79 protein-coding genes and 4 pseudogenes (1 of these 83 only partly in view) are annotated in these 84,890 nt (G+C 70.9%); 42 read left to right on the top strand and 41 right to left on the bottom strand.

The window, feature by feature from the left end; all coding sequences use genetic code 11:
* Positions 1-198 (top strand): annotated as a pseudogene (locus MKK49_RS05120) (Mu transposase domain-containing protein); the annotation flags it as partial.
* A gap of 10 nt (positions 199-208) precedes the next feature.
* Positions 209-400, top strand: a pseudogene (locus MKK49_RS05115) (methyltransferase type 11); the annotation flags it as partial.
* Here the strand turns inward: MKK49_RS05115 and MKK49_RS05110 are convergent.
* Both MKK49_RS05110 and MKK49_RS24760 read right to left on the bottom strand, forming a co-directional pair.
* The gene (locus tag MKK49_RS05110; RefSeq protein WP_244026977.1) at positions 340-1,365 is read right to left on the bottom strand and encodes an NAD(P)H-binding protein; all 1,026 of its coding nucleotides are present in this window, start codon (positions 1,363-1,365) and stop codon (positions 340-342) included. The pseudogene MKK49_RS05115 and the gene MKK49_RS05110 overlap by 61 nt on opposite strands.
* Positions 1,366-1,771: 406 nt before the next feature.
* Positions 1,772-1,903: pseudogene (locus tag MKK49_RS24760) on the bottom strand (phage tail tube protein); the annotation flags it as partial.
* Between the two features lie 161 nt (positions 1,904-2,064).
* Between MKK49_RS24760 and MKK49_RS05105 the strand changes: the two are divergent.
* Positions 2,065-2,322, top strand: a pseudogene (locus tag MKK49_RS05105) (peptidase P60); the annotation flags it as partial.
* Between the two features lie 49 nt (positions 2,323-2,371).
* On the opposite strand, the gene MKK49_RS05100 reads toward MKK49_RS05105, so the two are convergent.
* The gene (locus MKK49_RS05100) at positions 2,372-2,860 is read right to left on the bottom strand and encodes a MucR family transcriptional regulator (RefSeq protein ID WP_244026976.1); all 489 of its coding nucleotides are present in this window, start codon (positions 2,858-2,860) and stop codon (positions 2,372-2,374) included.
* Positions 2,861-3,297: 437 nt separating this feature from the next.
* Here MKK49_RS05100 and MKK49_RS05095 point away from each other — a divergent pair, with 437 nt between their 5' ends.
* A complete protein-coding gene (locus tag MKK49_RS05095; RefSeq protein WP_279595330.1) occupies positions 3,298-4,272 on the top strand; it encodes a helix-turn-helix domain-containing protein in 975 nt (324 codons plus the stop codon).
* Positions 4,273-4,307: 35 nt separating this feature from the next.
* Here MKK49_RS05095 and MKK49_RS05090 read toward each other — a convergent pair whose 3' ends face one another.
* Positions 4,308-5,201 (bottom strand): LysR family transcriptional regulator, encoded by an 894-nt coding sequence (locus MKK49_RS05090; protein WP_244026974.1) that lies wholly within the window; start codon positions 5,199-5,201, stop codon positions 4,308-4,310.
* A gap of 108 nt (positions 5,202-5,309) precedes the next feature.
* On the opposite strand from MKK49_RS05090, the gene MKK49_RS05085 reads away from it, so the two are divergent.
* The 3 genes from MKK49_RS05085 to MKK49_RS05075 are packed head-to-tail and all read left to right on the top strand — an operon-like array spanning position 5,310 to position 11,253.
* A complete protein-coding gene (locus tag MKK49_RS05085) occupies positions 5,310-5,756 on the top strand; it encodes a DMT family transporter (RefSeq protein ID WP_244026973.1) in 447 nt (148 codons plus the stop codon).
* A gap of 29 nt (positions 5,757-5,785) precedes the next feature.
* Positions 5,786-9,655, top strand: coding sequence for a glycoside hydrolase/phage tail family protein (locus MKK49_RS05080; protein ID WP_244026972.1), 3,870 nt, complete (start codon positions 5,786-5,788; stop codon positions 9,653-9,655).
* Positions 9,656-9,690: 35 nt separating this feature from the next.
* Entirely contained in the window at positions 9,691-11,253 is a 1,563-nt protein-coding gene (locus MKK49_RS05075) for a DUF2793 domain-containing protein (RefSeq protein WP_244026971.1), read from the top strand.
* A gap of 4 nt (positions 11,254-11,257) precedes the next feature.
* Here the strand turns inward: MKK49_RS05075 and MKK49_RS05070 are convergent, their stop codons facing one another.
* Positions 11,258-11,560, bottom strand: coding sequence for a hypothetical protein (locus MKK49_RS05070; protein ID WP_244026970.1), 303 nt, complete (start codon positions 11,558-11,560; stop codon positions 11,258-11,260).
* Between the two features lie 121 nt (positions 11,561-11,681).
* On the opposite strand from MKK49_RS05070, the gene MKK49_RS05065 reads away from it, so the two are divergent.
* The 6 genes from MKK49_RS05065 (at position 11,682) to MKK49_RS05040 (ending at position 14,606) form a co-directional block, all read left to right on the top strand.
* Positions 11,682-12,296, top strand: a complete 615-nt coding sequence (locus MKK49_RS05065; RefSeq protein WP_244026969.1) for a lysozyme — start codon at positions 11,682-11,684, stop codon at positions 12,294-12,296.
* Positions 12,297-12,327: 31 nt separating this feature from the next.
* Positions 12,328-12,840, top strand: a complete 513-nt coding sequence (locus MKK49_RS05060) for a hypothetical protein (RefSeq protein WP_244026968.1) — start codon at positions 12,328-12,330, stop codon at positions 12,838-12,840.
* 25 nt (positions 12,841-12,865) lie between these two features.
* The gene (locus MKK49_RS05055) at positions 12,866-13,219 is read left to right on the top strand and encodes a hypothetical protein (RefSeq protein ID WP_244026967.1); all 354 of its coding nucleotides are present in this window, start codon (positions 12,866-12,868) and stop codon (positions 13,217-13,219) included.
* Positions 13,220-13,232: 13 nt separating this feature from the next.
* Positions 13,233-13,436 carry a hypothetical protein gene (locus tag MKK49_RS05050; protein ID WP_244026966.1) on the top strand — a complete coding sequence of 68 codons (204 nt, stop codon included), beginning with the start codon at positions 13,233-13,235 and terminating at the stop codon, positions 13,434-13,436.
* Between the two features lie 98 nt (positions 13,437-13,534).
* On the top strand, positions 13,535-13,900 hold the full coding sequence (locus MKK49_RS05045; RefSeq protein ID WP_244026965.1) for a PepSY domain-containing protein: 366 nt from the start codon (positions 13,535-13,537) through the stop codon (positions 13,898-13,900).
* A gap of 28 nt (positions 13,901-13,928) precedes the next feature.
* A complete protein-coding gene (locus tag MKK49_RS05040; RefSeq protein ID WP_244026964.1) occupies positions 13,929-14,606 on the top strand; it encodes a response regulator transcription factor in 678 nt (225 codons plus the stop codon).
* Positions 14,607-14,608: 2 nt separating this feature from the next.
* Here the strand turns inward: MKK49_RS05040 and MKK49_RS05035 are convergent, their stop codons facing one another.
* Both MKK49_RS05035 and MKK49_RS05030 read right to left on the bottom strand, forming a co-directional pair.
* The gene (locus tag MKK49_RS05035) at positions 14,609-15,010 is read right to left on the bottom strand and encodes a type II toxin-antitoxin system VapC family toxin (protein WP_244026963.1); all 402 of its coding nucleotides are present in this window, start codon (positions 15,008-15,010) and stop codon (positions 14,609-14,611) included.
* Entirely contained in the window at positions 15,011-15,250 is a 240-nt protein-coding gene (locus tag MKK49_RS05030) for a type II toxin-antitoxin system VapB family antitoxin (RefSeq protein WP_244026962.1), read from the bottom strand.
* A gap of 130 nt (positions 15,251-15,380) precedes the next feature.
* Here MKK49_RS05030 and MKK49_RS05025 point away from each other — a divergent pair, with 130 nt between their 5' ends.
* The 8 genes from MKK49_RS05025 to MKK49_RS04990 all read left to right on the top strand — a co-directional run bounded on the left by MKK49_RS05025 (position 15,381) and on the right by MKK49_RS04990 (position 24,299).
* A complete protein-coding gene (locus tag MKK49_RS05025; protein WP_244026961.1) occupies positions 15,381-16,802 on the top strand; it encodes a sensor histidine kinase in 1,422 nt (473 codons plus the stop codon).
* A 154-nt stretch (positions 16,803-16,956) separates the two neighbouring features.
* Positions 16,957-18,582 (top strand): c-type cytochrome biogenesis protein CcmI, encoded by a 1,626-nt coding sequence (ccmI, locus tag MKK49_RS05020; RefSeq protein ID WP_244026960.1) that lies wholly within the window; start codon positions 16,957-16,959, stop codon positions 18,580-18,582.
* A gap of 215 nt (positions 18,583-18,797) precedes the next feature.
* Positions 18,798-19,352, top strand: coding sequence for a cytochrome c maturation protein CcmE (ccmE, locus tag MKK49_RS05015; RefSeq protein WP_244026959.1), 555 nt, complete (start codon positions 18,798-18,800; stop codon positions 19,350-19,352).
* Positions 19,353-19,383: 31 nt separating this feature from the next.
* Positions 19,384-21,387 carry a heme lyase CcmF/NrfE family subunit gene (locus MKK49_RS05010; protein ID WP_244026958.1) on the top strand — a complete coding sequence of 668 codons (2,004 nt, stop codon included), beginning with the start codon at positions 19,384-19,386 and terminating at the stop codon, positions 21,385-21,387.
* On the top strand, positions 21,384-21,869 hold the full coding sequence (locus MKK49_RS05005) for a cytochrome c-type biogenesis protein CcmH (protein WP_244026957.1): 486 nt from the start codon (positions 21,384-21,386) through the stop codon (positions 21,867-21,869). Before MKK49_RS05010 ends, MKK49_RS05005 begins: the two co-directional genes overlap by 4 nt.
* Positions 21,870-22,138: 269 nt before the next feature.
* Positions 22,139-22,474, top strand: a complete 336-nt coding sequence (locus MKK49_RS05000) for a hypothetical protein (protein WP_244026956.1) — start codon at positions 22,139-22,141, stop codon at positions 22,472-22,474.
* A 155-nt stretch (positions 22,475-22,629) separates the two neighbouring features.
* Positions 22,630-23,304 carry a DUF1007 family protein gene (locus MKK49_RS04995; RefSeq protein WP_244026955.1) on the top strand — a complete coding sequence of 225 codons (675 nt, stop codon included), beginning with the start codon at positions 22,630-22,632 and terminating at the stop codon, positions 23,302-23,304.
* 47 nt (positions 23,305-23,351) lie between these two features.
* On the top strand, positions 23,352-24,299 hold the full coding sequence (locus MKK49_RS04990; RefSeq protein WP_244026983.1) for a nickel/cobalt transporter: 948 nt from the start codon (positions 23,352-23,354) through the stop codon (positions 24,297-24,299).
* 7 nt (positions 24,300-24,306) lie between these two features.
* Here MKK49_RS04990 and MKK49_RS04985 read toward each other — a convergent pair whose 3' ends face one another.
* Positions 24,307-24,897, bottom strand: coding sequence for a histidine phosphatase family protein (locus MKK49_RS04985; RefSeq protein WP_244026954.1), 591 nt, complete (start codon positions 24,895-24,897; stop codon positions 24,307-24,309).
* Between the two features lie 140 nt (positions 24,898-25,037).
* Here MKK49_RS04985 and MKK49_RS04980 point away from each other — a divergent pair, with 140 nt between their 5' ends.
* Together MKK49_RS04980 and MKK49_RS04975 are read left to right on the top strand one after the other, a co-directional pair.
* Positions 25,038-26,069, top strand: coding sequence for a tyrosine recombinase XerC (locus tag MKK49_RS04980; RefSeq protein WP_244026953.1), 1,032 nt, complete (start codon positions 25,038-25,040; stop codon positions 26,067-26,069).
* A 306-nt stretch (positions 26,070-26,375) separates the two neighbouring features.
* On the top strand, positions 26,376-27,860 hold the full coding sequence (locus MKK49_RS04975) for a PAS domain-containing methyl-accepting chemotaxis protein (RefSeq protein WP_244026952.1): 1,485 nt from the start codon (positions 26,376-26,378) through the stop codon (positions 27,858-27,860).
* Positions 27,861-27,986: 126 nt separating this feature from the next.
* Here MKK49_RS04975 and gltX read toward each other — a convergent pair whose 3' ends face one another.
* The 8 genes from gltX to MKK49_RS04935 all read right to left on the bottom strand — a co-directional run bounded on the left by gltX (position 27,987) and on the right by MKK49_RS04935 (position 38,840).
* Positions 27,987-29,333, bottom strand: a complete 1,347-nt coding sequence (gltX, locus tag MKK49_RS04970; RefSeq protein ID WP_244026951.1) for a glutamate--tRNA ligase — start codon at positions 29,331-29,333, stop codon at positions 27,987-27,989.
* Positions 29,334-29,343: 10 nt separating this feature from the next.
* Positions 29,344-30,696, bottom strand: a complete 1,353-nt coding sequence (locus MKK49_RS04965) for a hybrid sensor histidine kinase/response regulator (RefSeq protein ID WP_244026950.1) — start codon at positions 30,694-30,696, stop codon at positions 29,344-29,346.
* 10 nt (positions 30,697-30,706) lie between these two features.
* Positions 30,707-31,879: an FIST N-terminal domain-containing protein gene (locus MKK49_RS04960; RefSeq protein ID WP_244026949.1), complete on the bottom strand. Its 1,173-nt coding sequence runs from the start codon at positions 31,877-31,879 to the stop codon at positions 30,707-30,709.
* Between the two features lie 96 nt (positions 31,880-31,975).
* Complete coding sequence (locus MKK49_RS04955; protein WP_244026948.1) at positions 31,976-32,842, bottom strand: hypothetical protein; 867 nt, start codon at positions 32,840-32,842, stop codon at positions 31,976-31,978.
* Entirely contained in the window at positions 32,839-34,893 is a 2,055-nt protein-coding gene (locus MKK49_RS04950) for a glycosyltransferase (protein WP_244026947.1), read from the bottom strand. Before MKK49_RS04950 ends, MKK49_RS04955 begins: the two co-directional genes overlap by 4 nt.
* Positions 34,890-36,740: a glycosyltransferase gene (locus MKK49_RS04945; protein ID WP_244026946.1), complete on the bottom strand. Its 1,851-nt coding sequence runs from the start codon at positions 36,738-36,740 to the stop codon at positions 34,890-34,892. Before MKK49_RS04945 ends, MKK49_RS04950 begins: the two co-directional genes overlap by 4 nt.
* Positions 36,737-37,405, bottom strand: a complete 669-nt coding sequence (locus tag MKK49_RS04940; RefSeq protein WP_244026945.1) for a hypothetical protein — start codon at positions 37,403-37,405, stop codon at positions 36,737-36,739. The genes MKK49_RS04945 and MKK49_RS04940 overlap by 4 nt, the downstream gene beginning before the upstream one ends.
* 37 nt (positions 37,406-37,442) lie before the next feature.
* Positions 37,443-38,840 (bottom strand): M20/M25/M40 family metallo-hydrolase, encoded by a 1,398-nt coding sequence (locus MKK49_RS04935; protein WP_244026944.1) that lies wholly within the window; start codon positions 38,838-38,840, stop codon positions 37,443-37,445.
* Positions 38,841-39,054: 214 nt separating this feature from the next.
* Here MKK49_RS04935 and MKK49_RS04930 point away from each other — a divergent pair, with 214 nt between their 5' ends.
* The 5 genes from MKK49_RS04930 (at position 39,055) to MKK49_RS04910 (ending at position 44,718) form a co-directional block, all read left to right on the top strand.
* Positions 39,055-39,561 carry a (2Fe-2S)-binding protein gene (locus MKK49_RS04930; protein WP_244026943.1) on the top strand — a complete coding sequence of 169 codons (507 nt, stop codon included), beginning with the start codon at positions 39,055-39,057 and terminating at the stop codon, positions 39,559-39,561.
* Positions 39,558-40,568 (top strand): FAD binding domain-containing protein, encoded by a 1,011-nt coding sequence (locus tag MKK49_RS04925; protein WP_244026942.1) that lies wholly within the window; start codon positions 39,558-39,560, stop codon positions 40,566-40,568. The genes MKK49_RS04930 and MKK49_RS04925 overlap by 4 nt, the downstream gene beginning before the upstream one ends.
* 12 nt (positions 40,569-40,580) lie before the next feature.
* Positions 40,581-42,833, top strand: coding sequence for a xanthine dehydrogenase family protein molybdopterin-binding subunit (locus tag MKK49_RS04920; protein WP_244026941.1), 2,253 nt, complete (start codon positions 40,581-40,583; stop codon positions 42,831-42,833).
* A gap of 200 nt (positions 42,834-43,033) precedes the next feature.
* Complete coding sequence (locus tag MKK49_RS04915; RefSeq protein ID WP_244026940.1) at positions 43,034-43,426, top strand: CopG family transcriptional regulator; 393 nt, start codon at positions 43,034-43,036, stop codon at positions 43,424-43,426.
* Between the two features lie 74 nt (positions 43,427-43,500).
* Positions 43,501-44,718: an alpha/beta hydrolase family esterase gene (locus MKK49_RS04910; protein ID WP_244026939.1), complete on the top strand. Its 1,218-nt coding sequence runs from the start codon at positions 43,501-43,503 to the stop codon at positions 44,716-44,718.
* Here MKK49_RS04910 and panC read toward each other — a convergent pair.
* The 9 genes from panC to MKK49_RS04865 form a co-directional block, all read right to left on the bottom strand.
* Positions 44,708-45,568 (bottom strand): pantoate--beta-alanine ligase, encoded by an 861-nt coding sequence (gene panC / locus MKK49_RS04905; RefSeq protein WP_244026938.1) that lies wholly within the window; start codon positions 45,566-45,568, stop codon positions 44,708-44,710. The two genes, MKK49_RS04910 and panC, sit on opposite strands and share 11 nt — an antisense overlap.
* Positions 45,569-45,668: 100 nt before the next feature.
* Positions 45,669-46,016 (bottom strand): hypothetical protein, encoded by a 348-nt coding sequence (locus MKK49_RS04900; protein ID WP_244026937.1) that lies wholly within the window; start codon positions 46,014-46,016, stop codon positions 45,669-45,671.
* Positions 46,017-46,121: 105 nt separating this feature from the next.
* Positions 46,122-47,384 carry a hypothetical protein gene (locus MKK49_RS04895; RefSeq protein WP_244026936.1) on the bottom strand — a complete coding sequence of 421 codons (1,263 nt, stop codon included), beginning with the start codon at positions 47,382-47,384 and terminating at the stop codon, positions 46,122-46,124.
* 194 nt (positions 47,385-47,578) lie between these two features.
* The gene (locus tag MKK49_RS04890) at positions 47,579-48,475 is read right to left on the bottom strand and encodes a tetratricopeptide repeat protein (protein WP_244026935.1); all 897 of its coding nucleotides are present in this window, start codon (positions 48,473-48,475) and stop codon (positions 47,579-47,581) included.
* Positions 48,475-49,404: a vWA domain-containing protein gene (locus MKK49_RS04885; protein ID WP_244026934.1), complete on the bottom strand. Its 930-nt coding sequence runs from the start codon at positions 49,402-49,404 to the stop codon at positions 48,475-48,477. The genes MKK49_RS04890 and MKK49_RS04885 overlap by 1 nt, the downstream gene beginning before the upstream one ends.
* The gene (locus MKK49_RS04880) at positions 49,401-50,417 is read right to left on the bottom strand and encodes a VWA domain-containing protein (RefSeq protein WP_244026933.1); all 1,017 of its coding nucleotides are present in this window, start codon (positions 50,415-50,417) and stop codon (positions 49,401-49,403) included. Before MKK49_RS04880 ends, MKK49_RS04885 begins: the two co-directional genes overlap by 4 nt.
* A 2-nt stretch (positions 50,418-50,419) precedes the next feature.
* Entirely contained in the window at positions 50,420-50,896 is a 477-nt protein-coding gene (locus MKK49_RS04875; protein WP_244026932.1) for a DUF4381 family protein, read from the bottom strand.
* A 24-nt stretch (positions 50,897-50,920) separates the two neighbouring features.
* Positions 50,921-51,844: a DUF58 domain-containing protein gene (locus MKK49_RS04870; protein WP_244026931.1), complete on the bottom strand. Its 924-nt coding sequence runs from the start codon at positions 51,842-51,844 to the stop codon at positions 50,921-50,923.
* Between the two features lie 8 nt (positions 51,845-51,852).
* Positions 51,853-52,857: an AAA family ATPase gene (locus MKK49_RS04865; protein ID WP_244026930.1), complete on the bottom strand. Its 1,005-nt coding sequence runs from the start codon at positions 52,855-52,857 to the stop codon at positions 51,853-51,855.
* 259 nt (positions 52,858-53,116) lie between these two features.
* On the opposite strand from MKK49_RS04865, the gene MKK49_RS04860 reads away from it, so the two are divergent.
* From MKK49_RS04860 to MKK49_RS04850, 3 genes are all read left to right on the top strand, one after another.
* Positions 53,117-54,016 carry an alpha/beta fold hydrolase gene (locus MKK49_RS04860; protein WP_244026929.1) on the top strand — a complete coding sequence of 300 codons (900 nt, stop codon included), beginning with the start codon at positions 53,117-53,119 and terminating at the stop codon, positions 54,014-54,016.
* 45 nt (positions 54,017-54,061) lie between these two features.
* A complete protein-coding gene (locus MKK49_RS04855; protein ID WP_244026928.1) occupies positions 54,062-54,772 on the top strand; it encodes an MgtC/SapB family protein in 711 nt (236 codons plus the stop codon).
* Positions 54,773-54,907: 135 nt separating this feature from the next.
* Positions 54,908-55,591: an SDR family oxidoreductase gene (locus MKK49_RS04850; RefSeq protein WP_244026927.1), complete on the top strand. Its 684-nt coding sequence runs from the start codon at positions 54,908-54,910 to the stop codon at positions 55,589-55,591.
* A 57-nt stretch (positions 55,592-55,648) separates the two neighbouring features.
* Here the strand turns inward: MKK49_RS04850 and MKK49_RS04845 are convergent, their stop codons facing one another.
* A complete protein-coding gene (locus tag MKK49_RS04845) occupies positions 55,649-55,978 on the bottom strand; it encodes a hypothetical protein (RefSeq protein ID WP_244026926.1) in 330 nt (109 codons plus the stop codon).
* 233 nt (positions 55,979-56,211) lie between these two features.
* On the opposite strand from MKK49_RS04845, the gene MKK49_RS04840 reads away from it, so the two are divergent.
* Entirely contained in the window at positions 56,212-57,090 is an 879-nt protein-coding gene (locus MKK49_RS04840; protein ID WP_244026925.1) for a C40 family peptidase, read from the top strand.
* On the opposite strand, the gene MKK49_RS04835 is transcribed toward MKK49_RS04840, so the two are convergent.
* From MKK49_RS04835 to MKK49_RS04820, 4 genes are read right to left on the bottom strand one after another with little or no spacing between them, the layout of a single operon-like run.
* On the bottom strand, positions 57,068-57,529 hold the full coding sequence (locus MKK49_RS04835; protein WP_244026924.1) for a low molecular weight phosphatase family protein: 462 nt from the start codon (positions 57,527-57,529) through the stop codon (positions 57,068-57,070). The genes MKK49_RS04840 and MKK49_RS04835 overlap by 23 nt on opposite strands.
* Before the next feature lie 49 nt (positions 57,530-57,578).
* The gene (locus tag MKK49_RS04830) at positions 57,579-58,079 is read right to left on the bottom strand and encodes a UPF0262 family protein (protein WP_244026923.1); all 501 of its coding nucleotides are present in this window, start codon (positions 58,077-58,079) and stop codon (positions 57,579-57,581) included.
* Positions 58,080-58,083: 4 nt separating this feature from the next.
* Complete coding sequence (hisD, locus tag MKK49_RS04825) at positions 58,084-59,379, bottom strand: histidinol dehydrogenase (protein WP_244026922.1); 1,296 nt, start codon at positions 59,377-59,379, stop codon at positions 58,084-58,086.
* Entirely contained in the window at positions 59,376-59,843 is a 468-nt protein-coding gene (locus MKK49_RS04820) for a DUF2948 family protein (RefSeq protein ID WP_244026921.1), read from the bottom strand. The genes hisD and MKK49_RS04820 overlap by 4 nt, the downstream gene beginning before the upstream one ends.
* Before the next feature lie 311 nt (positions 59,844-60,154).
* Here MKK49_RS04820 and MKK49_RS04815 point away from each other — a divergent pair, with 311 nt between their 5' ends.
* Positions 60,155-60,466: a hypothetical protein gene (locus MKK49_RS04815; protein ID WP_244026920.1), complete on the top strand. Its 312-nt coding sequence runs from the start codon at positions 60,155-60,157 to the stop codon at positions 60,464-60,466.
* A gap of 44 nt (positions 60,467-60,510) precedes the next feature.
* On the opposite strand, the gene murA is transcribed toward MKK49_RS04815, so the two are convergent.
* Both murA and MKK49_RS04805 read right to left on the bottom strand, forming a co-directional pair.
* Positions 60,511-61,800 (bottom strand): UDP-N-acetylglucosamine 1-carboxyvinyltransferase, encoded by a 1,290-nt coding sequence (murA, locus tag MKK49_RS04810; protein WP_244026919.1) that lies wholly within the window; start codon positions 61,798-61,800, stop codon positions 60,511-60,513.
* Between the two features lie 143 nt (positions 61,801-61,943).
* Positions 61,944-62,129: a hypothetical protein gene (locus MKK49_RS04805; protein WP_244026918.1), complete on the bottom strand. Its 186-nt coding sequence runs from the start codon at positions 62,127-62,129 to the stop codon at positions 61,944-61,946.
* A 318-nt stretch (positions 62,130-62,447) separates the two neighbouring features.
* On the opposite strand from MKK49_RS04805, the gene hemA reads away from it, so the two are divergent.
* Positions 62,448-63,767 (top strand): 5-aminolevulinate synthase, encoded by a 1,320-nt coding sequence (hemA, locus tag MKK49_RS04800; protein ID WP_409565019.1) that lies wholly within the window; start codon positions 62,448-62,450, stop codon positions 63,765-63,767.
* 3 nt (positions 63,768-63,770) lie between these two features.
* Here the strand turns inward: hemA and MKK49_RS04795 are convergent, their stop codons facing one another.
* Positions 63,771-64,289, bottom strand: a complete 519-nt coding sequence (locus tag MKK49_RS04795) for a TspO/MBR family protein (RefSeq protein ID WP_244026917.1) — start codon at positions 64,287-64,289, stop codon at positions 63,771-63,773.
* A 242-nt stretch (positions 64,290-64,531) separates the two neighbouring features.
* On the opposite strand from MKK49_RS04795, the gene MKK49_RS04790 reads away from it, so the two are divergent.
* Both MKK49_RS04790 and MKK49_RS04785 read left to right on the top strand, forming a co-directional pair.
* Complete coding sequence (locus MKK49_RS04790; RefSeq protein ID WP_244026916.1) at positions 64,532-65,710, top strand: trans-sulfuration enzyme family protein; 1,179 nt, start codon at positions 64,532-64,534, stop codon at positions 65,708-65,710.
* A 75-nt stretch (positions 65,711-65,785) separates the two neighbouring features.
* Entirely contained in the window at positions 65,786-66,202 is a 417-nt protein-coding gene (locus MKK49_RS04785; RefSeq protein WP_244026915.1) for a hypothetical protein, read from the top strand.
* 17 nt (positions 66,203-66,219) lie between these two features.
* Here the strand turns inward: MKK49_RS04785 and mdoH are convergent, their stop codons facing one another.
* Entirely contained in the window at positions 66,220-68,139 is a 1,920-nt protein-coding gene (gene mdoH / locus MKK49_RS04780; protein WP_279595328.1) for a glucans biosynthesis glucosyltransferase MdoH, read from the bottom strand.
* 227 nt (positions 68,140-68,366) lie between these two features.
* On the opposite strand from mdoH, the gene MKK49_RS04775 reads away from it, so the two are divergent.
* Complete coding sequence (locus MKK49_RS04775; protein WP_244026980.1) at positions 68,367-69,842, top strand: glucan biosynthesis protein; 1,476 nt, start codon at positions 68,367-68,369, stop codon at positions 69,840-69,842.
* Between the two features lie 13 nt (positions 69,843-69,855).
* On the opposite strand, the gene MKK49_RS04770 is transcribed toward MKK49_RS04775, so the two are convergent.
* Entirely contained in the window at positions 69,856-70,968 is a 1,113-nt protein-coding gene (locus MKK49_RS04770) for a hypothetical protein (protein ID WP_244026914.1), read from the bottom strand.
* Positions 70,969-71,102: 134 nt separating this feature from the next.
* Here MKK49_RS04770 and MKK49_RS04765 point away from each other — a divergent pair, with 134 nt between their 5' ends.
* Complete coding sequence (locus MKK49_RS04765; protein WP_244026913.1) at positions 71,103-73,421, top strand: Tex family protein; 2,319 nt, start codon at positions 71,103-71,105, stop codon at positions 73,419-73,421.
* Positions 73,422-73,425: 4 nt separating this feature from the next.
* On the opposite strand, the gene MKK49_RS04760 is transcribed toward MKK49_RS04765, so the two are convergent.
* The 3 genes from MKK49_RS04760 to MKK49_RS04750 all read right to left on the bottom strand — a co-directional run bounded on the left by MKK49_RS04760 (position 73,426) and on the right by MKK49_RS04750 (position 75,589).
* The gene (locus tag MKK49_RS04760) at positions 73,426-73,932 is read right to left on the bottom strand and encodes a phosphate-starvation-inducible PsiE family protein (protein WP_244026912.1); all 507 of its coding nucleotides are present in this window, start codon (positions 73,930-73,932) and stop codon (positions 73,426-73,428) included.
* A 77-nt stretch (positions 73,933-74,009) separates the two neighbouring features.
* Positions 74,010-74,570: a DUF4337 domain-containing protein gene (locus MKK49_RS04755; RefSeq protein WP_056172651.1), complete on the bottom strand. Its 561-nt coding sequence runs from the start codon at positions 74,568-74,570 to the stop codon at positions 74,010-74,012.
* Positions 74,571-74,695: 125 nt separating this feature from the next.
* Positions 74,696-75,589, bottom strand: coding sequence for a peptidylprolyl isomerase (locus tag MKK49_RS04750; RefSeq protein ID WP_244026911.1), 894 nt, complete (start codon positions 75,587-75,589; stop codon positions 74,696-74,698).
* A gap of 236 nt (positions 75,590-75,825) precedes the next feature.
* Between MKK49_RS04750 and MKK49_RS04745 the strand changes: the two genes are divergently transcribed.
* The 3 genes from MKK49_RS04745 (at position 75,826) to MKK49_RS04735 (ending at position 79,686) form a co-directional block, all read left to right on the top strand.
* Positions 75,826-76,164, top strand: a complete 339-nt coding sequence (locus tag MKK49_RS04745) for a hypothetical protein (RefSeq protein ID WP_244026910.1) — start codon at positions 75,826-75,828, stop codon at positions 76,162-76,164.
* 203 nt (positions 76,165-76,367) lie between these two features.
* Complete coding sequence (gene secA / locus MKK49_RS04740) at positions 76,368-79,262, top strand: preprotein translocase subunit SecA (protein WP_244026909.1); 2,895 nt, start codon at positions 76,368-76,370, stop codon at positions 79,260-79,262.
* Positions 79,263-79,278: 16 nt separating this feature from the next.
* Positions 79,279-79,686 (top strand): GNAT family N-acetyltransferase, encoded by a 408-nt coding sequence (locus MKK49_RS04735; protein ID WP_244026908.1) that lies wholly within the window; start codon positions 79,279-79,281, stop codon positions 79,684-79,686.
* A gap of 9 nt (positions 79,687-79,695) precedes the next feature.
* Here MKK49_RS04735 and MKK49_RS04730 read toward each other — a convergent pair whose 3' ends face one another.
* The 3 genes from MKK49_RS04730 to ispG form a co-directional block, all read right to left on the bottom strand.
* Complete coding sequence (locus MKK49_RS04730; RefSeq protein WP_244026907.1) at positions 79,696-80,862, bottom strand: ATP-binding protein; 1,167 nt, start codon at positions 80,860-80,862, stop codon at positions 79,696-79,698.
* Between the two features lie 71 nt (positions 80,863-80,933).
* Positions 80,934-82,880, bottom strand: a complete 1,947-nt coding sequence (locus MKK49_RS04725) for a potassium transporter Kup (protein WP_244026906.1) — start codon at positions 82,878-82,880, stop codon at positions 80,934-80,936.
* Positions 82,881-83,097: 217 nt separating this feature from the next.
* A complete protein-coding gene (gene ispG / locus MKK49_RS04720; RefSeq protein ID WP_244026905.1) occupies positions 83,098-84,405 on the bottom strand; it encodes a flavodoxin-dependent (E)-4-hydroxy-3-methylbut-2-enyl-diphosphate synthase in 1,308 nt (435 codons plus the stop codon).
* Positions 84,406-84,763: 358 nt separating this feature from the next.
* Between ispG and MKK49_RS04715 the strand changes: the two genes are divergently transcribed.
* Positions 84,764-84,890, top strand: the beginning of a protein-coding gene (locus tag MKK49_RS04715; RefSeq protein WP_244026904.1) for a patatin-like phospholipase family protein. 986 nt of this gene lie beyond the right edge of the window; 127 of the gene's 1,113 nt are visible here — the first part of the coding sequence; the start codon lies at positions 84,764-84,766; its stop codon lies off the right edge, out of view.

Below are 84,890 nucleotides of genomic sequence, written 5' to 3'. Positions count from 1 at the left end.
CACACCGTCTGGGAGCGGTTCGAGATCGAGCGGGCAGCCTTCGTTCCCTATGCCGGCCGCTTCGACGGCTTCCACGCCATCACCGCCTCGGTGTCCACGACCTGCCTCGTGCGCTTCGACAACAACCGTTACTCGGTCATGGCCTCGGCCATCGGTCGGCCGGTCGAGGTGCGGGCCTACGCCGAGCGCGTCGAGATCGGGGATCCTGATGAGCAATCTTCCAAGACTGCCCCCCGAAGCGTTCGCCAAGCAGGATCAAACACCGGACGCCCTGTTCTATGCCCAGCCGCGTTTCGTCACCCATATCGACGACGCAGCCGTTGACGCCGTCACCGACCTCTACCGCGCGCACCTGCCGCCCGGCGGCCGCATTCTCGACCTGATGTCGAGTTGGGTCACGTGCGCATAATGGTCGAAGAGCGTCTCCGACCCCGTGGAGGGTGTACCCTCCGCATCGTATCGCCCGGTCGCTGGATCGAGCACGAGCATGGATTCGGTGGCGTAGTAGCGGCCGATCCGAGCGAGTTCCGCTTTCGCTGCCAGAGCCGGCACCCATCGTCCCATCATCCCCAGGACGGTGACGATGATGTCCAGCAGCAGCACCGGGACGTGCGTGAAGCGCGGCTTTCGCCCCAGTAATGCGAAAAGCGCCTCGCCCTGTGCTCTGGGGGTGATCGCTTCGGCCGGACCGCCAATCGGCAGAATGCGATTGCGCCGTTCGCCGTCGTCGAGGCAGTCCGCGAGGTAGCGGCCCAGATCGTCGTCGCTGATCGGCTTGCAGGCCGTCAGTGTTCCATCGCCAAAAACGAGAAACGGCTTGCCGCGTTTCACGCGCTCGATCTGCCCCGAGAGCGATTTGAAGAACGCCGTCGGCCGCACGATCGTGTAATCCAGGCCCGACGCGACCAGCACCGCTTCGAAGGCGAGCTTGGCGTGCTGAAACGCGAGGACGGGTTTCTGGACACAGATCGCTGACAGCAGCACGACATGCGTGACACCCGCGGCTCTGCTGGCGTGAAGGGCGCTCACGTGCGCACCATAATCGATCGCCCAGGCATCCTCAGGCAATCCGGTACGCGACGCGAGGCACGACACCAGGACGTCGAAGGATTCACCCCGGATCCCATCGCGCGCCAGCGACGACGGATCGGTCAAGTCCGCGATCCGCTGAGTGGCACCTGCGGATACCCTTGGCGGTTCGACCGAATTTATGGGGATCGCGGTCGCGGTTGAGCGCCGTACGAGACAGACGACCTCGTGACCGCGTGACACCAGAGCGCGCACGGTCGCCCGGCCGATGGTGCCCGTCGCCCCAAGAACGAGGACACGGCGCGGTTTCCCGCTATCCAGCCGGTTTGCGGTCATGGTCCATCCAGCCGGCGCTTCGCCATTCAAGCTCGCCAGTCGCGGTTACGGTGCGTGAAGCGCCGCCGCTACGGTGACTCTACCGGTCTGGATCTGACGGGCCAGCCATCCCCTGGGTGATTCGCTTGGGACGGCAGCGGCAGCTCTGCTGTCAGGGCCAGCCCTCCGCCGGGGCGACGCGCCGTCCGCGTACCTCGTGGACGCGCTCGGGGCCTCCTGCGCCGATCTCGATGATGGACCGCAGATAGCGTGAAACGAGCGCGCGGCAGGCTGCCATTCAAGGAGGTGCAAAATGCCAATCTGGAAATCAGCGCGGTACGCAAGCAGTCGAGGTCGATCGGCTCATCGGTTCGGTCAAAGGCGGTGCCTTTCCCACGAGTGGGCCAACTCCGCGTCAACCTGCGGGCTAAGAAGCGCGTTTTGCGGACCTTTTGCCGGGCGAGGACAGGTCGAAGGTGACCTCGCCGGCGTGATCGCCGCGGTATTCCAGACTCGCGATCTGGAACGGCCCCAACAGGGTCCCGAACGCCGGCACCAGGCCAGTGTCATTGGCTGCCAAAGCCCGATCGCGACACGACCTAGAATGCGCGCCGCGACTCGAAGATACCGCCAAGCTCGGAAAAACCTCTTTTTTCTTAGCAAGATAGCAAACTACACCTCACGGGATGGCAGAACACCCGTAGCTAATGGCAGCACTTTGCTGCACTTTACAGCCACCTCGTGCCGGTACCGCTGGGCGACCCGCAACCCGGCGACGTCCTGCTGTTTTCCTTCCGCGCCCACCTGCCGGCCCGCCACTGCGCCATCGTGGCGAACCGAGGGAGCGGCGGAGCCACGATGATCCACGCCCATGACGGCGCGGCCGTCACCGAAGTGGCCCTCACCCGCTGGTGGCGGCGGCATTGCACGCACGCGTTCCGGTTTCCGGAGGGGCCGGTCGGCGCGGCCGGAGGATGACCACGCCCGGCATCGCGCGAACGGATCGCCCCCTTCGTCGCAGCGCCCCCTAGGCCGCCGCGGCCTTGCGCGTGGCCTGGGGCCGCGGCAGGGTCCGATCCGGCGTCTGGCGCGGATAGCGTTCCTTCGTGCCGAACCCGCTCGCGATCGCCAGGGCGGAGCGGTTGGCCGCGTAGGACGGGGCGACCATCGGGTAATCCATCGGCAGCCCGAAGCGCTCCCGGTAGGTATCCGGGTCCATCCCGTGCTTGGTGAGATGGCGCTTCAACGTCTTGTAGGACTTGCCGTCGATGAAACTGACGAGTCCGTCCGGCGTGATCGACTTGCGGACCTGGGCCGGCTTGAGTTTCTCGAACTTGTCCTCGGACGTGTCCCCCCGGGCGTCGCGATCCTCCAGATCCATCAGGGCGACGCAGACGTTCCGGATCAGGACCGGAAGTTCGACCGCCTGGATGGCGTTGTTCGACAGGTAGGCCGAGACCACCTTTTCCGTGAGATCAATACAGGCGGCGGTCGCGGCGTGCCGGTGGTCAGTCATGGTGTGGTCCAGTGTGCACGAACGAGGAGTGTTGGGGGTCCGGCCGATCCGATGAGGTTCCATGAGGACTCCTCGTCGGCGCCGGTCGATACGGTTCCGGCACGGCGTTCCATGAAAGCAGTCGGCAACGGATGCTTCCGTGCACCCGCGCGGAAAGGTCATGGATTGACGGGATTACCGTTCGGAGCGGATCATCGCTGATCGACGGCACCTATATTGGACGACTAACATTTGTGTTTTCCATAGATACATTCGCCGACAATCAAAGATTCGATGTCTTTTCGTTCGTCTATTCATCCGCAATCGGCTGATCGACAAGGCGAAGCAATCCTTCGATTGAAAGCATTTATATCACAAAATTGGCCTGATTTTTGCACGAAGACGCGGATTGTTTTGCCTATCATGCGCAAGAGAGGCATTGCCGGGGCACGAAACAATTGCGCACGCTCTTGTCGACAGCATTGGTCCGGAAGCCGGACGCTTTTCGTGTATGGCGCGAGACGATCTACGACAGGTTGTCTCCGCTCGAGATCACCAAGATCGGGGACCGGCCTTTCGAAGGGGAGATCGAGGCCGCGGATCTCGGGTCCCTGCTGGTGACCCGCGTGTCCTCGGGCGCGACGCGAACCAGGCTCACGACCGAGGCGCTCCGTCGAAGCGAGAAGGAGGCGACGGTCACCGTCGCGATCATGCTGTCGGGCGTCTCGACCTTCGCCCGCGACGATCGGGAGGCGATTCAACGGCCCGGCGACATCGTCGTCCTCGATCGCAGGCCGGGCTCGACGGAGTCGAGCGACGACAGCAAGGCGCTCTTCCTCGAGATTCCCGCGGACCGACTGGAATCGATGCTCGGCCCGGCGCGCCTATTCGCGGCCCTGAACATCGGATCGGAACAGGCCAGCGCGTCCCTGGTCCGGACGTTCTTCGACGAACTGATCCTGATCCACGAACGGCTCGATCCCGAGACCGCCACGCGCATGTCCTCGATCGGCATCGACCTGCTGGTCGCCAGCATCGCCGAGCGCATGGCGCGGGACGTTCCGACCCATGTGCACGGCAATCTCGTGGTGCAGCGGGCCAAGGCCTACATCGAGACCAACCTGCACGATCCGACCCTCGATCCACCCCACCTCGCGGCCGCCGTCGGCGTATCCCTGCGGCGGCTCCAGGCGCTGTTCCACGAGCGCGGCCGGCACATCTCCGACTGGATCTGGCGGCGGCGGCTCGAGGTGGCGGCCCTGCGCCTGACCGATCCCGGATGTGGCCACCTCTCCGTCGGCCTGCTCGCGCACGGATGCGGTTTCTCCAGCCAGGCGCATTTCTCCCGCCGGTTCAAGGACCGCTTCGGGATGACGCCGAGGGAGTATCGCCACGCGGCCGGCCTGGAAGCCGCGTCGGCGCGGCAGCGCTGACGACGGGAAGCGCCCTCGCCCCCCGGAGGGCGGCATCAGCGGCGCGACGTCAGCGCGTCGCGCTCCTCCCTCAGGAGGGCGACGAGCCGCTGCGCCGGATGCCCCAGCGGGCGCTCCGCCGGGCGCAGCAGCCACGTCTCGATGGACAGGCGGGGGGCGAGCGGGCGCAGGACGATGGGCAGACTCAGGTCCCGGGCCGGCACCGGATCGACGATGGCGAGACCCAGCCCCTCGGCGACGAGGCCGCAGCGCGCCGCCGTGTACTGCGCCAGGAACGGGAAATGGGGCGCGAGTCCCGCCTCCCTGAAGCGCGCCTCGACGGTCTCCTGAAAGGCGCCGACACCGCCCGAGATCATCGGCTCCCCGGCCAGATCCGCGACCTCGATCGCGCGCTGCCGGGCGAGGCGATGCCCGCGCGGCAGCGCGCAGACCGCGTCGACGGTGAGGAACGGCTCGGCCACCACCCCGGTGTAGCCGGCGCGCGGGCGCGCCAGTCCGAGGTCGCACTGGCCCGAAGCGGCCCAGGCCCAGATCGTGTCGGGGCTCGGCACGTGCAGCGCCACCCGGGCGCCGGGATGCTCGGCCACGAGGCGGCGGATCGCCCGGGGCACCAGCCGGGCGGCGAGCGACGGCTGGCAGGCGACCCGGAGGGGTCCGGTGCCGAGTTCGCGGATCTGGCGGGCGGCCTCGGCGAGGTGATCGAGGCCCGCATAGGTCCGCTCGACCTCCCGGGCGAAGGCAGCGCCCTCTCGCGTCGGCCGGGCGCTGCCGTGCCCGCGCACGAACAGCGCGAAGCCGAGCCCGGCCTCGAGCTGCGCGATGGCGCGGCTGACATGGGGCTGGCCGATGCCCAAGGCCGCCGCCGCCCGCGTCATCCCGCCATGGCGCAGCACGGCGCGGAAGAGGTCGATCTGGGCCGGGTTCATCATGCCTGATCCGCATGGAAACGGGTGACTCCGGCATTTGACGGCATGGCGCTGCGATGGTTGTCAAGGCGGGCCGCGCCGAGGATGCCGGCGATGTCCGCGAGGTCGCCCATGCTCACCGCCCTGCTTGCCCCGTTTCTCGCCGCCGTGGCGGGGGTCGGCATCGTGATCCAGCAGGGGCTGAACGCGAACCTGCGCGTCGCCCTCGGCTCGGCCGCCTGGGCGGGGCTCGTGAGCTACGGCGTCGGGCTCGCCTGCATGGGGCTGCTGGCGCTGGCGCTCCGCGATCCCCTCCCCGCCTGGGCCGCGGCGGCCCGCGTGCCGTGGTGGGCCTGGAGCGGCGGGGCCTTCGGGGCGCTCTTCATCGGGCTCGCCATCGTCCTCGTGCCGGTCCTCGGGGCCGGGACGTTCATGGCGCTGCTCGTCGCGGGCCAGATGCTCGCCTCCGTCGCGTTCGACCATTTCGGATGGATGGGCCTCGCCCAACGCCACCTCGACGGCCCGCGCTGCCTCGGCGTCGCCCTCCTCATCGGCGGGGTGATCCTGATCCGGCGCTGAGGCCTTCTCCCCCAACGCCGGAGCCCGCCATGGCCACGCTGATCCTGCAAACCGCCGGAGCGGCGGCCGGCACCGCCCTCGGCGGCCCCATCGGGGGGATCATCGGCTCGGCCTTGGGCGCGGCGGCGGGCTCGGGGATCGACGGCGCCCTGTTCGGCGGCGGCTCCGGCCCGCGCGTCGTCGAGGGGCCGCGCCTCACGGAGGTGGCCGGCCTGACCTCGACGGAGGGCGATCCGATCCCCCGGCTCTACGGCCGCGCCCGCCTCGGCGGAACCCTGATCTGGGCGACACGCCCCCTGGAGGTCGCCAACACCAGCGTCGAGCGGGCGGGCACGGCCGCCAAGGGCGGCGGCGGTCAGAAGACCGTGCGCACGGCCTACGCCTACTCCGTCGACCTCGCCATCGGCCTGTGCGAGGGGCCCGTCGCCCAAGTCCGCCGGATCTGGGCCGACGGGCGCGAACTCGACCTCACCACGCTCACCTACCGCCTGCACCGGGGCGGGGCCGACCAGGCGCCCGACCCGCTCATCGTGGCCAAGGAGGGCACCGCCCCGGCCTATCGCGGCCTCGCCTACATCGTGTTCGAGCGTCTGGGCTTGGCCGAGTTCGGCAACCGGGTGCCGCAATTCGCCTTCGAGGTGGTGCGACCCGTGGCGGGACTCGCCGAAAGGGTGCGGGCCGTGTGCCTGATCCCCGGTTCGACGGAATTCGGCCTCGACCCCGCCCCCGTCACCGAGGCGGCCGGCTACGGTGCGACGCGGCCGGCCAACCGCTTCCAGCTCCAGGGCGTCACCGACGTGATCGCGTCGCTCGATGCCCTCCAGGCCCTGTGCCCGAACCTGAGACGCGTCTCCGTGGTGGCGAGCTGGTTCGGCGACGACCTGCGCGCCGGGCATTGCACGGTGGCGCCCAAGGTCGACAACGCCACCAAGGTGACGACGGGCGATGCCTGGCGCGTCGCCGGCCTCCCCCGCGCGCAGGCCGGCCTCGTCTCGACCACGCCCGACGGCCACCCGGCGTATGGCGGCACCCCGTCGGATGCCGGCCTCACCCGCCTGGTGTCCGAGCTCCACCGGCGGGGCCTGGGTGTGGTGCTCTACCCGTTCCTGATGATGGATGTCGCGCGCGGCAACACCCTGCCCGATCCCCGCGACCCGCAGGCCCGCGGCCAGCCGTCCTATCCCTGGCGCGGGCGCATCACCTGCGATCCCGCCCCCGGCCTGCCCGGGAGCCCGGACGGCACGGCGATCGCCGCCGCCCAGGTCGCGGCGTTCTTCGCTGCGTACCGGACCCTCGTCCTGCACTACGCGGATCTGGCCGCCGGCTGGGCCGTGCCGCTCGCCGGCTTCATCGTCGGCTCCGAATGCGTCGGCCTCACCCGCGTGCGGGGTGCGGGGGACACCTACCCGGCCGTGGACGGCTTCCGGGCGCTCGCCCACGCCGTGCGCGACCGCCTCGGGGTCGGCGTGCCCCTCGTCTACGCCGCCGACTGGACCGAGTACGGCGCCCATGTCCGCGACGGCGGTGAGACCGTGCGGTTCCCCCTCGATGCCCTGTTCGCCGATCCGGCGATCCACGCGGTCGGCATCGACTACTACCCGCCCATCACCGACTGGCGCGACGGGCCGGACCATGCCGACCTCACGCAAGCCGATTCCCCCTACGACCGGGCCTATCTCAAGGCGCGCCTCGGCGCGGGCGAGGCCTTCGACTGGTACTATGCCGGCGACGCCGACAGGAGCGCGCAGGTGCGCACCCCCATCACCGACGGCGCCCAGGGCAAGCCGTGGGTGTTCCGCGCCAAGGACCTCGTCGGCTGGTGGGGCAACCCGCACTGGGAGCGGGACGGCGGCGTCGAGACCCGCCGGACCGCCTGGGTTCCGGAGGGCAAGCCGATCTGGCTCACCGAGATCGGCGTGCCGGCCGTCGACAAGGGCACCAACGGCCCCAACGTGTTCCCCGACCCGAAATCCGCCGAGAGCGCATCGCCGCCGTTCTCGAACGGCACCCGCGACGACCTGATCCAGGCCCGCGGCCTCACCGCCATCCTGGAGCGGTTCGATCCCGAAGCGCCGGGCTTCGTGCCCGCCCACAACCCGGTCTCGGCCACCTATGGCGGCCCGATGGTGCCGCCGGACTCCGTCTTCGTCTGGTGTTGGGACGCGCGGCCCTACCCGGCGTTCCCGGATTTCGACACCGTGTGGGCGGATGCCGGCAACTGGTCCGTCGGGCACTGGATCACCGGCCGGATCGAGGGGCTCGAACTCGACCGGCTGGTGGCCGCGATCCTGGCCGATTGCGGCGTCGCTGTGCCGGCGCGGATCACCGGCGCGGCCCAGCTCGACGGCTACGTGATCGACCGGCCGCTCTCGGCGCGGGCCGCCCTCGAACCCCTGGCCCGGCTCTACGGCCTCGACGTCTCGGCGGTGGCCGGAACCCTCACGGTCCGGGGGCCGCGATCCGAGGCGCCGCGGCCGGTTCCGGCCGGGGACCTCGTGGCCGCCTCCGACGCGGCGCCCCTCGCCCTGGTGCGGGCCGAGGAGTCGGAGCTGCCCCGGTCCCTCGAGGTCACCGTGACCGATGCCGAGGGCGGCGCCTATCGCCGGATCACCGCCGCCGCCTCACGCCCCACGGGCGCGCGGCGGCGCGAGGTCCGGTTCGAGGCCGCCGTGGTGACGCGGCGCGCGCAAGGCGAGGCCCTGGCGGAAGCCATGCTCGACGCCGACCTCGCCGCCCGCGACACCGCCGCGTTCTCCTTGAGCCCGCGCCGGATCGACCTCGAACCCGGCGACCTCTTGCGCCTTCCGGGCGAGGCCGCCCCGCACCGCATCGTCCGCATCGCCGACGGCCCCGCCGGGCGCCGGATCGAGACCCGGGCGGTGCCCCGGCACGGCCGCGCCGCGCGGACGGGCGAACGCCCGGATACGGCCCCGCGCCGGACGCCGCCGGCGCTCGCCGGGCCACCCTTCGCGGCGATCCTCGATCTGCCCCTCGACGCGGGGGATCCGACACCGCTCCAGGTTCTCGCCGTGCGGGCCGAGCCGTGGCCCGGCGAGATCGCCGTGTGGCGGGCCGAGGACGATGGGCCGCTGGCGCTCCACACCCTCGTCGATCACCCGGCCTGCCTCGGGCAGACCCTGACGCCGCTGCCGCCCGGCCCGCTCTGGCGCTTCGACCGGGCGGCCCGCCTCGACGTCCGTCTCGGGGTCGCGGGCGGCCTCGCCGCCGTCTCGGACGCCGCCGCGCTGGCCGGCGTCAACCGCTTCGCCCTGGTCGGGGCCGAGGGCGCCGTCGAGATCGTGGCGGCGGCGGGCGTGACCCTCACCGGCCCGGACACCTACCGCCTCACCCGTCTCCTGCGGGGGCTCGGGGGCAGCGAGGGGGCGGCCAGTCGGACGCTGCCCCCCGGCAGCCTGATCGTGCGCCTCGACGAGGCTCTGGTGCCCCTCGTCGCCCGCCTCGACGAGGTCGGCCGGCCGTTCCGCTACCGCATCGGCCCGGCCACCCGCGATCCGGCCGACCCGCTCTTCGTCGAGCGCGTCGCCACCGCGGGCGTGGCTCCCTACCGGCCGCTGGCCCCCGTCCACCTCCGGGCGCGGCGCGAGGGGCAGGGTATTCGCCTGACGTGGACCCGCCGGGTCCGGCGCGACGGCGATGCCTGGGAGCCGACCGACGTGCCGCCCGATCCCCTGGTGCAGGGCTACCGCATCGACATCCACGGCCCTGGCGGGACGGTCCTGCGCAGCCTGGAGGCGACGGGGCCGTCCCTTCTCTACGCCGACGAGGCGGCGGATTTCGGCGCTCCCCAGACGGCCCTCGATGCCGGCGTCGTTCCCCTGGGCACCCTCACCGGTCCGGCCCCGGCCCTGCGGGCGCGGGTGCCGATCCGCGCGGCGTGATGCCCGTTCTCGAGAAGTCCGACAGGAGGCCGCCCATGGCGCAGACCACCCCACACCTCGCCCTGCCGCTCCTCGCGGGGGGGCAGGCCGGCAAGCACGTCACCCACAACGAGGCGCTCCTGGCCCTCGACGCGCTCATCCACCTCGCCTGCCGCGACAAGGATGTGTCCGAACCGCCCGCCAGCCCGGCGGACGGCGACCGCTATCTCGTGGTGGCGCAGAACCCGACCGGAGCCTGGGCGGGCCTGTCGGGCCAGGTCGCCGTGTTCGGCGATGGCGTCTGGACCGGCCTCGTCCCCCGGTCAGGCTGGCTCGCGTACGTGGCCGACGAGGACGCGTTCTACCGCTTCGACGGCACGCGGTGGAGCCGCCTCCTCGACGGCCTGCGGACGTTGCGCAACGTGACCGCCCTCGGCCTCGGCACGGAGGCGGAGGCCGGCACGCCGTTCGCGGCCAGGCTCGACCGCGCCCTGTGGAGCGCCCGCGACCCGGCCGAGGGCGGCAGCGGCAGCCTCGCCGTGGTTCTCAACAAGGCGGCGTCGGCCAACGCCGTGGCGCTCCTGTTCCAGGACGCCTTTTCCGGCCGGGCCGAACTCGGGCTCCTGGGCGAGGACGCCGTCGGCCTCAAGGTCTCGCCCGACGGGGCGGCGTGGCACGGCGCGTGGCGGGCCGATCCGGCGACCGGCCATCTCGGCCTCGGCGCCCTGGCGGCTCCCGGCGCCGCGGCGGCGCGCGCGCCCCTCCACGTGGCGCGGGACGGCGCGGGGCCGGGCCTGTGCCTCGATGCCTACGGCGCCGGGGCGACGGGGAGCATGATCGAGGGTCGCATCGGCCGGGGTAGCCGGCAGGCGCCCCTGCCGATCCGCGCCGGGGATTGCCTCATCGGCCTCTCCGGCGGCGGGTTTCACGCGGGCGGCCTCGCGGAGGGACGCCTGACCCTGCGGGGCGTGGCCGAGGAGGACTTTTCCGCCGATGCCCAGGGCACCGGGATCGCCGTCGAGACCACGGCTCTCGGCGGCACCGTTCCGCGCCCGGTGGTGAAGGTGCGGGCCAACGGCGCCCTCGAACTCGTGGCCCGCGCCGGCGTGCCGGGTGCCGGCACGGCGCCGGGGCAGATCGTGTTCGACAGCACCGCGGGCGCCTTCCGGGGCTGCACCGGCGCCGCGTGGTCGCGCCTCACCAACCTCGCCCGCTTCCGGGCCACGACGAGCTTCGACAATTACGTCGGCGTGGGCGTCTGGACGCGGATCGGCTTCAACACCGGCGCCCTCAACGACCAGGGCCTGTTCCGCGCCGCCGACAGCGCCTTCGTCGTTCCCGAGGCGGGGGTCTACACCCTCGCGGCGGGCCTCGCGTTCAAGCGCAACGGCACCAGCGCGCCGGCCTCCCTGCAGGCCCGCTTCCACCGCAACGGCGTCGCCCTCGACGGCACCCGCCGGGGCGTCGGGGGACCCGTCGACGGCGTCTCGACGGTGGGCCTTTTCGCCCTCGTGGCGCTGGCGGCCGGCGACGCGATCACGGTCCACGCCCTGTTCACGGGCGCCGACGGCTACGTCGCCGCCGCCGACAGCGACTTTTCGGGCGTCGGTCTCGCGTGAGGCCTCAGTACGGGTAGCCGTAATACGGCGCCGACCGGCGGGGCGCGTATCCGTCGTCCGGGCGGCCGTAGACCGGGCGCCCGTAGCCGCGCGGCGCGCCGTAGGCCCCCGGATAGCCGTAGCGCGGCGGCTGGTAGTTGCCGTTGTTGACGCCGGCCGAGCGGTCGTTGCCGCTTTCCGTGGCGAACGGCGTCAGGCCGCTGCCGCTGCTGCTGTTCTGAGCCTCGGCACCGCCCGCGCCCGCGAGCAGCAGGCCCGCGGCGAGGCCGCCGGCGGCGCAACGGGCGATGATCCGTGATCGCGTCATGATCGAGTTCCTCGCATCCCCCGCCTCCGGGCGGGCGTCGGGCCCTTGCCCGAACGAACCGCCGGACGCGCCCTTCCGTTCCGCGCGCACCGCCGTCCCCCCTCACGATCCGGAGTGTTCCATGGACCTCAGCGCCATCGGCAAGGCCGTGCTCGTCGCCCGCGAGGGGCGGCGGCTCCACGCCTACCGCGATTCCGTCGGTATCTGGACCATCGGGATCGGCCACACCAGCGCGGCCGGGCCGCCGCTGGTCACCCCGGGCCTCGCCCTGACCCCGGCCGAGTGCGACGCGGTGTTCGACCGCGACGTGGTCCGCTTCGTCGCGTCCGTGCGGGCGGCGGTGCGCCGTCCCCTGCCGCAACACAGCTTCGACGCGCTCGTCTCCCTGTGCTTCAACATCGGCCCGGCGGCCTTCGCCCGCTCCACCCTGGTGCGGCGCCTCGACGACGGCGACGCCGCCGGGGCGGCGCAGGCGATGATGATGTGGGACCGGCCGGCCACGCTGATCCCGCGCCGGGGCGCCGAGCAGGACCAGTTCCAGACCCCCTACGCCGTGGCGCTGCCCCGGGCCCGGCGCACCGACGCGACCCCCATCCCGGCACCGGCCGAGATCGCGCCCGCCCGTCCGGCCACGCGCCGCACGGTGCCGCGCCTGCCCGGCGTGGCGCCGGCCGGACCCGGGCCGGGCTGGCTCGCCCGAATCTGGGTCGCCCTCGGCGGACGCCCCCGCGCCTGACTTCCCCGCCCCAACCCCGGAGACCCGAACGATGTCCCGTCTGCTGATGCCGCACCGCGCCGCCCTCGTCCTCGCCCTAATCTCGAGTCCCGCCGCCGCCGCCGGCCTCGACCCTGCCAGCGTGATCGTCCCGTGGGGCGACGCCGTCGCGGCGGCCGCCCAGGCGGTCACCGGGCTCATCCTGCCGCTGGCCGTCACCGCCGCGACGGCGGCCCTGGCGCGCCTCGCCGGGCCGCTCCGCGCCCTCGTCACCACCACCCTGGTGGAGCGGCTGGTGCGCAACGTCGGCGACTACGCCGTCAATGCCGTGGCGGGCGCCGTGCGCGGGCGGACGCTCAGCGTCCCCGTGGGCTCGGCGGTCATCGCCCGGGCGGTGCAGCGCGGCCTCGACGAGGCGCCGGCCTGGCTCGTGCGCGCGGCCGGCGGGCGTACGGGCCTCGCCGAGAAGGTCTTTCGCAGCCTGCCGCTCACGGAGGAGGCCACGATCGCCAACACCCTGCGGCCGGCCCTGGAGGCAGCGCGGACGGGGCGCCCGACACCCTGACGGCAAGACTCCGCGGAGGGTCGCCATGGACAAGCTCGCCCTGGAGGCCGCGCGCCTGCTGTTCTCCCACGACGGGGCCGGTTGGGTCGTCGCCGTGCTGCTCGGCCTCGCCTGCCTCCACCTCCACCGCGAGACCGTGCGCGCCCAGGAAGCGCGCATCGGCGACACCGGCGCCACGGCCACCGCGCTGGAGCGGGCCTCGCACACCAACGCGGCCGTGGCCGCCGCCCTGGAGAGCCGCACCCGGGTCCTCGAGGATCTCTCGCGGCTGGTGAGCGAGATGGCCCGGGGCGTCGAGCGCGGCGACGAGCGCACCCGCGAAAAGCTCGACGCGATCCTGCGCCGCCTCGGCGAGGAGCGCCCCGTCATCCGCTCCTGAACGAAGGGTTCCCATGCCGCGCTTCCCCCTCACCGTCGATCCGGCCCGGAACCGGGCGGCCCGCGCGCGCCTCGGCGCGGCCCGGCGGCGGTTCGACCTCTCGACCATCGCCCTTCGCAAGGCCGCCCTCGACCATGTCGACGGGGAGATCCTCGTCAGCGCCGCCCTGCAGGCGGCCCTGGAGCGCCTCGCCGCCCCGACAGGCCCGGCCCTGTGAGCCGGCCCCGTGAGGGTCGACGTGGAACCGAACCGCGCCGGCTCCGCTTGCACCGGCATTCACGGCGCATTCAGTGCCCCCTCCCTATCCCGTGGCTCATGCGTATCCTCCTCGCCCTGTTGCTGATCGGCCTCGCCGTCGCGGGTTTCGCGACGGGCTCGATCGGCACGCAGGCCGAGGAGAACCTCGGGACCGCCGCCATCGCCCCGGTGCAGGCGGTGCCGCGCCCCGACACCTGCCTCAACGCCGCCGACCTGCGCGAGGCCGTGGCCGACAAGCGGGTGATCGAGCCCGTGGCCGCCATCCGGGCCGCGCGCAAGGTCATTCCCCGCGCCGAGATCCAGCGGGCACGCCTGTGCCGGCACGACGACGCCCTGGTCTACCTGCTCACGGCCCTTCGCCGGGACGGACAGTTCGTCCACGTCATGGTCGATGCCACCACGGGCGAAGTCAGCGGCCCCTGAGAACAACGTTAAAGAGGAGTACGGGACCGTGCGTCTGCTCGTCGTCGAGGATGACCGGGACATCAACCGGCAGGTGGTCACCGCCCTGGAAGAGGCCGGCTACGTCGCCGACAAGGCCTTCGACGGCGAGGAGGGCGGCTATCTCGGCGAGAGCGAGCCCTACGACGCCATCATCCTCGACATGGGCCTGCCCAAGGCCGACGGGGTCAGCGTTCTGCAGAAGTGGCGCCGGGCCGGGATCAAGACGCCCGTCATCATCCTGACCGCCCGCGACCGCTGGTCGGACAAGGTCGACGGCTTCGACGCCGGCGCCGACGACTACGTGACGAAGCCCTTCCACATGGAGGAGCTCCTCGCCCGCGTGCGCGCCCTCCTTCGGCGCGCCGCCGGCCACGCCACGAGCCAGATCGCCTGCGGCCCCGTCGTCCTCGACACCCGCTCGGGCCGGGTGTTCGTCGACGGCAACCCCGTCAAGCTCACGAGCCACGAGTACCGGCTGCTGTCCTACCTGATGCACCACACCGGCCGGGTGGTGTCGCGCGCCGAACTCACCGAGCACCTCTACGACCAGGATTTCGACCGCGATTCCAACACCATCGAGGTGTTCGTCGGACGCCTGCGCAAGAAGCTCGCCGTGGACCTGATCCAGACCGTGCGGGGTCTGGGCTATCTCGTGGACCCGACGCAGCCGCCGCCACGGGTCTGAGCCTATTCGCGCGGCGCCAGGTCCGTGTGCGAAAAATCGTTGCCCTTGAAGAGCAGCGGCACCCGGTGGCCTCGCGCCGAAGCGTAGGCGAAACAATCACCCATGTTGAGCTGTGCCGGGTGTCCCTGGCCCTTGCCGTAGCGCATGAAGGCGTCGAGGGCGCCTTCCGCATCCTCGGGGGTGATGGAGACGACGCGGACCCGTGCGGCCTCGAGAATCAACCGGACATCCTCCCGTGCCGCCGCGACGCCGCCGCCGCGCTGGCGCGCAATGGCCAGCACGGTCTCGTAGACGGCCAGGGCCGAGGTGATGGGTGCCGGGGCCGCCTCGAGCCGGTCGGCCAGAGCCTGTGCCTCCGGCTCACGAAGGATCATCGCCACGAAAGCCGAAGCGTCGACGAACATCTACGGATTGCCGCTGAGCGCGTCGTAGAACGCCTTGTCGGCTTCGAGACCCGTCGCCGGACGAGAGAGAACGCGATCCTGGATCGGCCGAATCCGCTCCCAGAGACTCTGCGTCTCGTCCTCCCGCCGCAATTCGTTGCCGACGGCGAGCTTGATCGCCTCGTCCGACGAAAGCCCCCGGCGCGTCGCCAGGGTCTGGACGAGCCGCTCGGTCTCGGGATCGTGGATATCGAGGCTCATCGTCGAATCTCCGTTCGGATGATGTACAGACGGAACGCGGCATCTTTCAACCATCGCGGAACCACCGCGCAGCCACGCGTCCGGGGCGAATCCACCATGACGATGCCACCGGCATGAGCCCGTTTCCAGCATGAGCCCGTTTCCCGCCTGGCTTCCCCTGCGCCGGCGCTCCATCGCCGTGCGGCTCGCCACCTCCGCGCTGCTGGCGAGTTCGGCGATCCTGCTCATCGCCGCGGGAATCCTCACCACGCTGTATCGCGAAAACACCGAGCGGGCGTTCGACAGCCGCCTGCTCGTCTACGCCAACAACCTCGCCACCGACCTCGTCTCGCCCAACGATCCCGAGAGCCGGTCCTTCACCTTGAGCGATCCGCGCTTCGACCTGCCCCTGTCGGGCTGGTACTGGCAGATCGGACGGCCCGACGCGAAGCCCCGCGACCTGCGGACCTCGCGCTCCCTCGTCGGCGTGCCGCTCAAGCCCGCCAGCACGCCCGACACCAAGGCCGGGGTCGGCCAGATCCGCCAGGGCTACGGCCGGGCCCAGGACGAACGGCCGTTGCGGATCATCGAGCGCGACGTCGACCTCGGCGAGGAGGGCCGCTACACCGTGCGGGTCGCCGGCCCGGCCGACGAGATCGCCAACGATGTCGGGCGCTTCCGCTTCTCCCTGATGGTGACCTTCGGGCTGCTGGGCCTGTCGCTCGCGCTCACCACCCTCCTGCAGATCCGCTTCGGCCTGGCGCCGCTGGCCAAGCTCCGCACCGCGCTCGGCGCCATCCGCCGGGGCGAGTCCGACCGCATCACCGGCGAGTATCCGCGCGACATCGCGCCCTTGGCCGGCGAGGTGAACCTCCTCATCGAGACCAACCGCGAGATCCTGGAGCGCGCCCGCACCCAGGTCGGCAACCTCGCCCACGCCCTGAAGACGCCGCTCTCGATCATCGTCAACGAGGTCTGCGCGGCCGACGCCCCCGGCGACCTCTCCGCCAAGATCCGCGAGCAGGCCGCCGTGATGCGCGATCAGGTGAACTATCACCTCGACCGGGCGCGGGCGGCCGCGCTCGCCGGAACGCTCGGCACCTCCACGGAGGTCGAGCCGGCGCTGGCCGGGCTGGTGCGCACCTTCGGCAAGATCTACCGCGACAAGGACATCGCCTACGCCGTCCACGTGCCGCCGGGCCTGCGCTTTCGCGGCGAGCGCCAGGACTTCGAGGAAATGATCGGCAACCTCGTCGACAACGCCTCGAAATGGGCCGCCGGCCGGGTCTCGATCCGGGCCGAGGCGGTGGCGCAGGACGATTATCCCCACCTGCTGGTGTCCATCGAGGATGACGGACCGGGCCTCGCCCCCGAGGACCGCGCCGCCGTCCTCGGGCGGGGCCGGCGCCTCGACGAGACCAAGCCGGGCTCCGGCCTCGGCCTCTCCATCGTCGCCGATCTCGCCGCTCTCTATCGCGGGCGGTTCCGCCTGGAGGCGGCGAGCCTCGGGGGACTTCGCGCGGTGATCGAGGTCCCGGGCGACGCGCCGGCCGGCGCCGCGCCGCACGCTTAGGGTGAATCCGATCCCGGCTGCCATTTGCCAGCCCGCTCCGTACGGTTAAGGTTGGCCGGGCGCCGTCCTTCGCGTGACACCGTGTCACCGGAAATCCGCATCGTAGGAGCCCGAGCGTGGCCTTACATGCGGGCGCACAGTATCTTGAGGCGTGATGACGGCACTCTGGTTCATTCTGGCGTTCATGACCGGTGCGGCGGTGCTCGCCCTGCTCTGGCCGATGTCGCGTCGGACCAATCCGTCGGCGGCGCCGGATGCCGGTGCCATGGCGACGGAGACGGGGTTCTACGAGGACCAGCTGCGCGAGATCGAGCGCGACCTTGCGCGCGGCCTCATCGCCGCGCCCGAGGCCGAGGCCGCACGCACGGAAGCCGGCCGGCGCCTGCTGCGGGCCAACCGCGTGGGCGTGCCCCTCGTCCCCGGCATCGCCGAACCGGCCCTGCGCCAGCGCCGCGCGGCCTCCGCCTTCGCCCTCTCGACGATCCCGCTCGTGGCCCTCATCGCCTATGGGATCTACGGCTCGCCCCACATGCCGGCCCAGGGTGCGGCCGAGCGGCAGGCGGCGGAGAACGGCGGCCAGGAACTCCTCAACGCCATCGGTCAGATCGAGGCGCGCCTCGCCAGCAATCCCACGGACGGGCGCGGCTGGGCCGTGCTCGCCCCCGTCTACATGCGGATGGGCCGGTTCGACGATGCGGCGCACGCCTACGAGGCCGCCGCGCGCACCCTCGGCGAGACCCCGCAACGCCTGTCCGATTGGGGCGAGGCGCTCATCGCCGGCAACAATGGCGTGATCTCGCCCCAGGCCAAGACCCTGTTCGAGCGCGCCGTCGCCCTCGACGGCACCGCGGCCAAGCCCCGGTTCTACCTCGCCCGCGCGGCCGAACTCGACGGCGACATTCCGCTGGCCATCGAGCGACTCGACGCACTGGCCGCGACCGCGACCGCCGACGCGCCGTGGCTCCCCGTGGTCCGGGACAACCTCGCCCGCCTGAAGGGCGAGGCCCCCCCGAAATCCGAAGCCGCCCGGCCGGGGGCCGGCGCGGCGCCGGAGCCGGGCGCGGCCGCGTCCCTGCAGGCGCTGCCGCCGGAGGGCCGGAACGCCGCCATCCGCGGCATGGTCGCCGGCCTCGACCAGCGCCTGTCCGAGAAGGGCGGCACGGCGGACGAATGGCTGCGCCTCGTGCGCTCCCTCGCCGTGCTCGGGGACCGCGACAAGGCCGCCGGGGCCCTGGTCCGCGCGCGCGCGGCCCTGGCTTCCGACGCGACGGCGCTCCAGGGCCTCGATGCCCTGGCCAAGGAATTCGGACTGACGAACCCGGTCGAAGCGGGCAAGACCGATCCCGGCACACCTGATCCCGCCAAGGCCGATACCGCCAAGACCGATCCCGCCAAAGCCGATCGGGAGCGTGGCGAGGCCGCGAAGGCGGGCGCCAAGGACGCAACCAAGGATGCAACCAGGGACGGGGGCACCCAGAACGATGCCGCCAGGGCCGGCACCGAGGCGGCGGTGGCCGCCGTGAAGGCCATGCCGGCGGCTGAGCGGGATGCCGCCATCCGCGGCATGGTCGCGGGGCTCGATCGGCGCCTGGCCGCCAAGGGCGGGACCATCGACGACTGGCTGCGCCTCGTGCGCTCCTACGCGGTGCTGGGCGAGCGCACCCAGGCGCTCCAGGCCCTCGACCGGGCGCGGATGGCGCAGAGCCCCGAGCCCCAGGCGAAAGAGCGCCTCGACGAACTCGGGCGCGAACTCGGGCTGAACGCCCAGCCCGGGCCTTGATCGAAGGTTGGCTCGATCAAAAGTCGCCCCTGATCGAAGTCTATCCCCGATCGAGGGCCGCCCCTGACAATCCGTCCCGGCCGCCGACCTTGACCCGGGCGGCGGGGCGTCCGACACCGTTCCTTACGCTCATTCCAGAGACGATCACGTCCACCAGCGGTGAAAGAGCCCACCGCCGGCGCCCGTGACGCCCCAACCGAGACGGGACAACCCGCGTGACCCGCAAGAGCCGCCGCCTCATCCTCATCAGTGCCTGCGGCGCCGTGCTGGCCCTGGCGCTCGGCCTGATCCTGTCGGCCATGAGCGGGTCGATCGTGTTCTTCCGCTCGCCGACGGAGGTCGCCGCGCAGGGCGTCGCGCCCGGCACGCGGTTCCGCCTCGGCGGCCTCGTCAAGGACGGATCGCTCCAGCGCGGACCGGACCAGACCGTGGAATTCGCCGTGACCGACACCAACGCCACCGTGCAGGTGGCGTATCGCGGCCTGCTGCCCGACCTGTTCCGCGAGGGCCAGGGCATCGTGGCGGAGGGCCGCCTCGAGCCGGGCGGCCTGTTCCGCGCCGACACGGTGCTGGCCAAGCACGACGAATCCTACATGCCCCGCGAGGTCGCCGACGCCCTCAAGGCGCAGGGCCGTTGGCAGGAGGGCAAGGGCATGGTCGAGAAGCCCGACGATTCCAAGCCTGCCCCTGCCAAGCCCGCGCCTGCCAAGCCCGCCGACGCCAGCACGGCCATCACCGACAAGACACTCGGCCAGCGCAGCGAGCGATGATGCGCAAGCTCCCCCGGAAGGACGCAACCCCGTGCTGATCGAAGTCGGTCACTTCGCCCTCGCCCTGGCGCTCGCCCTCTCCGTCGTCCAGGCGGTGATGCCGGTCTGGGCCGCCCGCTCGGGCGATCAGGCCCTGCGCGCCGTGGCGACGCCGGCCGCGCTCGGCACCTTCGCCTGCATCCTGTTCAGCTTCGGGGCGCTCACCTACGCCCACGCCACCTCGGACTTCTCGGTCCAGAACGTGGTCGAGAACTCGCACACGGCCAAACCCTTCCTCTACAAGCTGTCGGGCGTGTGGGGGAACCACGAGGGCTCGATGCTGCTCTGGGTCCTCATCCTCGCCCTGTTCGGGGCGCTGGTGGCGGTCGCGCGCGAGTCCGTGCCGCCGACGCTGCGGGCCAACACCCTCGCGGTCCAGGGCCTGATCACCTTCGTGTTCGTGCTGTTCATCATCACGACCTCGAACCCGTTCGCCCGGGTTAGCCCGGCCCCGCCCGAGGGCAACGACCTCAACCCGCTGCTGCAGGATTTCGGCCTCGCGATCCACCCGCCGCTCCTCTACGTCGGCTATGTCGGGTTCTCGATCACCTTCGCCTTCGCCATCGCGGCCCTCATCGACGGGCGCATCGACGCCGTCTGGGCCAGGGCCGTGCGGCCGTGGACGCTCACCGCCTGGAGCTTCCTGACGCTCGGCATCGCCATGGGCTCGTACTGGGCCTATTACGAGCTCGGCTGGGGCGGCTGGTGGTTCTGGGACCCGGTGGAGAACGCCTCGCTGATGCCGTGGCTCGCCGGCACGGCACTGCTGCACTCCACCGTGGTGATGGAGAAGCGCGACGCGCTCAAGGTCTGGACGGTGCTGCTCGCCATCCTGACCTTCTCGCTCTCCCTGCTCGGCACCTTCATCGTGCGGTCCGGCGTGCTGACCTCGGTGCATTCCTTCGCCACCGACCCGACGCGCGGCATCTTCATCCTCGCGATCCTGATCCTGTTCATCGGCGGCTCGCTGACCCTGTTCGCGTGGCGCGCGCCGATGCTGCGCCAGGGCGGCCTGTTCGCGCCGATCTCCCGCGAGGGGGCGCTCGTGATGAACAACCTGTTCCTCGCGGCCGCCTGCGCCACGGTGTTCGTCGGCACGCTCTATCCGCTGCTGCTCGAGATGCTCACGGCGGAGAAGATCTCCGTGGGGCCGCCCTTCTTCAACTACACCTTCATTCCGCTGGCGATCCCGCTGCTCCTCATCGTGCCCTTCGGCCAGACCCTGGCGTGGAAGCGCGGAGACGTGCACGCCGCCGCCCAGCGCCTGTTCGCGGCCCTCGCCTTCGCCCTCGTGGTGGGGCTCGCCACCCTCGCCTACACCTGGGGCGGCCCGATGATGGCCCCCGTCGGCATCGGTCTCGGCGCCTACCTCGTCATCGGCTCCGTGCTGGAGATCGTCTCGCGGGCGCGGGGCTACGGCGCCAGCCGGACCCGCAAGGCCGGCGTGGTCTGGCGCCGGGCCATCGGCCTGCCGCGCTCGGCCTGGGGCACGGCGCTGGCCCATGCGGGCGTCGGCGTGGTCGTGCTCGGCATCGCGGCGCAAGGCTGGGCGACGGAGGGGCTCAAGACCCTGAAACCCGGCGAGTCCCTGGCGTCGGGGCCCTACGTCGCCACCCTCGACCGGGTCGGTCCGCGCATGGGCGAGAACTATTCCGAGACCACGGCCTTCCTCACCATCCGCAACACGGCCGGCGACATGATCGGCACCGTCGAGACGGGCAAGCGCTTCTACCCGAGCCGCAAGATGACGGTGACCGAATCCGGCCTCCTCACCCTCGGCGTCAGCCAGGTCTACGCGAGTCTCGGCGAGGTGATGCCCGAAGGCAGCATCGGCCTGCGCCTGTACTACAAGCCCCTGGTGCTGCTGATCTGGCTCGGCGCCGTGGTGATGGCGCTCGGCGGCGCGGTCTCGCTCACCGACCGGCGCATGCGGGTCGGCGCCCCGGCCAAGGCCAGGACGAGGCCCGTGCCCGCCGGCATGGCGGCGGCGGAATGAGCCGCGCCCCGCGCCTCGCCCTCGCGCTGCTCCTGGCCTTTGCTTCGATCAGCGGCGCCCTTGTCCCCCTCGGCGGGGCGTGGGCGGTCCAGCCCGACGAGGTGCTGAAGGACGCAGGCCTGGAGGCGCGGGCGCGGGAGATCTCGGCCGGCCTGCGCTGCCTCGTGTGCCAGAACCAGTCCATCGACGATTCCGATGCGCCGCTGGCCCGGGATCTGCGCGTCATCGTGCGCGAGCGCCTCCAGGCCGGCGACACCGACCCCCAGGTGGAATCCTACGTGGTCGGGCGCTACGGCGAGTACGTGCTCCTGCGCCCGGTCTTCGCCGCCCACACCCTGCTCCTGTGGCTGACGCCGCTCGCCGCCATCGGCCTCGGGATCGTCGGCCTGTGGCGCCTGTCCCGCCGGCGCACCGCCCCCGCCGAGCAGGGCCTCAGCGCCGCCGATGAGGCCGAGATCGCAGCCCTGACCCGGCGGGATTGAACGGCGGCCGCGCGCCTGTTCCAGCTCCCGTGGATAACAATTCGTCAGGGCTGGCCGTTGGCCAACCGCGCGCCATGCCTGCTGCATTAAAATGCACTGAAGGCATGATGCAGCGCTATTCTGATCGAGCTATGCGTTTCAAGCATTTTCGCATTGCAAAAGATCTGTCTTCGCACTGCACAATGATCCCGGCATAGTGCGGTCTCCCGGTGCAACCGGCTCTCCGTTCGGGCACTCCCGGCGGACAGTAACCGCACAGGCCTTTTCCCATGCGCAACGCTCTCCTCGCCGCCGCCCTCGTCCTCGCCGCCCCGGCCGCGCAGGCCACCGAACTCCAGGTCGCCAAGCCGATCTCCATCGACCTCGCCGCGTTCCGGGGCACGGCGTATTACACCCACACCAAGGACGGCTACCGCGTTGTCGCGACCCTGGCGACGGTCAATTCCGGTGCCGAGCAGCCGCAGGTGATCCGCATGATCACGACGCTGAACGCCGACCAGACCGTGCACCTCTCGGTGCCGGGGGCGCTCGGCGCCGATGGCCGCGAGACCACCATCGCGTTCTCGCGCCGCGGCGACCGGGTCGACGTCGCCTCGGCCGACTGATCCGCCTCTCCCCCCGGCTCGGCTTGACCGGGCCGGGGGCTCCGTGGGGGCGCCTCGCTTTCGCCCCACTGAACCGGAATGGATGGGACCGGCCCACGCGTGGCGAAGGGCGGCGTTTACGCTTTCTTCACCACGATTCGCGAGCGTCCCGTGCCATGCCGACCGCTTCGCCCAAACGCTTCCTGACCGGTCTCGCCGCCCTGGCCGCGAGCGCTGCCCTCGCCCATCCGGCCGAGGCGCATCCCCATGTCTGGGTCACGACGAAGGCCGAGATCGCCTACGGCGAGGGCGGGCGCGTCACCGGCATCCGCAACGCCTGGACCTTCGACGCCTCCTACTCGGCCTTCGTGGTCCAGGGTCTCGACACCAACGGTGACGGCGTCTTCTCGCCCGACGAGCTGTCGTCCCTGGCGCGGGAGAACACCGCGAACCTGGCCGAGTTCGGCTACTTCACCAAGCTCAAGGTCGCCGGCAAGGAGCAGCTCTTCGCCGATCCCACCGAGCCGCGCATGGCCATGGAGGGCGGCAAGCTCACCCTCACCTTCCTCCTGCCCCTCAAGACGCCGGTGGCGCAGGGACGCGGCGTGGCGGCCATCGAGGTGTACGATCCGACCTACTTCGTCGCCTTCGGCCTGTCCGAGGATGCCGACGCCGCCCGCCTCACGGGCGCGCCCAACGGCTGCGCCGCCTCCCTGACCCGCCCGAAGCCGGAGGTGGCCAAGACGGCGGACGCCAAGCCCGGCATGTCGGAGGCGTTCTTCGAGGCGCTGACCGCCTCGGCGAATTACGGCAGCCAGTTCGCCAACCGGATCATCGTCGCGTGTCCTTAGGCGCCGCCGTGGCGGCGCGGCCGCCGGGGCTTCTCGGCCGGCGCCTGATGCTGGCCGTCGGCGCGACGGCGCTGGCCGCCGGGCTGCTCACCGCCCTCATGCTCGCCCTCGGGCCGGATGTCGCGGCGCCTGCGCCGCGCTCGCCCTTCGGCATCGGCTTTCGCGAGGCGGCGCCCTCGGCCAACGGCCTCGGCGGCTGGATCCTGGCCCTCCAGGCGAGCTTTTCGCGCAGCCTCCAGGGCGCGCTCCAGGGGATCAAGGCCGGCGGCGCCTGGGGGCCGATGCTGCTGCTCGGCTTCAGCTACGGCGTGTTCCACGCCGCCGGCCCCGGCCACGGCAAGGCGGTCATCGCCGGCTACATCGTCGCCGGGGAACGCGCCCTCGCCCGCGGCTTCTCCCTCAGCTTCGCCGCCGCCCTGCTGCAAGCCTTCGTCGCGGTGGCCATCGTCGGCATCGGCAGCCTGCTCCTCAACGCCACCGCCGCCGGCATGACCCGGGCCGGCACGCTCATCGAGACCGTGAGCTTCGCCCTCGTGGCTCTGCTCGGCCTCGCGGTGACCTGGCGCAAGGCCGGGCGCCTCGCCGCCCTCTGGCACGAGGCGGGCGCCTGCGGCCCGGATTGCGGCCACGTCCACCTCACCGACGGGGCGGCCCTGGCCCGCCTCGGCACCTGGCGCGAGCGGGCGGGGGTGGTGCTGGCCGCCGGGTCGCGCCCCTGCGCCGGGGCGGTCCTCATCCTCGTCTTCTCCGTGTCCCAGAACATGCTCTGGGCCGGCATCGCCGCGACCTTCGCCATGGCGCTCGGCACGGCGCTGACCACGGGCGTGTTGGCGAGCGTCGCCGTCTTCGCCAAGGCGCTCGCCCTGCGCCTGGCCGGCGGGCGCGGCGTGGCGGGCATCCGCGCGGTGACCGGCCTCGAACTCCTTGCCGGTGCCTTCGTGCTGGTGCTCGGCGTGGCCATGCTCACCGGCCTCGCCTTCGGGTCGGGCGGCTAGGACGCCCTCAGGCGCGCCGGGTGATCCGGTCGGTGCCGAGGTCGAGTTCGACGGTCTCGCAGTTGTCGAGCCACACGCCGGTCAGGTGGAAGAAGAACGTGCCGTGGCCGACCACCGCGATGGTGCGCTCGCGCCGCGCCGCGAGCCAATCGCGAAAGTCGGCGACGCGGGCGTCGAACAGGGTGCGGGGCTCGACGTGGATGCCGTCGGCATCGGGCTCCCCCTCCGCGTGCCACCAGATCTCGGGCAGGTGATCGACGGCGACATCGGGAAACTCGGCCGCGAGCACGGAGGCGGCCCGGCCCATGTCGCAGCTGCTCTCCTGGCATTCCCGGTGCAGCACCTCGACGAGAATCTTCGGTTCGGCCGGGTGGCCGGAAAAGATGCCCTTGGTGGTCTGGATCGCCCGGGTCAGGGGCGAGGTCACCACGAGGTCGAAGGCGATGTCGTGGAGCCCGGCGCGGGCGGCCGCGACCTGGGCCAGTCCGCGCTCGGTCAGGCGGGCATCGATGTGGCCGGGGTCGCGCCCCGTGAGGCGGTGGGCGGCGTTGAAGGTCGATTCGCCGTGGCGGATGCAGACGATGCGCGTCGGGGTCATGGAGGTCCGATGTGGAGGGCGGGAGCTATGGCCGAGATAGGCGGCGCGCCGTGATGCGGAAAGGGCGACGTCGCACCGCGCCCTAACGGAGCGTCAACCGAGTGGGCGTTGAGTGGGGGCCGAACCCGCCGGACGATCCCATGCTCCAGCCCACGCCGCCCCCGCCGGACACCTTGGCCTCCCTGGACGCCTTGCGCATCTCCGAGACTCTGGCCTTCCCCGGCGACATCGCCCTCCAGGACGCGTTCGGCACTTGGCAGGACGAATTGCTGCGCGAGCGCCGGATGGCCGGCAACACGGCGCAAGCCTATGCCCGCGACCTGCGCCAGTTCCTCGCCCACCGGCAAGCCCGCCACGGGCGGCCCGACATTCCCGGCCTCGTCGGCCTCAAACCCCGCGACCTGCGCGGGTTCCTGGCGGCGCGCCGGGCCGAGGGCATCGGCGGGCGCTCGCTCATGCGCCAGCTCGCGGGCCTGCGCTCGTTTGCCCGCCACCTCGCCCGCGAGGGCCACGGCACCGTGGCCGCGCTCGGCGCCGTGCGCTCGCCCAAGGTGGAGCGCCGCCTGCCCCGGCCGATCCCGATCCCCGCCGCGAAGGCCATGACCGGCACGGCCCTTCGGGACGGCGAGGACCGCGAGCCCTGGATCATCGCCCGCGACGCGGCGGTGATCGCGCTGCTCTACGGCTCGGGGCTTCGCATCTCGGAGGCGCTCGGCCTCACCGCCAAGGACGCACCCGGGCCGGGCACGGATTCCATCACCGTCACCGGCAAGGGCGCCAAGATGCGGATGGTGCCGGTGCTGCCCGCCGTGCAAGCGGCGGTGGCGGCCTATCTCAGCGCCTGCCCCTATTCCCTCGACCCGGAGGGACCCCTGTTCGTCGGCGCCAAGGGCGGGCCGCTCTCGCCCCGCATCATCCAGTACGCCGTCGCCGCCATGCGCGGGGCGCTGGGCCTCCCCCCGAGCGCGACGCCGCATGCCCTGCGCCACTCCTTCGCCACCCACCTGCTCGGCCGCCAGGGCGAGCTGCGGGCGATCCAGGAACTCTTGGGCCACGCCTCGCTCTCGACGACCCAGCTCTACACCAAGGTCGATGCCGCCCGGCTGATGGACGCCTTCGACGCCGCCCATCCGCGGGCGGGAACGCCGCGTCGTCGTTCGGGCATCGCCTGACGCGGCGGATGCCGGTTCGCCGAAAGGCGAGCCACAGCAGGGTTTTGGAGGCGCCGGCGCCCTGTGCGGAAGCCCTTCGCTTGCTTCGCGATGCGGCCGATTTCCACCCGGCGATCAGGCGAACGCCGACTATCACGAAAGGTGCATTGTTCGTATTTTAGTTGAGTTATCGGCGCAAAAATAAACGTCCTGTTAATCAGCGGGCGGCGATTGTGATCGTGCATTGTTTCGATGGCGCATGACTGATCAAGAAATCATATCAGTCCGTATTCCAGGCCTATCGAATATCCATGAAGGCAATCGCGCATGTTCTTCAGTAAAATGGATAGAACGAAATCCGATACGACCGCGAAGATCGCGGCGATCGAGCGATCACAGGGCGTGATCGAATTCGATCTCGATGGAACCGTCATCCGCGCCAACGAGAACTTTCTGGCGGTGCTGGGCTACGGTCTGGATGAGATCGAAGGCAAGCATCACAGCCTCTTCGTCGAGCCTGCCATCCGGGACAATCAGGCCTATGCCGCGTTCTGGGACAAGCTGCGGTGCGGCGCGTTTCAGACCGGGCAGTTCAGGCGCATCGGGAAGGGCGGCCGAAAGGTCTGGATCGAAGCCTCCTACAATCCCATGCTCGATTCCCGGGGCAAGCCCTACAAGATCGTCAAGTTCGCCACCGACATCACCGGTCAGAAGGCTCAGGACGCGGATCGGCAGGGGCAGATCGAGGCCATTCACAAGGCCGAGGCGGTCATCGCCTTCGATCTCCAGGGGCGGGTCACCGAGGCCAACGCGAACTTCCTGGCCGTCGTCGGTTACGCACTGCCGGAGATCGTCGGACAGCACCACAGCCTGTTCGTCGAGCCCGCCCTGCGCGACAGCCCCGCCTACGCCGCCTTCTGGGCCAAGCTGCGCCAGGGCGAGCACCAGAAGGGGCAGTTCAAGCGCATCGGCAAGGGGGGGCGCGAGGTCTGGATCGAGGCGTCCTACAATCCGATTCTCGATGCCAACGGCCATCCCACCCGGGTCGTGAAGTTCGCGACCGACATCACCGCGCAGGTGGCGCTCCTCGCCGACCTCGAACGGCTGATCGAGCGGAATTTCGGCGCGATCGACGCGGCCGTCCTGCGCTCGTCCGAGGAGTCGCGCTCCGCGTCCCAGGCCGCGGGCAACACCGCGGGCAACGTGCAGACCATGGCCGCCGCCGCCGAGGAACTCGCCGCCTCCGTCGAGGAGATCTCGCACAGCATGAGCAAGGCCCGCACGGCGACGGACGAGGCCCGCACCCAGGTCGACGCGGCCGGCGCGCTGACCCAGCGCCTCACGACGACGGCGACGGCCATGAGCGGCATCGTGGCGCTGATCCAGAACATCGCCAGCCAGATCAACCTGCTGGCGCTCAACGCGACGATCGAGGCGGCTCGGGCCGGCGAGGCCGGGCGCGGCTTCGCCGTGGTGGCGCAGGAGGTCAAGAACCTCGCGGCCCAGGCCGCCCAGGCCACGAACCAGATCGCACGTGAGATCGACAGCGTGCAGGCCGCCTCCGATCAGGTGGTCGGAGCCCTGGGCACGATCCAGGGCTCGGTGGGGGCCATGCGGGACTACGTCGTGAGCACCTCCGCCGCGGTCGAGGAGCAGAGCGTCGTGACCCGCGAGATGTCGTCGAGCATGCAGGAGGCGGCCGACGCCGTCCGGGCCATCTCGCGGAACGTCACGACCATCGCCGCATCAATCACCGACGTCTCGCGCGCCGTGGACACGACGAAGGAGGCCGCCCGCGTCCTGGCCCGGTGAGGCCACCCTCGCTCGTCCATCGTGCCGAGGGGCGTCGGTTGATTCGCGAGGTCCGAACGACCGGGTCAGGCGTAGCTCTCGAAGAGCCCAGCGGGGTGAAGCATTGGCGCGCCAACGCGAACCTGCCTAGGACAACCGCTCCAGCACCCGCGCGCGGCCGATGAGGGGGAGAAGGCCGGCCAGATCCGGGCCGTGCTCCAGGCCGGTGAGCGCGAGGCGCAGGGGCATGAACAGGGCCTTGCCCTTGGCGCCCGTGCGGTCCTTCACCGCCCCGGTCCAGGCCTTCCACGTCCCCTCGTCCCACGGCTCGGCCGGCAGCAGGCCGGCGGCCGTCGCGATGAAGGCCGGGTCGGCGATCACCGGGGAGACCGGGCCGGTCACGACCCGCCACCAATCCCCGGCCTCGGCGACCTTCGCGAGGTTGGCCCGGACCGTGAGCCAGAACGGCTCCATCACGTCCGCCGGCACGCCGAGGGCGCTCAGGCGGTGGCGGACCTCGTCCACCGGCATGGCGTGGATGAGCCGGGCGTTGAGCCCATCGAGTTCGTGCGGATCGAACTTGGCCGGTGCCCGCGAGATATGGGCGAGATCGACCAGGCCGGCGAGTTCGTCCATCGACGCCACCGCCCGCACCGCCTCGGCCGAGCCCGTCAGGACCGCGAGCGACCGCACCGCCGCCGGCTCGTAGCCGGCCTCGCGCAGACCGCGCAGGGACAGGTGGCCGAGGCGCTTCGACAGGCCCTCCCCGTCCGCCGTGGTCAGCAGGTTGTGGTGGCCGAAGACCGGGACCGGATGGTCGAGCGCCTCGAAGATCTGCACCTGCACGCCGGTGTTGGTGACGTGGTCCTCGCCCCGAATCACGTGGGTGATTCCGAGATCGGCGTCGTCCACCACGGAGGGCAGGGTGTAGAGGTAGGAGCCGTCCGCCCGGATCAGAACGGGATCGGACAGGGAGGCGCAATCGACATGGGCCTCGCCGCGCACGAGGTCGGTCCACGAGACCGTGCGCGGCTCGAGCTTGAACCGCCAGTGGGGCGTACGCCCCTCCGCCTCCAGGGCGGCGCGTTCGGACGCCGTGAGGGCGAGGGCCGCCCGGTCGTAGATCGGCGGCTGGCCGCGCCCGAGCTGGCGCCGGCGCCGGCGCTCCAGCTCGTCCTGGGTCTCGTAGCAGGGATAGAGCCGGCCGGCGGCCTTGAGGCGTTCGGCCGCCGCGTCGTGGATCGCCGCCCGGTCGGACTGGCGGGCGCGCAGGTCCGGCACGATGCCGAGCCAGGCGAGATCGGTCTCGACGGCTTGCGCGAATGCTTCCGTCGAGCGCTCCCGGTCGGTGTCGTCGAGGCGCAGGAGGAAGCGCCCCCCGCGGGCCCGCGCGAACAGAAAGTTCAGCAGCGCCGGCCGGGCATTGCCGAGATGGAGGTAGCCCGTGGGCGAGGGCGCGAAGCGCACGAGGGGCGCGGAGTGATCGATGGTCATACGCGACCGTCTAGCAGGCGGCCGGAGCCGAGGAAAACGCCGCGCGCGCCAGCATCGCGGTGAGCAGGGCCCGCAATTCCGCCGGCCGGGTCGGCTTGTGGACGAGTTCCGCGCCCAGGGCCGAGACCTCGGCCGCGATCGCGGCGCCGTGGTCGGCGGTGGTGACGATGACGGGCAGGAGCCGCCCGGTCGCTTCGCGAAAATGCTCGGCCACGGCGAGACCGCAGGCGCCGTTGTCGAGGTGGTAGTCGAGGATGAGCAGGTCCGGCACCGGACCGGTCGCCCTCGCCCCGGCGAGATCGCGAACCACGACAACCTCCGCGTCCCAGTTGCGCAGGAGACGGGCGAGCGCGTCGGCCGTGGCCGGGTCGTTCTCGACGACGAGGATTCGGGCGCCGGTCAGGCGCGTGGCCACGGGGCTGATCCGGGCTTCGGCCTCCGGCAAGGCGGGTCCGAGGGGCACGGTCAGGCTCACGCGGGTGCCGTGGCCGGGGCGGGAGGCCAGGGTCAGGGGATGGCCGAGGGCCGTTGCCATGCGCTGGACGATGGAGAGGCCGAGGCCGAGGCCGGGCTCGGAATCCATGAGTTCGGCCTCGCCGCGATAGAACTCCTCGAACACCAGGGCGCGCTCGGCCGGGACGATGCCGCAGCCGGTGTCGATGACCTCGATGCGGGCCGCCGCGCCCCGCGCCCGCACGGCGATGAGCACCCCGCCCACCCGGGTGTAGCGCAGGGCGTTGGAGACGAGGTTCTGCACGATGCGCCCGAGCATCACCGGATCGCTCGCCACGACGCGGTCCGGGCCGCGCACGTGCAGGCGCAGGCCCTTGCCCTCGGCGCTGCGCTGGAAGCTCGCGGCGATGCCGGCGAGGAGATCGGACAGGCGCACGGGACGGATCACGGGACGCACCACCCCGGCATCGAGCTTGGAGATGTCGAGGAGGGTCTTGATCAGATCCTCGATGGTCTGGAGCCCGCGCTCGATCTGGCCCGAGATCGCCCGCGCGTCCGGGCCGAGCGGCATGTCGGCCAGCGCCGAGGCCGAGAGGCGGGCGGCGTTGAGGGGCTGGAGCAGGTCGTGGCTGGCGGCGGCGAGGAAGCGGGTCTTCGAGCGGTTGGCGGTCTCCGCCTCCTCCTTGGCCGCGACGAGGGCCGCGTTGGAGCGCTCGAGGCTGTGCATCAGCCCGGTCAGCTCCTCTGTGCGCGAGCGGACGCGCCCCTCGAGCATGATCGCCGTCTGGAACAGCGAATAGGCGCTGCCCTGCTGGTCCATGCTGCGCTCGACATGGGCCATGAGCGCGGCGTTGATGCGCTCGAGCTTGGCGATGCGGTGTGCGCTCTCGGGCTCGCCGGTGGCACTCATGTGTCGAGGGTCATGCGGGTAGGCGCCGCCCGATGGCGATCCCCGTGAAGGTCTGGTTGAGGTGCATGGCGCGGTACTGCTCGCCGTAGGTCTCGAAGCCGACGACGTCGTAGCGCCGGTAGAGGTCGCAGATGCCGTGGCGGACCTGAGCGTGCTCGGCGTCGAGGCGGCGCAGGATGCAGTCGAAGCCGATGACGAGGTCGATGCCGCCGAGCTGCGCCTCGAGGCGTTCGAGCTCGATCCGGGTGGTGGCGACGATGTCGCGCGGCCGGGCGAGGGTGAGCACCACGCCCTCGTCGATGGCGCAGAAGAAGCTGAGCGACCCGTTCTCCGGGTCGAGGCGCCGGATCGAGCGGCAGAAATACTCGCCGCCGATCCGCACCGCCAACGGGTAGGCGGCAAAGCTCATGGGTGAGAGGCCCTCCGGGTCGAGCCCCACCGCCATGGCGTATTCCCGCGCCGCCGGCTCGGCGTTGAGTTCGTAGACGATGCGGCGCTCGTCGTCGGAGGCCGTCACCACGAACTTCGTGGTCGTCGGCTCGAAATTGTCGCTCTTGAAGATCTGCGTCGGATAGGCGGTCTCGACGAGGAGCAGCACCGCCGCCCGACGGTGGATCGCGCCGCCGTGCAGGAGGGTCGCCTCGCGAAAGTCGAGGCCGTCGCCGGCCGAACCGCCGACGAGGGGAATCCCGTCCAGCGCCCAGGCGATGGCCGAGACCACGGTCTCTTCGGCATTCGCCAACCCGTCGATGAGGGAGAGGGCGAAGCGCCCACCCGAGGGCGGCTCACCGGCCTCCCCGCCGAGGGTGCGGCGCAGGGCGCGGACGGAGGCCGCGGTGCGGGCGACATCGAGGTGGTCGATGTCGTCGAGCACGGCCGAGACGATGCGAAAGCCCGCCGCCGGAAAGGCGATGAGGACGAGGCCGCGCCCGAGGCCGCCGGCCGGGCAGATCCCGCCCGACATGGTGCAACCGGCGACCGGCACCGCGGGAAAGCGCTCCGCCAGGGCGTGATTGAGGATCTCGACGCAGTAATCGGACGAGAAGAAGACCACGATCTGCGACAGGTCGGCCGGGCCGATGGCGGCGGCGAGTTCGGACACGGCGGCGCTGGCCTCGGACGCTTCCGTCCAGGCCGTTCGGATCCCGCACAGATGCGTGCGCACCTGCGTGCCGTGTCTCACGCTTCGCTCCCGTGCCTTGGTGGGGATGGACGTTTCGTCCTTATGGTCCCTCTGGGCATGACTGTGTCAGTCCGCCCGGGCGCGTGCAAGCATGCCTCAGGGGAGGGTCTCCCGAACGGAGAGGCAGCCGCCCCGGCCGATGGCACGCAGGTGCGGCCGCTCGGGCACGAGGTCCCAGAGCCGGGCTTCGGCGTAGCGCAACAGCACCGTGCCGTCCGCGCCGGTCCCGTGAAAACATTGCTCCAGGGCGAGGATCGCGGTCGGGCGCGGCGGATGGGGCCGCACGGCGGTGTCGAAGGCAAGGGTGACGGCATCCTGGCCCCCTTGCGAAAACCCCGCGACGGTCTCGACGAGGGCGGCGGTCTCGGCCCCGTCGAGGGTCAGAACGAGGCAGATCCGGGGGGCGTGGTCGGGGCAGGCCGTCACGGGTACGTCGCGCCGGAGGGTGAGGGCGAAGCGCGGGCCCCGTTCGGAGGGATAGTCCCAGCGGTGGGCGGCGCGCACGCCGGCGAGCGCCACCCATTGGTCGGGCTCGGACGCGGAGGGGGCGGCGATGCGGCCTTCGGGTCGGCCGTCCTGGCGGAAATGCAGCAGGGGGTTGATGCCGGCCCGGCCGACATCGGGGTAGCGGGCGAGATACATCAGAGTGCTGAAGGCCGGGCTCGGATCGAGGCCGGCGGCGGCGCCCACGCGCAGGTAATGGCGCACGGGGTCGAGGCGGGTCGGCCCGCTCTGGCGGCGATAGAACGCCGTGTCGAAATCGGCGTTCGGATCGTAGCCGAGGCCGACGCCGCGCCGGACATAATGGAGATAGGGGTCGAGACCCGTGCGGGCGACATCCGGATAGGTCGCCCGGTAGAAGTCCTCGTCGAACAGCCGGGGCACCCGGCCGAGAATGAGCCGGCGAACTATTTTCGTGACGCGCGCGACGATCCGCTGGCGGGGGGTGGGCTTGGCGCTCATGCGAAGGTCGGGGCCTCGCACAGGCGCCGCAGGGTTTGCGCGTAGGCGGCGGGATCGCATTCCGATCCGATGCGGGCGAGGCCCGCCCGCTGGACCGCGGTCCAGAGAACCTCGTCCGTGTGGAGGTCCGCCAGGGCTTCGGCGAAGCCGGCCGGATCGCGCCAGTCGCGGGTCAGGGAGCCGGTGCCGTCCGGCCATCCGATCTGCGCGGCGAGGATCGGGGTGACAACGCCCGGCAGGCCGCGCGCCACGGTCTCGTGGACCTTGTGCGGGATGCCGGCGGCAAAGCGCGTGGGCGCCAGCGACGCGCGCGCGGCGTCGAGGACGGGGCCGACCTCCTCGACCCGGCCGAGGATGCGCACGCCCTCGCCCGTGAGCCGCTCGCGGATGGAGGGCGCCACGGCGCCCACGAGGGTAAGATGCGCCTCCGGCAAGCGCGCTCGAAGACGGGGCCAGACCTCGGCGAAGAACCAGTCGAGGGAATCGATGTTGGGCTCGCCCTCGCGGGCGAGCGATCCGATGAACACGAAGCCGTCGCGGGCGGCAAACCCCGGTGGGTTGTGGTGGGGACGCAGCGCATGCCCCAGTACCGTGGCGTTGGGGACGCCGTGGGCGCGCAGCACCCGCGCCTCGGCCTGCGAGACGCAGACCACGTGGTCGGCCACCGCGAAGTGGCGGACCTCGCGGGCGCAGGACCGGGCCAGGGCGGGGCCGTTGGCGGCCGCGCCGGAGAGCGCCCCGGTGACGAAGGTGCGAAGGGCGAAGACCGCTTCGGAATCGAACACGACGCGTGACCGCCCGACATCCCGGGGGGTGAGGCCGAGGTCGTGCAGCACACGGCACGTCCGGTCGATGTTCGGCGGCCGGCTGACCCAGAGCACGTCGTAATAGTCCGGCCGCTCCCGGACGAGGCGGCGCAGCCCCTCCTCGCCGCAGGGCTCGACGATCTCGATGCGGGTGGAGAGGTCGCGGTAGAGTTGGCCAGGCTCTTCGCGCTCGCCGTGGATGGAGCAGAACGTCACGGCGTAGCCGAGGCCCGCCATGGCGTTGAGGATATGGTTGGCACGCGGCAGGCCGGCACCGAGGTCGAGATGGGGCGCGCGGTCCTCGACGTAGAGGATGCGCAGGGCCCAGGAATCGTGGTCGCGGGCAGCGAAACCGGTGCGTTGGGGCCCCTGCCCGAACAGCCAGGCGGCGTGGCGCTCGCGAAAGCGTGCGCGGTTGCGGTCGAGGAGTTGCTCGACATCGTCGCGCCGGGCGCTGGTGACGTTCTCGACATGGATCGCGATGGCGCGCGGCTGGTAGATCACCCGGCGGCCCGCTTGATGGCAGCGCACGCACAGGTCCGTGTCCTCGAAATAGGCCGGGGCGAACCCGTCGTCGAAGCCGTCGAGCTGCCTGAACAGGGCGGCCTCGATCATCAGAACGGCGCCCGAGACGTAGCCGACCTCGCGGGCGAAGGAGGCCTCGGACGCGAAGGGGTCGGCGAGACCCCGGCCGTACGGATGGGTGGTCTGGGCGTCGTCGTGAAAATTCGCGCCGGCTTCCTGGAGGAGGCCGCCCGGAAAGACGAGGCGGGCGCCGACGATGCCGACGGCGTCGAACTCCGAGAAGGTATCGAGGAGCGCGCGCAGGGCGCCGGGCATCAGGTCGACATCGGGGTTGAGGAACAGGAGACGCTGTCCGTGCGCCAGCGCCGCGCCGGCGTTGCAGGCGGGGCCGAAGCCGATGTTGCTGTCGTTCAGCACGATGGTGGCGCCGTCGATCCGGGCGAACAGGGCCCGCGTCTCCGGATCGGAGGCGTTGTCGACGATGATGACCTCGAAGGGCACGCCCGCGAGGCTCTGCCCGGCGGCGAGGCGATAGAGGGTCCAGGCCAGCATGTGGCGCGCACCGCGCGCGACCAGGACGATGGAGATTTGCGGGGCGGCTTCGGCCTGGAAACGGATGCGGACATCGTTGAGGAACAGGGCGTTCCAGACCAGGGCGGCCTCGGCGAGCACCGCCTTGCGGCCGGCGGCGGCATCGAGGGGTTCGAAGAGGCCTGTCATGGGCAAGGTCCGGCGGCCGGCAGTGCGACGCGGCCGATGAGATCGTCGTGCAGGACGAGGAACACAACATCTTTTGCCGGCAATTCCAGACCCGAGATCGTGAGGCTCGCCGGCACGGGCGCCAGGTCCGTGCGGGTCCGGCTACGAAACGGCAGATCCTGGGCAAGGCTGAGAGGAGCCGCCGCTTCCAGACGCAGCTCTACGGGGGCGTCCGGCCCGATCAGGAAGACCGCGTTGGGGTGGCGTCCCGAGACGAGGTGGCTCGGGAGGGTCAGGGTGAGGGTGATGCGTCCGGCACCGGTGCCGACCAGACGTGCCCCGGCCTCCCAATCGGGCCGCACCCCGGCGAATTCGGCCGCCAGGGCCGCGCGGAAGCCGGCCGGCAGCTGCCGTGCCCTTACCCATTCGGGTGCGAGGGCGACCTCGGCATCCGCGAGACCGAGATCGGCGGTGGGCGATGGAGCGTTCCCCTGGCGCGCGAACCAGCGCCGGCGCTCGGGCGCGTAGGGACCGGCGCCCAGCGGGGGGGCACGCTCCACGGCGACGAGGAGGCCATGTTCGGCATCGTCCTGTTCGGCCGTGCCGAGGCCGGTGACGCAGGTGAGGGTGCCACCGGCCAGCGCCATCGTGCGAGGGCCGATGGCCGGAATCTCGGGGGACGGCCCATCCGTCCGGCTGTCCGATTCCCCGCCCCCGCGGTCGCGCAGACGTGCCAGAAAGGTCTCCTCCCCGGTCCGCGTCACCTCGTTGTAGCCAGCAAAGAGTAGGGCGCAGGCGTCGGTCAGGGCCTTGAGTCCGGCCGTGTCGTCCTGAAGGGCAAGCACCGCCAGCTTGACCTCGGCGACGGTCCCGCAACGATGGGCCGGCACGCGCGGCGAGAACCCTTCGAAGCCGATGCCGGTGCCGATGACCGGCGCACCGAAGGACAGGGCTTCGGCGACCTTCATCTTGAGGCCGCTGCCCATGAGCATCGGCGCGACCACGAGATCGACGCGATCGTAGAAGTCCTCCAGTCGCTCGACATAGCCAGCTAATTCGATACCCGGTCGCGGCGCTTTGCCGAGACTGGTGCAGATTTCGCCCGCGATCATGAGGATCGGGCGACCCGGGACCCAATCGGCGCTCCAGGCTTCGGCGAAGCGTCGAATCGAGAACAGGTTGGGGTCGTTGCCGTGGCCGATGAAGCCGATCCGGGCGAGGCGCTCGGGCGCGCGGAACGGCCGGCGCTCCGGAAAGCGCGGCGGCAGGAGATGGACGCGGGCGCGGGTGATCTCCGCGAAGTGGGCCGCCTCCTCGGCCTGGATCGCCAGCACGATATCGGCCCGGTCGAGGCCCGCCGCCTCGCCGGCCACGTCCGTATAGAAGAAGTTCGGCTCGGCCCTGAAGGGGCGGTACTGGGCCTGCCGGTCGGCGAAGCGGTCGTGCGTGTCGATGAGGGTGAGGATGCCGGGCGGCACCGCCCGAAGGCAGCGCGACAGGAACACGTAGTTGACGAGGACGGCGCGGGTCTCCGGGTGAGCCGCGCAGTACCAGGCGACGAAGTCCACGAGTTCGTCGGGGCACCAGTCGTCGATGCCGAAATGGTGCGCCCGGGTCCTGAGGGGAACCGCCATCCGCGGCTCGATCCGGAAGGTGCGCTGGAAGGTGCGGGCCATGGCGGCCGCGTCGGTCGGCGGGTGCTGGCCGAAGCGGCGGTAGATCTGGTCCTCGTGGGCGAAGTAGGCGAGATCGACGGCAAAGCCGCCGCGCGCCAGGGATTCGCAGGTGGTGACGAGGCGCCGCCGGTTGCCGGCGCTGGTGGGAAACGCCGGCATCGGCGCGACGACGAGAACGGTCGGCCGGGTCATGCCGGCACCCGCGCCGCAAAGATCTCGCCGGCCTCAACGAGAAGGGCGGCGTCGGCCCGGCCTTCGCTGGGTTCGCCCCAGACGGGATCGAGATCGAGGACGGCGCGGGGCGCGGCACCGAAGCTGAGATGGGCGCGCACGACCCGGAGGCAGCGCCAGAGGGCGCCGGAGCGCAGCATCACGAAGTTCGGGACGCGGCTGCCCGTCAGGGTCGCGGTCGCCGCGCCCGTCAGGGCGAGTTCGGGCAGGGCGACCGGGCCTTCACCCATCTCGGTGAGGGTAGACAGGGCGGGGCCGAGGAGGGCCAGCAGCCCGGACAGCGGCGCGAAGGTCGTTGGTGTCAAGGCACCGAGCACGGCCGGGCATAGGGCCGCGCGTTCCGCCGGATCGAGGTCGGCACCCGGACGCGGTGGTGGAAACGTCACCGTCAGGTCGTGAAAATGCGTCGTGACGGTGAGGCTCTCAGGGGCTGCGTCCGCAGCGAACACGATCAGGGCCACCGCTTCCGCCCGGCCGAGGCCGCAGAATGCCCAGGTCAGGAGGTTTCCTTCGCTCAAGGCCAATGGAATCGGCAGGGCGGTGGACAGGGGATAGCGGGCGACGAACAGCCCTCCGCTCTCCGCGAAAAGCTGCCCGGCGACCCGCTGCTCGGAGGGCATCGTCATGCTGAGCGGAGGTGGACGCCGCGATCCCGCGCCGCGCTCAGCCCACCCGCCCGGCGGCGCCGAAGGCCGCCAGGATGCGCGCCCAGGAGCGGGTGCCCTTGTGGAAGCTGTTGAGGTCGTACTTCTCGTTGGGCGAGTGGATGCGGTCGTCGTCGAGGCCGAAGCCGATGAGCAGGGTGTTGCGGTCGAGCAGGCGCTTGAAGTCGCCGACGATGGGGATCGAGCCGCCGGCCCCGATGGTCACGGCGGGCACGCCCCATTCCTCGGCGAGCGCCGCGCGGGCCAGATCGAGTTCCGGCATGTCGTACGGCAGGCTGATCGCTCGGCTGCCCTTGTAGCAGACCACCTCCACGGAGCAGTCGGCGGGGATGCGCTCGCGCACGAAGGCCTCGAAGGTCCGGGCGAGCTGCTCCGGGTCCTGATCGTCCACGAGGCGGAACGAGACCTTGGCGCTCGCCTCCCCGGCGATCACCGTCTTGGTGCCCTCGCCCGTATAGCCGCCGATGATGCCGTTCACGTCGCAGGCCGGGCGCGACTGGACGAGTTCGATGAGCATGCGCCCGCGCTCGCCGGCCGGCTCGTGGAGGCCGATGGGACCCAAGAACTTGTCCGGCGTGAAGTCGAGGCCCTTCCACTGGTCGAGAATCTCCGGCGGGGTCTCGCGCACGCCCTCGTAGAAGCCCGGCAGGGCCACCCTGCCCTCCGAATCGTGCAGGTCGGCGATGATCTTCGCCAGGACGTGGATCGGGTTGCGCGCGGCGCCGCCAAAGAAGCCCGAATGCAGGTCGCGGTCGGCGCACCGCACCGTCACCTCGAAATAGGCCAGCCCGCGCAGCGACGTGGTGATGGCCGGCGTCGTCGGATTCCACATGCTGGTGTCGCACACGAGGACGATGTCGGCCCCGAGTTTTTCGCGATTGGCCGCGACCCATTCGGGCAGGCCCTGCGAGCCGTTCTCCTCGGCGCCCTCGATCAGGATGGTGACGCCGCAGGGCAGTTCGCCCGCCATCGCCTTCCAGGCGCGGCAGGCCTCGATGAAGGTCATCACCTGACCCTTGTCGTCGGAGGCCCCGCGCGCGACGATCTGTTTCTCACCCTTGGCGTTGAGCCCGATGCGCGGCTCGAAGGGCGGCGTCTCCCATAGGGCCAGGGGGTCCACCGGCTGCACGTCGTAATGGCCGTAGAACAGCACGTGCGGCGTGCCGGGCTTCGGCGCGTGGGCCAGGACCACCGGGTGCAGGGAGGTCTCGTGGATGCCGGTCTCGAAGCCGAGCGCCGTCAGGGTGCCTTCCAGCCACTGCGCCGCCTCGCGGCAATGGCCGGCATAGGCCGGATCGGTGGAAACCGAGGGGATGCGCAGGAACGCGAACAGGCGCTCCAGGGCGTTGTCGAGATCGCGGTCGATGTCGTTGAGAACCGGAGCGAGCGCAGCCATCGAACGTCCTTCGTCTGGAATCAGCACCGGGTTAGCCGAGGCGCCGGGACGGTGCAAACCCATGCCCGGGATGCGGCCAGGGAACACCGCCAATCTGGAACGGTTATCGAAAAGACCGGCTGCCGGTGGATGATTTTCCCCGCCCGGCCGTCTCGACGAAATTCCTGAAATCCGGCGGCCGCGATGGCCGCCGCTCCTGTCACGGACACACGCCATGCTCATCGAAAGCGGCTCGCCGGGCCCGGCGAACACCATCGCCATCAGCCTGACGATCAACGGGCAGGCCCGCACCCTCGACGTGGCCCCCTGGACTACCCTGTTGGATCTCCTGCGCGAGGATCTCGATCTCACCGGCACCAAGAAGGGCTGCGACCACGGCCAGTGCGGCGCCTGCACGGTGCTGGTCGACGGGGTGCGCATCAATTCGTGCCTGGCGCTTGCCGTGATGAAGGACGGGGCCAGCATCACCACCGTCGAGGGTCTCAGCGAGGGCGCCGGCCTGCACCCGCTCCAGGCGGCCTTCGTCGAGCACGACGCGTTCCAGTGCGGCTACTGCACCCCCGGCCAGCTCTGCTCGGCGGTGGGCATGATGACCGAGGGCCACGCCCAGTCCCGCGAAGAGATCCGCGAGGCGATGAGCGGCAACATCTGCCGCTGCGGCGCCTACACCAACATCGTCGATGCCATCGAAGACGTGATGCACGCGGGAGCCGCGAAATGAACCGCTTCGATTACGTCCGCCCCGAGACCGTCGCCGATGCCGTGAAGGCGGTGGCGGGGGGCAACGCCCGCTTCATCGCCGGCGGCACCAACCTCGTCGACCTGATGAAGTACAATGTCGAGCAGCCCGGCCGGCTCGTCGACATCACCCGCCTGCCCCTCGACACCATCGAGGCCCGCGACGGGGGGCTCAGCATCGGCGCGCTCGTGACCAATTCCACGGTGGCGTACGACGACACCGTCACCGCGCGCTACCCACTGCTGGCGAGCGCGATTCTCGCCGGCGCCTCGGGCCAGTTGCGCAACGCCGCCACCACCGGCGGCAACCTCAACCAGCGCACCCGGTGCTATTATTTCTACGACACCGCGACGCCCTGCAACAAACGCCTGCCCGGCTCCGGCTGCCCGGCCATCGGCGGCGTCAACCGCATCCACGCGATCTTCGGCACCAGCCCGGACTGCATCGCCACGCACCCCTCCGACATGTGCGTGGGCCTGGCCGCCCTCGACGCGGTGGTTCGAGTCGCCGGGCCCGAGGGTGAGCGCACGATCCCGTTTTCCGAGTACCATCGCCTGCCCGGCGACGCGCCTGAGCGCGACACCACCCTCAAACCGGGCGAGATCGTCCTCTCCGTCGATCTGCCCGACGAGGATTTCGGACCGCACCACACCTACCTCAAGCTGCGCGACCGGCTCTCGTACGCCTTCGCCCTGGTCTCGGTGGCGGTGGTGATGACGCTCGACGGCGACACCATCCAGTCCGCCCGCTTTGCCCTCGGCGGCGTCGCCCACAAGCCATGGCGCGACGCGGAAGCCGAAGCCTTTCTCGCCGGCAAGCCGGCGACGCACGAGACCTTCGCCGCCGCCGCCAACATCGTGGTGGCCGCGGCCCAGCCCCAATCCGAGAACGCGTTCAAGGTCGAGCTTGCGCGGCGCGCCATCATTCGCGGCCTGTTCCAGGCCGCTGCCGGCACGCCTCAGTCGCAGTCCGACAAGCGCATCGCCTAGAGGTTTTCGCACATGGCCAATTCCATCAACGCCTCCGGCACGGACACCTATGTCGGCACGGCGCGCAGCCGCGTCGACGGCCCGGCCAAGGTCACCGGTCAGGCGAAGTACGCGGGCGAATTCTCCGCGCCCGACCTCGCTCACGGCTACGTCGTGTCGAGCGGCATCGCGCGCGGACGCATCACCGCCATCGACACGTCGGCCGCCGAGGCCGTGCCGGGGGTGATCAAGGTTCTCACCCACGAGAACCGCCCGCGTACGGCGTGGCTCGACTACAATTACCAGGACGTGGTGGCCCCCCCCGGCTCGCCGTTCCGGGCCCTCTACGACGACAGGATCCACTACAGCGGCCAGCCCGTCGCCCTCGTGGTGGCGGAGGATTTCGACACCGCGCGCCACGCCGCGTCCCTGGTGACCGTCACCTACGCGGCCGAGGCACCGACCACGGATCTGACTGCCCAGCGAGAGCTAGCCTACGAGCCGCCGAAGAAGCGCTCGGGCATCAAGCCGCCGCCGGCCCCGTGGGGCGATGCGCCGGGCGCGTTCGAATCCGCGCCCATCAAGGTCTCGCAGGATTACCGTCTGGCCGTGGAGCACCACAACCCGATGGAGCCCCACGCTTCCACAGTGGTGTGGGACGGCGACGGCAAGATCACCGTCTACGACAAGATCCAGGGGGTCGCGAACACGCACGGCTACATCGCCGGGGTGTTCGGGATGAAGAAGGAGGATGTCCGCGTCCTCAACCCGTATCTCGGCGGCGGCTTCGGCTCGGGCCTGCGCCCGCAATACCAGCTGTTCCTCGCCGTGCTCGCCGCCCGGGCGCTCGAACGCTCGGTGCGGGTGGTGCTGACCCGCGACCAGATGTTCTCGTTCGGCTACCGCCCCGACGTGCTGCAGACCGTGTCGCTCGGGTCCGATGCCGAGGGAGGCCTCCGGTCGATCCGGCACGAGGCCATCTCCGGCACCTCGAACTTCGAGGATTATCAGGAGGTCGTCGTGAACTGGTCGGGCGTGCTCTACGCCTGCGACAACGTCGCCCTCACCTACAAGCTCGCCCAGCTCGACACCTACACCCCCTCCGACATGCGCGCCCCCGGTGCCGTGACGGGCGTGATGGCGCTCGAAATCGCCATGGACGAACTCGCCCACGAGACGGGGCAGGACCCCATCGCCCTGCGCCTCAAGAACTACAGCGAGTCGGACCGCACTGAGGGCAAGCCGTTCAGCTCGAAATCCCTGCGCGCCTGCTTCGCGGAGGGCGCCGAGCGCTTCGGCTGGTCGACCCGCAACCCGGAGCCCCGCTCCATGCGCGACGGGCGCGAACTCGTCGGTTGGGGCATGGCGACGGGCATCTGGGAATCGATGATGATGCAGTCGAGCGCCAAGGCGACGCTCACGGCCGACGGCCGGCTCGAAGTCGGCAATTCCACCGGCGACATCGGCACCGGGACCTACACGATCCTCACCCAGATCGCCGCCGACACCCTCGGCCTGCGGATGGAGGACGTGACGACGAAGCTCGGCGACACCAACCTCGCCGAGGCGCCGCTGGCCGGCGGCTCGTGGACGGCGGCCTCCTCCGGCACGGCGGTGATGCGCGCCTGTCAGGACATCGCCGGGCAGCTCTTCGCCCTGGCGCGCGGCCTCGACGATTCGCCGCTCGCCAACGTCGATTTCGAACGGGCCGTGTTCCAGGACGGTCGCATTCAGGTCACGGGCGACGAGACGCGCGGCATCGCCATCACGGACGTGCTGAAAGCCACCGGCACCGACAGGCTGGAGGCCACGGGCTCGGCCGGGCCGGATGCCGCCCACCAGAAGGCGTTCGCGCCCTACACCCACTCGGCCGTGTTCGCGGAGGTGAAGATCGACGAAGATCTCGGTGTGGTGCGCGTCACCCGCGTGGTCTCGGCCATCGCGGCCGGCAAGATCATCAACCTCAAGACCGCGCGCAGCCAGATCCTCGGCGGCGTGGTCATGGGGATCGGCTCGGCCCTCGAGGAGGAATCGATGCTCGACCACACGCTCGGCCGGTTCATGAATCACAATCTCGGCGAATATCACGTACCTGTGAATGCCGACATCCACGACATCGACGTGATCTTCGTCGACGAAGAGGACAAGGCCAACCCCATGGGGGTAAAGGGGCTCGGCGAGATCGGTATCGTCGGCACGGCGGCGGCGGTGGCCAACGCGGTGTTCCACGCCACCGGCAAGCGCATCCGGGACCTGCCCATCACCATCGACAAGATCCTGGGCTGAATGGTCCGACGTCTCCGGAGATTCATCGCGCCGGACCCGTGGACGACGCGCTGCCCGGAGCCACCCACCTCATACGATAATGCCTGAGAGTGCGGCGCAATATTTCATATTGCGCCGCACCATAGGTCCTCCATATACCATCCTGGCGGATGGTATTGGAGTTGGCCGTGCTCGGGATAATGGACAAGGCTCGACCCGCGATGCGGATCGGGGACAGCGAAAAGATCACGATCAATCTCGGCTACGTCGATCTCGGACACATCGATCTTCTCGTGTCCGAGAGCGTCTACGCCAACCGATCCGACTTCATCCGCACGGCCGTGCGCAACCAGATCGAGCGGCACGCCGAGGTGACGCGCCAGTCCGTGGCGCGCAAGCGGGTGGAACTCGGCCTGCGCCGCTACGGCCGCGCCGATCTCGAAGCCCACCGCGATGCCGGCACCACCCTCGACATCCGCGTCCTGGGGCTGGCCAGCATCGCTGCCGACGTCTCTCCCGAACTGGCACGCGCCGCCATCGCGTCCATCGAGGTCATGGGCAGCCTGCAGGCGAGCCCGGCCGTCAAGGCAGCCTTGGCCGACCGCCTGCGCTGACCTTCCTCCCGATTTGCGCCCCGGACCGCTCGTCCGTTCCCCGCGTCGCATCGAGCCTGAAAGCGATTGTTTCGATGAGCGATCAACAGAACCGGATGCAGGACCGCATGGCGGACATGATGGAGGCGACCCGCCTCACCGCCAACGGACGCCTGGGCGACGCCTCGGCGCTGATCCAGCGCAGCTTGGGCGACGGCAAGACCAACGGCATGAACGAGCCGCAGGGCGCGGTCTCCCACACGGCCGAGGCCGGTCTCACCGACCGCCTGCGCAAGGTGGTGGAGACCGTGACGCAGGGTCTCGGGCGCAGCGTCGCCCCGGTCCTTCATGGCCTGGGCGTGCAGGGCTTGGGCGTGCAGGGCTTGGGCGGCGGCGCGCAGGAGCCGGGTCAGCGCGGGCTGGATGTGCTCGGCCGCCAGGTGATGGAGCCCGAATCCGTCCGGGACGAGGACAGGTTCGTCGAGCGCTCCTTCACCGGCGAGCACGGGACGCGCGACTACAAGCTGTTCGTGCCCGGCTCACGGGCGCGCAACCGTCCCCTCGTGGTGATGCTCCATGGCTGCAGCCAGTCGCCCGACGACTTCGCCGCCGGCACCGGGATGAACGCGCTGGCCGAGGCGCACGGGTTCACCGTCGCCTATCCGGGCCAGTCCAGCCGGGCCAACGGCCAGCGCTGCTGGAACTGGTTCCAGCCCGGCGAGCAGGACCGCGAGGCCGGCGAGACCGGCATCATCGCCGGCCTGACCCGGGCGGTGATCGCCGAGTACGGGATCGATCCGCGTCAGGTCTTCATCGCCGGCCTGTCGGCGGGCGGAGCGGCGGCGGCCAACGTAGCCCATGCCTACCCCGAACTGTTCGCAGCCGTGGGCATCCATTCGGGGCTGGCGGCGGGCTGCGCCCGTGATGTCTCGGCGGCCCTGACGGTGATGCGCCTGGGTCCCGTGGCCGAAGCGGATTGCATCGCTCCCGTGACCCCGATGCCGACCATCGTCTTCCACGGCGAGAGCGACGGCACGGTCAATCCGCGCAACGGCGCCCAGGCCCTGGCTCAGGCGGGCATCGGCGGTCTGACGCCCGAGACCACGGAGGCCGTCAGCGCGGGCGGCCTGCCCTACCTCCGCACCCGCTACGCCGACACGAAGGGTCACGTCTCCGTCGAGAGCTGGATGGTGCGGGGCCTCGGTCATGCCTGGTCCGGCGGCACCATTGCGGGGAGCTACACCGATCCGCGCGGGCCGGACGCGTCGCGCGCCATGCTGAACTTCTTCCTGGCCAACCCGCTCAAGGCCTGAGCGCGGCGACATTGTCGATGAGGCGGGTGCGGCCGAGATAGGCCGCCGCCAGGACCCGCACGGGGCGATCGGCCCGTGTGACCGGCGCCAGGGTCTCGGCATCGCGGATGTCGAGGTACTGCACGGGCGCGAAGCCGGCGGCTTCCAGGGCGGCGTGCCCCTCGGCCAGGAGCGGCCCCGCCTCGGCCCCCGCCGACAGGCCCTCGGCAATGCCGGTCAGGACCGCGTGCAGCCGGGGCGCCACAGCCCGCTCCTCCGCGCTCAAGTAGCGGTTGCGCGAGGACAGGGCGAGGCCGTCGGACTCCCGCAGGGTCGGCACGCCCAGGATCGCCACGGGCAGGTCGAGGTCGCGCACGGCGCGGCGGATCACCAGGAGCTGCTGGTAGTCCTTCTCGCCGAACAGGGCGATGTCGGGCCGGGCTTGGTTGAGGAGCTTCGTCACCACGGTGGCGACCCCGGAGAAATGTCCCGGCCGGAATGCGCCGCACAGGCCCTGCGTGAGGCCATCGACCTCGATGCGGGTGGAGAAGTCGGGCGGGTACATGGTGGCGACGTCGGGCAGGTAGGCGGCGTCCGCCCCGGCTTCGGCCAACAGGCGAAGGTCGGCCTCGGTGTCGCGCGGATACCGCGAAAAATCCTCGGTGGGGCCGAACTGCGTCGGGTTGACGAAGATGCTCGCCACCACGCGGCGTCCGAGGTCGCGCGCCCGCGCCACGAGAGCGAGGTGGCCGGCGTGCAGGGCGCCCATGGTCGGCACCAGCACCACGGACTCGCCGGCGCGGCGCCACACCGCGACCTGCGCCCGCAAGGGGGCCACGGCCTCGAACCGGAGGATGGCTTGATCGGACACGGGAGGCTCCGTCTGGGTCGCGCGCAGTCTTTCGGATCGTGCGCATGGGATCGCGGGCATGGGCGCAGACCTAATCGCCCCGCCGCTCCGGCGCCAGTCGTCAGGGACAGTAGGGCAGCAGCGGCCGGCCGTAGGGATCGTCGACGCCGAGCGGCGGCGTGAACCCGTAATAGCTCGGCTTGCCGAGACCGTAGGCGGAGCCGACGTAACTCGGATCGCCCGACCGGTCGGTGGGCACAGGCACCCGGCGCGGGATGCAGCCGGCGATCTGCCGGCGCGGAATGGGCAAATGCCGCACCGCGGGGCCGTCACCGTCAGCCCGGGGGAAGTAGCGCGGCAGGGGTTCGGCGTAGGCCGCCTCCGGGTCGTCGAAGCGTCGGCCGGTTTCGGTGAAATCCGCCGCGCGGACGGGCGAGCCGGCCAGGAGCGAGAGGGCGATCAGGCCCATCGGATACCGCCGTTTCCTCGTCTCCGACCTCACCCGCATCGCTCCGCTCCCTGCGCGCCAGGGTTGGCAGAGGGGCGTAAACCGATGGTTAACCATGACGACGTGTCAGGTCCGCCCGTCGAGGTCGGCCAGCCGTCCCCGGTCCGGGACCGAGTGGGTCGAACCGGGGACCGGCCGCGAGAGGCGGCGGGCGAGGTCGGGCAGATCGAGGGCGGTCGCCGGGCCGCGCCCGTAGAGGGCGCCGTCGAGGGCATCGAGGCCGGCGGTGATCTCGGGATTGGCACGCCAGGCCCGCGCGAGGTCCGGTGCCCGCTGGAGGACGGGCGCGAGGTGGGTCCGAAATGCGACCGCATCACCGGCGGCGGCGGCCCTGGCGAGGGCACCCCGGGTGGCACGGTCGAGGCGCGGACGCGGCCGCTTCGGCGCCCCGAACCCGATGAGCGCCAGACCGAGGCCGAACGCGGCCAGGGCCGCCGCCATGACGGCGATGGGCGAAGCGGGCGCCACGGGCTTGGCGTCCTCGTCGCGGTCGGGCAGGCCGCCGCCGATCTGCCGGGCCGGGATCTCCGCCTCGCGCAGGGTGCGCGACACGGTGTCGAACCACGGGATGACGATGGCATCCAACGGGATCACCTCCGCGATGGCCGGCCGGACGTCCCACTGGTAGGTCGCCCGGGCGATGGGGCCCGTGGGGGTGATGATGGTCTCGCGGGTCACGGGGCCGGCGAAGGTGAGGATGCCGCGCGTGCGCATGACCGGCCGGGGCGGCAGGCCTTCGGCGACCATGCCGTGGGCCTCCAGGGTGACGATGCGCCGGGTGCTCTCGCCGATTTTCACCGTCTCCGGGTCGGGACTCCAGGAATCCGTGATGGTGACCTCGCGGGCCGGCAGCCACCACGGCTCCTTGGCGTCGGGGCCGCCCACGGGCTTCGTCCAGTTGGCCACGGAGAGCTGCACCGGGGGCGAGGGCACGTCGACCACTTTGCGGACGCCGCCGTCGTTGATGGTGAGGCGATGGAGGAACGGCTCGATGGTGAAGTCGCCCGCATGGTGCGGGAAGACCGCCACCACCCGGTCGAAGGCGATGGCGTTCTGCCCATCGGGCATTTTCGTTTTCGTCCAGAGGTCGCGGCCGAGTTGGGTCCAGCTGAAGTTCGCCAGCGACGGCTGGATCACCTCCTCCAGCAGGATCGGCTGGCGGTAGACCCCGTGGATGCGCAGCAGCACCATCTCGCGGGAGAACGGATCGGCGTTGCCGTTGCGCTCCGGGGTCACCGTGAGGGTGAGGTCGCCGGGGTCGATCTCGGCGCGGGCGGGGATGGAGAAGAGAAGCAGGATTGGCAGAACGCAGGCTGCGAATGCGCCCATGCTCGCACGCGCGAACCAATTTCGAGACGAGCGCGGGTCCCCTCTCCTGGAAGGAGAGGGACAGGGTGAGGTGTGCGACCTTTCCGGAGAGTTCGCACACCTCACCCCAACCCTCTCCTTCCAGGAGAGGGAGCCGGGTGTGGCTCCTCCGCCAGGACTGGCCAGGGACGACGGTTTGGGCTCGCGGCCAAAGCTCACCATGGGTTGCTTCCCCCCGGCACCGCGGTGCCGGCCTCCACGCGCACGGCCTGCTCGGCCTTGAGCCGCAGCTTGAGATAGCGGCCGGGATCGTCGGGCAGGGTCTGGAGCCAGAGGCGGTCGGGCCGGATCTCGTGGGCCTCGAAGCTCTTCGTCACCCGGCGCACCTCCTTCTCGGGGGCGGCGGCGACCATGGCCGAGCCAGCGCCCATGCGCCCGCGCCCGGCGGCGTCGCTGGCCGAACCGCGCGCCTCGCCCTTGCCGGACTCCACCGAGACCTGCTCGGCCTTGCCGCGCCGCGCCACCTTGCTGTTGCCCGGCGTCGAGGAAGTGGTGCCACCCTCCTTGTTGCCGGCCAGTCCCTCGCCGCTTGACGTCGCCTGGGTGTCGTCGTTGGGGTCCTGGTTCGCGGTCTTGTTGTAACGCGCGCCCGTGGTCGCCGTGGCATTGGCGACCCCGCCGCCCTTGCCGGGATCGCCGGCCCCCTCGTCGACGAGGCGGGCGATGAGCGAGCGGTTGGCCTGGGCGTCGGCGTCGCGCGGGTTGTAGGTGAGCGCCGCGTCGTAGGCGTCCAGCGCCCCTTGCAGGTCGCCGGCCCTGGCGAGGGCGTTGCCGAGATTGTACGCGCCGCGCCGCCCGGCGGCGCGGAACAGGGCGGCGGCCTCCTCGAAACGCCCCGCCTGATAGAGGGCGGGTCCGCGCCAGGCCGGATCGTCGAGGATGGCGGCGGCGGCCCCGGGCAGGCCGAGGCCCATGAGGGTGCGTCCGAGGCCGGTGCGCGGCTGCGACACCAGGGCGAGGCCGAGGATGCCGACCGCCGCCAACCCGAGGCCGGCGAGGCGCGCCCATGTGGTCCAGCGGCGTGGGAGGGCGAACGGAAATGCGCGGCGCATCAGGCGCTCCGGCGGAACAGGGCCAGCGCCGGCAGGAGCGCCAGCAGGATCAGCCAGCGCCCGAGATCGGCGAAGGCCAGGACGGTGTAGCCGCCGGCGGCGAGATGCTGGGCCGTGCTCGCACCCACGGCATCGAGGACCGGTGTCGGGGCATCGAGGTCGGCGAGCCGCCCGCCGCCCGTGGCGACGAGGCGCTCCAGGGCCGCGCGGTTCGGTTTCGGCGAGCCGGCCGGGAGGCCCGGACCGGCGGGCACGAAGACGCCGCTCAGGGCCCATCCCTTGGCCCGGATCGCCGCGGCCTCGCGGGCGGCGGCGTCCCCGATGCCGTCGCCGTCCGTCACCAGCACCACGTCGCCGGCGATGACGCCGGCCTCCGAGAGGGTCCGGCGGGCGAGCGCCAGGCCGCGCTCGGGGTGGGTGCCCCGGTCGGGCACCGTATCGCCGTCGAGGGCGAACAGGGTGGACGCGAGGGCATCGCGGTCGGTGGTGGGCGGAATCGCCAGGTAGGCGTCGCCGGCATAGACCACCACGGCGACGCTGCGGGTGCCGGCCGCCTGGGCGACGCCCTCGGCGATCTGGCGCACGTCCTTGAGGCGCCCGCCCTCGGCGACGGAGCGCGAGAGATCGACCACCACGACGGTGGCGTCGAGGTTGCGGAAGGTGGTGGCGTCGGGCCGCTCCACGGCCGGTCCCGTGAGCGCCACGGCGATGAGGCCGGCGGCCAGCGCCGCAGCGAGGTTCGCCTGCCGCCGCCCGCCGAGCACGGCACCGCGCTTGGCCAGAAGCGCCATGAGGCCGGGATCGACGGCCTTGGCCCAATCGCCCAGGGGCGCCGAGCGCCAGGCGGCGCGCAGGGCCAGGGCCACGACGAGCGGAATCGCCGCGAGCCACCAGGGCCGCAGGACCGCGAGGGTGTCGAGGAGGCTCACGCGACCCGCCTCGCCGCGAGAAGGCCGGCCGCGCACAGGAACGCGACGGCGGCGGGCCACGGCCACAGGTCCTTGCGCAGCGGGAGCGGCGGTGCCTTGGCGCGCCCGCCCTCGATCTCGTCGATGGCGTCCGCCATGCCGACGAGATCCTCGGTGGTCTTCACGCGGAACATCCGGCCGCCGGTGAGCTCGGCGATCTCCCGCAGGGTCTCGGTGTCGACCACGTCCTGCTCGCCCTCGGCGTTGGAGAGGTCGCGGGGCCCGAGCGCGATGGTGTGGACCCGGACCCCGAGTTCCTTGGCGAGGCCCGCGACATCGCGTGGCGTGGTCTGGCCGGCGTTGTTGGCTCCGTCCGTCATCAGGATCACCACCTTGGCGGTCACGGGCGGGCCGGCCTCGCCGGTCTCGGCCGAGGGCGGCGGGGTGAGGCGCTTCAGGGCGAGGCCGAGGCCGTCGCCGATGCCGGTGGAGCGGCCCACGAGCCCGATGGTCGCCTCGTCCAGCGCCCGGGCGACGGTGGCGGTGTCGAAGCTCGGGCTCGCGGCGACGTAGGATTCGTTGGCGAAGATCACGAGGCCGATGCGGTCGCCGGCCCGGCGGCGGATGAAGTCGGTGCCGACGCGCTTGACCGCCGCGAGGCGGTTCACCGTCTGGCCGTCGAGGGCGAAGTCGCGCCGCTCCATGCTGCCGGACAGATCCATCACCAGCATGATCTCACGGCCCGACGCCGGCAGCGCCGTGGCGGGCAGGACGAGGCGCGGGCCGGCGAGCGCCACCACCAGGGCCGCCCACAGGGTCCAGACCAGCACGGCGCGACCGCGCCCGCGCGCGGCGACGCTGTCGCCCCGGGCCGCCGCGGCGACGAGGGAGGCGGGCACGCGCAGGGCCCCGCTCGAGCCGACGCGCTCGGCCGGCATCAGGCGGGCGGCCAGAAGCGGCAGGGGGAGGAGCAGCAGGGCGTAGGGGCTCGCGAGGTCGAACGCCGAGGCCAGCGCGGTGAGCCAGTTCGGCATGCTCAGGCCCCGATCCGCTGCATCAGCCGGACGAGCTCGGCGTCGATGGCCTCGGGCTCCGGCGGATCGCGGCGATACAGCCCATCGGCGAAGGTTCGGCCGGCGCCCTTGGTGAAGAAGTCCGTGGCGAACAGGCCGTCGAGGGTGGCGGCCCAGGCGTTCCCCTGCGTCGAGGCCGCCGCGTCGCCCCGCAGGGTGCGGGCGAGACGGCGGAGGAGTCGCGCCTGGGCGACCCGGCGCGGCCCCGGCGGCAGGGCATTGGCGGCGGCGAGTTCGCGCGCGGCGACCCGGCGCACGGTGCCCCGCTGCCGCGCGCGCAAGAACCGTACGAGGCCGACGAGCAAAGCCGCCGTGAAACCGAGCGCGATGGCGAGGACCACGGGCCCCTGCGCCGCGCCGGCGGCCTCGGCGGGCAGGTGCAGGCCGCGCAGCTGGTCGAGGCTGGCGGGGATGTCGGCGGGGGCGTTTGCGGGATTCATGGGCACCATCCGTCGGCGCGGATTTCAGAGCACCGCATCGAGCCGTTCCATGAGGGGGGCATAGGCCTCGGGACCCGCCTCGACGTCGAGGCGCAGGCCCTCGATGCCGCGCCGCGCATATTCCACGAGGCGGGCATCGGCGTCGCCCGGCGGGCGATCCGCGCGGCTCGCCTGGACCGTGCCACGCCGGCCGTCCGGGGTGGCGAAGGGGTAGAAGCCCGGCGGGCGGGCGCGCTCGAAGGCGTCGCTCACCAGCACGAGGCGGATCGACAGGCGCTCGGCCATCACCGTGAGGAGGTGGTCGAAATCCTCCCCCGGATTGTCCAGGGCCGTGCCGAGGACGAGGTGGCCTCCCGACGGCAGCAGGCTCCGGGCCAGGGTGAGGGCGCGCGACAGGGGCGGGTCCTGGGTGCTCACCTCCGCCAGGGCCCGGGCATGCGCCATGGCGAGCGCCCCGGTGACGGCGGTCATGGCGCGCTCGCCCCCGGCCGGGCGCAGCACCACGGGTTCGCCGGCGCCCGCCACCACGAGGCCGACCCGGCCGCCATCGCCGGCCACCCGCCAGCCGAGGAGCACCAGGGCCTCGGCGGCGGCCACCGAGCGCAGGGCCCGGCGGGTGCCGAACAGCATGGACGGCCGGAAATCCACGAGCAGCACCACGGCGCGGTCGCGCTCGTCGTGGTGGGTGCGGACATGCAGGATGCCCGTGCGTGCGGTGGCGTTGCGGTCGATGTGGCGGCGGTCGTCGCCCTCCGACCACAGGCGCACGTCGTCGGGCTCCGAGCCGCGCCCGCGCCGCCGGGTGACGATGCCGCCGGGCAGCCCCGCGAGGGTACGGGTCGCCGGGGACGTGCCGCGCCGGGCGAGGTGGCGCAAACCCATGAGGGCCTCGCCCGAGAGGTGGATGCCGGGCGCCTGCGTCGGATCGGGAACGGACGAGGAAGCCATGGCGACGGTCAGAGCGCCCGCACCCGTTGGACGAGGTCTCCGATGAGGCCGCGCGCGGTCTTGCCCTCGGCGGCGGCTCGCCAGGTGAGGCCGATGCGGTGGGCCAGGGCGTCGGCGGCGAGCTCGGCGATGTCCTCGGGGATGACGTGGTCGCGCCCGCGCAGATAGGCGCGGGCCTTGCCGGCGAGCATGAGGGCGAGGGTCCCGCGCGGCGAGGCCGGGTGCTCGATGGCGGCGCGGAGATCGGGCGCGGCCGAATCCGTGCGGGTGCCGGCCACCAGCCGCACGAGGTAGTCCTTGAGGGCGGGCGCGACGTAGACGCCGAGCGCCGCCTCCCGCGCGGCGCGGATCTCGGCCACGGAGAGCTTCACCGGCATCGCCTCGGCGTGGTGGTTCAGTTCGCCCTCGACGAGGTCGAGGATGCGGCGCTCGGCGGCCTCGTCGGGCATCTCCACCACCACGTGGAGCAGGAAGCGGTCGAGCTGGGCCTCCGGCAGGGGGAAGGTGCCGGCATGCTCGATGGGGTTCTGGGTCGCCACCACCATGAACGGGTCGGGCAGGCCGTGGGTGTGGCCCGAGACGGTGATCTGCCCCTCCGCCATGGCCTCGAGCAGGGCCGACTGGACCTTCGGCGGCGCCCGGTTGACCTCGTCGACGAGGACGAGGGAATGGAACAGGGGGCCGGGCAGGAACTCGAAGTCGCCGGCATCCTGACGCCAGACGGTGGTGCCGGTGAGGTCGGCCGGCATGAGGTCGGGCGTGCACTGGATGCGGGCGAAGCTGCCGTCGAGGCCGTCCGACAGGCGCTTGACGGCGCGGGTCTTGGCCAGACCCGGCGCGCCCTCGATGAGGAGGTGGCCGCCGGTGAGCAGGCCGATGAGCAGGCGCTCCACCATGGCATCGGCGCCGATGAGCCCGTGCAGCAGGCCGTCGCGCAGAGCGAGCACACGCTCGCGCAGGGCGGGATCGACGGGGGACGCGGCCGGACGCTCGGCGAGCATGGCGCCGCTCATGCACAAGCTCCCGCGATGGCGGGCACTGCCTTCGGGGCAAGGACGGTGATCCGTACCATGCGCGTCTCCTCGACGTTTTTTGGGTGCGGATTCTTAAGCGATCCACATCCTTCGGGTGTGCCGGTGCGGGGGTCCAGCGTCAATCCCGCCTGCGCGGCCGGAAAGCCGCATGGTCGGCCTCGGGCAAATTGCCCGACCGCGCGTGGTCGGCGATCATGGGCGGCCCTCCATCTCGCCACCCCTCGCCGGAGCCCGCCCCGTGACCACGGACCTCTTCCCCGGTTTCTCCGCCCCCTGGATCGACATCCCGGCCGGGCGCTTCTTCGCCCGGATCGGTGGGCCGAAGGACGCGCCGCCGGTCGTGATGCTCCACGGGTTTCCCCAGACCCATGCGTGCTGGCACCGGATCGCGCCGGCTCTGGCCGAGACCCATCGGGTGATCTGCCTCGACCTCAAGGGCTACGGCTGGTCGGCGGCCCCCGAAGGCGACACGCGCCACGAGGCTTATGCCAAGCGCACCCTCGGGCGGGACGTCGTCGCCGTGATGGAGCATCTCGGCCACGTGCATTTCGCGCTCGTGGGGCACGATCGCGGGGCGCGCGTCGGCTACCGCCTGGCGCTCGACGAGCCCGGCCGCGTCGCGCGCCTCGCGCTCCTCGATATCCTGCCGACCCTGGTGCAGTGGGAGCGCATCGAGGCGTCGAGCGGGTCCGCCCACTGGAAGTCCCTGGCCCGCCCGGCGCCCGAGCCGGAGGCCGAGATCGGACGCGATCCCGACGGATACTTCGAGGGCCTGCTGCGCGACTGGAGCAACGCCAAATCCCTGGACGCCTTCGCGCCCGCCGCCCTCGCCCTCTATCGGCAGGGCTGGAATGTGCCCGAGCGCATTCATGCGATGTGCGAGGATTACCGCGCCGGGGCGACCCGCGACCGCGAGGCGGATCTCGCCGACCTCGCCGCCCAGCGCACGATCACCTGCCCGACCCTGATCCTGGCCGGCGATGGCTACCTCGACCGCAGCGCCGAGACGCCACTGACCGCCTGGCAGCGCACCTTCGCGCCGAACGCGACGGCCGTCGACCTCACGTCGGGGCACTTCCCGGCGGAGGAGAACCCGGAAGGGACGCTCCAGGCCCTGCGCGCCTTCCTGGCAGCCTAGACGGGCCTGTCACGGTTCCGTCACGCGGGATGGCGATGAGACGAGATGCCCTTCTCCTCGCCCCTTCCCGAATTCGTCAATTCCGCCGTCAGCCTCATCGTCGCCTTTGGCCTCGGCACCCTCATCGGGGCCGAGCGCCAGTATCGGCAGCGCACGGCGGGCCTGCGCACCAACGTCCTCGTGGCCGTGGGGGCCGCGGCCTTCGTCGATCTCGGCATGCGGCTCGAGGGCGCGGCGGGCGGCACCCGCACGGTGGCCTACGTGATCTCCGGTGTCGGCTTCCTCGGGGCCGGCGTGATCATGAAGGAGGGCATGAACGTGCGCGGCCTCAACACCGCCGCGACCCTGTGGTGCTCGGCGGCCGTGGGCGCCTTCGCCGGCGCCGACTTCCCCCTGGAGGCCACCTTCGTCACGGCGGCCGTCCTCGCCGGCAACACCCTCTTGCGGCCGCTGGTCAACGCCATCAACCGCGCGCCCATCGACGAGAGCCAGACGGAGGCGACCTACGAGGTGCAGGTAACGGTGCAGGCGGAGTCCGTCGGACCCGCCCGCGACCTCCTCGTCGAGCGCCTGGAGGCGGCGAACTATCCGGTGGGCGGGATCGAGGTGGTGGAGCGCGGCGAGGACACCGTCGAGGTGGTGGCGACCCTCGTCGCCACGGCGGTGGCGGCGGCCGAACTCGACGCCGTGACGGTTTCCCTGGAACGCATGCCCTTCGTCACGCACGCCACGTGGTCGGTGCAGACCGCCGATTGAGCGTGCGCCCGCACACCTCGAACGCACGGGGCCACATTGCCGCGGGATGATCCGCGCCCGACCTCTGAGGCATCGGGTTCGCACGCTCCGGCTTCGGGCCGGCGCCGATCCCAGCCTTATAGAGGATCGAGCACCATGGCAGACCAGAAGAACGCGCTCATCGTCGGGGCCTCGCGCGGCCTCGGTCTCGGCCTCGTCGAGACCTTCCTGCAGCGCGGCTGGCGGGTCACCGCCACCCAGCGCTCGACCTCGCCGGGGCTCGCGGCCCTGTCGTCCGGCGCGTTGCGTGTCGAGACCGCCGATATCGACGACGACGGCGCCGTCGCCGCCCTTCACGAAACCCTCTCGGGTGAGCGCTACGATCTGATCTTCGTGGTCGCCGGGGTCGCGACCCAAGCGCACGATCCGCTCCACGCGGTGCCGCGCGACGTCGCCGCCCAGGTCTACCTCACCAATGCGGTGAGCCCGATCCGCTTCGCCGAGACCTTCCTCGACCGGCTGGCACCGAAGGGCCTCGTCGCCTTCATGAGCTCGATCCTCGGCAGCGTCGGCCTCAACGAAGCAGGGGGCTGGGAGAATTACCGGGCGAGCAAGGCGGCGCTCAACACCCTCGCGCGCAGCTTCGAGATCCGCCACCGCGACGCCGGTTTCGGCGTGGTGCTGATGCATCCGGGCTGGGTCCGCACGGAGATGGGCGGCGCGGACGCGGACATCGACGTTGCCACCAGCGTCACCGGCATGACCGACGTGATCGGGGGCCATCTCGGCCGAACCGGCTGCGTCTATGTCGATTACACCGGCAAGACGCTCGACTGGTGAGGGCGCTCGACTGGTGAGGACCACGCGATCGCCCCGGATCACCGGGGCGGTCAGGTCCTACCGGCTCAGCGGCGGGCGGCCGCGCCGTTCCACGATGACGGGCGGGCGGGTGCGGCGCTCGACGATGACCGTCCGCGGCGCCCGGTTCGGGCTGCCAGCGGTCAGGATGCGCTCGGGCATCCGCTCGGGCTTGGCCTTGGCGGCAGCCAGGACGTGCGGACGGATCTCGTCGGCGGTCAGGCCGATCAGGCCGGCGGCGATCTCGACCTGATGCTCGACTTCGTCGGCGAGATCCTGCGCGGCCGCCACGGCCTCCGGGATCGTCGGCGGCTCCCGGCGCACGCGGATCGGCGGCAGGTCCTTGAAGGATTTCTGGGTCTTCTTCACGGCAGGACTCGCGCTCGGCATTCCACCATCATACGCCGTCGGCCGGTTATGTGCAGTGCACAAAATCGCCTCGGGCGGTTGCGTCGCGCACATTGCTGGGAAGCCTGTACCGCTCCCTGAGCAGAACGCCGCGGTCTCGAAGCAAATGGCGCGCCGGCCGCGAAGGTCTGTTTTGGCAAGCACGAAGCTGCCACGCCGTTGCGGCTGGGAGGGGCAAGGCGGATAATGCGGCCATGCTCGACGAACATCTCGATACCTCCGATCCGCGCCTCACGCCCGCGCGGCCCGATCTGGCCGACAGTCGGCTGCGCGGCCGGATCGAGGCGGCCCACTACGTCGCCGGGGAGGCGCGCCGCATCGTCGTGCCGTCGGCGCCCCTGCGGCGCTCGCCCCGGTTCGATGCGGCCGTCGACACCGAGGCGGTGATGGGCGATGCGGTGACGCTCTACGAGGCCGAGGAAGGCTTCGCCTGGGTCCGCCTGGGCCATGACGGCTATGTCGGCTACCTGGCGGAGGCCGCCCTCGGGCCGGTCGATCCGACGCCGACCCACCGGGTCACGGCGCTTCGGACCTTCCTGTATCCCGGCCCCGACCTGAAACTCCCCGCCACCGGATACCTGACCCTCGGCGCCAGAATGGCGGTGGTGGGGCAGGCGGGCCACTACTGGCGCCTCGCCACGGGCGATCATGTCTTCGCCGGCCATTGTGCGGCACTTGGCCAGACGGAGTCCGATTTCGCCGGCACCGCCGAGCGCCTCGTCGGCACGCCCTACCTCTGGGGCGGCCGCACCAGCCTCGGCCTCGACTGCTCGGGCCTCGTCCAGCTCTGCCTCGCCGTCGCGGGGATCGCGGCTCCGCGCGATGCCGACCAGCAGGAACGGGGCCTCGGCCACGCCCTGCCGCCCGGCCTCGACGGCTTGCGGCGCGGCGACCTCGTGTTCTGGCGCGGCCATGTCGGGCTCATGCTCGACGCCACCCGGCTCATCCACGCCAACGGCTTCCACATGGCGGTGGCGGTGGAACCCTTGAGCGAAGCCGTCGCCCGCATCCTGGAGAACAGCTACGGGCCGGTGACGTCGATCCGACGCCTCACCCCTTCAGCCGCATCTTGATCCGGTAGATCAGGCCGTCGCGCACGTCGCGGTAGCCGTCCAGGCGCTGGTCGCGGGACCCTTCGTGAAAGTTGGTCGGGTCGGGCGTCGGCCAGTACTCCACCTCGACGGCGTTGGTGCGGGTAAGTTCGAGGGCCGCATGGTGGGCTTCGGGCGCCAGGGTGACGATGAGGTCGAAGTTCAGGCCCTCCCACTCCTCAAGTTCGGCCAGGGTGCGCGGCTTGTGACGCGCGGCGTCGATGCCGATCTCATCGAGGGCGGCCACCATGAACGGGTCGGCGGGCTCGCCCGAGCGGACGCCGGCCGACTGCACGTAGATGGACTTGCCGAAGTAGTGGCGCGCGATGGCCTCCGCCGCCAGCGAGCGCACGGCGTTGAAGTTGCACATGAACAGGGCCGATTGGACGCGCTTCTTCTTCGGGCCGGCCTCGTCCGCCATCCGGTCACTGCCTCCGGGCACTCAGGCACGATGCTCCAGGAAACGCCGCTCAGGCCTTCCAGTGCAAGGCGAAGACCAGGGTGAAGAGGCGCCGCGCCGTCTGGTGATCGAGATCGACCTTGCCTTCGAGGCGCTGCTTGAGGAGGTCTGACGCCTCGTTGTGCAGGCCGCGCCGGCCCATGTCGATGGCCTCGATCTGGGTCGGCGAGGCCGTCTTGATGGCGTTGTAGTAGCTCTCGCAGATCATTTCGTAGTCGCGGATCACCCGGCGGAACGGGGTCAGCGACAGGAGGTGCGTCATCACCGGATCGCCGGATTCATGGCGGATCGCGAAGGCGAGCTTGCTCTCGACGAGGCCCAGTGTGAGGGCGAACGGTCCCTCGCGGCCGGGAATCGCGAAGCTGTTCTCTTCGAGGATGTCGAAGATCGCGATGGCGCGCTCATGCTCCTGGTCGGGGTTGCCCCGGCCGATGGACTCCTCGTCGAGGGTCACCGCCACGAGGCGGTTGGGAGATTTCGGCTCCGTGGATCTGGCTGCGCCGGGCATCATCGCCTCACAGGTTCAGGCGGATGGCCACCGAGCGGGCGTGGCCTTCGAGGCCCTCCGACCGTCCCAGCGCAATGGCCGAGGGTCCCAGAGCCCGCAGGCTCTCAGGCGTGCAGCGCAGGATCGTCGTGCGCTTCATGAAGTCGAGGACGCCGAGCCCGGACGAGAACCGCGCCGAACGGGCGGTGGGCAGGACGTGGTTGGGGCCGCCGACATAGTCGCCGATGGCCTCCGGCGTGTGCGAGCCGAGGAAGATGGCCCCGGCGTTGCGCACCTTGGCGGCCAGCGCCTCGGCACCTTCCGTCTCGATCTCAAGGTGCTCGGGCGCGAGGCGATCGACCAGGGGCACCGCCTCGTCGAAGTCCCGCACCACGACGATGGCGCCGTAATCGCGCCAGCTCGCCCGCGCGATGTCTTGCCGGGGCAAGGTCGTCAACGCCCGCTCCACCGCCGCTTCGACGGCGTCGGCAAGGTCGGACGAATCGGTGATGAGGATCGATTGGGCCGCTACATCGTGCTCGGCCTGGGCCAGGAGGTCGGCCGCGACCCAGTCCGGGTTGGCGTCGGCGTCGGCCAGGATCAGGACCTCGGACGGGCCGGCGATCATGTCGATGCCGACCTGCCCGAACACCCGACGCTTGGCCGCCGCCACCCAGGCATTGCCCGGTCCGACGATCTTGGCCACCGGCGCGATGGTCTGCGTTCCATACGCCAATGCCGCCACGGCCTGCGCACCGCCGACCCTGTAGACCTCGTGCACGCCGGCCAGATCGGCGGCGGCGAGCACGAGGGGGTTCATGATCCCCTCCGGCATCGGCACCACCATGACGACGCGCGGCACGCCGGCGACGCGGGCCGGGATCGCGTTCATCAGCACCGAGGACGGATAGCTCGCCGTGCCGCCGGGGACGTAGAGGCCGACGGATTCGAGGCCGGTCCAGCGCCAGCCGCTGGTCACGCCGAGGGCATCCGTGCCCATGTGATCGCCCGGCACCTGGCCCTCGTGGAAGGCCTGGATGCGGGTGGCGGCAAAGCGCAGGGCCTCCAGGGCGTCGGCCGGGCAGGCGGCGATGGCGGCCTGGATCTCGTCGGCCGTCACTCGCAGGGACGCGGCGGTGAAGTCCTCGCCGACGCGGTCGAAGCGGCGGGTGTAGTCGACGAGGGCCGTGTCACCGCCCGTAACCACGCCGGCAATGATGCCGCGCACGGTCTCGTCGACATCCTCCGAGATCTCGCGCTTGACGGTGAGCAGGCGGGCGAAGCGTTCCGCGAAATCGGCTGCGCCGGAGTCGAGGCGGATCATGCGTTGTGTCCCTCGACGGCGGCGCGCCCGGCGGCGGCGGCCTCGTGATCGGGACGGCCATCGACCTCCCAGACGGGCCCGAGATCCTTCATCCGCACCTCAATGCATTCGAGGTCGAGCTGGATCGCGGCATTTCCGGCGAATACCAGGGTGGCGGTACCGGACGGGGCCTCGCCCGGCGTGAAGGTCACGGCCAGGAGTTCCAGCGGCGTCTCGGAGGGCGCGCCCGGCACGAGGCCGCGGCTGCGCACGCCGAGCACCCGCTCGAAATGCACGCCCGTCAGGCGCCGGCGCGGGGCCGCGCCGTCGTCCGCCGACCAGTCGAACCGCCGCGCCACCAGCACGAAGCGGTGGGTGTCGGTGAGATAGGCCAGATCCTCGGCCCGCAGAATCGCGTCCTGAAGGTGGGCCGAGACGACGGCGAGGTCGTCGGCATCGAGGGCGGCGAGCTTGAGAAGCTCCATGGCGGGGGTGTCGCGCTCTTATAGGATGGGTCGGGCTTGGGGTTGGCCGGGCAAGTCCCGGATATGGCAACGGTCGGCCTCGTAGGTAGCGAGGCCATCGGCCCACGGCAACCATGCGCCCGCGGAGCGATCCCGGCCCATCAGTTTTTCACGCGGCCGAACGGGTCTCGCGGCGTGGAACGACGGGTCTCAGGCCCCGTTCATCCGCATCGGTCTAGGTTCATGCCCAGACCCTCGGAGCTCACGCCCTGGACCCGACCGTGAACGCGTCGGATCGGGCGGCGGGCCGGGATGACGGAAAGGACAGTTCGGTGAAGCGCATTCTCCTGGCGATCGCGACGGCGGCGACCCTCGGCAGCAGCCTCGGCGCCTTCGAAGCCAAGGCCCAGTATTACGATGACGGCCCCCGGCGCTTCGAGCGCCGCTACGACGAGGACCGCTACGAGCGCCGCCGGGATCGCTACGACGACGATCGTTACGATCGTCGCGGCCGGGGCGGACGCGGTGGCAGCATCTGCGTCACCGCGCGCGGCAACTGCGTCACGCGTCCGGCCCCCTACAACGCGCCCTGCGGCTGCGACATCCCCGGATTCGGCTTCAAGCGCGGCGCCGTCGGCGGCTGATGCTCCCGGCGTCGACCCACCAGGGCCGGCGCCGATGCCTGATCCTACGAGCGGACGCGGGTGATCTCGGCGCCGCAGCGGGCGAGCTTGGCCTCCAGGGCCTCGAAGCCGCGGTCGAGGTGATAGACCCGGTTGATGCTGGTCTCGCCCTCGGCCGCGAGACCGGCGATGACGAGGGACACCGAGGCGCGCAGATCCGTCGCCATCACGGGTGCGCCCTTGAGGCGCTCGACGCCCTCGACGATGGCGAGATCGCCCTCCAGCCGGATCTTGGCGCCGAGGCGCGCCAATTCCTGCACGTGCATGAAGCGGTTCTCGAAGATCGTCTCGCGGATGTGCGACTGGCCCTTGGCGAGCGTCATCAGCGCCATGAACTGCGCCTGCAGGTCCGTGGGGAAACCCGGGAACGGGTCCGTGGTGACATCGACGGCCGCGATGCCGCCGCCGTTGCGGCGGATGCGGATGGTATCGGTGCCCACCGTGATCTCGGCGCCCGTGGTCGAGAGCACGTCCAGAGCCGAGTGCAGCAGGTCGGCCCGGGTGTTCTCCAGGGTCACGTCGCCGCCGGTCATCGCCACCGCCATGGCGTAGGTCCCGGTCTCGATCCGGTCGGGCAGCACGTCGTGGCGGGCGCCGTGCAGGCGCGAGACGCCCTCGACGGTGATGCGCGGGGTACCGGCGCCCTCGATCCGGGCGCCCATCTTGGTGAGGCAGGCGGCGAGATCGACGACCTCGGGCTCGCGGGCCGCGTTCTCGATGAGGGTGGAGCCGTTGGCGAGCGCCGCCGCCATCAGCGCCACGTGGGTGCCGCCGACCGTCACCTTGGGGAAGTGGATTTCCCCCCCGCGCAGACCGTTCTTGGCGCGGGCGATGACGTAGCCGCCATCGACCTCGATGGTGGCGCCGAGCTTCTCGAGCGCCATCAGCAGCAGATCGACGGGGCGGGTGCCGATGGCGCAGCCGCCCGGCATCGAGACCCGGGCCTCGCCGAAGCGCGCGAGCAGGGGCGCGATCACCCAGAAGCTCGCCCGCATGGTCGAGACGAGCTCGTAGGGCGCCGTGGTGTCGATGACGTTGGAGGCGGTCAGCCGGATGGTCTGGCCGGTCTCCGTGGTCTGGCCCGGGCGCTTGCCCACCACCATGTGGTCGACGCCGTGGTTCCCGAGGATGCGCAGGAGGGCGTTGATGTCGGCGAGCCGCGGCACGTTGCCGAGTTCCAGGGTCTCGCCGGTCATCAGGCTGGCGATCATCAGGGGCAGGGCCGCGTTCTTGGCGCCCGAGATCGGGATCACGCCGTTGAGCGGCCTGCCGCCGAGGATGGTGATGCGGTCCATTGTCGTCAAACCTTACGCTTGGGTCCCGCGCCCGTGGGGCATACGGCACCGGTCTCGTGGGGGAACCCGCGAGCCCAGGGCCCGCCTCCATGCATGGGGCCGCGTATACGGGAGTTTTGTCGGAAAAGGGATTGCGGCCAGGCTCAGGCCGAATTGCCCTCGGATCGAGCGGGCGGGTCGCCTTCCGGGGACACTTCCTCCGGGGACTCCTCCGGGGGTCCCTCGGCCGGCGCATCGGAGCGACCCCGCGCCTGGGCCTTGCGCCGTCGCAGGTTCTCCCGCAGGGCCGCCTTCAGGCGCTCGGTCCGCTTGTCCGTCTCGTCGGTCATGGATCTCCGGCTGGGCTCACTCTGGCGCGCGACCCATCGTCACCACGGCGATGGGCGGGCTGTCCGGCTCCCCTGTCAAGGCGCAGACCAGGAATGCGGCTGTCGACTTGAACCAATTCCAAGTTCGCCTGTATCGTGCCGACCGCGTTGGAGGAACCAGCCGCGACACGAGGGGGCCGGTCTCTCCGAGACGGGAACCGCGATTCTTCGACGACACCGATCGCAAGGACCTCATCTGGCAGGAGGGTCGTTGCGGAAACTGCCCCGCCAGAGGCCGCGATCCCACCGCAGGCCCATCAGCCCAAGCGTGAAGGACGGATGCCCGTGAACCGGATGCCCGCGACGAGCGAGATCACCGAGACCCGCAAGACCCAGAAGATCACCGAGACCCGTCAGGGCCGGGCCGATTACGAAGCCCACTTCCGCACCGCCCTCGACCGTCTGCACGATGAGCGCCGCTACCGCGTCTTCGCCGATATCGAGCGCATCGCCGGCCGTTTCCCCACGGCGAACTGGCGCAAGCCCGATGGCGGCAGCTCCGAGATCACCGTCTGGTGTTCGAACGATTACCTCGGCATGGGCCAGCATCCGGACGTGGTGAACGCCATGACGCAGACGGCGGCGCGCTGCGGCGTCGGCGCCGGCGGCACCCGCAACATCGCCGGCAACAACTCGCCCCTGGTGGATCTCGAGCGCGAACTCGCCGACCTGCACGGCAAGGAGGCCGGCCTCGTCTTCACCTCGGGCTACGTCTCGAACCAGGCCGGCATCTCGACCATCGCCAAGCTGATCCCGAATTGCCTCATCCTGTCGGACGCGTTCAACCACAACTCGATGATCGAGGGCGTGCGCCATTCGGGCTGCGAGAAGCGTATCTTCCGCCACAACGATCTCGCGCACCTCGAAGAGTTGCTCGTCGCGGCGGGCGATCGACCGAAACTGATCGCCTTCGAGAGCGTCTATTCCATGGACGGCGACGTCTCGGACATCGGGGCCATCTGCGACCTCGCCGAGCGCTACGGCGCCATGACCTACCTCGACGAGGTCCATGCCGTCGGCCTCTACGGGCCGCGCGGCGGCGGCATCTCGGAGCGGGACGGGGTGATGCACCGGGTCGACGTGATCGAGGGGACCCTGGCCAAGGGCTTCGGCTGCGTCGGCGGCTACATCACCGGCTCGACCGTTTTGTGCGACGCCGTGCGCAGCCATGCGCCGGGCTTCATCTTCACCACCGCCCTGCCGCCGGCCATCGCGGCCGCCGCCCGCGCCTCCGTGCGCTATCTCAAGCGCTCGAACACCGAGCGCGAGGCGCACCAGCGCCAGGCCAACCGCACCAAGGTGGCGCTCGAGGCCGCCGGCCTGCCGGTGCTGCACACGCAGACCCACATCGTGCCCGTGATGGTGGGCGATGCCGAGCTGTGCAAGGCGGCAGCCGATCACCTGCTCGAGCACCACGCCATCTACATCCAGCCGATCAACTACCCCACCGTGCCGCGCGGCACCGAGCGCCTGCGCATCACGCCTTCGCCGTTCCACGACGACGCCAAGATCGCCAAGCTGACGGCGGCGCTCATGGAGACCTGGGACACCCTCGACCTGCCGCGCGCCGGCACGGTGTTCGTGGAAGCCGCCGAGTAGGGTTCAGTTCAGACGCCAGAGCGCGAAATTGAGAATCGTCGCGAAACCGACCCAGGCGGCATAGGGCACGAGCACCCCGGCGGCGAGGCGGTCGAAGCGCCAGGACAGGCGAATGGTCCAGAGGATCATCACGAACATCGCGGCCGACACCACCACGCCCGTGCCGATGGCGTGGGCGGCGAAGAAGGTCGGGGTCCAGGCGGCGTTGAGCGCGAGCTGCACCGCGAAGGCGATGACGGCCAGCCGCCAGCCCTCCCGGGTCGGCCCCGTGCGCGGCTTGGCGCCGAGCAGCCGCCACGCCGAGAAGGCGATGAGGCCGTAGAGGATCGTCCACGCCACGGGGAAGGCCCAGTTCGGCGGGTTGAAGGACGGCTTGGCCAGATGCGCGTACCAGCCTTCGATGTTGGGTCCCGTGGAGAGCGACCCGATCACGCTGGTGAGGAGCACGGGCAGGATCGCCGCCGCCAGACGGGGATAGCGGGACAGGGCCGGCTCGCCGGGCACGTGCAGGGTGGCGGTCATCCGTCTCGACGTCCTGTTTCATCGTCTCTGGCCGGCCGGTCTCCGTGCGGCCAGGAAAGCTGCCAGGGGGCTCGTTCTTCGGAGGCTGGCGTCGGAACGCCGTTCGAGGGGCCATGGTTTCATGAGGCCGGCCCCCGGCCCGGACCCGCAACGGGTGTGTGCCACGGACCGGTGGCGTCGCCAGGACGGCTTCGCGGGGGCCTCTACGGACCTTCCCAGACCGACGAGAACGGACAGGACCCATGCCCGACGAAGCCGCCCCCCGCCCCTTCCAGGCCCGCAGCCTCGCGGCCCAGGCCATGGGGCGGATCGATCCGGTGACCCGGGCGGTGGTGGCGCCGCTCCATGTCTCCACGACCTTCCTGCGCGATCCCGACAACGGCTATGCATCGGGCTTCTCCTACGCCCGGCCCGACAACGCCACCGTGCGCGAGGCGGAAGCCGTCATCGCCATGCTGGAGGAGGCCCCGGCCGGGGCGCTGCTGTTCGGCTCCGGCATGGCGGCGGCGACCGCCGTGTTCACGGCCCTGGAGCCCGGCGACCACGTCGTCGCCCCCCTCGTCATGTACTGGGCGCTCAAGCGCTGGCTCCGCGAGGAGATGCCCCGGCGCCAGATCACGGTCGACTTCGTCGCCATGGACGACCTCGACGCCCTGCGCGCGGCACTGCGGCCGGGCACGACGAAGCTCGTCTGGATCGAGACGCCGGGCAACCCGCTCTGGACCGTCACCGACATCGCCGCCGCCGCCCGCCTCGCCCACGCGGCCGGGGCGCGGCTCGCGGCGGATTCCACCGCCGCCTCGCCGATCCACACCCGGCCCCTGACGCTGGGGGCCGACATCGTGATGCATTCGGCCACAAAAATCCTCAACGGGCATTCGGACGTGGTCGCGGGCGTCCTCGCCGGTGCCGAGGCGGACGAGTTCTGGGCGCGACTGGTCGCGATCCGCGCCGGCGGCGGCGCCATCCTCGGGCCGTTCGAGGCCTACCTGCTCATGCGTTCCTTACGCACCCTGCCGCTCAGGGCCGCCGCTCAATCGGCCTCGGCCGCAGACCTCGCCCGGCGCTTCGCGGCCCATCCTGCGGTGAGCGCCGTGCTCTATCCGGGCCTGCCCGACGATCCCGGCCACGCGGTGGCCGCGCGCCAGATGGAGGGGGGCTTCGGCTTCATGCTGTCGATCCGCGTCGCGGCCGGCGAAGCGGCGGCCATCGCCACCGCCGCCCGGGTGCGCCTGTGGAAGCGGGCGACCTCGCTCGGCGGCGTCGAGAGCCTCATCGAGCACCGGGCTTCCGTCGAGGGGCCGGGCTCGCCCTGCCCGCCCGATCTCCTGCGCCTGTCCGTCGGCATCGAGGCTGTCGACGACCTGTTCGAGGACCTCGACGCGGCCCTGCGGGGCGGGGAGGCACCCGACCGGACATGATTTTCAGGGGCTGCACGGGGCCAATTCCGGGGCATCGCGTTGTCGGTCAGAGCGATTCACCCTGAAAGACCCGTGATGACGAACACCCAATCCCTGCTGACCGGATTCGCGGCCCTGTTGCTGACGATGGGGCCCGCCGGAGCGGCGGATGGCCCGCCGAGCCTCGACATCGAGAAGACCTGTCGATCCGCCGCCTCGGCCGGCGTGAACGACAACGCCAGCAAGGACGGTTGCCTGCGCTCGGAGCGCTCGGCCCATGACGAAGTCGAGCGCCGTTGGGACGAGTTCACCCCGGCGGCCAAGCGCCAGTGCGAGAAGCAGTTCGAGGCCGGAGGATTTCCCTCCTACGTCGAGATGGTGACCTGCCTCGAACTCGCCAGCGGCACGGGCATGAAGTCCGATGGCAAGGCAAGCGGCGACAGCGTCACCAAGGAGCCGAGCCCGAGCCAGCGCACGGACCCGATCGATGTCCTGGGTAAACCGGCGCGCTGAACGTGCCGGCGGACCGCTCAGGACACCGGAGCCTCGCTGGCCCGCAGGGTCGCAGTCTCGGCGAGGTATGACCGGTCCGGCCGAGACTCGGTGCCGCCCCGGGCCTGGGCCAGGGCGACGAGGTCGGGCGCGCGGTCCGTGTCGTCGACGGTGAGGAACAGGCCCCGCTCCTGCGCCCGCCGGCCGAGATCGGCCCGGCTCGTCAGCACGCTCTGGGCCGGGCTCGACAGGAGTCCGAGGGCCACGGGCGCCATCCACAGGGCGAGCCACGGGTCGGCGGCATAGGCGAGAAGTCCGACCAGCAGGCCACCGGCCACGAGGGTGTCGACCTGGAGCCGGCAGGCCTCCGCCCACGGCACCCGGCGGTCGTCACGGACCTGGGCGTCCCAGCGCACCACGCGCCCGACGAAGGTGGTGGCGACGGCGCCCGCTGCGAACAGGGTCATCACCGGCCAGAGCAGCACCCACACGACCTGTTCCAGGGCGGCGCTCTTCAGGAGCGAGGCGGTGCCGCCGAAGGCCGCCCGGCGCTCGGCCGAGGCGAGGACATGGCCGAGGCTCAGGAGTTTCGGGAGCGCCAGGACGGTCAGCACCGCCAGCGCCAGGGCATGGGCAGCCGCCCCCGTACCGGTGAGGCCGTAGCCCAGGAGGCCGAGGTCGCCCGTCGTCGCGGCCTGGATGGTGGCGAGCGTCAGGAACGCCACCCAGAGCGGGCAGGCCATGTAGGACAGGATGCCGACGGCGAGATGCCAGCGGCTGGCGGGGCGCAGCCCCGGCATGGGGACGACGCGCAGATGCTGCATGTTGCCCTGGCACCAGCGGCGCTCGCGGCCGAGGAGATCGACGAGGTTCGTCGGCATTTCCTCCCAGGTCCCGCCCATCTCGGGCAGCAGGCGCACCTCCCAGCCGGCCCGGCGAAGCAACGCTCCCTCGACGATGTCGTGGCACAGGATCTCGCCGCCCAAGGGGGCTTTGCCCGGCAGGACGGGAAGTTCGGCGTTGTTGGCGAAGGCCTCGACCCGCACGATCGCGTTGTGGCCCCAGTAGCTCCCATCCGGTCCCTGCCACGTCTCCAGGCAGCGGATGGAGAGGGGCGCGTAGAGCCGCACGGCGAATTGCTGGATGCGGGCGAACAGGGTGTCGCGCCCGGTGGCGTAGCTCACGGTCTGGATCAGGCCGACGCGGGGGCTCTCCTCCATCAGCCGGGCGAGGCGGCGCATGGCCGCCCCGGTCATGAGGCTGTCGGCATCGAGCACGATCATGAAGTCGTACTCGGGCCCGTAGGTCCGGCAGAACTCGGCGATGTTGCCGGCTTTCCGCCCGGCATTGTCCCGGCGGCGACGGTAGCGCAGGCGTGGCAGGCCGGGGCCGTTCTGGGCCGCCCAGGCGGTGATGCGGGCGAATTCGTGCTCCTCGACCGCCGCGATGGCGCCGTCACGGGTGTCGGACAGGACGAACAGGTCGATATCGGAGCCGTCGCCGCCCTCGCGCTGGAGCGAGCGGGCCATGACCCGGAGCGCCGCGAACACCGCCACGGCGTCCTCGGCGTGGATGGCGACCACGGCGGCCGTCCGGCTCCGGCCCGAGGCCTTCGCCGGCACGGTCAGGGAGCGGATCTCGAGGTCCGACTTCGCCTTGTCGCCGAGCGTATCCGCGACGAGGCCGTAGACGTACTGCCAGGCGACGAACGACTGCCAGGCCATCACCAGGCAGAACAGGACGAGGACGGTGCCGGCGAGCCACCCGGCCGGCGGGCCGTAGGCCATCGCCGCCAGGGTCGCGATGAGGGCGGCCGTCGCCAGGGTCGGCCCGGCCAGCATCAGCCGGCGCCCGAGCAGGGAGCGCTCCGACTCCGATCCATTCGGGATCTCGCGGCCTGGGATTTCGCGGCCTGGGATTTCGACTGCCGGAGCGTCGTGCGACAACCGCTGGGACATGGGGCGCGGGACTCTCGTGCGAGGGGAGCCGAGCGATGCCCGATCACGGGGACAGGCACACGATGGGCGATGGCAACGATGGGGACGGGAACGGACCGGCCGGCCCCGTCTCGCGGCGGCAAGCCCTTCAGACGCTCGGCGCGGCCACGGGCATGCTCCTGCCTAGTATCACCGATCTGAATGCCGGCCGAACATCGGCCGCCCCCCTCCCCGACCGGACGGCGCGCATGACCTTCGCGGATCTCGCCGAGCGGGCGAAGGCGCTCGCGGCCGACCCTTACCAGCCGCGCCCGGACGACCTGCCGCCCGCCCTCAAGGCCCTGACCTACGACGCCTACCGGGCGATCACGTTTCGTCCCGCGGCGAGCCCGCGCTTGGGGCCTCACTTCTCGGCCCAGCTCTTCCATCGCGGCTTCCTGCAGGCCAAGCGGGTGGACCTCTACCTGCAGCCGGCCGAGGGGCCGTCGAAGCCCATCGCGTACGGCTCGGACCTGTTCGACCTCGGTCCCACGTTGCAGGGCCAGACTTTCCCGGCCGATCTCGGCTTCGCGGGCTTTCGCCTGCACTACGCCTTCGACGACGCCCGGCCCGGCGACCAGGAAGAATTCCTGGTCTTCCTCGGCGCCTCGTATTTCCGCCTGCGCGGCAAGGGCCAGGAATACGGCCTGTCGGCGCGGGGGGCGGCAATCCGCACGGGCGGCCCGGGCGCGGAGGAGTTTCCGGATTTCACCGCGTTCTGGATCTGCGAGCCGAAGGACGACGCCCGCACGATCGAGATTCTGGCGCTCCTCGAATCCCCGAGCTTGACGGGGGCCTACCGCTTCGTCGTCGCGCCGGGCGATCCCTCAATCATGCGGGTCGAGGCCTCGCTCCACCCGCGCAAGGCCATCGACCGTCTCGGGCTGGCGCCGCTGACCAGCATGTTCCTGCACGGGCAGAACGGGCCGGGCGCGCCGGGCGCCGAGCCCTTCGACGATTTCCGCCCCCAGGTCCACGATTCCGATGGCCTCGCCGTGGCGACCCGGGGCGACCGAATGTGGCGGCCCCTGGTGAACGGGCGCCGCGACCCGCAGGTCTCGGCCTTCGCCGTCGATCCCCTCGACGGGTTCGGGCTCCTCCAGCGCGAACGGAATTTTGCCGCCTATCTCGACGTCCAGGCCCGGCACGAATTCCGGCCGGGTCTGTGGGTGACTCCGGAAGCGGGGTTCGGCGCGGGCGCCGTGCAGCTCTTCGAGATCCCGTCGCGCGAGGAGTACATGGACAACATCGTGGCGGCCTTCGTGGCCGAAGCCCCCGTCGCGGCGGGGCGCCCCCTGCCCCTGCGCTACACCCTGACCACGGTGGGCGCGGAGCCGACGGCGGCCGTGCCGGGGACGCTGGCCCGCGTGGTCTCGACCCGGGTCGGCTCGGCCGAGCGCCTGCGTCCGACCACGCCGCCGAACCCGGGCCGGCGCCTCTACGCGGTGGATTTCGAGGGCCCCGGCCTGCCCCGCGATCCGGCGGCCCCCCTCACCGCCGACATCTCGGCGAGCGCCGGCACCCTCGTGGACCCGTTCATCGAGTTCGTGCCCCAGACCGGGGGCTGGCGCCTCTACGTCGAGTGGCGCCCGCCCGCCGCCCGGCCGGCCGGCGACATCGTGCTCCGCGCCCGGCTGCTGCTTTCCGGCCGGGCGATCACGGAGACCTGGGACGCGGCGGCCTGAGGGCCGGCGCGGGTCACGGGGCCGGGGCGCGCTTGCGCAGGACCATGTCGCCCCGGAACACGAATTTCTGGGCGCGCTTGCCGGTGTCCACCTCCGTGGTGAAGACGTTGCCCTTCGAATCGATGGCGAGGTTGTGGACCCAGTGGAAATCGCCGGCCATGCGGCCGTTGCGGCCGAAGGCGCCCACCACCGCGCCGGTGTCGCGCCTGAGGGTGCGGACCTCGTTGTTGGCGCCGTCTGCATTGAGGAGGTAGGTCTGGTCCGCGTCGGGCCACAGGGCGAGCTCCCAGACCGAGCCGTTGGCGCGGGTGTCTTTCTCGACGAAGAACTCCTTCACGAAGCGGCCGTCCTTGTGAAACACCTGCACCCGGTCGTTGGCGCGGTCGCAGATGTAGACGAGGCCGTCGCGGGCGATCTGCACGCAGTGGACGGGATTGCGGAACTGCTGGGCCGGGGCAGCGGCCGGATCGTAGGGCGGCAGGGCCTCGTCGGTCGGCGGCCGGCCGTAGGCGCCCCACATCCGCTTGAACGCGCCGGTCTCGGCGTCGAACACGATGACCCGGTGGTTGTAGTAGCCGTCGGCCACGTAGAGTTCGTTGGTCTCCGGGTCCACCTGCATGGCGGCGGGCCGGCCGAGGCGGGTGGTGTCGAGGCTGTTGGTCTGCGGACCCTGTTTGCCGATCTGCAGGACGAACTTGCCCTCCGGCGTGAACTTCAGGATCAGCCCGTCCTGATCGCCGTTGCCGGCGAGCCACACGAAGCCCTTGTGATCGATGTGGATGCCGTGCTCGTTCTGCGGCCAGTCGTAGCCCTCCCCCGGGCCGCCCCAGGACCGGATCAGGCTGCCGGCCTGATCGAACACCAGCACCGGCGGGGCCGGCACGCAGCACTTGGTGCGCGGTGGATCGAGGCTCGCGGCCTTCTCGTCGTCCGTGAGGGTGCGGGGGCGCTGCACCACCCAGATGTGGTCCTCGGCATCCACGGCGACGCCGGAGGCCTGCCCCATGATCCAGTTGTTCGGCAGGGTTTTGGGCCAAGCCGGATCGACCTGGAACGTCGGCGGTTCCGCCGCGGCTGCCCCCGTGAGCGCGAGCCACAGCACGGCGAGCCCAAGCCCGAGCTTCATGACGACCTCCCCGACGCGTTTATTCTTTGACGAAAGTGTCTGCCGGGATCGCGGCGTTGTCCAGGGATGGTGCGGGCGTTTGACCGCCCGGCGCACCGCCCTGTAGACACCCCAGCCCCACCGGGAGACGCTGCATGGCCGCCATCAACGCAATCCTCGCCACCGAACTCGGCGTGGCCGAGTGGCAGGTGAAGGCCGCCGTCGACCTCCTCGACGGCGGGGCCACGGTCCCGTTCGTGGCGCGCTACCGCAAGGAGGTCACCGGCACCCTCGACGACACGCAGCTGCGCACCCTGGAAGAGCGCTTGTCGTATCTCCGCGAGCTGGAAGCGCGGCGCGCGGCGGTGCTGGAGAGCATCGAGGCCCAGGGCAAGCTCGACGCGCCCTTGCGCGCCCGCATCCTCGCCGCCGACACCAAGGCGCGGCTGGAGGACCTCTACCTGCCGTTCCGGGTGAGGCGCCGGACCAAGGCTCAGATCGCGCGCGAGGCCGGCCTCGGACCCCTGGCCGACACTCTCCTGGCCCGGCCCGAGCAGGTGCCGGAGGCGGCGGCCAGGGCCTATGTCGATGCCGCCAAGGGCGTCGCGGACGCCGACGCCGCCCTGGAGGGCGCGCGGTCGATCCTCATGGAGCGCTTCAGCGAGGACCCCGAACTGGTGGGCGGCTTGCGCGAGACGGGCTGGCAACGCGGCCGGATGGTCTCCACGGTGAAGACGGGCAAGGCGGCGGCCGGCGAAAAGTTCGCCGACTATTTCGAGTTCGCCGAACCCCTGACCCGCCTGCCCTCGCACCGCATCCTCGCCCTGTTCCGGGGCGAGAAGGAGGAGGTGCTCGACCTCGACCTGACCGATGCCGTGGGTGACGTGCCGGCCAAGGGCCAGCCCTCCGCGCAGGAACTGCGCATCGCCAAAGCCTTCGGGGTGCGGGACGCCGGCCGGCCGGGCGACGCTTTCCTCCTGGAGACCGTGCGCCGGACGTGGCGGACGAAGCTCAAGCCCAGCATCGACACGGACCTGCGCGCCCGCCTCTGGGCCGTGGCCGAGACCGGCGCGGTCGGGGTGTTCGCCGGCAACCTGCGCGATCTGCTCCTCGCCGCACCGGCCGGCGCGCGGCCGACCCTCGGCCTCGATCCGGGCTTTCGCACGGGCGTGAAGGTCGCGGTGGTGGATGCCACCGGCAAGGTGGTGGCCACCGACACGATCTACCCGCACGAGCCGCGCCGGGACTGGAACGGCGCCCTCATGGCCCTGGCGAAGGTGTGCCGCGCCCACGGGGTCGAACTCGTCGCCATCGGCAACGGCACGGCGTCGCGCGAGACCGACAAGCTTGCCGCCGAACTCATTGCCAAGCAGCCCGACCTGAAGCTCACCAAGGTGATGGTCTCGGAGGCCGGCGCCTCGGTCTACTCGGCCTCGGCCTATGCCAGCGCCGAGCTGCCCGACCTCGACGTGTCGATCCGCGGCGCCGTCTCCATCGCCCGGCGCCTGCAGGACCCGCTCGCCGAACTCGTGAAGATCGAGCCCAAGGCCATCGGCGTCGGGCAGTACCAGCACGATCTGGCGGAGGGAAAACTCTCGCGCTCCCTCGACGCCGTCGTCGAGGATTGCGTGAACGGTGTGGGTGTGGATGTGAACACCGCTTCCGCGCCGCTGCTGGCCCGGGTGTCGGGACTCACGGAGCGGGTCGCCTCCAACATCGTCGTCCACCGCGATGCCAACGGCCCGTTCCGCAGCCGCGTCGCGCTCAAGAAGGTCGCCGGGCTCGGGCCGAAGGCCTACGAGCTCGCCGCCGGCTTCCTGCGCATCCGCGACGGCACCGACCCCCTCGACGCCTCGGGCGTCCACCCGGAAGCCTACCCGGTGGTGCGCCGGATTCTCGCCGCCGCCGGCCAGCCGATCCAGGCGGTCATCGGCAATGCGAGCACGCTCCGCAGTCTCGACCCGAAAACGTTCACGGACGCGACCTTCGGCCTGCCCACCGTCACCGACATTCTTTCGGAACTGGAGAAGCCCGGCCGCGATCCGCGCCCGGCCTTCAGGACGGCGACCTTCCAGGACGGTGTCGAGAAGATCACCGACCTCAAGCCCGGCATGCGCCTGGAGGGCGTGGTCACCAACGTCGCCGCCTTTGGCGCCTTCGTGGATATCGGCGTGCACCAGGACGGGCTGGTGCATATCTCGGTGCTCGCCGACCGCTTCGTGAAGGACCCGCGCGAGGTGGTCAAACCGGGTGACGTGGTTCAGGTGCGCGTCGTCGAGGTCGATCCGGGCCGCAAGCGCATCGCCCTCTCCATGCGCTCGGACGACGAACAAGCGCCCCGCCCCGGCCGGCGCGAGGAGCGCCCGGTCCCGGCGCGGATGCAGGCCGCCCCGCCGCCGAAGGCCGGGGCGGAACCCGGCGGGGCCATGGCGGAGGCCCTGCGCCGGGCGGCCGAGGCCAAACCACGGCGCTGAGCGCCTATTCCTGACCTGCCACCTGCTGGTCGTCGCGGGCGCGGTGCAGGAGGAAGATCGACAGCACCATCACGAGGATGAGCCCGGCGAGCACGCCGAGCTCGATCATCGAGGCGCGAAACAGCGCCTCGCGCTCCGGCGTGAGGGGGCCGTGCATCACCTCGGACGATTGCAGGGTGATCACCAGCACCCGCCGGATCGAGGCGATGAGGCCGACGATGAGGAAGGGCTCGCAGGTGAGCTTGCCCGAGCGCATGGACACCCGCACCGTGTGCAGGATCTCCACCAGCATCAGCAGGAACAGGAGCCGGTCGACGATCTCGAGGAGCTTGGCCGATCCGCCGAGCTCGCGGATCGCCCCGACGAGGAGCCCGGTGGCGTCCACGAGCGCCAGGATCGCGGTGGCCGCGAGCAGGATGCCGAGCACGGCGTAGACCGCGTGCTCCGTGTGCATGAACAGGAAGCCGGAGGCCCGCGTGAGCCGGCTCTCTTCCTCCGCGTCGTCCGCCATGGCGCTCCACCCCGGCGCCGGACTCAATCACCGGTCGCAGGGGGAACTTGGCAGGCAAACCGACATGTTGTCGAGTGTCAGTGAAAGAACGGCAGCACGTGCGGCGCGTAGAGGCCGAAGCCGAGCATGGCCAACCCGGCGAGCCCGATAAGGGCACCGCCGAAGACCAGGGCCGCGATGCCGGTGATCACCTCGGCCGAGGCGAGCACGATGCCGATCTGGAAGGCGGCCGAGCCGAACTCGTAATGGTGGTAGCGGTGGAGCGCCTTGTCGCGCACCTCCTGGGCGTGCCGGGCTTTCTCGCTGAGTTCCTTGCGCCCCTCGCCGGTGGCGGGCTCGCTGTCCCAGCGGGCCATGGTCTTGGCCCACTCGGCGCGCTTGGCCTTGATCGCTTCCGAATTCGCGGCGTCCGGCGGCAGCAGGGCCAGGGTCTCGTCGGCGGTCTTGAGAATCGTGCCGCGGATGGTGCGGGCCTGAAAGTAGGCCCACTGGTTCGACGATTCGACGTTGGCGCTGAGCGCCTCCGTCTGCGCGCCCTTGGCCAGGGTCTCGGCGAGCGCCAGGAACAGCGCCAGCACCGAGATCAGCAGCGCCACGCGCTTGTTGGAACTCCCACCGCCACCGTGACCACCCGACATGCTGCCCCCTCGATTCGACGGCCGCAGTCACAGCCGATCCGGGGGCCAAGCGCAACCACAAACGAGCGCCTCCCTGAAACGGCGCCGCCCGTGACGGACGGCGGCACCGTTTCCGGGGTGCCGCCTCAGGGCTTCTTGGGCTCGCCCTTCACCTCGGCGGGGGCGGCGGCCGTGCGTTCGACCTTGGCGGCCTCGCGCAGCTTGAGGATGAGATCCTGCTGGGTCTTGCGGGTGATGTACTGTTCGACCTGCTCCTTCATCTCGGCGAAGGTCGGCACCGGCTTCACCCGCTTCTCCTCGACCTTGATGACGTGCCAGCCGAACTGGGTCTTGATCGGGTCCGACACCTGACCGGCGTTGAGCTTGAACGCCGCCTCGGCGAAGGGCGCCACCATGCGCTCCTTGGTGAACCAGCCGAGATCGCCGCCCTCGGCCTTCGAGCCCGGGTCCTTCGAGGCCTCGCCCGCGACCTTGGCGAAGTCCTCGCCGCCCTTGATGCGCGCCGCGATCTTCTTCGCGTCGTCCTCGTTGTCGACGAGGATGTGGCGGGCATGGACCTCCTCGTCCGGCTTCATCGCCTTCACGGTCTGCTCGTAGAGGGCCTTGGCGGCCTCCGGCGTCACCGCCTTCTTGGCCTCGCGCTCGAGGTACTCGTCGAGGAGGAGCTTATCGCGAAAATAGGCGAGCTTGCGCTGGAAGTCCGGCGCCTCGGCGACCTTGGCCGCGTCGGCGGCCTGCGCGCCGACCTTGAGGTCGATCATGTAGTCGACCAGGAGGTTCTTCTTCTGCGCGTCGTCCACGCCCGGCAGGGACAGGGCCGGGTCGTCCGACGCGATGGCGAGATCGCCCTGGGTAATCGGAGCGCCGTTCACCTTCGCCACCACCGTCTCGGGCGCAACGGGCGCCGCGGGGGCCGCCGGCGCCGGGAGGGCGGGCTGCTGCGCGTGGGCCGCAGTCAGGGGGGCGGCCAGGAGCAGCGCGAGGGCGCTGGTGCGCAGGAGGGCGTGGGTGATCGGCATCGCGGCGTCCTTCGGGAATGGCACCCCGCCGCATCCCCGACTTCTGAATGGCCGGGATCGGTGCGAGGCGGTGGCGGCCGGAAAGGCCGCGCGTTTCGCGCCGACACAGGTGGCGTGCGTCGAACCCGATGGCAAGCAGGGCGGGCCCGATCCGTCGCATCCGCGCGGTCGCGGCGAGGCGGCGTTAACGGGTCCGGCCGTAAGCTCTCGATTGGACTTTTCCGGGGAGATGTCGCGTGCGTGCAAATCCGGTCACCCTTGGTTTGATCCTCTTCGGCGCGATCCCGGTCCTTGCCGCTTCGGATGCCGAGGCACGCGGGCGCCGCGGCCCGGGCATCGCCTTCGTCCCCACCGCCACCGGCAGCATCCGCTCCGAGCCGGCGGTGCGTGAGGAACCCGCTGCGAGCCTGGCGATGCCGCGCCCGACCCCGCCCGTGGCCGCCCCGGTCGCCGCAGCCCAGATCGCCGCAGCCCCGGTCGCGACCGCATCCGTCCGGGACACCCGTACGGGGCAGGTCTGGTGCGAAAAAGGGCGGATCGTCGGCTCCGGCGCGGGATTCTGCGAGATCAACTGACCGCTCCCGGCGGGCACGGTCGGAGGGAGCTCAACGGCATCGGCGCGAACGCGGCGCCCATGTTTCCTCCCCCGACGGTGATCCCCGGGACCTCACGACAACGATCGACAGGCGCGGCTCTTTCGGATGCGTCGGGCAATATTTACCTCTATAAGCCCGGCCAACATTCGCCTTCACGCTTTTCGATCGACCGTAGGTTCACGATGCTCGGTGCCCTCGCCAAGAAGATTTTCGGCTCGTCCAACGACCGGCGCGTGAAGGGCTACCGTCCCCGTGTGGCCGAGATCAACGCCCTGGAGCCGCAGCTCGCCAGCCTGTCCGACGCGGATCTGCGCGCCCGCACCGACATGCTCAAGGGCGAACTCGCCGCCGGCAAGTCCCTCGACGATATCCTGATTCCCGCCTTCGCCACCGTCCGCGAAGCCGCCAAGCGCGCGCTCGGCCAGCGCCACTTCGACGTGCAGCTCATCGGCGGCATGGTGCTGCACGAGAGCGGCATCGCCGAGATGCGCACGGGCGAGGGCAAGACCTTGGTGGCGACCCTGCCGGTCTACCTCAACGCGCTGTCCGGGCTCGGCGTCCACGTGGTGACGGTCAACGACTACCTCGCCTCGCGCGACGCCGAGTGGATGGGCCGGGTCTACCGCTTCCTCGGCCTCACCGTCGGCACCATCGTGCACGGCCTCGACGACGAGCAGCGCAAGGCGGCTTACGCCTGCGACATCACCTACGGCACCAACAACGAGTTCGGGTTCGACTACCTGCGCGACAACATGAAGTACGAGCTCGGCCAGCTCGCCCAGCGCGGCCATAATTTCGCGATCGTGGACGAGGTCGATTCGATCCTCATCGACGAGGCGCGCACCCCGCTCATCATCTCCGGGCCAGTGGACGACCGCTCGGAACTCTACGTCTCCGTCGATGCGCTGATGCCGCATCTGGAGCGCGAGCATTACGACCTCGACGAGAAGCAGCGCACGGTCTCGCTCACCGAGAGCGGCAACGAGTTCATCGAGGACCTTTTACGCGGAGCGGATCTGCTGAAGGAGGGCGACCTCTACGACGCGCACAACGTCTCCCTCGTCCACCACGTGAACCAAGCGCTTCGCGCCCACACCCTGTTCACCCTGGACAAGGACTACATCGTCAAGAACGACGAGGTGGTGATCATCGACGAGTTCACCGGCCGCATGATGCAGGGCCGGCGCTACTCGGAAGGCCTGCACCAGGCCCTGGAGGCCAAGGAGCGGGTCACGATCCAGCCCGAGAACCAGACGCTCGCCTCGATCACCTTCCAGAACTACTTCCGCCTCTACACCAACCTCGCCGGCATGACCGGCACGGCCTCGACGGAGGCCGACGAGTTCGCTGAGATCTACAAGCTCGAAGTGGTCGACATCCCGACCAACAAGGAGGTCGAGCGCGTCGACGAGGACGACGAGGTCTACCGCACGGTGGGTGAGAAGTACGACGGCATCATCGCGGAGATCGAGAAGGCGCATGCACGCCATCAGCCGATCCTCGTCGGCACCGGCTCCATCGAGAAGTCGCAGCATCTGGCCGAGATGCTGACCAAGGCCGGCTTCACGCCGCTCGACTACTCGGATCTCAACGCGCTCACCGACGTCTACGCCGCTGCGCGCGAGGGCCGGGTGACGAAGCGCTTCGCCGTGCTCAACGCCCGCTTCCACGAGCAGGAGGCCTACATCGTGGCGGAGGCCGGCGTGCCCGGCGCCATCACCATCGCGACCAACATGGCCGGGCGCGGCACCGACATCAAACTCGGCGGCAACGTTGAGATGCGCGTCGAGAAGGAGCTCGCGGGCATCCCCGAAGGCGCGGAGCGCGAGGCCAGGATCGAGGCGATCAAGGCCGAGATCGCCGAGTACCGCGAGAAGGTGCTGGCCTCGGGCGAGCCGGCCGATCCGGAAGCGGGCCGCAAGAAGGCCCTGCCGGGCGGCCTCTACATCATCGGCACCGAGCGTCACGAATCCCGCCGCATCGACAACCAGCTGCGCGGCCGCTCCGGCCGCCAGGGCGACCCCGGCCGCTCGAAATTCTACCTGTCGCTCCAGGACGACCTCATGCGGATCTTCGGGTCCGACCGCATGGACGGGATGCTGACGCGGCTGGGCCTCGAGCAGGGCGAGGCGATCATCCACCCCTGGATCAACAAGGCCATCGAGAAGGCGCAGCAGAAGGTCGAGGCGCGCAACTTCGACATGCGCAAGAACGTGCTCAAGTACGACAACGTCATGAACGACCAGCGCAAGGTGGTGTTCGAGCAGCGTCGCGACTTCATGGGCCAGGACAGCGTGCGCGACACCGTCGACGAGATGCGCCACGGCGTCGTCGACGATCTCGTCGCGGTCCACGTCCCCGAGAACGCCTATGCCGAGCAGTGGGACGTCGAGGGTCTGCGCGAGCGCGTCCAGACGGTGCTCAACCTCGACGTGCCGGTGGAGGATTGGGCCAAGGAGGAGGGCATCGCCGACGAGGAGATGCGCGACCGCCTGCGCCAAGCCGCCGACGACGCCTACGCGGCGCGCACGGAGAAGAACACGCCCGAGGTGATGACCTATGTCGAGAAGCAGGTGCTCCTGCAGACCCTCGACCATCTCTGGCGCGAGCACCTCGTCACCCTCGACCACCTGCGCCAGGTGGTGGGCTGGCGCGGTGTGGCCCAGCGCGATCCGCTGAACGAGTACAAGTCGGAGGCGTTCGACCTGTTCAACGGCCTCGTCGGTTCGCTCCGCGAGCAGGTGACCCAGCAGCTCGCGCGCATCGAGATCATGTACGAGGACCCCGCGTCCGAGGAGACGCCGTTCGCCTCGCCCGCCCTCCCGCCGATGTTCGCCCAGCACCTCGATCCCGTCACCGGCGAGAACGAGATGGACTTTTCGGGTCGCGGCACGGGCAGCGACGGCGGGGCCGGGCCGGCCTACGGCTACGCCGCGCAGGCGATGCCCACGGACACGGCCGTCCTCGAGCGCGACCCCACGGACGCCACGACGTGGGGCCGGGTCGCGCGCAACGAGCCCTGCCCGTGCGGCTCGGGCAAGAAGTACAAGCACTGCCACGGCGCCTTCGCCGCCTGAGCCCATGCCCATCCCCATGGCAGAGACAGCTTACGGCATCGAGCCGGACCTCGACGTGGCGGAGTTCCGCCGCGTCCTCGTCGAGTCGGGATTGGCGCCGCGCCGTCCCGCCGACGATGTTTCGCGATTGTCCCGGATGTTGGCGGCGGCCGACCTCGTCGTCACCGCCCGCCGCGAGGGCGCCCTCGTGGGGGTGGCGCGAACCCTCACCGACTTTTCGTTCTGCGCCTATCTGTCGGATCTCGCCGTGTGCGCGTCCGCGCAGGGGCTCGGCATCGGCCAGGGCCTGATCGCCGCGACCCGCACGGCCGTCGGCCCGCAGGCCTCGCTCCTGCTGACGGCCGCCCCCGACGCCATCACCTTCTACGAGCGCATCGCCATGCCCCGGGTGCCCGATGCTTTTCGGTACGACCGGGACGTGTGAGAATCGGAGCTACGCAGCCTGGAGCAAGGCCCGGCCGGCCTCGTGAAGCGGCATGACCGTGATGCCCTCCGCCTGCGGATAGGCCTCCGTACCCGGGTAGACGAGGATGCGGCGCTCGGGATCGAGATCCTCGCAGGCGTGATGAAAGCCGCGCTCGACGCTGGGGCTGAGGCTGCGCTTGATTTCGATGGCCCAGGGCTTCCGCCCCGGCAGTGTCAGGACGAGATCGACCTCCGCGCCCGCCGCCGTGCGATAGAAGTTCGCCTGCGTTCCGGCGGGCGCTGTCGCGATCAGCGTCTCAATGACGAACCCCTCCCAACTCGCACCGGCCACGGGGTGACCGAGGACATCCTCCCGCGTGCCGAGGCCCAGGAGCGTGTGGACCAGACCACTGTCGCGGATGTAGAGGCGCGGCGACTTGACGAGGCGCTTGCCGATGTTGGCGTGCCAGGGTTCCAGCCGTCGCACCAGCAGCAGATCGACGAGGAGATCGAGGTAGGAGGCCACGGTCTTGCCATCGACGCCGAGCGCTCGAGCAAGGTCGGACGCATTGAGAAGGCCCGACTGGCGATGAGCCAGCATGGTCCAGAGACGGCGCAGGGTCTCGGCCGGGATGCGCGGCCCGAACAGGGGAACGTCGCGCTCGAGATAGGTCCGGATGAAGTCCTGCCGCCAGGACTGGCTGATCCGGTCGCTCGCGGCCAGATAGCTGTCGGGAAAGCCGCCCCTGATCCAGAGGCGCTCGACCTCTCCAACCGGCACTTCGAGGCCATCCACGGGACACATTTCGAGATAGGCGATGCGACCGGCCAGACTCTCCCCGGATTGCTTCAGCAAATCGACGGAGGCGAAGCCGAGGAGCAGAAACCTCCCCGTCCGCAGGCCCATTCGGCGGCCGCGATCGATCAGGCCGCGCAGGGACTGAAACAGTTCGGGCGCTCGGTGGACCTCGTCGAGGATGACGAGGGCGTGCGCGTGACCGGCGAGGTAAAGCTCGGGTTCGGCGAGCTTGGCCCGGTGGGACGGTGCTTCGAGGTCGAGATAGACGGACGGTCGCTCGTCGCCGATGTCGAGGGCCAACGTCGTCTTGCCGACCTGACGCGGGCCGAGCAGGGCCACGGCGGGCGATTGCCCGAGGGCCTGTCGGAGGTCGTTCGCGACGCGACGCTCAATCATCCTTGCATTTATGGAATCTGATTCCGGATTTGCAAGGTTATTCTCTCAGGAGACGGGTCGGGCGCCGGCCTTCACACCGTCACCTGGGTCCCGACTTCCACCACGCGCCCCGTGGGAATCTGGAAGAAGTCCGTGGCGTCGTTGGCGTTCTTGGCGAGCGTGATGAAGATCCGGTCCTGCCACAGCGGCATGCCCGAATGGGCCGCCGGTCGGATGGAGCGCCGGGACAGGAAGAACGAGGTCGCCATGATGTCGAACTTGAAGCCCTGCTTCTTCAGGAGCGTCAGGGTCCGGGGGATGTTGGGCGATTCCATGTAGCCGAACTTCATCACCACCTTGGAGAAGTGCGGGCCGATGGGCTCGATGCGGACGCGGTCGGCCGCGCGGGCGCGGGGCGTGTCCACGGTTTCCACCGTGAGCACCACGTTCTTCTCGTGCAGCACCTTGTTGTGCTTGAGATTGTGCAGCAGGGCCGCCGGCGCGATGTAGGGGTCGCTCGTGAGGAACACCGCCGTGCCGCGCACGTGGTGGGGCGGGCTCTTCTCCAGCATGCCGACGAGTTCGGCGAGCGGCACGTCGGTCTTGCGGGTCTTGTTGATGAGGATCGCCACTCCGCGCACCCAGGTCCACATCACGACGATGAGGGCGCCGGCGAACAGCAGGGGCACGTAGCCACCCTCGAACACCTTGAGCAGGTTCGACAGGAGGAACAGGAATTCGAGGGCGGCGAACGGCAGGATCGCGAGGCCGGCGGCGAGCGGCGACCACTTCCAGGTCTTCCACAGCACCAGGAAGGCGAGGCTCGCGGTGATCAGCATCGTGCCGGTGACGGCGATGCCGTAGGCCGAGGCGAGGGCGGCGGAAGAGCGGAACAGGATCGCCAGGATCACCACGCCGACCATGAGGAGCGCGTTGATCTGCGGCAGGTAGATCTGCCCCGAATGCGATTCCGAGGTGTGGCGGATCTCCAGGCGTGGCAGGAGGCCGAGCTGGATCGCCTGCCGCGACAGGGAGAAGGCACCGGTGATCACCGCCTGGCTCGCCGTCACCGTGGCGGCGGTGGCGAGCAGTACCATGGGCAGCAGGCCCCATTCGGGCACGAGCTGGAAGAACGGATCGGTCGTATCGGGTTTCGCCAGCACCAGGGCGGCCTGGCCGAAATAGTTGAGCACGAGGCACGGCGCCACGAGGTAGAGCCACGCGATCTGGATCGGCCGGCGGCCGAAATGCCCGAGATCGGCGAACAGGGCCTCGGCGCCCGTCACCGCGAGGAACACCGCGCCCAGCGCCACCAGGGCGCCGGTGCCGTGGCCGAGCAGGTAATGCAGGGCGTAGTACGGGTTGATGGCCCAGAACACGTCCGGCGTCGCATAGATGTGCGGCAGGGCGGCGAGCGCCATGGCGGCGAACCACACGGCCATCACCGGTCCGAAGAAGGTCGCGACCTTCCCCGTCCCCCGGTTCTGGATGAGGAACAGCGGCACGATGATCGCGATGGTGATGGGCAGCACGTAGGCCTCGAAGGCCGGGGTGACGAGTTTCAGCCCCTCCACCGCCGACAGCACCGAGATGGCGGGGGTGATGATGGCGTCGCCGTAGAACAGCGAGGCCCCGAGCAGGCCGAACATGAACACGATGCGCGAGCCGCCGAGGGCCGAGCGGGCCAGGGCCATGAGCGAGAGGATGCCGCCCTCGCCGTTGTTGTCCATCCGCATGAGAATGACGACGTACTTGATGGTGACGATGAGGAGCAGAGCCCACAGGATCAGGGAGGCGACGCCGAGCACCTCCTCGCGCAGGAGAATGCCGTCGGCGCGGGCCGAGACCAGGGCCTCGCGGAAAGCGTAGAGCGGGCTCGTCCCGATATCGCCGTAGACGACGCCGATGGAGCCGAGCACCAGGGTCCACAGGCTGGCGGGCGCGTGGGCGCGGCCCGTCTCCGTTTCGATGCCCGGCGCGGAAGGGTCCCCGCCCTCGGGGGTGGGACCGGGCGCGCTCGGAATGGCGGATTGCGTCATGCGGCTCGATCGCGACGTGTTGCGAACCCGGTTCTTTCGCAAGGTCCCCTCGGGAGCGCACGAAGAACGGCGGGGCCGGTCCCGACGGTGTCGGGCGGCAGGGACTAGTCTACGTTCACGCTATCACGCAGCGCAGCACGCGAGAACGGCAACCTGCCGAGGATCGCCGTTCGGCCAACAGGCATGGCGCGTGCCGCCGAAGGGGCTGCGAAGCAGATTACTCCGCGGCGCTGCGGGCGCCGGAGCCGAAGCGGCGCTCGATGTAGTCGGTCACCACGGTCTCGAAATCCTTGGCGAGGGTCGGCCCGCGCAGGGTCATGGCCTTCTTGCCGTCGATGAAGACGGGGGCGGTGGGGGTCTCGCCGGTGCCGGGGAGCGAGATGCCGATATCGGCGTGCTTCGATTCGCCCGGACCGTTGACGATGCAGCCCATCACCGCGACGTTGAGACCCTCGACGCCCGGATAGGCCTTCTTCCACTCGGGCATCGACGTGACGATCCAGTTCTGGATGTCGCGGGCGAGTTCCTGGAAGGTCGTGGAGGTGGTGCGTCCACAGCCCGGGCAGGCGGCCACGAGCGGTACGAACGTCCGAAATCCCATGGTCTGCAGGAGTTCCTGCGCGGCCTTCACCTCGACGGTGCGGTCGCCGCCCGGCTCCGGTGTCAACGAATAGCGGATGGTGTCGCCGATGCCTTCCTGCAGCAGCACGCCGATGGCGGCCGAGGCGGCGACGAGGCCCTTCGAACCCATGCCGGCCTCGGTGAGGCCGAGATGGATGGCGAAGTCCGAGCGGCGCGCCACCTCGCGGTAGACGGCAATGAGGTCCTGCACCGCCGAGACCTTGGCCGAGAGGATGATCCGGTCTTTCGGCAGGCCGAGTTCCACGGCGCGCTCGGCCGAGGAGAGCGCCGAGCGCACCATGGCCTCGCGCATCACCGCGCGGGCGTCGATGGGCCGTGGGAGCTTGGCGTTCTCGTCCATGAGGTGGGTCAGGAGCGCCTCGTCGAGGGAGCCCCAGTTGGCGCCGATGCGCACGGTCTTGCCGTAGCGGATCGCCTGCTCGACGATGGTCGAGAACTGCGTGTCCTTCTTCTCCTTGAAGCCGACATTGCCCGGGTTGATCCGGTACTTGGCGAGCGCCTCGGCGCAGGCCGGATGGTCGGCGAGGAGCTTGTGGCCGATGTAGTGGAAGTCGCCGACCAGGGGCACGTGGATGCCGATGCGGTCGAGGCGCTCGCGAATCTTCGGCACCGCCACGGCCGCCTCGTCGCGATCGACGGTGATGCGCACGAGCTCCGAGCCGGCGCGCGCGAGCTGAGCCACCTGCGCTACTGTACCGTCGATATCGGCGGTGTCGGTGTTGGTCATCGACTGCACGACGATGGGGGCACCGCCGCCGACCATGACGGCGCCCTCCCCGGACCCGACCATGACGCCGACCGTGCGGTGGCGGGGGCTGGGACCGGCGATCTCGGGGGCAGTGCCGCTGATCGGGTTGGCGGGGGTCGCGTCCATGGCTTCCATCGTTGATCCGTGCGCTCCCGGAACCTCCGCCGGCTCGGCGGCCTTCCGTCTGCGAGGGCGCCGTCTGGCCCGGCCAGGCGATCCGGCCGGTGGCGTCCACGACGCCCTCTCGTCTACGCTCTCAACCATTCAGCTGAGATGACGGTGGGCGGGCGTCAAGCCCGCGCCGTCGGTGATCAAGGGGCGCTGGTCTCTTGTCAGCCCCATCCCATGTCCGATCCAGGGCGAGATGTCGAGTTCATCCCGACGGTCGATGGATGGCTGCACTGCGTCCGCATGAGGGAACCCGGCGCATCCCGGCCCGATTGTTGCCCTGTCGCATCATATATTGCGGTGCACCATCCGTCCTGGAGGCCCCATGCTCGACGCGAACCAGCAAGCACCCATCGATTCGCCGGCCGATATCGGCCCAGGTGGCTCGTGCCCGGATCATGCCACCGCGCCGACGCGCGTGCTCGCCGGCCCGCGCGCGGAGAAGACCGTCG

Origin of the sequence: Methylobacterium sp. J-090, assembly GCF_022829345.1 — a bacterium.
Lineage (GTDB): Bacteria > Pseudomonadota > Alphaproteobacteria > Rhizobiales > Beijerinckiaceae > Methylobacterium.
Note: the sequence above shows the minus strand (reverse complement) of the source record. Positions and strands in the feature narration are given on the sequence as shown.

Coding starts and splice junctions, on each gene's coding strand:
- MKK49_RS05110 (WP_244026977.1), bottom strand. CDS start 1,365: ATGACCGCAAACCGGCTGGATAGCGGGAAACCGCGCCGTGTCCTCGTT.
- MKK49_RS05100 (WP_244026976.1), bottom strand. CDS start 2,860: ATGACTGACCACCGGCACGCCGCGACCGCCGCCTGTATTGATCTCACG.
- MKK49_RS05090 (WP_244026974.1), bottom strand. CDS start 5,201: ATGATGAACCCGGCCCAGATCGACCTCTTCCGCGCCGTGCTGCGCCAT.
- MKK49_RS05085 (WP_244026973.1), top strand. CDS start 5,310: ATGCTCACCGCCCTGCTTGCCCCGTTTCTCGCCGCCGTGGCGGGGGTC.
- MKK49_RS05080 (WP_244026972.1), top strand. CDS start 5,786: ATGGCCACGCTGATCCTGCAAACCGCCGGAGCGGCGGCCGGCACCGCC.
- MKK49_RS05075 (WP_244026971.1), top strand. CDS start 9,691: ATGGCGCAGACCACCCCACACCTCGCCCTGCCGCTCCTCGCGGGGGGG.
- MKK49_RS05070 (WP_244026970.1), bottom strand. CDS start 11,560: ATGACGCGATCACGGATCATCGCCCGTTGCGCCGCCGGCGGCCTCGCC.
- MKK49_RS05065 (WP_244026969.1), top strand. CDS start 11,682: ATGGACCTCAGCGCCATCGGCAAGGCCGTGCTCGTCGCCCGCGAGGGG.
- MKK49_RS05060 (WP_244026968.1), top strand. CDS start 12,328: ATGTCCCGTCTGCTGATGCCGCACCGCGCCGCCCTCGTCCTCGCCCTA.
- MKK49_RS05055 (WP_244026967.1), top strand. CDS start 12,866: ATGGACAAGCTCGCCCTGGAGGCCGCGCGCCTGCTGTTCTCCCACGAC.
- MKK49_RS05050 (WP_244026966.1), top strand. CDS start 13,233: ATGCCGCGCTTCCCCCTCACCGTCGATCCGGCCCGGAACCGGGCGGCC.
- MKK49_RS05045 (WP_244026965.1), top strand. CDS start 13,535: ATGCGTATCCTCCTCGCCCTGTTGCTGATCGGCCTCGCCGTCGCGGGT.
- MKK49_RS05035 (WP_244026963.1), bottom strand. CDS start 15,010: ATGTTCGTCGACGCTTCGGCTTTCGTGGCGATGATCCTTCGTGAGCCG.
- MKK49_RS05030 (WP_244026962.1), bottom strand. CDS start 15,250: ATGAGCCTCGATATCCACGATCCCGAGACCGAGCGGCTCGTCCAGACC.
- MKK49_RS05025 (WP_244026961.1), top strand. CDS start 15,381: ATGAGCCCGTTTCCCGCCTGGCTTCCCCTGCGCCGGCGCTCCATCGCC.
- ccmI (WP_244026960.1), top strand. CDS start 16,957: ATGACGGCACTCTGGTTCATTCTGGCGTTCATGACCGGTGCGGCGGTG.
- MKK49_RS05005 (WP_244026957.1), top strand. CDS start 21,384: ATGAGCCGCGCCCCGCGCCTCGCCCTCGCGCTGCTCCTGGCCTTTGCT.
- MKK49_RS05000 (WP_244026956.1), top strand. CDS start 22,139: ATGCGCAACGCTCTCCTCGCCGCCGCCCTCGTCCTCGCCGCCCCGGCC.
- MKK49_RS04995 (WP_244026955.1), top strand. CDS start 22,630: ATGCCGACCGCTTCGCCCAAACGCTTCCTGACCGGTCTCGCCGCCCTG.
- MKK49_RS04990 (WP_244026983.1), top strand. CDS start 23,352: ATGCTGGCCGTCGGCGCGACGGCGCTGGCCGCCGGGCTGCTCACCGCC.
- MKK49_RS04985 (WP_244026954.1), bottom strand. CDS start 24,897: ATGACCCCGACGCGCATCGTCTGCATCCGCCACGGCGAATCGACCTTC.
- MKK49_RS04980 (WP_244026953.1), top strand. CDS start 25,038: ATGCTCCAGCCCACGCCGCCCCCGCCGGACACCTTGGCCTCCCTGGAC.
- MKK49_RS04975 (WP_244026952.1), top strand. CDS start 26,376: ATGTTCTTCAGTAAAATGGATAGAACGAAATCCGATACGACCGCGAAG.
- gltX (WP_244026951.1), bottom strand. CDS start 29,333: ATGACCATCGATCACTCCGCGCCCCTCGTGCGCTTCGCGCCCTCGCCC.
- MKK49_RS04965 (WP_244026950.1), bottom strand. CDS start 30,696: ATGAGTGCCACCGGCGAGCCCGAGAGCGCACACCGCATCGCCAAGCTC.
- MKK49_RS04955 (WP_244026948.1), bottom strand. CDS start 32,842: ATGAGCGCCAAGCCCACCCCCCGCCAGCGGATCGTCGCGCGCGTCACG.
- MKK49_RS04950 (WP_244026947.1), bottom strand. CDS start 34,893: ATGACAGGCCTCTTCGAACCCCTCGATGCCGCCGCCGGCCGCAAGGCG.
- MKK49_RS04945 (WP_244026946.1), bottom strand. CDS start 36,740: ATGACCCGGCCGACCGTTCTCGTCGTCGCGCCGATGCCGGCGTTTCCC.
- MKK49_RS04940 (WP_244026945.1), bottom strand. CDS start 37,405: ATGACGATGCCCTCCGAGCAGCGGGTCGCCGGGCAGCTTTTCGCGGAG.
- MKK49_RS04935 (WP_244026944.1), bottom strand. CDS start 38,840: ATGGCTGCGCTCGCTCCGGTTCTCAACGACATCGACCGCGATCTCGAC.
- MKK49_RS04930 (WP_244026943.1), top strand. CDS start 39,055: ATGCTCATCGAAAGCGGCTCGCCGGGCCCGGCGAACACCATCGCCATC.
- MKK49_RS04925 (WP_244026942.1), top strand. CDS start 39,558: ATGAACCGCTTCGATTACGTCCGCCCCGAGACCGTCGCCGATGCCGTG.
- MKK49_RS04920 (WP_244026941.1), top strand. CDS start 40,581: ATGGCCAATTCCATCAACGCCTCCGGCACGGACACCTATGTCGGCACG.
- MKK49_RS04915 (WP_244026940.1), top strand. CDS start 43,034: ATGCGGATCGGGGACAGCGAAAAGATCACGATCAATCTCGGCTACGTC.
- MKK49_RS04910 (WP_244026939.1), top strand. CDS start 43,501: ATGAGCGATCAACAGAACCGGATGCAGGACCGCATGGCGGACATGATG.
- MKK49_RS04900 (WP_244026937.1), bottom strand. CDS start 46,016: ATGGGCCTGATCGCCCTCTCGCTCCTGGCCGGCTCGCCCGTCCGCGCG.
- MKK49_RS04895 (WP_244026936.1), bottom strand. CDS start 47,384: ATGGGCGCATTCGCAGCCTGCGTTCTGCCAATCCTGCTTCTCTTCTCC.
- MKK49_RS04890 (WP_244026935.1), bottom strand. CDS start 48,475: ATGCGCCGCGCATTTCCGTTCGCCCTCCCACGCCGCTGGACCACATGG.
- MKK49_RS04880 (WP_244026933.1), bottom strand. CDS start 50,417: ATGCCGAACTGGCTCACCGCGCTGGCCTCGGCGTTCGACCTCGCGAGC.
- MKK49_RS04875 (WP_244026932.1), bottom strand. CDS start 50,896: ATGAATCCCGCAAACGCCCCCGCCGACATCCCCGCCAGCCTCGACCAG.
- MKK49_RS04870 (WP_244026931.1), bottom strand. CDS start 51,844: ATGGCTTCCTCGTCCGTTCCCGATCCGACGCAGGCGCCCGGCATCCAC.
- MKK49_RS04865 (WP_244026930.1), bottom strand. CDS start 52,857: ATGAGCGGCGCCATGCTCGCCGAGCGTCCGGCCGCGTCCCCCGTCGAT.
- MKK49_RS04855 (WP_244026928.1), top strand. CDS start 54,062: ATGCCCTTCTCCTCGCCCCTTCCCGAATTCGTCAATTCCGCCGTCAGC.
- MKK49_RS04850 (WP_244026927.1), top strand. CDS start 54,908: ATGGCAGACCAGAAGAACGCGCTCATCGTCGGGGCCTCGCGCGGCCTC.
- MKK49_RS04840 (WP_244026925.1), top strand. CDS start 56,212: ATGCTCGACGAACATCTCGATACCTCCGATCCGCGCCTCACGCCCGCG.
- MKK49_RS04835 (WP_244026924.1), bottom strand. CDS start 57,529: ATGGCGGACGAGGCCGGCCCGAAGAAGAAGCGCGTCCAATCGGCCCTG.
- MKK49_RS04830 (WP_244026923.1), bottom strand. CDS start 58,079: ATGATGCCCGGCGCAGCCAGATCCACGGAGCCGAAATCTCCCAACCGC.
- hisD (WP_244026922.1), bottom strand. CDS start 59,379: ATGATCCGCCTCGACTCCGGCGCAGCCGATTTCGCGGAACGCTTCGCC.
- MKK49_RS04820 (WP_244026921.1), bottom strand. CDS start 59,843: ATGGAGCTTCTCAAGCTCGCCGCCCTCGATGCCGACGACCTCGCCGTC.
- murA (WP_244026919.1), bottom strand. CDS start 61,800: ATGGACCGCATCACCATCCTCGGCGGCAGGCCGCTCAACGGCGTGATC.
- MKK49_RS04805 (WP_244026918.1), bottom strand. CDS start 62,129: ATGACCGACGAGACGGACAAGCGGACCGAGCGCCTGAAGGCGGCCCTG.
- hemA (WP_409565019.1), top strand. CDS start 62,448: ATGCCCGTGAACCGGATGCCCGCGACGAGCGAGATCACCGAGACCCGC.
- MKK49_RS04795 (WP_244026917.1), bottom strand. CDS start 64,289: ATGACCGCCACCCTGCACGTGCCCGGCGAGCCGGCCCTGTCCCGCTAT.
- MKK49_RS04790 (WP_244026916.1), top strand. CDS start 64,532: ATGCCCGACGAAGCCGCCCCCCGCCCCTTCCAGGCCCGCAGCCTCGCG.
- MKK49_RS04785 (WP_244026915.1), top strand. CDS start 65,786: ATGACGAACACCCAATCCCTGCTGACCGGATTCGCGGCCCTGTTGCTG.
- mdoH (WP_279595328.1), bottom strand. CDS start 68,139: ATGTCCCAGCGGTTGTCGCACGACGCTCCGGCAGTCGAAATCCCAGGC.
- MKK49_RS04775 (WP_244026980.1), top strand. CDS start 68,367: ATGACCTTCGCGGATCTCGCCGAGCGGGCGAAGGCGCTCGCGGCCGAC.
- MKK49_RS04770 (WP_244026914.1), bottom strand. CDS start 70,968: ATGAAGCTCGGGCTTGGGCTCGCCGTGCTGTGGCTCGCGCTCACGGGG.
- MKK49_RS04765 (WP_244026913.1), top strand. CDS start 71,103: ATGGCCGCCATCAACGCAATCCTCGCCACCGAACTCGGCGTGGCCGAG.
- MKK49_RS04760 (WP_244026912.1), bottom strand. CDS start 73,932: ATGGCGGACGACGCGGAGGAAGAGAGCCGGCTCACGCGGGCCTCCGGC.
- MKK49_RS04755 (WP_056172651.1), bottom strand. CDS start 74,570: ATGTCGGGTGGTCACGGTGGCGGTGGGAGTTCCAACAAGCGCGTGGCG.
- MKK49_RS04750 (WP_244026911.1), bottom strand. CDS start 75,589: ATGCCGATCACCCACGCCCTCCTGCGCACCAGCGCCCTCGCGCTGCTC.
- secA (WP_244026909.1), top strand. CDS start 76,368: ATGCTCGGTGCCCTCGCCAAGAAGATTTTCGGCTCGTCCAACGACCGG.
- MKK49_RS04735 (WP_244026908.1), top strand. CDS start 79,279: ATGGCAGAGACAGCTTACGGCATCGAGCCGGACCTCGACGTGGCGGAG.
- MKK49_RS04730 (WP_244026907.1), bottom strand. CDS start 80,862: ATGATTGAGCGTCGCGTCGCGAACGACCTCCGACAGGCCCTCGGGCAA.
- MKK49_RS04725 (WP_244026906.1), bottom strand. CDS start 82,880: ATGACGCAATCCGCCATTCCGAGCGCGCCCGGTCCCACCCCCGAGGGC.
- ispG (WP_244026905.1), bottom strand. CDS start 84,405: ATGGAAGCCATGGACGCGACCCCCGCCAACCCGATCAGCGGCACTGCC.